Genomic DNA, 113,471 nt, shown 5'->3' with positions numbered 1-113,471 from the left:
GCCAGCAATGCCCACATCGCGGTCTTGCCGGCGAACAGCATGACGACGATCAGCAGCCCCACCGCCACGAACGCATTGAACGCCAGCACCTTGCCAGGACGTATGCGCGTCATGACCCAGGCGCCGATGAAACGGCCGACCATCGCGCCGCCCCAGTAGTACGACAGGTGCTTGCCGGCATCGATCTCCGTCAGTCCACCGATCGTCGACTGGCTCAGGAAGTTCACGGCGAAGCTGCCGATGGACACTTCGGCGCCGACATAGACGAAGATTGCGACCGCACCCAGCACCAGGTGCCGATACGCCCAGACGCTGTCATGGTGCTGATACACCGACTGCGCACCGGCAGGCTGATCCTGAGCCTCGACCTGCGGCAGGCGCACCACAGCGATCAGCACGGCGATCACGAACAGCGCCAGCGCCAGCAAAATGTAGGGGCCCTGCACCGACGCCGCCTCCGCAGCACGCACGGTCGCCTCGTCGCCGTCCGGCCTCGCAGCCGACAGGATGAGCACGGAACCGAGGAAGGGTCCGATGGTCGTGCCGAGTGAGTTGAAGGCCTGGGTGAGCGTCAGACGGCTGGACGCGGTGCGCGCCGGCCCGAGAATCGCGACATACGGATTTGCCGCGACCTGCAGCAGCGTGATACCGGACGCAAGCACGAACAATGCGCCGAGGAAAAAAGGATAGGAACGCATTCCCGCGGCGGGATAGAACAACAGGCAGCCGATGCCCGCCGTGACCAGTCCGATGATGATGCCGCGCTTGTAGCCGGAGCGTTCCACCAGAAATCCCGACGGCAGGGACATCACGGCATAGGCGCCGAAGAAACAGAACTGGATCAGCATCACCTTCACATAGCTGAGCGAGAAGGCGGCCTTGAGATGCGGAATCAGAATGTCGTTCAGCGAGGTGATGAGGCCCCACATGAAGAACAACGAGGTCAGGACGATCAGCGCGGAGAAGTAGTGAGTTTCTTTGGTACTGGTGTTGGTTGCGGATGTTGTTGTCGTTGACTGGTAAGCCATGATCGGTCTCTTTTAGTTGAGTGCCGACGCACTCGTGCGGCCATCCCCCACGTCCGCGCCGGTCGGCAGGGCCGTCCAGCGCGGCGACATCTTAGCCGAACCCACCGGTTGACAGCGCAAGCATTCTCCCGGCAGACGGTCACGCAGCGCTAAGTTCGGAGGTGGCGAAGCGTTCAATGACCATTGCGACCGCGCCGGGCTTCGGACTCGAGTGGCGCATCCCTGTGGGCGTCGCACGTCGCGCATCACCGGCGTGGAGAATGCAATCTGAGCACCGCGCTGCGTCAGCGGCACCGACTACATCCATTGCCATGCGGAGTCCATCGACAACTGCGGCAGTCCCAGCCATTTCGCCGCGGCACCAAAGACGATACCCGCAAAGCCGAGCTTCGGCAGATCGCTCAGCCGGCTCAAAACGCCGAGTTGCAGACTGCTGATGGTGTCGTTGATGCGGTAGGTTTCGTCCCGACGAATTGACCGTAGAGAAACTCCAGCGCCGGAGCCAGGATGATGAACGATACGGCGACGTCGAGGTGGTTCATTTGCGGATCAAGGGCCAACTGGCTGACTGGCCGACGAGTCTGTTGGCCAGCGCGGGTGGACCGATCGTCCACCCGCGGCTCGCAATCCTCAGAATTTCTGTCCGAACCTCAGGCCGACCGTGCGCGGCTGATTGGTCACGATGTATGGAATCGTGCAGACATCCGTCGCGCAAGCCGCAAACTTGTAGAACTCGGCCCGTTCGTCGAACGCATTGTTGACGAACAGTTCGACCGTGTAGCTGTCGCGGCCGACGCCTGCCGAGAAATCCGCGATCGTGTAGCTCGGCTGCTTGCCGAGCGCGGCACGATCGGCGTCCTGCAGATCCGACCAGCTGCTCCCCTGGTAAACCGCCGATCCCTGGAAGGATCCGTTCAGCTGACCCACCGGAAATACAAAACGCGCCGTCAGATTGGCCTTGAATTCCGGCGTGATCGGCAGCTGCGTGCCGTCGGACGCAGTGGGCGGCTCTTCCGGATCGGGAATGTAGTCCTCGGTGAGTTTCGCATCGAGATACGACATGCCGCCCGACAACGTGAGGATTTCCGACGCTGCCCAGGCCAGATCCATCTCGATGCCCTTGATCTCCGCTGAGCCGGCGTTACGGATGACGGTCAGTCCCGCCCCGCTCGGCGGCAGGAACGAGAACTGGATGTCATCCCACTTTTCCAGGAACACCGCGCCGTTGAAGCGCACGCGATTGCCGCCCCAGACTGTCTTCCAGCCGAGTTCATAGTTGTCCAGATAGTCCGGCTTGTACGGTGGCACGGTGCCGTTGCGGTTGATGCCGCCGGGACGGAAGCCGCGCGAATACGTCGCATAGACCATGACGTCGTCGTCGAAGCGATAACTCAGGTTCACGCGTGGAATCGTGTCCTCGTCGCTGACGCTGTCGTCCAGATTTACGCAGGGCGAACCGCGGAACTGTTCTGGCGAGAAGCACAGGTCCTCGCCGTAGTTGGAGCTGTAGCCGGACGAGAAGCCAAAGAATCCATTGAGCGAATTCTTCGCCTTGAACGTGCGCAGGCCGCCGGTCAGCGTCAGGTGCTCCGTGATGTCGAAGCTGACCTCGCCGAACAGGGCATAGTCTTCGTCCTCGCGATGCTGGTTGGTGAGCCAGATCGTGCCCGGCCAGTTGGTGACGCTGACGTCAGAGCCGAGCCCTGCGATCTGATAGTTCTGGAAGATCTCGTGTTCCTGGAACTGGTAGAACGCACCGACCAGGAAGCGCAGGCGCTGATCCGCAGGCGAGGACAGCCGGATCTCGTGGCTTTGACGCTTGTACTTGTCGGTGCCATGAATGAACTGCGACGGGTCACCGAGCGGTACGCCATCGTCATCGGTCCAATAGACACCGGACCCACCCAGGTCATAGAAATACGAGTAGTCCGAATAGTCGGAATTCACCACGTCGTCGCGCTTCAGATAGGCGCCTGCATAGACCAGATCGAAGTTGCCGATCTTGCCTTCGACCGTCAACGCGGCCTGCATCCATTTGTCTTCGCTGTCGTCCGGGTAGTAGCGCGCCACTTTCAGATCGCCGGCGGCTTTGTCATAGGCGAAGAAGCCGTCAGTCGTCTGCTTCTGCGCCATCAATGCGGGTGTGATCGTCCAGCTGTCGTTCAGATCGATGCGCAGCGCCGCGCGTGCTCCGTAGGTCTTGACCTCGTTCTGATCGTTTTTCGCGGTGGTCGGCGTGGACACGCAGCCTGCCGGCGGCGAGCTGGAATTGACGACGCACTGACCGGAGGTTGTGAACGTGCGCTCTATCGGTACATTGTCGATGTATCCCCCTTCCTCTTCGTACCAACCGACCAGCCGGATGGCAGCCGACTCGCCCACCGGTATGTTGACGAAGCCTTCCGCCACATAGCCGTTGCCGCCGTCCTCCATGAAGTTGCCTTCGAGGTCGTAACCCGCCTCGAACTTCGACGGATCGGGCTTGTTGGTGATGATGCGGATCGTGCCGGCCTCGGAACTCGCGCCGTAGAGCGTTCCCTGCGGTCCCGCCAGCGCCTCGACGCGCGCAATGTCGTAGAGGTGAACGTCGAGCGCACCCTGGATCGTCGTGATCGGCTGCTCGTCCAGGTACATACCGACCGTCGGCTGCGGACCGGAGTGGTTGTTGTTCTCGCCGCTCGTGACTCCGCGCATGTAGGCCAGCGCAAATCCGGGGCCGATCGAAGTGAATGACACGCTGGGCAGAAACTTCACGTAGTCGTCGAAACTCTTCACATTGAGTTCTTCCAGCTTGGTGGAACTCAACGCCTGCACGCTGACCGGAACGTTCTGCAGGTCCTCCACGCGCTTCTGCGCCGTGACGATCACATTCTCCAGAATGACGTTGCCCGTACTATCGGCGGCTGGCGCCCCCTGGCTCAAGGCCAGCATGGCCGCTGCCAGCGGCAGCGTCGCGACAGCCCGGCGACCTCGCGCGGTCTGTACTCTTCTCAGCTTCCGCAACCTGCTCCGCGTCATGTTCTACTCCCCGGTGTGTTGGTCTCAAACATCGCGGCATGCCGTACGAACGGCGGCACGCCCGGATAACAGTCGAGCACTTGCCCCAGCGCTCGCTTCAGATCGCCTAACCATGGTTCGAAATGGCGCCAGTGATCGACGCCATCCCGGAAGATCGGTTGCCGGACCTGCTCGGAACTGGCAGTGCGCACCGCACGGTCGTTCTCGTAGAACCGCAGGCAGCGGTCATCGAAAGGCAGTCCGCAATACTCGAGCAGGCGGCGCACCTGCGCCTCGGTGTCATCGACCATCTGCTCGTAGATGACGCGGTGGACGCGTCCTGGCAACACATCGTCGAGATGCGCCATCAGTTCGACGTAGTCGCGGTAGTATCTGCCGACGTCGTCCAGACCGTAGGTGAAGTGCTGGCCGCGGGCGAAGTGCTGTTTGAATGCCGAGAAGCAGCAACCCAGGGGATGACGGCGGGCATCGATGATCTTCGCGTTGGGCAGGATCAGCTGGATCAGTCCTGCATGAGCGAAGTTGTTCGGCATCTTGTCGATGAAGAACGGTGCGCCCCGCTTGCGATAGATGCGGGTCTGATCGAGATAGCGTTGGCCGAGTTCCGCACATTGTGCTGCGTCGAGCGTGGCGAGCACTTCGGGATAGCGGGACGTTTCGCCGCGAATTCGGGGTCCGGCCAGTTCGCGCGCCAGCGCAACGATATCCGGCAGCTCCATCGTGCCTTCGACCAGCGGGTGGCTGGAAAGAATCTGCTCCAGCAGGGTCGATCCCGCCCGCGGCAGTCCGACGATGAAAATGGGATCGGCAGCCTGTGCACCCCAACCGCGTCGAGCCGCGAAAAAATCGCTCGTGAGGAGCGACTTGCTCCGTCGCACATGATCGGAGGTGTCGTCCGCACGGTACTGGATCAGCGCACGCCTCTGGCGGTTACCTTCCTGGTAGTGACTGAAGGAAGTGGCGTAGTTGCCGGCATCTTCGTGCGCCTTGCCGAGAGCGAAATGCAGATGGAATCGGTCCTCGGGCGACAGCGAATCGCGGACGAGTTGCGCCTGCATGCCGGCCATCTCGTCGGCTGAAAAGCGGAAGGTCTTGAGATTCGCCAGGCTCCAGTACGCTTCACCCAGTTGCGGCGCGAGGTCAATCGCACGACGGTAGTTCGCGATGCTGTCCGTCTGGCGTCCGGCAGTCTTGAGCGTATGCGCAAAGCTCATCCAGACCTTGGCGTTGCGCGGATAGGCCTGCGTCACCTGGGAGTAGAGCTCGGTCGCACGTTCGTAGTCGCCCAGCGCGCTCAGAATGGCGGCCTTGAGACTGCGATATCCGTGGTTACGAGGCTCCGCAGCGAGGGCCTGGTCGATGGCGACGAGCGCTTCGGCAGACTTGTTCTGGCGATGCAGAACGACCGCGTAGTTGTGCCGGGCGGCCACGAAGCCGGGCGCAAGTTCGAGACACCGTCGCAGCAGAGTTTCCGCATCCCCGTACCTACCCAGTCGGGATGCCACCTCCGCCAGCATGCGGATGGCAGGCACATCTGTTGGTGCCTGCTTCAGATAGTCCCGAAGCAGCATTTCCGCATCGGCGATGCGGTTCGAACACAAGGCGGAGGCCGCATCCAGGAGCCGCGGGTTGCGGGTCGAGTGACGGATATGCTGAGCATAGGCCTCATCCGCGCCGGCCGTATCGTTGAGCGCCCGCAGATGATCAGCAAGCACGCGCCATGCATCGGGAAGATCGGGTTTGAGTTGCAATGCGCGGCGGAGCGCGACCACCGCGGCATCCCCCTCGCCTGCTTCCGCCAGCGTCAGGCCCAGTTCGTACTGCGTGCGTGCCGATCGTGGCTGCGCGGCCGCGAGCGGCCGCAGAACCTCGAGCGCACTCTGCGTGTCACCGGCCAGCCGGTGACCGACCCCCAATAGCAATGTGGCCTGGGGATGGTCCGGAACGACTTTGAGAATTTCGTGCGCCTGCGCAACAGCCAACTTCGGTTGGTCGGCCAACAGCTTCGCGGTATGCGCAAGCGCAGTATCGAGATTGCCAGCAGCTTCGGCAGCGGCATTCATATCGCATCGGACTCGGCAGGAAAGCCAGCGATGCAGGCGCAACTGATGCGCTGTCGTTCGATGAGCCAATCCGCGGCCCACCGGTCGAGACCCGACACCTGTCGACCAGGCGCTGTATCTAGTGAATGACTCAGGACACTCCCCGTGCTCGTCGCCCCGCTCGCATCCTGCACCGAACGTGGCGCAATGCCGTGTTAATCCCCGTCGCTAGGCTAACCATCGGCCCAGACCGAGGCAAGGCGCAGATGCGCTTAACGCGTCGCCCGGCATGCGGGTTTTTGTATTCATTGCCTGTTTGCGTGGCTTGCCGGCAACATACCATTGTCCGGGCAACGCAGAGACTGACCGCAATGATCCGGTGGCAATGGTGCGATCTGAGCGAGCTTTCGACACGGCAACTCTATGCGCTGTTCGCCGCCCGCGAAGCGGTGTTCGTCGTCGAGCAGACCTGTCCCTACCAGGAACTCGATGGACTCGACCTGGAGGCGCGCCATCTCATCGGCTGGTCCGATGATGCGGTGGCTGCTTATCTGCGGGTGCTGGCACCCGGGGTGAAGTTCGCGGAAACGGCACTCGGCCGCGTGCTGACCACCACCGATTTTCGCGGTACGGGCATCGGACGCGAACTGATGCAACGAGCGCTCGATTACACAGATATGCAGTATGCCGCCCATGGCGTGCGGATCAGCGCCCAGGCGCATCTGCAACGGTTCTATGGTTCGTTCGGCTTCACTGCGGTATCGCAGCAATATCTCGAAGACGGCATTACCCACATCGAGATGCTGCGCGCCGTGCGCACAGGCCGCTGATACCTTTTGACGGTCAGAGCCGTACGCAGATCGTCGGCGACGACCTGCGTTGTTCCCGTTTCGGCAGTCTGCGTCCTCTCGGGCTCACCATGCTGGCGTTGGTTGCACGTCCAACGGGTCCTCCCTGATCACTCGCTGAGTCGAGATCCACTCGCGCACGCGCTGGTCCAGAACATCCATTGGCAGCGGTCCGCCGAGCAGCACCCTGTCATGGAACGTACGCACGTTGAACTTCTCGCCGAGCGCGGCCTCGGCCTCCGCGCGCAGCGCACGGAATTTCAGCTCACCGATTTTGTAACCGAGCGCCTGACCGGGCCAGGAAATATAGCGTTCGAGTTCTGTCTGGATGTTGTGCGGCGCCAGCGCTGAATTATCGGTGAAGCAGCTGCGCGCTTTCTCGATGTCCCAGCCAAGCCAGTGGATTCCCGTGTCCGCAACGAGACGGCATGCGCGCCACATCTCGTAGGAATAGCGACCGAACATCTCATACGCATCGCGGTAGATGCCCATCTCCTCGCCGAGAAACTCCGAGTAGAGCCCCCAGCCCTCGACGAACGCGGTCGGACTCAGGTTGCGACGGAAATACGGCAGCCCATCCAGCTCCTGCGATAGAGCGATCTGCAAGTGATGTCCGGGCACCGCCTCATGCACCGTCAACGCGGGCAATTCATACAGCGGTCGCTGATCCAGCCGCGAGGTATTCACTATGTAGCTGCCGGGCTGACCGAGCTTCATGCTGCCGCCCCAGTAACGACCGGTCGTATAGCCTTCGGCCATCTCCGCTGGCACCGGCCGCACGTCGTACGTCAGCCGCGGCAGGGTGCCGAACAGCGGCGGCAAGCCACCGTCCGCACGCTTGGCGATCTCGCTGGCCTTCTCGAGCAATTCCTGCGCCGTCTGCGGATAGAACTTCGGATCCGTGCGCAGCATCTGCAGGAACTCCGCGAAGCTGCCCTTGAATCCGGTCGCCGCGATGGTCTTCTCCATCAGTCCCCGGATGCGCGCGACTTCCGCCTGGCCGAGCTGGTGGATCTCATCGGGCGTCATCGACGTCGTGGTCTCACGACGAACCAGGAAGCGGTACGTGGACTCGCCATCCGGTGTCGAACGCCACGCGGTGTTCTTGCGCGCCGCCGGCAGATACTCGCGTGTCAGGAACTCCGCGAACGCCTGCTGCTGCGGATGTATCCGGTCGCGCACGATCTGCAGTGCGCGAGCGCGGTAGTCGGCCTGCGTCGCCTGCGGAATGCTCGGTGGCATCTTCGCGAACGGCAGCAGCAAGGAGCTGTCTTCGACCTTCCCCGCCGCTTGTTGACGTGCGACGTCGAGCACCCGATCCACGACGATGCGTGGCTGCGTCAGTTTCGTGCTGATGCCGCGCCGCAGATTCGCCATGTTCTGCTGGTAGTACGCGGGCATCGATTGCAGCCGCGACATCCATGCGTCCGCGTCGGCGCGCGATGCGATCGTGGTCGTGCGGGCCAGGTAATCGCCGAGCGTATGGAAGCCGCTGTCGTTCTCGAAGGCGATGCGCGAAAAGTCATGGCCGTACTCCTCAACGAGCATGTCGACCGAGCGCTTCAGCAAGGTGTGGTTGAGTCGTGACTCCGCCGTGAGCTGCTGCGCGTCGATGGCATCGAGACGCTTGCCCAGCGCGGCGAAATCGCTGCGCAGTTTCTGTTCGCTTGCCGGACGGACGTCAGGCAGGCGCGCCAGCGCTTCGATATCGCCTTCCTGTCCTGCCGTCAGCGGGTCGCGGATCCGGTCGAGCCGCTCGTACTCCGCAATGATCTGCCCGAGGGCAGTTTCGGAGGTGTTGGACTGGGCGTGCAGCAGCGAGGGTGCGCAAAACAGCGCGAGACACAGACACAGCAGACGGGACATTGTTGTTCTCCGGCACCACGACGTGTCCGGAGCATATGTCATCCGTATCGCATTTCCGGCATGTATACACACGACCGGACCAGAGAAAGCTCACACGGAGTTCATGACCAACCGGCAAAGGAGTGCCGCAAGGGATCCCGTGGGACAAAAGAACGAGGCTGGTCCGAATCAGTGTTCTATGTCTTTTAACCGCGCGCGACTAACCGCTCGCGACCGGTAGTTTGCGAACCATGCTTCGATACACCGACTGCGCCTTGCGCAGTGCTTCACCCGGAGTCGAGGCGGCGCCGCTCGAACTTGCGCGCCACAGGGAACGTTGCGTCGCCGGATCGAGGATATAGAGGATCAGATCGCCTTCACGTCCCACGCCCGGCGGCCGGTCTTCTGCGACGGCGGTGGGCGTGTCGATGCCGCCTTCGAACACGTCCGTGTTCACGGGATTGATGTGCTTGCTCAGATCCTCTTCGACGGCAGCCGACATCGTGGTGCGTCCTGCTGCGCCGAGGACGATGAGAACGTCCGCTGGTTCCGCGCCGGCGACTTCCTGATAGCCGCGACCCTGCAGTGCGCCGACGGCTGCCTGGCGCAGCTCACGCGCAATGCGCTCGCGCTGGTCGTCGGGAATCTGCTCGGGGAACAACAGTCGCTCCTCCTGGACCTTGAACGTGCGGAACGCCGGTAGCGCGGACGGATCGCCCGCCATTTCGATCGGGTCGGTCGCGCAGGCAGACAGCAGCAGCAAGGAGAGAGCGAACGGCGCGAAAGGCTTGGTCACTTGAGGTTTACATCCAGTTCGTAGTCGACCCGACCTACCTTCTGTACCTGCGTTCTCAGCAACCCCAGGCGTACCGTGTAGGTGCCGTTGCCCGGGGCCACCCCTTCCCACCGGGTCGTACCATCGATGAAGTTGGTGTAGATCGCAGGAGCAGCCTTGCCGCTGCTCGCGAACACGGGCGCCAGCAGATCGATACCGATCCATGGCGACCGGTCGGAAGACACCGCCAGGATGACTTTCTGCCCCTTCCGGGCGTCGAATGTGTACTCGTGCTTGTCCTTACCGACCAGCCGGCCCTGGACGCGTGCCGATCTGGCTGCATCGAATGCCAGTTGTGAGACGGGGCTCGATGGGCGTACCTCGATCTTGTCATCAGCGCCAGTGGTGAATGACCACCCCATTGCGACGATGACCGTCAATCCCAGGCTCCGACTCGTTACGCGCCACATGACACACACCCCTGGCCATCAATGGCCCACGCGGCACTGCAGTTCCCTGTGCCGACCAAGAGATCCGATCAATCGTTGCCTAGTAGCGCGCTAACGAGAGGGCGGATCAATCCGTAGTTCCGGAGGCCGCCTGCTGCGGCGCTTTGCGATTGCCGCTAGGTGCGCTCGAGCCAGCGGACGATGCCTTCCGTCGACGACGGCGCCCGTGGGCCGGGCACAGCAGTGGTGCCGAGGTACAGGAAGGCAACGATGTGATCGTCGGCGGACAGCCCGAGCATCTGCTTGATGCCGGCGTCGTAGGCTGCACCGCCCGTCTTCCACATGGCGCCGTATCCCAGGGCATGGGCCGCCAGCATCATGTTCTGAACGGCGGCTCCAACGGCGAGCACCTGTTCGATCTCGGGAATCTTGCCCGGTGTGATATGCGCGGCAACCGCAATGATCGCAGGCGCGCGCAGCGGCTTGCGTCTTTCACGGTCGAGTTGTTCCGCGGTGGCAGCTGGGTTCTTCCTGAGCAGCAAGTCACCCATCGCATCGGCGAGCGCCAGCCGCGCGTCGCCCTCCAGCACCACGAAGCGCCACGGACGCAGGCGACCGTGATCGGGAGCGCGTACGGCGGCGCCGATGATGCGCTCGATGTGCTCGCCCGTCGGCGCAGGGTCGGTCAGTTTGATGGCAGAGGTACGCGACTCGATGCCGGAAAGAAGATCCATGATGACCTGCAGATGAAATGTGACCGGACGAGAGGCAGGACGGATGCCTGCCGGGCTCACGCCAGCTTGCGCACCTGCATGGCGAGATGCAATCGATCGCCGCGCATCGTGCACATGCCGATGTCGATGCCGTTCTCGACGGCCCAGAAGCGCGCGAGCGCCTGTGACGGCAGGTAGACCGGCAGCTTGAATTGAGTGTCGATCTGGATGCCGTCGGCCGGCAGCTCCGCTGCCGCCGCGCCGAGACAGCGCCCCAGCGACCACATGCCGTGAGCGACGGCCTGTTTGAACCCGTACATCGCAGCCGTTCGCGCCGTCAGATGAATGGGATTGAAATCACCCGAGACGCGCGCGTAACGCCAGCCGGTGTTCTCTGCGATCTCCAGCGTTTGCGTCTGCGTACCCTCCTTCGGGTGGCCCGATCGTTCGATCGAGGGACGCTTGCCGCCGCCGCCTTCGACTTTCGTCGGCACCGTACCGCGCGCAAACATGGTGCTGACTTCTTCCCAGACGATCTCGCCGTCGCGTTCGTAGCGGGTGGTGAAGTCGTACTCCTGCCCGGCATCCGTCAGACGCTGGGTGTCGAAGTGCACGCTCAGGCGCAACGGTGCACTCGTATCGATGGCCTTGAAGACGCGAATGGTATTGCGCAGGTGAATCAGTCCCAGCACCTTGACCGGAAAATCGCGCGCGATGAACAACTGCATGTGCATCGGCATCGCGACGGCATGCAGATAGGCCGGCGGCAGATGCGGCGCCGCTGGAACGTCGCAGACGTCGCGATAACGTTGCAGATGGCTGGCCGATAATTCGACGCGCCGCGTTTCCAGTTCGATCGGCGTCACTACCGTTCCCGCAGGCGCCACGAAGGGCTTCTTGCTGAGCAGGACGCGGACGAACGCCGGCACAATCGATGGCTGCGTGGCGAAGGAAATCTTTTCAGTGGCTGACATCAGAAAACTGTCGGGCGCTCAGGGAACGGTGCGATCGATCACGATCCGCAATGTGCCTGTGTCCTTGCCGAATTCATAGTCGGCTTCCCCGTAAAAATCGCCGCTGCGCTCCTGAGGCGCGCCGGACAGCGACAGGCGTGCGACCACCTGCACTCGCGACGCCGATGCAAGGGTTCGCGTCGGCATCATGGCATCGGCTTCACTCAGTTCGATGGTCAACGGCGCATCCGCAGAAGTCCGTCGCTGCACGGCGAGCGGCGGGCCCGGCGCAGTCGGGTCACGCGCCAGGACGAACAACGGCGTCGGACCTTTGAGCTGCTGCTGGATCGCAGGCGCGATCGACACTGCAACCTGTATCGAATGCTTCGCAGCGACCGCAGGCCCGGCGGCAATCGTACTGCCACCCTCGCCCGCATCGCCGAGCTGCTGATTCAGATCCTGGATCTGCTGCTCGAGGATGGTTCGCAGTTGCGGCGGCGGCTCGTGCGCGAGCATTGCCTGCATGCGATCGCGACCGAGCTTGAGATCGCCCGCCTGCAGCGCTGCAATGCTGCCGTACCAGAGCGCCTTCGGATGATCTGGCGCACGACGCAGGGCTTCGTTGAACAGATCACCGGCCCGTCCACCGAGCGCCGACTGATCCAGCAGCGCCAGCGCTTCGCCCAGACCGACGATGGCTTCGATATCCTCGCCCTTGCTGAGATCGTAAGCGCGCTGATAGGCCTGCGCTGCCCGCGCAAACTGCTGCAGCGACGTGTAGGAACGTCCCAGCAGCAACCAGCCCTGCAGGTCCTGCGGATTCGCAGTGAGCTTCGACTCGAGTTGCGCCAGCATCGAATCGACCTGCGCATTCTGCGCCACGGCCGTTTCGTCAGGACTCCAATCCCAGTTGCTGAGATAGGCATACAGACCGGCAGCCAGACCGGTAACGGCGAGTACCACGACCACACTGGAAACCCGCCGCTCGCTGCGAGTGGCCACCGCGTCCACGCTGGGACGCACGCGCCACAGCGGCAATGTCGTCCACACCAGCGTGACGAGCAGCATCGCCGCACAAACAATCGCAAACGCCGTCATACGTCACCCATGCCGGTGCGAGCCCGGTCGTCCGCGGGAAGATCATCGTCCGGCAACTTCGCCTTGCGCCCGATGACAACGAAGGCCGCGATGCATCCGGCCAGCAGGAACAGCACCGGCGCGGCCCACAGCAGCCAGGTATTGGACTTCATCGCCGGCCGGTAGCGAACGTAGTCGCCGTAACGATCGGTCATGTACGTCATGATTTCGTCATCGCTCTTGCCTGCGGCGATCAGTTCGCGCAACTGACGACGCAGATCTTCGGCCAGCGACGCGTTGGAATCGGCAATCGTCTCGCTGCGGCATTGCAGGCAGCGCAGTTCGCGCGAGAGGTGCTCGTAACGCGATTGCTGTACCGGGTCGCTGAACGCTGGTGCGGTATCGATCGCGTGCCCGAGCGGGACGATCATCAACAACAGGATGGCAAGGACACAGGTTTTCATTCGCGCACCGGGGTCTTTTTTAGCAACGGCAGGAACTCACGCTCCCAGACGTCGATCGACATCGGTGCGACGTGTTTGTAGATCACCTTGCCCGAGGCATCGATGAGGAATGTCTCGGGCGCGCCGTACACGCCCCAGTCGATGGCGACACGTCCTTCCGGATCGAAGGCCGTTGCCACATAAGGATTGCCCAGCCGACGCAACCATTCCTGCGCCAGATCCATCTCGTCCTTCCAGTTGAGTCCGACGATGGGCACTTCGCCACGGCCCGCGATCTCCAGCAACGTGTCGTGCTCCTGTCGGCAGCCGACGCACCAGGTGGCCCAGACATTCAGCACGTAGGCCTGACCCGCGAAATCGGCCGTGGACACGTTCTGCGTGGGGTCACCGACGCGCGGCAGCGAGAATTGCGGCGCAGGTTTGCCGATCAGCGGCGACGGCAGCGTTTCCTTGTCGCGACCGAGACCAACGAAGAAGAACGCAACGAGCGCGGCCAGCAGGCCGACCGGAATCAGATATCGCCACATGAGTCAGGCCGTCCTGACGCCGGCCGCTGTCGCCGCCTGGGTAGCGTCGGCGGTCACTCGCACGCGGTAACGACGGTCGAACGCCGCGATGAGTCCGCCGAATGCCATCGTGAAGGCGCCGAACCAGATGAACTGCACCATCGGCTTGTATTGCAGCCGCAGGCTCCACGCGCCGTCGCCCAGAGGCGCTCCCATGGATACCAGCAGGTGACGCGTCCAGCGCGAATCGATGCCTGCTTCAGTCATCGGATTTTTCTGCACGCGATAGGTCCGCTTCTGCGGATGCACCACCGCCACTTCCTTGCCATCGCGCGTTATCCGGATCTCGCTTTCGACAGCGTCGTAGTTGGGTCCGGCCACATCGCCAAGCCGGGTCATCGTGAACTGAAATCCTCCCAGTTCCGCCGTCTGACCCGGACTCAGGCTGATGTCCGTTTCGCGTCGATACGATTCCGTGGTCGCCACGCCGAGCATGAACAGCGCGAGGCCCAGGTGCGCCACGCTCATGCCGACGATGCTGGCCGACAACGACTGTCGCTTGAGCAGGCGTGATACCGGATCGACCAGGGCAGCAAGGCCCACCCAGATTGCCAGCGTGAATCCGACGATCGTCATCACTGAGTGCCAACCGTACACGACGGTACCCAGCACGATGGCGCCGACGACGGCGATGGCAAGCAGGACCCCGAGCGTGCGCTTCGTGCGGTCGAAGTTCGCGCGCTTCCAGCCGGCGTGCATGCCCGGTGCGAGCAGCATCACCATGGGCAGCATCGGAATGAGGAACGCGATGCTGAAGTAAGGCGGTCCCACGGAAATCCTGCCGAGGTCCAGCGCATCCAGGAACAGCGGATACAGCGTGCCCAGCAGGATCAGGAGCGTTGCCCCCACCAGCAGCACGTTGTTCATCAGCAGGAAGCTCTCCCGCGAGAGCGGCGCGAATCCGGTGTCGGAACGAAACAGTGGCGCACGCCACGCGTACAGCGCCAGAGCCGACCCCGAACAGATCGTCAGGAACGTGAGAATGAACAGGCCGCGCGTCGGATCACTCGCGAAGGCATGCACCGATTCGACGACCCCGGAGCGGACCAGGAACGTGCCGAGCACCGACAGCGAAAATGCCGTGATGGCCAGCAACAATGTCCAGCTCTTGAACAGGCCGCGTTTCTCCGTCACTGCGAGCGAGTGAATCAGCGCGGTGGCGATCAGCCAGGGCATGAAGGACGCATTCTCCACGGCGTCCCAGAACCACCAGCCACCCCAGCCGAGTTCGTAGTACGCCCACCAGCTTCCAAGCGTGATGCCGCAGGTCAGGAACACCCACGCGACGTTGGTCCAGGGCCGTACCCAGCGCGCCCACACGGAATCCAGCTTGCCTTCGAGCATCGCGGCGATGGCGAAGGCGAATGGCACCGACAGGCCGATGTAACCGGTGTACTGCATCGGCGGATGAAAGATGAGTCCGGGATCCTGCAGCAGCGGATTCAGGTCCCGACCATCCAGGGCGGCTGGCCACAGGCGCTCGAACGGACTCGATGTCGTGAGAATGAAGAGCGCGAAGCCGGCGCTGATGAGGCCGAGCACACCCAGCACGCGACTGGTGACGACTTCAGGAATCGAGCGACTGAAGCCCGCCACGGCGAGCGTCCAGATGGACTGCACGAGCAGCCACAACAGCAGCGAGCCCTCGTGGGCGCCCCAGGTCGCCGCCAGCCGATACATGGTCGGCAGCTCCGAGTTGGAGTTGCTCGCGACGTACAGCACCGAGAAGTCGTTGCGATAGAACGCGTACACGAGGCATGCGAAGGAGATGGCGGTCAGCACGAAATGCCCCACCACTGCGTTCTTCGTCAGTGCCATCCAGTGCGGTTTGCGCCACGCAGCGCCCGCAAGGCCGAAGAAGGCCTGTGGCAGCGTCAGACAGAACGCCAGGATCAGCGCGAAATGGCCGAGTTCGACAGTCATGATGGATTACTCAGGTGGCCGGCTGCGAAGCGCGGATCGCTTCCTGATGCTGCTTCTTCAGGCTGTCTGCGACGTCGGGCGGCATGTAGTTCTCATCGTGCTTCGCCAGCACTTCTTCCGCAATGAAACTGCCGTCGGAGCCGAGCTTGCCGCGCGCAACCACTCCCTGACCTTCGCGAAACAGGTCGGGCAGTACGCCGCTATAGCGCACTTTCACCTCGTGCGCGTAGTCCGAAAGAACGAACGTCGCTTCCATGCTGCCGGTCGGACGATGAAAGCTGCCATCGGTGACCATGCCGCCGATGCGGAAATTCCGGTCCTGCGGCGCCTTGCCGGCGGTGACGTCCGACGGTGAGTAGAAATAGAGAAGATTGTCCTGGAAGGCATTCAGTGCAAAGGCCGCAGCGGTGCCGACTCCCACCACCATGAGCGCGACGAGCAGCATGCGGCGCTGCCGTGCCGTCATGACTGGCTCCCGGCGATCTGTGCCCGACGACGCGCGTGTTGTTGCGCCGCTCGCAAGCGTCTCTGGCTGCTCCACTCCATGCCGAACAGGACTACGGCCGTCAGTCCATAGCAGGACCAGACGTATCCCGCGTAACCGCCCATGTGAAGAAAGTCGCCCAAGCTCATGATTCCACACCGATTTCAGATAGCCACGCGGTATTCCTTTCCCGCTGCAGGATTTCGGTCCGCACCCGCGTGCACAGGACCGCGCCAAAGTAGAGCACAAATGCCAGGAGCAGTAGCAGCAGCGGCCACACCATCGAGCCGGCGATAGCGGGCTTATCCAATTGCGTCACGGTGATGCTGGGCCCCTGATGCAGGCTGTTCCACCACACTACTGAGTACTTCACGATCGGAACGTTCACTACGCCGACGATAGCCAGGATGGCGCTGGCGCGATCGGCTCGCTGTACGTCGTCGAAGGACCCACGCAGGGCCATGTATCCGAGGTACAGGAACAGCAGGATCAGTTCGGAGGTCAGCCGCGGATCCCATTCCCACCACGTCCCCCACATCGGCTTGCCCCAGACAGATCCGGTTACCAGCGCCAGTACCGTGAACCAGGCGCCGATCGGAGCACAGGCCGCAGCGACCGCATGAGCAAGCTTCATCCGCCAGATGACGCCGATCGCGGCAGCCACAGCCATCATCACGTACACCATGAGCGACAATGACGCGGCCGGCACGTGCACGTAAATGATACGGAACGCGTCCTTCTGCTGGTAATCCGGCGGCGCGAGCACCAGCCCGCCGTACACGCCTACTGCCATCAACAGCAGCGCCGGCCATAACAGCCACGGGCGCCACAGCCCCAGCAACCGGTAAGCATGCGGTGGCGAGGCCAGCTGGAAGAACCAGAGCCACCGCGAAGGTGGCCGCGATTCCGTTCCTGTGCGTGATTGCGTATTCATGACTCCACACTGACTCTCATCGCTGCGGACATCGCCAGCGGGCCCAGGCTGACGAACAGCAGCAGCGCGGCCACCAGCAAGTTTAACGGACCGGCCGCCGATTCACCGTGCATGGCCAGATCGACGGCGCGTGCGCCGAAAATCAGAATCGGTACTTCCAGCGGCAACACCAGCAACGCCAGGAGCACGCTGCCGCGCCGCACACCGACCGTCAACGCCGCGCCGATGGCCCCGAGCATGCTCAGTGACCCCGTGCCCAGCGCCAGGGACGCGATCAGCACTGGCCAGGCCTCGTGTGACATCCCGAGCGCATAGCCGACAAACGGCGCGAGCAGCACGATGGGCAATCCCGCCAGCACCCAATGAGTGAGCGTCTTGGCCAGCAACATCAGCGCCAGCGGCTGACCAGACAGCGTCCACTGCTCCATGGTTCCGTCTTCGACATCGGGACGGAACAGCGATTCGAGCGCCAGCAGCGACGCCAGTATCGCAGCGACCCAGACGACGCCTGGCGCAATGCGACGCAATTCATCCAGCGATGGGCTGACAGCCAGGGGAAACAGTGTCGTCACGATCATGAAGAAGACGAGAGGTTGGATCACCTGATCCCAATGCCGCAACGCCAGGCGCAGGTCGCGCTGCACGATCAGGCGGATCAGACGCAATGATCCCGTCTGCATCAATGCAACCCCAGCGTGCGGACTCCGGCACGCTCCCGCAGCAGCAACTGGTGCGCAGCGGTGAGGATCATGCCTCCCCGCTCAAGGTGCTCATCCATCAGTCGTTCAAAGAGTTCGATTCCAGCAGCGTCGAGGTTGGTGATGGGCTCGTCGAGAATCCACAGCGTCGCTGCGCTGAGAAGGATTCGCGCGATGGCGACCCGGCGCTTCTGTCCGGCCGATAGCGCCCGCACCGGCAGGTCGGCGCATTGTGGAATCTGCAGACGATCCAGCGCCTGCCGGGCTTCGTCGAGCTGCAGTTCACGGCGGATGCCGACGCCGAAGTGCAGGTTCTCGAGAGCCGTGAGATCCGTCTTCAAGGCATTGACGTGCGCGAGATAGGCCAGTTGATGGTGATAGCTGTCGCGCGATGCACCCACGGATTCGCCTCGCCAGTGAACCTCGCCGGACTCGTACGGCAGCAAGCCCGCGGCACAGCGCAGCAGGCTGGTCTTGCCAACGCCGTTGGGCCCCGTGATCTGCAGCAGTTCACCGGCGTTCAATGACAGCGACACACCACGCAGCAGATGGCGCTCGCCGCGCCACAGGTGCAGTTCGTGGATATCGAATCGTGCTCGATCGGAATCGGCAGTAGTGATTGGCATGCCGGCGCGGTATCGGAGTTTGCGTTGAGTCGTCGGCGTCGACGCGGCGCAGTCTACCAGATGAACTTATTGCACCGGCCGGTGCGAGGTGGCACTGCGATGGGTAGAATCCGCGCCGACAACGAGCCTCTACTTCGACACGGCGGTGTGGCGGAATTGGTAGACGCAGCAGACTTAAAATTTGCCGACGCAAGTCGTACCGGTTCGACTCCGGTCACCGCCACCAATCGTTGCTGTGGGGACTGATTTCCATCAATCCCCACAGCAACGATTCAAAGAAGTGTCTTGCGCGCGCCAGCGCATACCATCTGACTTACCGGAAGGCAGTCACGGGAAGACAACGGGAAGACAACGGGAAGACTGAAGGTGGAGGCGCCGGCCGGAATTGAACCGGCGTACGCGGTTTTGCAGACCGCTGCGTAACCACTCCGCCACGGCGCCAGACAATTGCAGACCCCGGAAGTGCAAAACCCCGGGTGGTCAACCGGGGTTCTGCGGATATCTGGAGCGGGAAAAGGGGCTCGAACCCTCGACCTCAACCTTGGCAAGGTTGCGCTCTACCAACTGAGCTATTCCCGCGGGGCCACTTGAAGCGGCGCTATTCTATGGCGACAGCTCACACTGTCAAGGTAAAGATCTGTCTCCGTGTACGATTTTTTCAAAATGTTTTTTTCAAAATGAATTTTCAGTGCACGCACTCAATGATTTTGTGAATCACTGAGCGCCGGCCACGCAGCCCGCAGATAAACCACCATCGACCACAGCGTGAGCGCTGCCGCAGCTACCAGGCAATAGACACCGAGCTCGAATGCGGGGATGAACCAGACGTCGCTCCGGAACAGCATCATCGACAACCCCGTCATCTGAAAAATGGTTTTGAGCTTGCCGAGCGACGACACCGCGACGTTGCCGCGCTTGCCCAGCTCCGCCATCCACTCACGCAGCGCCGAGATGGTGATCTCCCGACCGACGATCACCGCAGCCGTCAGCGCAATCAGCACATGCGGATCGAACCGGATCATGTTGAGTTCGGGAGGATCGTGACTGACGAGCAGGATCAGCGCAGTGGCGACCATGAGCTTGTCGGCCACCGGGTCGAGGAAGGCCCCGAGCGCCGATGTCTGCCCGAGACGCCGCGCCAGGTAGCCGTCGAGTGAATCGGTGATGGCAGCGAAGATGAAGACGCAGGCCGCAGCCGGGTCGGACCAGCTGTAGGGAAGGTAAAAAAGCACGACGACCAGCGGGATCATGAGGATCCTCGCGAACGTCAGGACATTGGCAATCGGAAACGTCATCGACAAACCCCACTCGATGACGTCGACACCTCAGCTCCCGGCATGCAACGTCTCGTAGATCGACTGCGCCAGCTTGCGACTGATGCCATGGACTTTCTCCAGATCCTCGACGCCCGCACGCGTGATGCCCTGCAATCCGCCGAACTGTCGCAACAGTTCGCGTCGCTTGCGTGGGCCGAGACCCGCAACGGTTTCAAGAATGGATTCCCTGCGTGCTTTGGCGCGTCGATGGCGATGACCGGCAATGGCAAAACGATGCGCCTCGTCGCGGATTCTCTGAATCAGATGCAGAGCTGAAGAATCTGGCGGCAGTATAGTGGGCAGCTCATGGTGCGCCAAGAAAAGACGCTCCTGGCCAGGACGACGGTCTGCGCCTTTCGCCACGCCCACCACTGCAATTCCGGAGATCTCCAGCTCGCGCAGCACCTCGACCGCCTGGGTGAGCTGCCCCGGCCCGCCATCGATCAGCAGCAGATCCGGCATCGGCACTTCACCTTTCTTGATGCGGGAATAGCGGCGCGTCAGCGCCTGACGCATGGCGCCGTAGTCGTCGCCCGGCTCGATGCCGTCGATATTGAAGCGCCGATAGTCGGCCTTGAGCGGGCCGGTGGGCCCGAACACGACGCACGAAGCGACGGTCCGCTCGCCCATCGTGTGACTGATATCGAAACACTCGATGCGCGCAGGCGCAGCCGGCAGGCCGAGCGCTGCTGCGATGCCCTGCAGCTGCTCCGCTGTCGTCGCCTCCGTGGCCTGGCGCATCTTGAGCCCCACATCTGCATTGGTGCGCGCCATATCCAGCCAGCGCGAACGCAGGCCGCGCACACTGCTGCGGACCTGTACGGCGCGTCCCATCTTTTGCGACAGCGTTGCTTCCAGCAGATCGGCATCTTCAACGGGTTCGCTGATGAGGATTTCATCCGGTGCTTCACGCGCCAGGTAGTACTGGACCAGGAACCCGGACAGCAGCTCGCCCGCCTCGGCCAGCCCCGCCCGCGGAAAGAAATTATTGCTGCCGAGATTCTGGCCGCCGCGTATGAACACGATCGAGACGCAGTGCTCCCCTGCACTCGACACCAGCGCGACCGCATCGATGTCATGCGACGTATCGCGGCTAACCGCCTGCGTCGAGTGAATGGCCTTGATGCCGTGGATCTGATCGCGCAGCCGCGCAGCACGCTCGAACTCGAGCTGCTGCGACGCCTGCTCCATGCGCTGCGCGAGGTCCTCGAGCAGTTCCGCGCCCCGCCCCTCCAGTACTTTCATCGCATCGCTGACGTCCTGAGCGTAGGCCTCCTTCGAGATCAACTCCACGCATGGCCCCGAGCAGCGCTTGATCTGGTATTGCAGACAGGGACGCGATCGATTCGAAAAAAACGAATCGCTGCAGGGGCGCAGCAGGAACAGCTTCTGCAATAGCAACAGCGTTTCCCGAGTCGCGCGTGCGTTCGGATACGGACCAAAGAACTTGCCCGGCATCTTGCTGCGGCTGCCGCGATAGAAGCTGATGCGCGGATAGTCCTGATCGGTGGAGATATAGAGATAGGGAAAACTCTTGTCGTCCCGCAGGGCCACGTTGTAGCGCGGCTTGTGCTGCTTGATCAGGTTGTACTCGAGCAGCAGCGCTTCCGTTTCGGAGCCCGTCACCGTGACTTCGACGTTGGCGACCTGGCTCACCATCGCCATGGTCTTCGTCGTCTGGGCTTTGCCGACGAAGTACGTCGTGAGCCGGTTCTTGAGGTTGCGCGCCTTGCCGACGTACAGCACCTCGCCGTCCGCTGCGATCATCCGGTAGACACCGGGGCGCTGACTGACGTTGGCGAGGAACAGCTTCGAATCGAAGTCGGACATGGCGGCATTCTAGCCGACCGCAGTCGCGATCCCTGTCAGGGTTTGCGGGCGATCAGCTCCGCGGCGCGTTTGAAAATGGCCTCGAACATTGCATCGGTCAGCCGGCGCGTCTGGGTGTTGTAGCGGCTGCAATGATAGGAATCGATGAGTCGCATGCCGCGGGGCAAGTCATGCTCCGCTGCATGCGCGAACTTGAATCCTGCGGGCTTCAGGCCGAGCGTCCGCAAGACCGCGTTGTGGCCGATGGACCCGAGCGCGACCAGCACCGCCCCGTCCGGCACTTGTGCCAGCTCCGCTGCGATGTAGCGATTGCATTGCTGGATCTCGGCCGGCAGCGGCTTGTTCTCCGGCGGTACGCATTTGACTGAATTGGTGATGCGGCAATCGATGAGCTGCAATCCGTCATCGCTCGCAATCGATTCGGGCCGGCTGGCAAAGCCGAACTTGTACAGCGTGCGATACAGCAGCAATCCAGCGTGATCGCCTGTGAAGGGACGTCCCGTGGCATTGGCGCCATGGAATCCGGGCGCCAGCCCGACGAGGATCAGCCGCGCGTTGGGGTCGCCAAATGGCGGCACGGGCAGGCAGTAATAATGGGGATATTCCTCGCGTCCCTGTGCGAGAAAATCCGCGAGTCTCGGGCAGAGCGTGCAATCCCGATCGAAGATCACGCCGTCCGACGGCCAATCGGGCTGCGGCCGCTGCGTGCGAACGTGAGACGGATCAAGGGCGAGCGTGCGCCGCGGCGTGGCCTTCTTTTTCATGGCGGCAAGTCTGCCGGAAAAACAAACGGCCCGGTGATCACTCACCGGGCCGCCGATCTACTTCGCTCTAGTTCCTGGTGCCTTCGCAGTCGTCTTCAGAACTGATTCATCGTGTTGTGCTTGCCGCCAGCCTTGAGCGCAGCTTCACCGGCGAAGTATTCCTTGTGATCGTCGCCGATGTCCGAGCCGGACATGTTCTGGTGCTTGACGCAGGCGATACCCTCGCGGATTTCCTTGCGCTGCACGCCCGCAACGTACGCCAGCATGCCTTCTTCGCCGAAGTATCCCTTGGCCAGGTTGTCGGTGGACAACGCGGCCGTGTGGTACGTAGGCAGCGTGATCAGGTGGTGGAAGATGCCGGCATCGCGCGCCGCATCGCGCTGGAAGTTCTGAATGCGACGATCCGCTTCTTTCGACAGATCGGTGGCGTCGTAATCGACGCTCATCAATTTGGCGCGATCGTAGCTGGACACATCCTTGCCTTCCTTGCTCCAGACATCGAACACCTGCTGACGGAAATTCAGCGTCCAGTTGAACGACGGGCTGTTGTTGTAGACCAGCTTGGCATCCGGGACGACTTCGCGGATGCGATCCACCATGCCCTTGATCTGGCCGATATGCGGCTTCTCGGTTTCGATCCACAGCAAGTCGGCGCCGTTCTGCAGACTGGTGATGCAGTCGAGCACGCAACGATCTTCACCGGTGCCGGCGCGGAACTGGAACAGGTTGCTGGGCAGGCGCTTGGGACGCAGCAGCTTGCCGCCGCGATTGATGATGACGTCGCCATTCCTCATGGTGTCCGGCGTCACTTCTTCGCAATCCAGGAAACTGTTGTACTGATCGCCGAGATCGCCAGGCTGTGTGGTGTAAGCAATCTGCTTGGTCAGGCCGGCGCCGAGTGAATCGGTGCGAGCAACGATGATGCCGTCATCCACGCCCAATTCCATGAACGCATAACGCACGGCGCGAATCTTGGCGAGAAAGTCCTCGTGCGGCACGGTGACCTTGCCGTCCTGATGACCGCATTGTTTTTCATCGGAGACCTGGTTTTCGATCTGGATGCAGCAAGCGCCCGCTTCGATCATCTGCTTGGCCAGCAGGTAAGTGGCTTCGGCATTACCAAAGCCGGCATCGATGTCGGCGATGATCGGCACGACGTGTGTCTGGAAATTGTCGATGCGGCTCAGCAGGTCCTTTTCCCTGGCAGCATCTTTCGCGCTACGAGCTGCGTCGAGGTCGCGGAACAGGCCACCGAGTTCGCGCGCATCCGCCTGACGCAGGAAGGTGTACAGCTCTGCAATCAGCGCCGACACCGATGTCTTCTCATGCATCGACTGATCGGGCAGCGGGCCAAACTCGGAGCGCAACGCAGCGACCATCCAACCGGACAGATACAGGTAGCGACGCTTGGTGGAGCCGTGATGTTTCTTGATGGCGATCAGCTTCTGCTGACCGATGAAGCCGTGCCAGCAGCCCAGCGATTGCGTGTATTGGCCGGAATCCTTGTCATAGGCGGCCATGTCCTCGCGCATGATCTTCGCGGTGTAGCGCGCCACATCCAGACCAGTCTTGAAGCGGTTCTGCAGACGCATGCGCGCCACATATTCCGGGCTGATGGCGTTCCAGCTCGGGCCATTCTTGGCGATCACCGCGCCGGCTTGATCGGCAGTGCTTGCATAATTCGACACAACTTACTCCTATCGATGAACCACAAATTCCGGCGATGACTCCTCGGCGGAACGAAGGATTCAATCCGACTTGCCTTTCCGCCAGACGGAAGACGGTTCCAACAGTCATCCGATGGAGCGCACCATAGCGGGTCACTGCTCTGACGTAAAATATATGTCGCGTAGCTAATCAAGACCTGATAAGTATGGCAGATGGAACTACGCCACCTCCGCTACTTCATTGCCGTGGCCGAAGAAGGCCACATCACCCGGGCCGCCGAGCGCCTGGGCATGCAACAGCCGCCGCTCAGCCAGCAGATCCGCGCCCTTGAACGCGAGTTGGATGTGCAGCTTTTTCGGCGTAAACCCCGGGGCGTAGAGCTTACGGACGCTGGTACCGCCTTTCTTGAGCGCGCCCGCGCGATCCTCGATCAGGTGGATCGTGCCTTTGCCACTGCCCGCCGCACGGCGCGAGGCGAACAGGGCCGCGTCGTGGTGGGTTTTACCGGCTCGGCCCCCTTCCACCCATTCGTCCCACGTGTGATCCGGGCCTTCCGCGAGATGCATCCCCTTGTATCGCTGGTGCTGGAGGAAAGCGGCAGCAGCGAACTGGTACAGGGCCTGCATAACGAAGACATCGACGCGGCCTTCATCCGCTCGCCGGTGGCCGACGTCGTGGGGCTGGTCGTGAAGCCGCTGCTGGAGGAAGACATGCTCGTCGCACTTCCTGCCGCCCACTCACTGGCGCGCGAAGCCAGCGCACTGCCGCTCTCGGCGCTGGCGAACGAAACGTTCATTCTCTACAAACGCCCTGGCGGCCCGGGCCTGTACGACACGATCATCACCGCGTGTCGCCGTGCCGGCTTCAGCCCGCGCGTCGGGCAGGAGGCGCCGCGCATCATCTCCACCCTCAACCTGGTGGCCGCAGGCCTGGGCGTGTCCGTCGTGCCCGCGTCGCTGCGCCGGCTGCAGATGGATGGCGTCGTCTATCGACGGCTCATCGACAGCGTCGATCTCAAGGCACCGCTCATTCTGGCGTCCCGGCCCGGTGAGAACTCTGCCGCCGTGCAGCGCTTCCTGGACCTCGTGCAGCGTCCGACGGAATCGGTCGCGAGCGACCTCTGAGCAGAGCCTGAGAGTCGATGCTGATCCTGCTCAACAAACCCTTTCGCGTGCTGACGCAGTTCACCAGCACTGATGGCAAGGCCTCGCTGAAGGACTACGTGCATGCCCCGCGCATGTACCCGGCAGGTCGCCTGGACTACGACAGCGAGGGGCTCGTGCTGCTCACCGATGAGGACGCGCTGCAGACGCGATTGGCTGATCCGCGCTGGAAAGTCGCCAAGACGTACTTCGTGCAAGTGGAAGGAAATGCGACGGAGCAGATGCTCGACCCGCTACGTCGCGGCGTCGAACTCAACGACGGACTCACCCGCCCTGCCGAAGCCGCCATCGTTGCCGAACCCCACTGGCTGTGGCCGCGGGATCCGCCGATCCGCTTTCGTCAGGCCATTCCGACGAGCTGGATCTCGCTCGCCATTCGCGAAGGACGCAATCGCCAGGTGCGTCGCATGACCGCGGCGGCTGGATTGCCAACGCTGCGACTGATTCGCTGGTCCGTGGGACCGTGGACGCTGGAAGGACTCGCGCCGGGTGACTCGCGAGCCGTAGATCAGGCACAAATACGGGCCTTCCTGGCGGAGAAGAATTTCTCCGTGTGAAATTTTTGATCCCTTACCTTATCTCTTCGCCGGTGGATGCAACCCTGCCATCCGCATCGCGAGCTCCAGCGCCTGTTCGTAATTGAGCCGCGGATCGACCTGCGACTTGTAGGCTCGCGCCAGATCGGCATCCGTCAGGCCGCGTGCGCCACCCGTGCATTCGGTGACATCTTCGCCGGTCAGCTCGAAATGCACACCGCCGAGCCAGGAGCCCATTTCGCGGTGAATGCGGAACGAAGCTTCCAGCTCCGTCACGATGTTGTCGAAGCGGCGCGTCTTGAGACCGGAACTCGCCGACTCCGTGTTGCCGTGCATGGGATCGCACATCCACAGCACCGGGCTGCCGGTCGCACGCACGGCCTGAATGAGCGGCGGCAATCGCTTGTCGATTTCCTTGGCGCCCATGCGATGGATCAGCACGATGCGACCCGGCTCGTTATTCGGATTCAAGGTCTCGAGCAGCCCCTGCACCCACTCGGCGCTCATCGACGGCCCGACCTTGATGCCCATCGGATTCGCGATACCGCGGAACAGCTCCACGTGCGCACCGTCGAGAGCGGCCGTACGCATGCCGATCCACGGCATGTGGGTCGACAGGTTGTACCAGCGCTGCTGCCGTTCGATGTAGCGCGTCTGTGCCTGCTCGTAATGCAGGTGCAGACCCTCGTGGCTCGCGTAGAAATCGACCCGACTGGTTTCGTGGATCGGCCGGCGGCTGGTCGCCTCGAAGAAATCCAGCGCATCCGAAATCGAATGCACGATCTGTTCGTACGCGGCCTTGAGCGGCGAATGACGCACGAAATCCAGATCCCAGTATTCGGGATGGTGCAGGTCGGCGAAGCCGCCATCGATCAGCGCACGCACGAAATTCAGCGTCAGGCCCGCACGCTCGTAGCCGCGCAGGAGCAACTGCGGATCGGGCTCGCGTTCCTCCGGCGTGAAGCCGGGACGATTGACGATGGCACCGCGATAACACGGCAGCGTCACGCCATCGCGTGATTCCGTATCCGCCGAGCGTGGCTTCGCGTACTGACCCGCCATCCGGCCGATCCGCACGATCGGCTTCTTCATGCCGTGCAGCAGCACCAGGCTCATCTGCAGCAGGATCTTCAGCTTCTTGGCGATCTTGCTGGATTCGCAATCATCGAAACCCTCAGCGCAATCGCCTCCCTGCAGCACGAAGCCCTCGCCGCGTTGGGCGGCTGCAATCTGCTCCTTCAGCGCTTCGATTTCCCACGACACGACGATCGGCGGCAGTCTGGACAGTTGGGCGACCGCACTGTCGAGCGCCGCCTTGTCGCTATAGACCGGCTGCTGCGCCGCCGGCCTGCTCTGCCAGCTTGCGGGATGCCATTGAATCAGATGGGGATTGCGTGTCATGTCGGATGAAAACCTGGGCCATCGCCCGGAAAACGGGTGCCGGTCGATCCTAGCATCGGCTCTGGCGCTGCAAAAGCGCGCGGAGGCAAACTTGCATACAGTTCGTGGCTCGCGTTTACAGCCATGAGGGACACGCCTTAAATGGCCGCCTTCTCACGGAGTCTCCTCATGCACAAAGTGCTCATTCTCGGGGCGGGCAAGATCGGCGCCCTGATTTCCGGCCTGCTCGCCGAATCTGCTTCGTACCAGGTTCACCTCGCCGACGTCAGCGGCGCTGCGGCAAATTCAGTGGTGAGGGCCCATGGCCTCGCCAATCTGCATGCACATACCGTGGATGCCACGGATGCCCGGGCGCTCGACGCACAGCTGCAGAATCACCCTGTCGACGCCGTCATTTCGAGTCTGCCGTTCTACTGCAACGTCGCAGTTGCCGAAGCCGCGCGCCGCGCCGGTATACATTACTTCGATCTCACCGAGGACGTCGAAGTCACGCGCGCGGTGCGAAAGATCGCCGACGGCTCGCGCCAGGCCTTCGTTCCCCAGAGCGGACTTGCTCCAGGTTTCATCTCGATCGCCGCGAACGAACTCATGGGGCATTTCGATGAACTACGTACGGTGAAGCTGCGCGTGGGTGCGCTGCCGCAACATCCTCACAACGTGCTCAAGTACTCGCTCACGTGGTCCACCGAGGGCCTGATCAACGAATACGGCAATCCCTGCGAGGCACTGGTCGACGGTCGACGCATCGAAGCTGCGCCGCTCGAGGGTCTTGAAGAAATCGAACTCGACGGCACCTTGTACGAAGCGTTCAACACATCGGGCGGGCTCGGCTCGCTGGGCGAGACCTATGGCGCGCGTGTGAAGAACATGGACTACAAGACCATGCGTTATCCCGGTCACTGCGCGCAGATGCGCCTGCTCATGAACGACCTGAAACTGAATCACGATCGCGGGACGTTGAAGCGCATCCTCGAGAACGCGGTTCCGCAGACACTGCAGGACGTAGTCATCGTTTACGCCGCAGTGACGGGCACACAGGATGGCGATCTGCGCGAAGAGAGCTATGTGAACAAGGTGTATCCGCAGATGATCGCCGGCCGTCTCTGGTCCGCCATCCAGGTGACGACGGCTGCGGGAATCACCGCAGTGGTCGATCTGGTACTCAATGGCCAGGGCAAGTACGCAGGTTTCGTGCGGCAGGAGAATTTCAGCCTGCTCGACGTCATCGAGAACCGATTCGGCAAACACTATGCTCCGGGCGCCGGCGGCAAAGAAATATCCGCACAGATCATCGCCAGCGGCCGCACCGGCCACCAGCGCACAGCACGAGCTTAAGCATGCAAAACGTATTCAACACTCTCGAACTCGGCGAACTCAATGCCGGTTCATGGTCTGGCCCCACTACAAGCGACGCGGGCGGCTGGTCGAAAGATACCGCCGCGCCGATCATCGATTCGATCAACCCCGCCACTGGTGAAGTGCTGGGCCGGGTGCAGACTGCATCCCCGGGCGACTATGAGCGCATCATCCGCAGCTCGCGACAGGTGTTCGAGCAGTGGCGCATGGTGCCGGCGCCGAAGCGCGGCGAACTCATCCGCCTGATCGCCGATGAACTGCGTGCCAACAAGGATGCGCTCGGCAGCCTCGTCACTCTGGAAATGGGCAAGATCAAGCCCGAAGGCGACGGCGAAGTGCAGGAGATGATCGACATCGCCGATTTCGCCGTTGGCCAGTCGCGCATGCTCTATGGCAACACCATGCACTCGGAACGGCCGTTGCATCGCATGTATGAGCAATGGCACCCGCTGGGCGTCGTCGGCATCATCAGTGCATTCAACTTCCCGGTCGCGGTGTGGTCCTGGAACGCATTCCTCGCCGCCATCTGCGGCGATGTGTGCATCTGGAAGCCCTCACCAAAGACTCCGCTCACTGCCATCGCCGTGCAGCGGCTCGTCAATCGTGTGCTCGAGCGCCATGGTTACCCCGCCGTATTCCAGCTCCTCATCACTGCGGGCAACGAACTCGCCGAGAAACTGGTCGATGATCGTCGCGTCGATCTCATCTCCTTCACCGGATCGACTGCGGTGGGCCGACACGTCGGCGAGCGCGTCGCCGCGCGCCTCGGCAAGAGCCTGCTCGAACTCGGCGGCAACAACGCGATCATCGTCGATGAATTCGCGAACCTGGATCTGGCGGTACCCTCGATCGTGTTCGGCGCCGTCGGCACTGCCGGCCAGCGTTGCACCAGTACGCGTCGCGTGTTCGTTCACGCATCGAAGTCAAAGGAACTCGAAGAACGGCTGCTGCGTGCCTATTCGCAGGTACGCATCGGCAACCCGATGGAGCAAGGCACGCTCATGGGACCGCTGATCGACAAGTCAGCCGTCGAGCGCTACAAGGCCGCGATTGAATCCGCCAAGCGCGCCGGTGGCACCGTGCTCTGCGGCGACAAGGTTCTGCCCGGCTCGGGCAACTTCGTGGCCCCGACCATCGTCCGCGCCAAGGCCGACTGGTCCATCGTGAAGACCGAAACCTTCGGTCCGATCCTGTACCTCATCGAGTTCCAGGATCTGGACGATGCCATCGCCATGCATAACGCCGTCGATCACGGACTGTCATCCTCGATCTTCACCGACAACATGCGCCACGCCGAGCGCTTCCTTGCAGCAACAGGCAGCGATTGCGGCATCGCCAATGTGAATATCGGCACCTCGGGTGCGGAAATCGGCGGCGCCTTCGGCGGTGAGAAAGACACCGGCGGCGGCCGCGAATCCGGCTCGGATTCCTGGAAGGCCTACATGCGCCGCCAGACCAACACCATCAACTGGAGCAAGGAACTGCCGCTCGCGCAGGGCATCGACTTCAAGGTCGCTCCCTGAGAAGCCGTAAGAGGAAGATATCCACGGGGCACACGGGGTCAGAAGTATTTAACCCCGTGATCCCTGTATTCGCCGTGGAAAATCTTCCTGGTTCTTGCTTTTGTCATACGCGGCGAGCCTCGGCGCGGGCGAGTTCGAGCTGATCGGCGAGACGTTTGTCTGAGACGGGCGTTGCGGTGCGCAGGTCCTGCGCGAACAGTGAGACACGGAATTCCTCGATCATCCACTGCAGTCTGTCGAGCTCGGTGCGAACTGTCTGCCCCTGGCTTGCGCGATTGAGATCGTTGAAGCCTTTCAGGAACGGCGCAACGCGGTGTGACAGTTCGGCATCGTGCTTCGCGTTGCCTGCCACTTTCTCCAGGCGGCGGCTGAGCGCCTTGAGATACTTCGACAGGTGCGGCCAGAGCAACTCCGGCACGTCGAGCGGAAAGCCTGGCGGGATCAACGCCGCGAGCTGCGCTGTCGCCACCTCCGAGATCGCTTTGAACGCAGGCCCCTGGAGAGCTGCAAGCTTGTCGCGCACACCGCGCATTTCCTTCAACACCTCGATAATCTGCTGCGAGAGCCGATCGACCACTGCACCAAACTCCGCACGACGTCGATCGAGCAACGCCTGGAAGGCCTGTGCCGATCTCGGCAGTTCGACACCGGCGCCCAGAAAGCACTCTGCGAACGCACGTTCCGCCAGGCTGTCAGCCAATGGTCGGCCGCTGCTGAGTCCCTGCCCCAGCAACACCAGCTCGCGCTGCTCGGCGAATCGCTTGCGTGCGTACTTGACCTGCTCCGGTAGCGCGAGCATCGCGAGTCTCAGCACACCCTGACGCAGCAGCGTCATGGCTTCCTGCAGGCTCTTGGCCTCGACGATCTCGACGCTGTCGCCCCGATCGCGCAGCGTCGGATACACGGTGAAGCGCAATCCGCGACGCTCCACGGACTCTTCGACTGGCAACGGCTCGAAGTCCCAGCTGCGATGCTTCGCGGCGGCGAGTTGTCGTGCGGTCGCGCCGGGATCTGCATTGCGCGCACGCAGCGTGCGCTTCAATTCGGACAGGTCACGTCCTTCCGCGATCTTGCGACCCTGCAGATCGACGACGCGGACATTGAAGCGCAGTTCATCCGGAAGCGGCAGCCTCGCGACATCGTCTGCACTCACCGTCTCGCCGGCCGTCCGACTGATCCAGCGCGCCATCGCCGCGTTGAAGTCGCCACCGACGTCGATCTCGGCAACGGCGCGTGCTGCGTGTTCCGGCACCGGCACCAAGGATTTGCGCACCGACTTCGGCAAGGCTCGCAACACAGCAGTGATCTTCTCTTCGCGCCAGCCAGGCACCAGCCAGGCGAGCTGTCCCGCATCGAGTGTGCCAAGGAGCGGCTCCGGCACGGTCACGGTGAGACCGTCGTCCGGGAGGGCTGGCTCGAAGCGATACTGCAACGGCAACGTATTGCCGCCGATTTGCAATTCGTCAGGATAGTTCTGTTCGCCGATGTCATCGATCGGGCGGCGCAGCACATCCGGCAGCGACATCCGCAGGTTGGCGCCATTCCCGTGGGCGCGCTCCTTGAGCCAGCGTTCCAGTGTCGGAACAGAATTGACCTGTTCCGGCAACCGCGCCAGATAGAAATCCACCAGCGCCTGCTCGTCGACCATGACGTCGCGGCGCCGGATCTTTGCCTCCAGACTTTCGACGCGGTGACGCAGTGCCCGATTATGCGCAAGGAAATCCGCCTGTAGCCTGGAGCGCCCCTCCACCAGTGCCTCGCGAACGAAAATAATCTGGGCTTCGCGAGCAGCGACGTTGCCGAAGTTGACCCGACGGCGCGCCGATAGCGTCAGCCCATAAAGCGCCGTCGACTCGAACGCCGCGACGAAGCCACGGTCTTCCACCCAATGCGGTTCGCTGTAACTGCGCTTGATCAGGTGCTCACCCGCAGCCTCGATCCACTGCGGCTCTATCGCGGCGACCATGCGGGCGTAGAGACGCGTCGTCTCCATCAGGTTTGCGGCTACGATCCAGCGCGGCGGCTTCGCGGCCAGCGGCGTACCCGGCGCGACGACGAACCGCGTGCCGCGAGCGCCTTCGTACTCACGCCTCTCATCGAGCACGCCGATGCCGCCGAGAAAGCCTGTCAGGATCGATTGATGCAGATCCCCGTACTCGGCGGGCGCTTCGTTGAGCGGAAGTTTCAGGTCGCGGACTACTTCCCCCAGCTGCCGGTGCAATTCCTGCCACTCGCGCATCCTGAGAAACGAGAGGAAGTTCTCGCGACACCATTTGCGCAGCTGATTGCCGGAGAGCGCGGCGCTTTGCTCGCGGAACAGCTTCCACAGGTTCAGGATTGTCACGAAATCTGATCGCGGGTCTGCATAGGTTGCGTGTCGCTGATCGGCCTGTTGCTGCGCGTCGGACGGTCGTTCACGAGGGTCCTGACTGGCGAGGAAGGCGCTCAACACGAGCATTTCGGTCACGCAACGATGATGGCCTGCGGCCACCAGCATGCGGGCCAGGCGCGGATCCACCGGCAGCGACGCGATCTGGCGGCCAAGGCTCGTCACGCGACGCGAGTCGTCGACCGCTTTCAATTCCTGCAGCAAGCGGTAGCCATCGTTGATGAGCCGCGTATCCGGCGGATCGACGAACGGAAAATCCTCGGGCTCGCCCAGCCCCAGGGTCGACATCTGCAGGATCACGCTCGCCAGGTTCGTACGCAGAACCTCGGGCGGCGTGAATTCCGGTCGCTGCAGAAACTCGTCTTCGGCGAACAGGCGAATGCAGATGCCCTCGCTCTCGCGACCGCAGCGTCCCTTGCGCTGATCGGCGCTCGCCTGCGATATGGGTTCGATCGGCAGACGCTGCACTTTGCCGCGCAAGCTGTAGCGGCTGATGCGCGCCAGGCCCGAATCGACGACGTACTTGATGCCTGGAACGGTAAGCGAGGTTTCCGCGACATTGGTGGCCAGCACGATGCGCCGCGCAGTGTGACGCTCGAAGATACGTTCCTGGTCGCGTGTCGACAGGCGCGAGTACAACGGCAGCACTTCGGTGTTGTGCAATTTCGCCTGGCCGAGTTCGTCGGCCACATCGCGAATCTGCTTTTCCCCCGGCAGGAAGACCAGCACATCGCCGCGCGATTCGCGGTCGAGTTCCTGCACGGCATTGACGACGCCTTCCGGCAACGACAACTCGCTCTCTTCCTCGTCATCGAACAACGGGTGGTACCGAACTTCGACCGGATAGCTGCGACCGGAGACCTCGATCACCGGAGCGCCGTTGAAAAAATCGGCAAAGCGCTGCGGATCGATGGTCGCCGAGGTGATGATCACGCGCAGTTCCGGACGCTGCGGCAGGATGCGTCGCAGTACACCCAGCAGGAAATCGATATTGAGATTGCGCTCGTGCGCCTCGTCGATGATCAGCGTGTCGTACCGGCGCAGCAGCCGGTCGCCTTCTATCTCGCGCAGCAGGATGCCGTCGGTCATCAACTTGACCCGACAGTCCGGCCCGACGCGATCGGTGAAACGCACCTGGTAGCCGACCGCGCCACCCACTGAGGTTCCCAGCTCCACCGATAAACGGTCCGCGATGGCGCGAGCGGCAATCCGCCGCGGCTGGGTGTGGCCGATCATGCCGAACGTGCCGCGTCCGGCCTCGAGACAGATCTTGGGCAGCTGGGTGGTCTTGCCCGACCCCGTCGCACCGCAGAGCACGATGACCTGGTGTGCGGCCATCGCTTTCGCGATCTCCTCGCGATGCGCGGTGATCGGCAGTGCAGCGTCGAACTCCAGCCGCAGGCGCAACTGACTCAGCCGCTCGACATAGCCGGCAGATTTTTCGATCGACGCGCCTAACGACGTACTCACGCGTTCGAAATCCGCGCCGTGATCCGTGCGTGTAAACAGCCGGTCGAGTTCGCGTGCGAGCCGCGGCCGGTCCGCGAAGCGCGTGTGTTGCAGCCGCGTCCGAAGCGCCAGTAGCTGGTCGTTTGCTGATTTCAGGGAAGTCGTCATGAGCCGGACAAGAGTAACCGCATAGAACGCAAAGAGCGCATAGAAGGAAGAAAGAACATCCTTTCTGTTTTGCGTTCTATGCGTTCTTGCGGTTACTCCAATTCCGTATTCTTCAAGCCGGCGGCAGCCGGATCTCTACCGATGCTCCGCCGAGCACCGACTCGCCGATGCTGATGCTGCCGCCGCTCAGTTTCGCTACTTCGCGGACCACCGACAACCCGATTCCCTGCCCGCTGATGCGCTCGTCCAGCCGCGCGCCACGATCCAGTACGCGCGAGCGCTCCGCCGGCGGGATGCCCGGACCATCGTCTTCGATGATGATCTGCAAACCATCGCGACGTGAGGTCGGCGTCGACAGACGGTTCGCCGTCACCCGGACCCTGCTGCGCGCCCACTTGAACGCGTTGTCGATGAGATTACCCGCCATCTCGGTGAGATCTTCGCGATCGCCGAAGTACACGCACCCGTCAGCAACGCTCAGATCGCAGGTGATGCGGCGATCCATATACACCTTGAGCAAGGCGCCGCGCAGCGCTTCGAGCGCATCACGCACATCGACTGGCGCCGAACCCAGCCCCGTTCCGCCCGAAGCAGCCGCGCGCTTGAGCTGGTACTTGACGATGTCGTCCATTCTGCCGACTTGTTCATCGAGCTGTCGGGCCACGGCGAGATCCTTGCCGGGCGGGGTGTTCAACAGATTGCGCATGACGGCCAGCGGCGTCTTGAAGCTATGCGCGAGGTTGCCCAATGTATTGCGATAGCGCTGCAGTCGATCGCGTTCGCTGCGCAACAGCGCATTGAGATTGGTGGTGATGCCGAGCAGTTCGCGCGGATAACTCCCGCCGAGTTCCGTGATTTCACCGACTTCGACTGCTCCGATTTCACGCTCGACACGCCGCAGCGGCGCCAGCAGACGGCGCAACAGAATCGCCAGCGCTCCCAGCAGCACCAGCATCAGCACGCTGAACCAGCCGAACAACTGTACCCGGAAGCGGTTCAATTGCGCGTAATACGGCTCGCGGCTCTCCGCAACGCTGTACACGAACGAACGTGTCTTGTTCTTGCTGAACTCCCACTCGATGGCGCGACTGAGCGCCAGCACCACGGTTCCATCCGTCCTGCGCAATTCGCCGAAACGCCGCTCACCCGGCTGCAGCTTGCGCGAGAATGTCAGTCCCGTACCTGCCAGCGATGCCGAACGCCAGCTCACGTAGCCGTCACTGCGCACGATTTCCCCGTACAGGCCGGAGCCGGGATTGTTGAAACGCATCTCAGCCAGCTGCGCCGCGGGCTGCAACCCCTCGTTCGCTTCTTCTTCGGAGGCCGAGATCAATGCCAGCACCTGAATTTCGAGCCGATCGCGCACCGAGCGTTCCGCCAGATCACGGAACACCAGGTCGAGCGCAACGATCGTGATGCCGAAGAACAGCACGAGCAACACGCTGACCGAGGCCAGCAGTCGGGTGCTTAGCGAGTGCGGCTGCATGCGGGAAGACAGCCGGATTTCACGCAGAGATCACAGAGCACAGGAAGCGTCGGATCGGGATCCGTTGACCATTGATTTCTGTGGACTCTGTGTGAAATCTTCAGGCGCTGTCCCGCTGCAGAGCGAAGCGGTAGCCGCGGCCGCGGAGCGTTTCGATGGGTTTGATCGTGTCATCGGGGTCGAGCTTGCGGCGCAGACGCCCGATGAAGACTTCGATGGTATTGCTGTCGCGGTCGAAGTCCTGCGCGTACAGGCGATCGGTCAACTCTGCCTTGGAAATGACTTCGCCGGCGCGATGGATCAGGTACTCGAGGATGCGGTACTCGAAGCTGGTGAGGTCGACACGCTTGTCGTTGACCGTCACGTCCTGCGTGCGCGGATCGAGCGCAACAGGGCCGCATCGCAGGACAGGCTGCGCCCAGCCGCCGGAGCGCCGCAGCAGCGCTTGCGCCCGCGCCAGGAGTTCCTCGAAATGGAATGGCTTGGCGACGTAGTCATCAGCGCCGGCCTGCAGACCTTCGACCTTGTCCTGCCAGCGATCGCGCGCGGTCAGGATCAGGATGGGAAAGGACTTGGATTCGGCGCGCAGTTTACGGATGAGCTCGAGCCCGGGCAGCTTTGGCAATCCCAGGTCGATGATGGCCAGATCGAGCGCGTATTCACGCCCGCAGAAAAGCCCCTCCTCGCCGTCCGCCGCCAGATCGACGGTGAACCCCGAGTCCTTCAACTGCTGTGCGAGGGATTCGCGCAGCGCTGTTTCATCTTCGACAACCAGTACACGCATCAGTACATCTGCCCTGTCTGTGCGTCGACCTGCACCGTCCAGACTTTGCCGTCCCCGCTGAGGAGACGAATGTTGTAGACCACGCGATCGCCGCTGACGGACTGCTGGGCCTTGACGGCTTTTGCACGGTAACGGCTTTCGGCCATGTTGACGGCCTGATCGAGGGAAACACGGGTGCGATCCGTCGGGCGTTCGCTGCGCGGACGCTTCTCGATCAGGCTCTGGGCATTCACCACCGGCACGCTGAGGCCGAGGGCCAGCGCCGGGATAAGTGCCAGAAGCGAAAGGCGGGCTCGCATGGTCGATAGTCTACGGTCGATGGGGTGTCGAATCACACCCCATCGATGCGGGAACGCTATTCAGCGGGGGCCACGGCGACACGAACCCGGATCTGCGAACCCGGGTCGTACGGCATCCGCGTGGTGTATTGACGTCCGTGGTACTCGTACGTAACTCGATAACCATCGATGCGCTCCTCGTACTGCTCTTCATGGCGCACCTCGCAACGCTGCACGGTTTCCTGCGACGTCGACGTGCCGTAGACGCGGCGAGCACTGTCGTAGCCGACGCCTGCACCAATGGCGGCGCCCGCAACCGTCGCAGCATCACGTCCCCGGCCGCTGCCGAACTGATGACCGATCACGCCACCGATGATGCCGCCGAGGAGAGTGCGACCGCCGACAGCGGGCTCGGAAATATGCGGTCGCGATTCGACGGTGTGCACGTCATTCCAGCATTCACGGCGCGGCGTCTCCACGCGGATCTGCCGTACGATCGGCTCGGCCCGTACGACCGGAGCGTAGTCGTAGCCCTCATCGGCACGGTTATGTCGCGAGTTGGACCAGGACGGTGGTGCGGCCAATGTGATCGACGTCACGCTCAGGCCGGCCAGGATCACCAGAGCACTCGCAGCACGAGCCGAAATCGCCATGTTCTTCTCCAAGGACCCGACGGGAAAAGTCGGGCATGCAACGCACAATAGGAGTCAGGCTCTGAATGAAGCCTGAACTCTGTGTCGCGTTGCGATGGTCTGCGGTCAGAGCAACGTTGCTGGCGCACTCACGCTTCGCGTTCTTTGCGCTTCGCCTCGTCCCACAACACGTCCATTTCCTCCAGGGTCGCTGCTTCTGTCGTGCGCCCTTGCGTCTTGAGTCGTTGCTCGACGTGGCGAAAACGGCGTTCGAACTTTGCGTTGGTCAGGCGCAGGGCGTTTTCCGGGTCGATCTTCAGGTAACGACATACATTGACGAGACTGAACAGCAGATCGCCGATTTCCTGCGCCATGCGCTGCGGATCGGCTCCCGCCGTCACTTCCTGGCGCAGCTCCTCGACCTCCTCCTGCACTTTGTCGACGGCGCCACCGATATCGGCCCACTCGAAACCGACCTGCGCGGCCCGCTTGCCAAGCTTGCTGGCGCGCGTCAGCGCGGGCAGCGCGATGGGAACGTCATCGAGGACGCTGTCGCTGGTCGCCGCACGCTCGCGACGCTTCAGCTCTTCCCAGGCGATGGTCTGCTGCTCCGCATCGGCAATGCGCACGTCGCCGAAGACGTGCGGATGGCGCCGTTCCATCTTGTCGCAGATCGCATTGACCACATCGTCGAAGGCAAAGGCACCCTGCTCACTCGCCAGCTGCGAATGAAATACCACCTGGAAGAGCAGATCGCCCAGTTCGTCGCGCAGATCCGGCAGATCGTTGCGCGAGATGGCGTCGGCAACTTCATAGGCTTCTTCGATCGTGTACGGAGCGATCGTGCCGAAGTCCTGTTGCAGGTCCCAGGGACAGCCGCGCTGCGGATCGCGCAGACGGGCCATGATCGACAGCAGACGGGTGATGGGCATGACGGAATCCATGAAAGGTCACTTCTCTAGCAACAATCGGTACAGCGCCATGAGCATGCCCGCCGTCGCGCCCCAGATGTGATGCGATCCGAAAGGAATGTCGTAGACCTGTACCGCCGTATCGCCGATCTGGCGTTCCAGGCTCGAATGGTTGGCTTCATCCAGCAGGTAGCGCAGCGGCACTTCGAGCACGGAATCGACTTCGTGGGAGTTGAGCTTCAGCGAAAAACCTGGCCGGACCATGCCGACCACCGGCGTGATCCAGTACCCCGTCATGACGACATGGGGATCGAGATAGCCAGTCACCTGCACGAACTCCCGTGACAGCCCGATCTCCTCTTCCGTCTCGCGCAACGCAGCAGCCACCGGTCCATCGTCCGAGGCATCGATGCGACCACCGGGAAAGCTGATCTGACCTGCATGATTCTTGAGCTGCGCCGACCGCTGCGTGAGGAGGATGGAGAGCCCTTCGTCGCGATCGATAATCGGTATCAGAACGGCTGCCGGCACCGGCGACGCCGGATAGAACCGCTGAAACTGCGAACCGATCTCCGGCGCGATCCCGCCCGGCAGCGCCATGCGCAGATCCGTGACCGGCTGCGTCCCTTTCAGTCGTGCTTCGATTTGCCGCCGCAGGTCGCTGCGATCACGGGTGTGCGGCACGTCAGCCGCCGCCTTCGGCTTTGACACCGCCTTTCGTCAGTTCGCGCGGATCGAGAAAACGCGCAAGCTCATCGGCTGGCAGCTTCGTCTGCTCCGCGGCGACGTCGCGCACCGGACGACGCTCGGCATAGGCCTGCTTGGCAATCTTTGCACCCAGCTCGTAACCAATCACGGGGTTGAGCGCGGTGATCAGGATGGGATTGCGTTCGAGCGCCGCACTCACCGCCGTCTCATTCACCTTGAAGCCTGCAATCGCCGCGTCGGCCAGCACGCGGGCTGCATTCGACAACAGATCGATGCTCTGCAGCACGTTGTAGGCGATCACTGGCAGCATGACGTTGAGCTGGAAATTTCCGGACTGTCCCGCAATCGTGATGGTCGCGTCGTTGCCTATGACTTGCGCCGCGACCATCGTCACGGCTTCCGGAATAACGGGGTTGACCTTGCCAGGCATGATGCTGCTGCCGGGCTGCAGTGCCGGCAGCGTAATTTCGCCGATCCCCGCCAGCGGTCCACTGTTCATCCAGCGCAGGTCATTCGAGATCTTGGTCAGCGATACCGCGAGCGTCTTGAGTTGACCCGACAGCTCCACCGCAGCGTCCTGCGACGACAGCGACTCGAAGTAGTTCGGGCTCGGCCGCACTTCCAGTCCGCTCTTCACTGACAGATAGCGTGCCGCCAGTGCCGCAAACTTTGGATCGGCATTGATTCCCGTCCCCACGGCAGTGCCGCCGAGCGCAATGGCCTGCAGCCGCGGCCGGCACCCCATGACCCGCGCCGTGCCAAGTTCGATCTGCGCGCGCCAACCGCTCAGTTCCTGACCGAACGTCACCGGCATGGCGTCCATCAGGTGCGTGCGTCCGGTCTTGACGATCTCGCCGATGTCACCGATACGCCGCGAGATGACGGCATTCAGATACGCCAGCGCCGGCAACAGATGCTGCTCGATACCGAGCAACGCGCTGACATGGATGGCAGTGGGAATGACGTCGTTCGAGCTCTGCCCCATGTTGACGTGGTCGTTCGGGTGCACCGGCATACCCGCATAGCGGCTAGCGAGATGCGCCACGACCTCGTTGACATTCATGTTGGTGCTGGTGCCGGAACCGGTCTGGAACACGTCGACCGGGAAATGCGCGTCGTGTTTGCCATCGATGACTTCCAGTGCGGCTTTCTGGATCGCACCGGCACGCTTCGGATCGAGTGCATCGAGCTCGAGATTGGCCGTGGCTGCGGCCCACTTGATCAGCCCCAGCGCGCGAATGAAGTCGCGCGGCATGCGCAGGCCGCTGATGGGAAAGTTCTCGACCGCACGCTGTGTCTGTGGGCCCCACAAGGCATCGGCGGGGACATTGAGTTCGCCCAGACTGTCTCGTTCGATCCGAAATCCGCTTTTCGTCACGTCGTGCTCCATCGAATGGCCACTACCGATCGGGTATTTCCGGAGCGTTCGAGACAGGGCCGGAGACGGCAGCGTGCGGTATGATTCTACAATGAACATCCATCTCCTGAACGCCATCTCTCCCATCGATGGCCGCTACGCCGACAAGTGTTCCGAACTGCGCCCGCTTTTCAGCGAGCGCGGCCTCATCCGCCAACGCGTGCGCGTCGAAGCATTGTGGCTCAAGGCACTCGCCGCCGAGCCGTTGATTCCTGAGCTTCGTGGCCTCCCTGCGGAGGCGCTGACCGTCCTCGACACGCTTGCCGCCGAGCTCACCGATGCGGATGCGATCGAAGTCAAGCGCATCGAACGCGAAACCAATCACGATGTGAAGGCAGTCGAATACTTCGTGAAGAGCCGCCTGGATGGCGTGCCTGCGTGGCGTTCGCGTCGCGAATTCGTGCATTTCGCCTGCACGTCCGAGGACATCAACAACCTGAGCTATGCGCTGATGCTGAAGGAAGCGCGCGACCAGGTGCTGTTGCCGCGCCTCGATACGCTGATCACCCGCCTCAAAGCGCTTGCGCACGCCAACGCGGACACGCCGATGATGTCCCGTACGCACGGCCAGCCGGCGACGCCGACCACGCTCGGCAAGGAAGTCGCCAATTTCGTCTACCGCCTGCAGCGGCAGCGCCTGCGTTTTTCGAGCGTGACGATCGAAGGCAAGATCAATGGCGCCGTCGGCAACTTCAATGCCCACGTCGTCGCCTACCCGCAGGTCGACTGGCCGGCGCTGGGCTCGAATTTCGTGGAATCGCTGGGACTCATCTGGAATCCCTACACCACCCAGATCGAGCCACATGACTGGAATGCCGAGTACTTCGACACGCTGGCCCGCATCAATACGATCCTGGTCGATTTGTGCCGGGACTTCTGGGGCTACATCTCCATCGGTTATTTCCGCCAGCGGGTCGTGGCCGGTGAAGTCGGCTCCTCGACCATGCCGCACAAGGTCAACCCCATCGATTTCGAGAACGGCGAAGGCAATCTCGGCCTGGCCAATGCGATGCTGAGATTCCTGGCGGACAAACTGCCCGTCTCCCGCTGGCAGCGGGATCTGACCGATTCCACCGTGCTGCGCAATGTCGGTGTGGCTGTCAGCCACTCGCTGATCGCCTGGCGTTCGATCGAACGCGGCCTCGAGCGCGTCGATGTCGACAGCCGGCAGATGGCGGCGGACCTCGATGCCAACTGGGAGCTGCTGGCCGAACCCATCCAGACGGTCATGCGACGTTTCGGGGTGGAGAATGCCTACGAACAACTCAAATCCCTGACCCGCGGCCAGCGTATCGATGCCGCCTCACTGCGCCAATTCATCAGCGGACTCGCCATCCCCGATGAAGCCAAGCAGGGGCTGCTCGCGCTATCCCCCGCGACCTACACCGGGATTGCCAGCCAGCTTGCGCGGGATGTCTGACGCACGGACGGCGGTTTCCCTCTCGTCCGACCGATCAGTTGTGTCCGAGCTTGAGGCAGGTCACAATTTCTTATGTAAGGTCACGGATATACTGACGTAATGTCGCTGAGACCCGATCTCACTGTAGCCGCCATCGTCGAACGTAACGGAGAGTTCCTCCTCGTCGAGGAACGCGTTGGCAACGCCATGGTGTTCAACCAGCCGGCGGGGCACGTGGAACGCGGCGAAGAGCTGGTGGCCGCCGTCATTCGCGAAACGCTCGAGGAGACGGCCTGGGCCTTCCGCCCGGAAGCCCTGACCGGAATCTACCTCTGGGATCACCCGGAGAAACAACGCAGCTTCCTGCGTTTCGCTTTCTGCGGCCAGGTCACCTCCCACGATGCCCAGCGGCGTCTGGATCGCGGCATCGAACGGGCGCTGTGGTTGAATCGACAGCAGATCGTCATGCGTTCGGCGCGACTGCGCAGTCCGATGGTGCTTCGCTGCATCGATGACTACCTGCAAGGGCAACGTTATCCACTCGAAGTCATCCAGCACATGCTGCCGGGGATGACGAGTGTTGGCGGCGAAGAGCGTCGCTCCTACCCGCGTGACGATGGACCAACCATCAGCCGCCTGTAGCAACCTTCTCTGCGCTCTCCGTTTGCGGCCCGCGCGGGCCTTCGTAACTCATGGCATCACCTCTAGTCATTGTCGGCATGTCCGGCGGCGTCGATTCTTCGGTCGCTGCATGGCTGCTGTTGCAACAGGGTTACGAAGTCCAGGGGCTCTTCATGAGCAACTGGGACGAAGACGAGGATGGCTACTGCACCGCTGCGGCGGATTTCCAGGACGCGCGCGCCGTCTGTGAACAGCTCGGAATTCCGCTCCACAAGGTCAGTTTTGCCGGCGAGTATCGCGAACGCGTGTTTGCCTACTTCCTCGAGGAGTATCGGGCCGGACGCACGCCAAACCCCGACGTGCTGTGCAATCGGGAGATCAAGTTCGGCGTCTGCTTCGACTATGCGCGCCGACTCGGCGCCGATTGGGTGGCCACGGGTCACTACGCGCGGGTGGCTCACGGCGAACGGGTGCGACTCCTGAAGGGCATCGATCCGCAGAAGGACCAGAGTTACTTCCTGCACGCGATGCCATCGGCTTCGCTGGCACGCACGCTGTTTCCGATCGGCGATAAGCACAAGGACGAGATTCGCCAGATCGCGCGCGATCTCACGCTACCGGTGTTCGACAAGAAGGACAGCACCGGGATCTGCTTCATCGGCGAACGCCCCTTCGCGGAGTTCCTGTCGAAGTACCTGCCGGCGCAGCCTGGCGACATCGAATCGCCGGACGGCCGCAAGCTCGGTCGGCATCAGGGGCTGATGTACTACACCCTCGGTCAGCGCCAGGGCCTGCGCATCGGCGGGCAGGCCCATGCCTCGGAAGCGCCCTGGTATGTCGCCGGCAAAGATCTGCGACGCAACGTGTTGCTGGCGGTCCAGGGCCACGATCATCCCGCCATGCTCAGCAGTTCGCTGATCGCATCGCAAATGCAGTGGGTAGCCGGCGAACCGCCGGCCTTGCAGTTCGAGTGCGCCACCAAGGTCCGGTATCGACAGGCCGACCAGGCATGCCGGGTCAGGGTGATCGATCGCAGCACCATCGAGATTCGATTTGAATCCGCTCAGCGCGCCGTCACAGCGGGCCAATACGCGGTTCTCTACAGCGGCGATGAATGCCTGGGCGGCGGCGTGATCGAATCCACCGAGCCGTCGATTGAGATTCCGCTGACCGCGCGCGCCAGCTAGGCACACTGCAGCCGTTCAGACGTGCATGTTTTACAAGCCAGACGTTTCGGATATCGCATAATCGCAGTCGATGCACTTCGAGGTCTCCTTCTGGCGCGATAGCCGCTATAATTCGCGCCGCTCAGACCTCGGGGCCCTCTGTTCATGAGGGGACACCCGACCCCTTTTTCGTCCCGGAGGACGCATGAAAGATTCGTTCAAGGCGCGCACCACGCTCGCTTGCGGCAGCAGTAACTATGAAATCTTCAGCCTTGCCGCGCTGAAGGACCGCAACGTCGCGCGCCTGCCGTATTCCCTGAAGATCCTGCTCGAAAACCTGCTGCGTTTCGAAGACGGCGTGAACGTCACGCGCGCCGACATCGACGCCCTGCTCAGCTGGGATCCGAATGCCGCGCCTTCCTACGAAATTTCGTTCACGCCGAGCCGCGTGATCATGCAGGACTTCACCGGCGTTCCTGCGGTGGTCGATCTCGCCGCCATGCGCGAGGCCATGATCAAGCTCGGCGGCAACGCCGATGACATCAACCCGCTGTCGCCGGCCGAACTGGTCATCGATCACTCGGTGCAGGTCGACGCCTACGGCGACAAGGATTCGCTCGCGAAGAACACCGAGATCGAGTTCAACCGCAACACCGAACGCTATGAATTCCTGCGCTGGGGCCAGTCGGCCTTCCGCAACTTCAAAGTGGTGCCGCCGAATACGGGCATCGTTCACCAGGTCAACATCGAGCATCTCGCCCGCGTCGTATTCGACGCTGACAAGGACGGCGTGCGCTGGGCCTATCCGGACACGCTGGTCGGCACCGACTCGCACACGACGATGGTCAACGGCCTCGGCGTGCTGGGCTGGGGCGTCGGCGGTATCGAAGCCGAAGCCGCCATGCTGGGCCAGCCAGTGACCATGCTGATTCCGCACGTCATCGGCTTCAAGCTGGTCGGCAGCCTGCCCCCGGGCTGCACCGCGACCGACCTCGTGCTGACCGTCACGGAAATGCTGCGCAAGAAGGGTGTCGTCGACAAGTTCGTCGAGTTCTATGGCGACGGCCTCGCCAACCTGCCGCTCGCCGATCGCGCCACGATCGCCAACATGGCGCCGGAATTCGGCAGCACCTGCGGCATTTTCCCGATCGACAACGAAACCCTGCGTTACCTCGAGCTGACCGGCCGCAACGCCGAGCAGATCGAACTGGTGAAGCAGTATGCAAAGCATCAGGGCATGTGGCGCGAAGACGGCGCCGCTCCTGCCGACTACACCGACATGCTGGAACTCGATCTCGGCACGGTCGAGCCTTCGCTTGCCGGCCCGAAGCGCCCGCAGGATCGCGTGCCGCTGCGCAGTGCCAAGCAGGTGTATCAGTCGTCCTTCAAGAAAATGGCCGAAGAGCGCACGCAGAAGAATCCTGCTGCAACCGGCACGGCAACCGCCGTCATCAACGGCCAGTCCGCGGAAGTGAAGGACGGCGCCGTCCTGATCGCTGCCATCACCAGCTGCACCAACACGTCGAACCCCGCCGTGCTGATCGCAGCCGGACTGCTCGCACGCAATGCCAACCGGCTCGGCCTCAAGTCCAAGCCGTGGGTGAAGACGAGTCTGGCACCCGGCTCGCGCGTCGTGACGGACTATCTGGCGAAGGCCGGCCTGGCGTCGGACCTGGAAGCACTCGGCTTCTTCACCGTCGGCTATGGCTGCACGACCTGCATCGGTAACTCCGGGCCGCTGCGTCCTGAAATTGCGGATGCAGTGAAGGCGGGCGACGTGGTCGCCTGCTCCGTCCTCTCCGGTAACCGCAACTTCGAAGGCCGCGTGCATCCGGAAGTGAAGATGAACTTCCTCGCTTCGCCGCCGCTGGTCGTCGCCTACGCGCTCGCCGGCACGCTGGAACTCGACCTGACGACCGAAGCGATCGGTACCAGCAGCGACGGCAAGGCGGTATATCTGAAGGACATCTGGCCGACGCCGGCCGAGATCCAGGAATTCATCGCGAAGTCGGTCGACTCCGCCATGTTCCGCAAGAGCTACGCCAGCGTCTTCACGGGCGACGAGAACTGGAATGCGATCCGCCTGCCTGAGGGCAAGATCTACTCGTGGAACGACAAGTCGACCTACGTGAAGAACCCGCCCTACTTCGTCGGCATGACGATGAAGCCGGGCGCGGTGGCCGATATTCGCAATGCACGTGCTCTCGCACTGCTGGGCGACTCCGTCACGACCGATCACATCTCCCCGGCCGGTGACATTTCGAAGTCGAGCCCGGCGGCGAAGTACCTCGTGTCGCAGGGTGTGCAGCCGGTGGACTTCAACTCCTACGGCGCGCGTCGCGGCAATCACGAAATCATGATGCGCGGCACGTTCGCGAACATCCGTCTGCGCAATCAGCTCGCACCAGGCACCGAAGGCGGCATCACCGTCCACGTACCGAGCGGCGAACAGATGAGCATTTACGACGCCGCGATGCGCTACAAACAGGAAGGCACGCCGCTGGTCGTCCTGGCGGGCAAGGAATACGGTACCGGCTCGTCGCGCGACTGGGCCGCCAAGGGCACGATGCTGCTGGGCGTCAAAGCCGTGATCACGGAAAGCTTCGAGCGCATTCACCGCTCCAACCTGATCGGCATGGGCGTGCTGCCCCTGCAGTTCAAGGAAGGCCAGAACGCGCAGTCGCTGGGACTCACCGGCAAGGAGAGCTTCGAGATCATCGGCCTCAACGGCGGTGCGGCGAAGGTCGTGACCGTGGTCGCCACGCCAGACAACGGCGCGCCGATCAAGTTCGAGGCGCGTGTGCGTATCGACACGCCGAAGGAGCGCGAGTACTTCCAGCACGGTGGCATCCTGCACTACGTCCTGCGTCAGCTGGCGAGCGGCAGCAAGGCCGCCTGACCTCGAGGGAACATCGCCAGGGCAACTTGGAGACACGAAGGGGGAAGCCGCGAGGCTTCCCCCTTTTTCGTTTCCGGCCTGCAGGCCTGTAATTCAAATTGATCCGGTTTCATGCACCAGCGGATAATTTTCAAACCATTTCAGGGGAACCTCATGACTGACCACGTCCGCATCAGCGTCGAAGATCGTGTCATGCGCATCGCGTTCAATCGACCCGACAAGAAGAACGCGATCACCAATGCCATGTACCAGGCAATGGGTGAAGCGCTCGTACGCGCCGAGCAGGACCCTGGCATTCGCGCCGTTCTGTTCGAAGGCGAAGGCGACGCGTTCACGGCAGGCAACGATCTTGCCGACTTCGCTGCGGTCGCCTCGGGCCAGCTGGCACGCAGCGACATGAAGGCGCACACCTTTCTCGAAGCACTCGCACGCGCCGAGAAACCCTATGTCGCCGCCGTACAGGGACTGGCGGTCGGCATCGGCGTCACGATGCTGATGCATTGCGATCTGGTCTATGTCGCCGACGACGCCAGACTCACGACGCCCTTCGTGAATCTTGCGCTGGTTCCCGAAGCTGCATCGAGCTGGCTCATTCCCGCACGCATTGGCCATGCACGCGCTTTCGCCATGTTTGCACTGGGAGAGCCTGTCGACGGTCGCACAGCAGCAGCCATCGGTCTCGCCAATGCCGCAGTGCCCGCCGGAGAAGTACGCGCCAAAGCACTCAACTCGGCCAAAGCCCTGGCGACGCGCCCGCTGGGAGCCGTGCAGGCAACCAAGCGACTCATGCGCGATGCGGCGGCGATCTCCGCCCTGATGAAGCGCGAAAACGAAATTTTCGGGCAGCGATTGGGCAGCGCCGAAGCAGCAGAGGCGTTCCGGGCCTTTGCCGAGCGACGCGCGCCGGATTTTTCGAAAATCTCGGACTGACGTCATGCGAACGCCGTTCGCCACTCCGATCGATGACTCGGCCGACACGCTGGCCGGGCCGCTGCGCGGTCCGCGACAGATGCTCGCGACCCAGCAGTACGACAGTCACACATCGATTCACGACGATGCGACGGCGCAGAAGCTCGGATTCAAGGGCGGCGCGATCGAAGGGCCCACGCACTTCAGCCAGTTCGTACCGCTGTGTGTGGCGCTGTGGGGCGTGCGCTGGCTGGAAGCGGGATGCGTCTCGGCTCATTATCGCAATCCCTGCTTCGAAGGCGAGCAAGTGCGCGCCTTCATCGCGAAGCCACGCGACGGCGAGACGCAAACACGAATCTGGATGCAGCGCGACGACGGTACCGAGATTCTGCGCGGCACCGCGTCCATCGGCACGGACAACCCGCCTTCGGCGCTTCAACAGCGTATCAGCGAGGTTCAGCCTCCGGAGGCGCTCGTCATCCTGCGCGATGTGCGCGTGGGAATGCGCAGCGCCCGAACCCGCATTCGCATGGGCGCCGATCAGCACATGGGCGATCTGTATCCTTTCTCGCTTGCCGACAAGCTCGAGGTCATCGCCGAGAACTCACCGTGGTACACGGCGGCGACGGCCGGCGAATCGCCCTGGGGACGCGCCATCATTCCTTTCGAGATGATCAGCGTCCTGTTGAATCATGCGACGGATTCCCACATGTTTCCCGTCCACGGTCCGGTCGTCGGCCTGTTCGCCGATCAGGAGATCCGGCTCATCAAGGGGCCGCTGTTCGTCGACGAGGACTACGAGATCGAGCGCGAAATCATTGCGCTGAGCGGCAGCCGCCGCACGGAAAGCATGTGGATTCGCACCAGCGTGATGCGACCCGGGTGCGACGAAGTACTGGCGACGATGCTGCTCAATTCGGCATCGCTCAAAGATTCCTACGCGAACTACGCGAGAGATCTGGCTCAGTTGCAGGGCTGATTACTTGCCTGAGCGTCTGACGGGCCGCGGCTGCTTGGGATTGTTCCTGGAGCGCATCTGGTCCTGGATGCGTTTCACCATCTGCAGGTGCTGGGCTGGCGGCACTTCCTGTTCGTCCTCCACGCCCCACCGCTCCTTGAACGAACGTACGGCCTCTTCCCGGACCGCCGCGTGACGGCTCACCAACATCAGCGAATCCGGCGAGCACACGCGTGCCCGAATCAGTCCGAGGTCCTCCGCCGCATGGAACAGGCTCGGATACCAGCTCTGCCAGTTGGGCAGCAGGCGCTCCACCTGCTCGCGCAGGTTCTGACGCTGTGGGATGTTGGCGACCGTGCTCATGACGGCCCCGTTTTACCACGGAGTCCGCGCGCGAATGAACCCATGAAAGCCCGAATTTTTAACTGCATCGGCCCTGCTCTGGAGGAGTCCGTCACATATTGCTATCGTCCGGTGACACTGCGCGTCGTCGCCTTCCCCGGAGCCCGTCATGTCCGTGAAGCATCCGCCTGTGCAGGGGACGTGTCTCTGCGGCGCGGTCCGGTACGAGGTCGCCGGTCCGCTGACTATGATGGTGCATTGTCATTGTTCAATGTGCCGCAAGCATCACGGCGGTTCATTTGCGACGTTCGTTGCCGCGCCGCTGGTCGGCTTTCGCTGGATTTCCGGCGAAGACAACGTCGCAAGTTATGCCTCCTCCGAGAAGGGTCGACGCTTCTTCTGCAAGTCGTGCGGATCCGTCACTCCCACGATCATGAAACAGATGGACCTGGTTATCTGCTCCGCAGGCAATCTGTTGGGAGATCTCGACGTGCGGCCCGAGGCCCACTGGTTCGTCGGCTCGGAGTCGCCCTGGTATGAGATCACCGACTCGCTGCCGCAGCACGAAGAGTATCCGGAAGAATTTGGCGCCACCGGGGTGACCCGCCCACCCGTCGAGGCGCGCGCAGGCGTAGTTGCCGGCCGCTGCCTGTGCAATGCCGTCGCTTACGAAATCAGCGGACCGCCGATTCGGATGATGAATTGCCATTGCACGCGATGCCGGCGTGGGCGCAGCAGCGCGCATGCGACGAATCTGTTCTACAAGCTCGACGATTTCCAGTTCGTGCGCGGAGCCGATGACGTCGTCATCTACAAGGTTCCGGACGCAAAGTTTTTCGCCGTCGCCTTCTGCCGGCATTGCGGTGGTGCCGTGCCTCGAATCTCCAGCGAACGCGGCGCCGTTGTCGTACCGGCGGGCTCACTGGATACGGATCCGGGCACGCGCCCGCAAGCGCATATCTACGTGAACCACAAAGCCAACTGGTTCGATATTTCCGATACGCTGCCGCGGTTCCCGGAGGGACCGCCCCTGTGACGGAAGGACGCCGGCTCAGCAAGGCATCGTCCTCCAACAGCACCCTGACACCCGGCGCGCAATGAGTGCAGTCCGAGGCCACCCACCCCTGTTCGGGGGATTCCAGCGCTCGCCGGCAGCAACTCTGATGAACTGTCGACGGTCCGCGTGCGTTCTACGTGATAATTTCCGGGCACCCCGGGTCTTATTGATAGGTCAGTTTGTTGATAGGTCAGTTTGGTCGATAGTCAATTTGCGGAGACGAATTCATGTGGATCAGGCGCAGACAGCCCGGCGACTCGGCAGCCATCGTTGCCTCGGAGATCACGTCCGAGGCGACCTATCTCAATCGTCGGGCACTGCTGCAGGCGGCGCTCGCAGCCGGCGTCACAGGAATAGGCGCCGCGATGTGGAGCGACTCGGAGGCGGCGGCAGCGGCGTTGAAGTTCACACGCAATGCCAGGTTCAGCACCAACGAGCCGCCGAACAGTTACGAAGACATCACCGGGTACAACAATTTCTACGAGTTCGGCACCGACAAGTCGGACCCGGCGGCGAATTCCGGGCGCTTCAAGCCCGAACCGTGGAGCGTGACGATCGCGGGCGAAGCCGAACAGACCGGCAAGTTCTCGCTCGAGGATATTCTCAAGCCGCATGCGCTCGAGGAACGCGTCTATCGCCTGCGTTGTGTCGAAGCCTGGTCCATGGTCATTCCCTGGGTCGGCGTACCTCTGGCCGACGTACTGCAGCGATTCAAGCCGACGTCGAAGGCCAGGTATGTGGCTTTCAAGACCGTGCTGCGGCCGGAGGAAATGCCGGGACAGCGCTATAACGTGCTGGAGTGGCCGTACGTCGAAGGCCTGCGCATCGATGAAGCGATGAATCCTCTGTCGCTGCTGGCGGTCGGTGTCTACGGCAAATCGCTTCCCAACCAGAACGGCGCGCCGCTGCGACTGGTGACACCGTGGAAGTACGGCTTCAAGGGCATCAAATCCATCGTCGAGATCCGCTTCACCGAGAAGCAGCCACCGACGTCATGGAACATTTCGGCGCCGCGGGAATACGGCTTCTTCGCGAACGTGAACCCCAATGTCGATCATCCGCGCTGGAGCCAGGCACGCGAGCGCCACATCGGCGCAGGTCTCTTCAACTCGCGCGTGCCGACCCGGATGTTCAATGGCTACGAGCAAGAGGTCGCCAGTCTGTACCGTGGCATGGACCTGGCCAAGTACTACTAGCCCCATGCCCTCCACGTTCGTCGTGCGCCGGATTTTCAAACCGGCGCTATTCCTGCTGTGCTCCCTGCCGCTGTGCCTGCTGGCGTTGCGCGCATTCGGCATTGCAGGCTCGCTCGGCCCCAATCCGATCGAGTTCGTGCAGGACACGCTGGGCGAATGGGGACTTCGGCTGCTCATCATCACGCTGGCCGTCACGCCGCTCCGCGACTGGTTCGATGCGCCTTGGCTGGTGCAGCTGCGACGTCTGCTCGGCGTGTACGCGTTCGTCTACGTGCTGCTGCACTTTCTGACGTGGCTGATTCTCGATCAGGACTTGTACTGGCCCGGCATCCTGCCGGACATCGCCGAACGACCGTTCATCACGATCGGCTTTGCAGCGCTGCTGCTGTTGATTCCCCTGGCGGTGACATCGACCAACGGCATGATGCGCCGCCTCGGCAAACGCTGGAAAACGCTGCATCGGCTCATTTACGTGATCGTGCCGCTCGGAGTCTGGCACTACTGGTGGCAGGTCAAGGCCGACATCCGCGAACCGCTCATCTACGCGACGATCGTCGCGGTGCTGCTGGGCTGGCGGGTCTGGAAGAGACGAAGCAAGTACGCAAAAGAGCACAAAGAAGCACAAATGAGTTCAAGACTGTCCTGAGCCTTCCGACCTCGTGCTCCTTCGTGTACGGCTTCAGCTCTTCTCTTACATCGACGTCCGAACGGTCCACAGTTCGGGGAAGAACCGCAGTTCCAGCGCCTTGGCGAGATATGACACGCCGCCGGTGCCGCCCGTGCCGCGCTTGTAGCCGATGATGCGTTCGACGGTCTTCATGTGACTGAAGCGCCAGAGCTGGAACTTCATGTCGAGGTCGACCAGCTTCTCGGCGAGTTCGTACAGGTCCCAGTTCTCGTCGATGCTGTGATAGACGGCGAGCCACGCGGCGGCGACCTGCTTGCTCGGTTGATAGGGCTGCGACCAGTCGCGATCGAGGTAGTCCTGTGGAATCTCGAAGCCGCGGCGGCTCAGCAGCCGCAGCGACTCGTCATAAATGCTCGGGTTATGCAGCGCGCGTGACAGGACATCGTAGTGCGCCGGATCGCGACGATGCACTTCGATCATGTCCGCGTTCTTGTTGCCGATGATGAATTCGAGCATGCGGTACTGGTACGACTGGAATCCCGACGCGCGCCCCAGCTGATTGCGGAACGCGGAGTACTCGGCGGGTGTCATGGTCGCGAGCACGTCCCAGGACTGCGTCAGCTGCGCCTGAATGCGCGAGACACGCGAGAGCATCTTGAACGACGGACCCAGGTCGTCGCGGCGGATGTGGTCCAGCGCGGCGGACAGTTCGTGCAGGCAGAGCTTCATCCACAACTCGGACGTCTGGTGGATGATGATGAACAGCATCTCGTCGTGTTCGTACGAGACCGGCTGCTGTCCGCTCAGGATCCTGTCGAGTTGCAGGTACTGGCCGTAGCTCTGCGATTCGCCCAGATCCCAGTGGACCTGTTCGTCGGACAGATCGACCGGCTTCTTCTGCGGGTCGGGGGCAGACTTCTCGTTCATCGGAACATCCATCCCGGAACCCGCTGCCAGCCTTGCAGCAGTTCGCGATCGAGGCGGCGATAATCGGGCTCGATGGCTTCCACCTGAGCCCAGAAGCGCCGTGAATGATTCATGTGTCGGGTGTGGCTGAGCTCGTGGATCAGCAGGTAACGCATCACCGCCGGCTCCTGGAACAGTGCGCAGACATTGAGACTGATGGTGCCGCGCGCCGAGCAGCTGCCCCAGCGGGTGCGCTGGCGGCGAATCTGCACGCGCTCGAAACTGAAATCGTGCTTCGCAGCGATCTCGGCAAGGCAGCGACTGAGCGCCGCATGCGCGTGGTCCATCAGCCAGCGCTGCAGCGTTCGGGCGACCCGCTGTTCGTTGTCGATCGCACCGGCCACGATCAATGTCCCGGGAGTGACGACGACGGCGCGGATATCCGAGCTGGCAGTGCGACGATAGTCGACAGCGTAGCGCTGCTCTGTTCCTGCCAGCGAAATCGCTTCGGGAAGCGTGTCGCGCTCAATTCCGCTGACGGCCGACAGATCTGCGACGCGTTCATCGATCCAGCGCCGGTGGGTGCCGACGAATCGCTCGACGATTGCCGCCGAGGCGCCGGGCGGCACCACCACTTCCACCCGTCCGCCCGGATACACACGGACCGACAGGCGCCGCGCTCGCCGACTGATGCGCACGTGCCAGGGCTGCGCAGGATCGCGCGCCTCGAACAACTGCATCTGGGTCGCCGGCGGTGAAGAGCGATTCATGATGCTGGAGTATAGGCCGCTTTCACGTCATTTCGGCCGTGTCGCCGTGGCCTGCAGCAGTTCCTGCGCCTTGCGATAGTCCGGTGCGATCACGAGTGCGCGCTCGACGATGTCGCGAGCCCCGCGCGCATCGCCGCGTTGCAAAGTGCTCCAGCCGAGCAGCACGAGCGCCTCGGCCTGCCCCCAATCAGGCTCCCCCGGACTTGCCGGGGGAGCGGTCTCGAAATCACCGACCAGATCGCGAAGCTTCTGTGCATAGGCGACAGAACCGCCCTCGCCCTTCTCTGCGCACAGCAATTCGATCAGGCGGATGCGGGGATTGCGGGAATCGAGTTCCCGGGCAGTACGCAGCGGCTTCCCGGCACAGCCCGAAGCAAGGACGGTCGAGCCGAACGCGGAGCACACGGCTTCGATGGCATAGGCCTCCGCCATCCGCGGATCCCTCGTACGGGCTGCCTTGGCCTGTCGCACACATTCCTGCGCAGCCTTGTTCGAAGCGCCGGGATTGAGTGGCTTGGCCGCGGCCGTCGGCTCTGCATGGATTTGCGCCAGCTTCCACTGGCCGTAGGCGGCGTTGTACTCCTGAATGCCGGGAGCGAGCGCCATGGCGTCCAGTTGCGAAATCAGCGCCAGTCCTTCGGCGAGAGCGCGGGCATCCTGCGTGTAGAACGCATACTGAATCCGTGCCGCCGCATCGCCCAGATCGGACGCCGTATCGGCTCCCGCCGGTATACACAGCAGTCCGAAAATCGCTGATGCAATCAACGGCACATGCCGCGCCTTCATGCAGGAAACTCCGCTGTTCTTTCCACTACAATTCGCCACGCAATTGCCGCTGCACGATAGCACACGCCACTTTTTTCCTCGTACCACAGGCCATCGGTTTGACTACTCCGCCGGAACTCATCGACATCGGATTGAACCTCGCTCACGATAGCTTCGACCACGATCGCGAGGCATTGATTGCCCGCGCGGTGGATGCCGGAGTGACGCGCATGGTGATCACCGGCAGTTCGCTCGAAAGCACGCGCTGGGCGATCGAGTGGTCGCGACTTCATCCACAGCGGTTCCGCGCTACTGCCGGGCTTCATCCGCATCACGCAACGGACCTCGATGAGTCGGCTCTGGCTGCCTTCACCGAATATGCGCAGGAGCCTGAAGTGGTGGCTGTCGGCGAATGTGGGCTCGACTACTTCCGCGACCTGTCGCCCCGGGAGGCGCAGCGTCTGGCGTTCGAACGGCAGCTCGATCTCGCCGTTCGTGTCGCCAAGCCGGTGTTTCTGCATCAACGCGATGCGCATACGGACTTCGTCGCCATCCTGCGCGACTTCCGGCCCCGCCTGGCCGGCGGTGTGGCGCATTGCTTTACCGCCGGCATGGATGAAGCCCGCGCCTATCTCGACCTCGACCTGTACATCGGCATCACCGGCTGGATCTGCGATGAGCGCCGCGGCCAGCATCTGCGCGACGTCGTGCGCCAGATCCCGGCTGACAGACTCGTCATCGAGACCGATGCGCCGTATCTGTTGCCGCGCGACCTCACGCCCAAGCCGTCGAACCGGCGCAATGAGCCCATGTATCTGCCGCATGTAGTCGAGGCGATAGCGCAGGCCCGCGGCGAATCCGCCGCACAATTGGCGGCGACGACTACCGCAAACGCGGCGCGACTGTTCAACTGGCCCAACTGATCATGTGATCTGTCGAGGTACCCCATGAACGCACAGCAGCTGAAGCAATTCGTCGACCGCGTGTGGGATGACTCCATCATTCCGACGCTCTGCGACTACATCCGCATCCCGAACAAGTCGGAGAATTTCGATCCACAGTGGGCCGAGCATGGCCACATGGACAAGGCGGCGGAACTGATGCGCAAGTGGTGCGAGGCGCATGCGCTGGCAGGCACCACGATCGAACTCATGCGCCTGCCCGGACGCACTCCCCTGCTGTACATCGAGGTTCCGGGCGACATCGATGACACCGTCCTGATGTATGGCCACCTGGACAAACAGCCCGAATTCACCGGCTGGCTGCCAGGACTCGATCCATGGACGCCGGTCATTCGCGACGGTCGCCTGTATGGCCGTGGCGGCGCTGACGACGGCTACGCCGTGTTTGGCTCGCTGCTGTCATTGCTGGCGCTGGCCGATCAGAACATCCCGTTCGCCCGCTGCATCATCCTGATCGAGGCCGGCGAGGAAAGCGGCAGCCCCGATCTGCCCGCCTATATCGATGCGCTGGCCGGGCGCATTGGCGAGCCTTCGCTGGTCGTGTGCCTGGATGCAGAGTGCAGCAACTACGATCAGTTCTGGTGTACGACGTCGTTGCGCGGCAATTTGATCGGCACGCTGCGAGTCGAAGTCCTGCGAGAAGGCGTGCATTCCGGCATGGCCAGCGGCATCGCCGCGTCGAGCTTCCGGATCGCGCGACAGCTATTGGCCCGCGTCGAAGACGCAGCGACCGGCGAGATCCTCGTCAGTGAGCTGCAGGGAAACATCCCCGCCGATCGCCTGCAACAAGCTGCCGCGGCCGCGAGCGCACTCGGTGATGCCGTGCATCGCAAACTGCCGTTCGTCGAAGGCATGAAGCCCATGTCCGATGATCCGGCCGAGCTGCTCTTGAACAGCACCTGGCGGCCGACGCTGTCGGTGACCGGGGTCGAAGGTATTCCGGCAGCGAGCAACGCGGGCAATGTCCTGCGACCCATGACGGCATTCGTCCTGTCATTCCGCTTGCCGCCTGGTGTCGATCCGGAGAAGGCAGCGATCGCGGTGAAACAGACGCTCGAAGCCGATCCGCCGTACGGGGCGCATGTCGCATTCGAGCTCGAATCGAGCATGGGCGGCTGGAACGCGCCCTCCACCGAACCCTGGCTCGCAGACGCGATTCAATCCGCGTCGAGGAATTTCTTCGGACGCGATGCGATGTACATGGGCACGGGCGGCAGCATTCCGTTCATGGGCATGCTGAGCGAAAAATTCCCGAAGACGCAGTTCCTGGTGACAGGCGTACTGGGCCCGCATTCGAACGCGCACGGACCGAATGAATTCCTGGATATCGAAACGGGCAAGCGGGTCACCGCCTGCGTGTCGCAGGTAGTGGCGGAGCATGGAAGGAGAGGAGCGCCAGGCTCTAGGCTCTAGCCGAAGAAGGGACGCTGCTCCGACCTAGCGCCTAGCTACTAGTACCTGGCAGCTTGTCTCACGCTGCCAGCGGATTGGGCTCGGCGTGCTTCTTCACGTTGTCCCAGACATCACCGAACGCGGCGGTGATGTTGCCGCGGACCTTGTCGACGACCGGGAAGTCGTTGGCGAGGTCGTCGATCCGCAGCACGTTACGCGGCTTGCCCTTGGGGAAGTTGCCACGCACCGTGAAGAGAACGCGGCCTTCGACCGGCACGTCGCCGATCAGCAGTTTCACCGCTGCCATGCGGTCGTACAGCGCGTGTTGCGGATTGGTGAAGGTGTAACGACGCTTCTTGCCGATGGCCGTCCACTCGAGCATCTGTTCGCCGCCGAAGACCGCTCCCGGCAGATCGAGCAGGTCGGCGACCAGTACGCCGCGCTGGGTCAACAGCACGTAGTTGAGGTGGATCTGACCGCCACTGCCGTTCGGCAGCAGGACGTTCTTCAGCATCTCGTAGCCGACACTGGCGATCGTCGCGTCGATGGAGCGACGCAGCCGATAGGCCTGAATCCTGAGGAAAACCCAGACGGCGAATGCGATCAGCAGGATCGCGCCGGCAATTGGCCACGCCCAGGGAGGAATTTGCGTCGGCAGTGGCATGTATCAGCTCTGCAGGTCCGCCCGCAGCGCGTCGAGCGTGGGCTCCAGTTCCTTTTCCTGACGCGGCAACGACAACAATCGCTCCAGGCTGGACGGGATTTCCACCGTCCGGCCAATCTGCGGCTCGACGATATCGTTGAACTTGGCGGGATGCGCCGTCGACACCACGACCCAGTCGCCGCGTGTTCCACGGGCCAGCAGCCGGCGGAATACCTTGGCCGCCGTGGCCGTGTGCGGACACCAGACCTGCCCAAGCTCGTGGGCATCGCGACGGATCGTGGCACGGATCTCGATGTCGTCGACGCTCGACGCACCGATCTGGCCCTGCAGCTCCTCGAAATCGGGGTGCAGGGCCCGCAGACGTTCCATGTTGCTCGGGTTGCCGACGTCCATCGCCGACGCGAGGGTGGCGACGCTCGCACGTGGTTCCCATTCGCCGGTGCGCAGGTACTCGGTGACTGTCGGGTTGGCGTTGGTCGACAGCACGATCTCGCCGATCGGCAGGCCGCAATGACGCGCCCAGATGCCGGCGAGTGAATTACCGAGGTTGCCAGCCGGGATGATGAAATTGGCACGGCGCCCGTTGCGACGCCACAGCTCCAGGCCGGCGTAGGCGTAATAAACCATCTGCGGCAGCAGGCGCCCGACGTTGATGCTGTTCGCGGAGGACAGCTGATGTGTCTCGGCAAGCGCTCGATCGAGGAAAGCTTCCTTCACCATGCGCTGGCAGTCGTCGAAGGTCCCATGGACCGCGAACGTACGCACGTTGCCACCCCAGCAGGCGAGCTGCTGCGCCTGACGCTGCGAAACCAGTCCCTTCGGATAGAGAATGACCACATCGACCCACGGACGATTGTGGAAAGCGGCCGCCACTGCTCCGCCCGTGTCGCCGGAAGTGGCGACCAGGATCGTCAGCTTGCGCTTGGCATTGCGACGAATGCGTTCGAGACACTCCGCGAGGAAGCGCGCGCCGAAATCCTTGAACGCGGCGGTGGGTCCGTGAAAAAGCTCCAGCACCCACAGCGGCGCCGGCGCTTCCGGCACTTCAACCAGCGGCGCCGGAAAATCGAAGGCCGCGCGACAGATATCGGCGAGTTCCTCGGTGAGGAGCGCATCGCCTGCGGCGAACGGCGCAATCAGGTGCTGAGCGATCGCAACGAGATCCGCTTCGCCATCGAACTGACGCGGGACGAAGTGCGGAAAGCTCTCCGGAACGAACAGCCCGCCATCGGGCGCGATGCCCTGTGCGATAGCCTCACCGAGCAACACCCGGTGTTGCGGGTTGCGGGTACTGATGTAGTGCATCTGGTCGGAAATGTCGTTAATCAATTACACGAGCGCCGGTCGGATCGAGAGTCGAGATCCAGGCATCGGAATCGAGTTTGTGGGCAGCGAAGGCGGCGACCATCGCATCGCGGATCGCGACTGCGTCAGGCTCGTCGCACCATGCGAACACTGTCGGACCGGCACCCGAGATCGAACAACCCAGCGCGCCGTTGGCGATCGCCGCGTCCTTCACCGCCTGGAAGCCGGGGATCAGCAGCTTGCGCTGCGGTTCGATGATGACGTCCTCGAGCGACTCGCGGATCAGGCGCAGATCGCCGGTGAAACAGCCGGTGAGGAATCCCGCCAGGTTCGCCGACTGCCAGATCACGTCGGACAGGTCGATGGAGCGATTGAGGATTTCCCGCGCGGCCTTGGTGGCCAGCACCATGTGCGGGTGCACGAGCACGCAACGCACCGACGGCGGCACGGGAATCTGCTTCACGTTCGGGTTGTCGATGCCGACCGTCAGCACCAGACCACCGAAGAGCGATGGCGCGATGTTGTCGACGTGCACTGCCCCGCTCGCAACTGCTTCGCCCTTCATCGCGAACTTCAGCAGCTCGAGCTTGCTCAGCGACGTCGGCAGCAAGGCATTTGCAGCAACGACGCCAGCAACCGCGGAAGCGGCCGAACCGCCCAGACCCGAGCCGATGGGAATGCCCTTTTCGATGGTCAGTTCGATACCGAAATCGAGCTGCAGATCGCGAACCATGCTGAGCACGGCCATGCCGGCGGTGTTCTTCTCCGGCTCGAGCGGCAGATCGGTGACGAGTCCGCCGATGGAGGCGATACGCACGCCCGGTTCGGCGATGCGGCGCGCCAGGACCTTGTCGCCGATCGTCTGAAAACTGTGCCCGAGCACATCGAAGCCAACGGCGACGTTGCCGACGCTGGCAGGCGCAAAAGCAGTAGCAGAAGTTCGCATCAGAGTTTCGCGCCCAGGTATGCACAAACACGCAGCAGGTCACCGAAGATGCCGCCGGCAGTGACTTCAGGCCCTGCGCCGGGCCCCTGCACCACCAGTGGATTCTCGTTGTAGCGCCGCGTGAGGAAGCGTACGACGTTGTCGGTCAGATTGATGTTGGCGAAGGTGTGCGAGCGTTCGAGCTCGACCAGCCCGACCGACGCCTTGCCGGTCGCCGCATCGAGCGACCCGACGTATCGCAGCACACGGTTGCGGCTTCGCGCTGCTGCCAGCTTCTGCGCCATCGGCACATCGAACTCCGGCAGCCGCTCGAGGAACTCCTCCGGGCCGCACGCGGTCAGCGCCGGCGGCACCAGGCTTTCGAGCTGCACGTCGCCGAGTTCCAGGTTGAGTCCCATCTCGCGACCGAGAATGATCAATTTGCGTGCGAAGTCGATACCCGACAGATCGTCGCGGGGATCGGGTTCGGTATAGCCCTTGGACTTTGCCGTACGCACGACCGAGGAGAACGGTTCGGAACCGTCCCAGACATTGAACAGGTAGGCGAGCGTTCCCGAGAGAATGCCCTCGATCCGGTAGATCTCATCGCCCGTGTCGCGCAGATCGCGCAGCGTCTGAATGATCGGCAGGCCTGCGCCGACGGTAGCTTCGTACAGGAAGTGCGACCCGCCCTGCTTCCTGGCGTCCCGCAGTTGCGCATAGAGACCCAGATCGCCGCTGTTGGCCTTCTTGTTCGGCGTCACGATGTGAATGCCGGCAGCGAGCCATTCCGGATAGCGCGCCGCAATCACGGCGCTCGCGGAACAATCGATGATGACCGCGTGCGGCAGATGATCCGCGTGAATGTGATCCGCGAACCGCGTGAGGTCGGCAGGCTCGCCCGTGGCGCTGACTGCATCGCGCCAGTGGTTCAGCGGCACCTCGATATTGGCGAGGTGCATGCGTTGCGACGACATGATGCCGCGCACCCGCAAGTCGAGTTTGAGATCGCGCGACAGACGTTCGATCTGCGAGGCCATCTGGTCGAGCAACACGCCGCCGACGAGCCCCGGCCCGATGAGGCCGATCGATATCGTGTGCTGCGACAGGTAGAAACTGGAATGCACCGCTCGCAATGCGCGCGAGGAATGCTTGCCGTCGATCACGACCGAGATATTGCGCTCCGAAGCGCCCTGCGCAATGGCCCGAACGCTCACGGCAGCGCTGCCGAGCGCGCCGAAGACTTTGGCGGCTACGCCGTGCGAACCGGCCATGCCATCGCCGACCACCGCGAGAATGCTGCAGCCCGTATCCACTTCCACGCTCTGGATCTGGCCCTGACGCAGCTCACTCTCGAAAGCTTCGCGAACGACCGCCTCGGCACGAACCGCTTCGTGCTCGGGAATCGCGAAACAGATCGAGTGCTCCGAACTGCCCTGGGAAATCAGGATGACGGACATGCCATGGTCACGCAGCGCGCCGAAGAGGCGGTGCGCCGTACCCGGCACACCGATCATGCCCGCACCTTCGAGGTTGACGAGCGCGCAGCGGTCGATCGAGGCAATGCCCTTGACGGCAAGTTCAGACGTGGGATTCGCGCAGATCAGCGAGCCCGGCTTTTCCGGCGCGAAGGTATTGCGGATCCAGATGGGAATGCCCTTTGTCACTGCAGGGGCCATGGTCTGCGGATGAATGACCTTGGCGCCGAAGTACGCGAGTTCCATCGCTTCGTTGTACGACAGCGAATCGATGACTTTGGCGTCCGGAACCAGGCGCGGATCCGCGCTCAGAACGCCATCGACGTCCGTCCAGATGATGATCTCGCCGGCATCGAGCAGCGCACCGAAGATCGACCCCGAAAAGTCGCTGCCGTTGCGACCCAGCGTCGTCTGCAGGCCCTTGGCATCGCGCGCAATGAATCCCGTGATGATGAGCGTGACCGCGGGATCGGCCGGCACGATGCGGTCAATGTTTTGCTGCGACACATCCCAGCGAACCGCGGGTCCGAGCGAACCCCATTCGACGGAAACGACATCGCGCGCGTCGACCCATTCCACCCTGCCCGGCCGCTTGCCGCGAGCACGCAGGTAGGCGGAGAAGAGTCGCGTCGACCAGATCTCGCCGTAACCGGAGATGAGGTCGCGGATCATCTGCGAGGCGGCGCGGATGAGCTGTACGGTGTGGAGGATGCCGGCGATGTCGCGGCAATCCTGTTCGAGCGTAGCGAGAAACTGCGTGCGAGGTTCGCCGGTCAGCAGTGTGTCGGCGATCACCTGATGCCGCTTGCGGATCTCTTCGATACGACGGTCGACGCCGTCGTCCTGGCGTTCCGCGGCGGCGACCACATTCAACAGCGCATCGGTGATCCCCCGGCAGGCCGAGAGAACCACACCGAGACGCGGATTGGGGTCCTCCTCGAGGATCCTGGCCACGCGCTCCATGCATATCGCATCGGCGACACTCGAGCCGCCGAATTTATGAACTCGCCACCGATCCACAGCTTGCCAGTCTCTTTGTTTGCCCCGCCGGTCCCCATCCGCCGCTTGCGACCGCCGCGCAGCAATCCGACCCGTGCATCGCGATCTACACAGGAAACGGGCTGAACATGCCGGAAGTGCGGGCGTTGGGAGGGCGACACTCTACTGGCAGCCCCCGCGGGCGGCAAGCGTAAGCGGCTGAATCGGGAAACGAATCAGCGCCCGGCTGACGGCGTCTGCGTGTCTGTATGACCGAAGGCAATGATGGTTCCATTGCCTTCGTCTTCGCCCGCGGCCGACGGGAATCCGGGGCGCGCAAAGCAGATCGTTTCGGCCGGATCCAGCTGCACGGACGGCACCGCCAGCGGATTCACGTACTGCATTCTGGCCGGACCGACCTGGATCAGATCGCCGTCCTTGAGGATGCGGCGCAGAACGCGGCGTGAGTTGAACAGGAGCCCGTTGGTGCTGCCCAGATCGAGCAGCAGATCCTGCCCGTCATGTCGCACGACGAGCGCGTGATAGCGGCTGACGAAGACGGAGTCGATGCGGGCATCGGCCTCTTCGCCTCGGCCGATCAGCACGCGATCGTGATCGAGAAGGACTTCCCGATCGGGCATTCCCTGCATGGAAAGCACCAGTTTTCCGCACGCCTCGGGTACATCCGTGCGACGGTGTGCCTGGATCGCAGCCGGGTTGCGATTGATTCGCGCCTGCCACCCGAGCGCGTCGATCGCTCGATCCAGCGCTGCGGACGTGACGATTTCGGCATCCTCTTCGGCCGCGCAGGCCAATGCCCGTGCGCACAGCCGATTGATCTGCGCAGGTACGCCAGCGGTGCAGGCATACACACGCGGCATGAGGGTGTGCGGTATGAGTGCGTCCGGGTCGGAGCTGCCCGCGGCGCGCAGCCGATGGGCAACGTAGGCTGCTGTCTGATCCTCTGACAGCGTCTCGAGAGCGAAGCGCATGGCCCCGCCCGCCAGCAGACCGACCATGCGGGGAGATTCCACTACCCGATCGATCGGCGGCTCGCCGAGCAGCAACACTTTCAGCACCCGGCGGCCGTCGGCTTCGAGCGAGGTCAGAAGACGCAGCTCCTCCAGTACGGACGGATGCATCTGCTGCGGATTCTCGACGACCAGCATGCAGACCCGGCACATCGCCGCCTGGTGATGCAGGAAACGTTCGAGCAGACGCCGCCGATCGGTCTTGTCGCTGTCTTCCAGCGCAATGCCGAACTGACGCAGCACATCGAGCAGAAAATCGCGCGCCGACAGATTCTCTAGCGTGATCGAGGCAACGACAAAGCGGTCATCGAGCTTTTGCAGAAAGCGGGCAATCAATGTGCTCTTGCCAAAGCCGCGTCCCGCGGTCAGCACGCCCAGGCGCGCACGCGACCAGAGAACCTGGGCCATGAAATCCAGTGCGCTGACGTGCTGGTCGCTGGGGAAGAATGCGTTGCCGACATCGTCGGCAAACGGCTCGGTCACAAGGCCGAAATGCAAGTTGGCGAGATCAGTCGTGGGCGGAGCTTGCGTCATGGGCTAAGACGATGACCTGATCAGGTACGAAGAATGAATTCCAATGCCACTCTGCCCCGTTGCGGTGTAGCAACCTATGCGAAACCAGTGAATTACCCTGAACTAGTTTCAATAACTGTTTGAATTTACGGCAATTCGAACCAATGAGTTCTCTGCCATTTCCGGCCAGTCATTGGACAATAGTCGCTGCCTGTGAGCAGCACAAGACTGCAAAGAGCGACAGGGATGGCCTGAAGCGAAGGATGGTGGGTTGGGAGGGATTCGAACCCTCGACCAGCGGATTAAAAGTCCGATGCTCTACCGACTGAGCTACCAACCCGTGAGGACAAAGGGCTGCTGGGTACTGGGCTCTGAGCTCGCCAGAGACAAGAGTGAGAGTTCGCCTCCTCTTGCCAGCAACCCAACAGTCCAGAACCCAGCAGCCCCATTTGCGGGGCGCGCATGATACCGAAACCGAATGACGAGTTCACCGAAAGTAGCGAGTGGGATCGGCCAATGACGCTGACGCAAATCCCTCACGACGCAATCGGCATGCATCGCAGGCGCCGCATGCACGTCCTGCATCGTCCGCCTGGTAACAGGACACGGTCTGCGCGAAGTCCACTCCAAGCTCTGTACCGCGTCGAATGATCTGCGCCTTCGACAGGTCGATCAGCGGTGCAAACACCCTGAAAGTCGCGGTTCCCTCTACGCCGCTGCGCGTCGCAAGATTGGCGACGCGTTCAAATGCCGCCACGAATTCGGGACGACAATCGGGATAGCCCGAGTAGTCGACGGCATTGACGCCGATGCAGATACAGTCGGCGCCGAGCACCTCGGCCCATCCCAATGCGAGAGACAGCATGACGGTATTGCGCGCCGGAACGTAGGTAACCGGAATTCCGCTTTGCGGCGTCTCGGGCACCGCGATGCTCGCATCGGTAAGTGCTGAGCCGCCGATGCCGCCGAGATCCACGCGGATGACCCGGTGCTCGATCGCACCCAGCGACTTTGCGACGCGCTGAGCCGCCAGGAGTTCGGCGCGATGACGCTGCCCGTAGTCGACGCTCAATGCATAGCACTCGAATCCTTGCGAGCGGGCAATCGCCAGCGTCGTCGCAGAATCGAGTCCGCCGGAAACCAGTACTACGGCGCGTTGGGATTGGGATGTCATGAGGAAAAGAGGAATTTCATACGCAGATCAAGACACAAAGCCTGGAAGAACTCCACGGGGGACACGGGGAAAAGAACTCTTTCTGTTTCCGAACCCTGTGTTCCCTGCGTCCCCGTGGAGATCCTTGTTCATCCGGCGATCTTCGGAGCTCATCGTCCGGGTGTGTCGCCCCAGAGATATTTATGGAGCTGCACCTGCAGCCGCACCGGCAGCCGTTCATCCAGGATCCACTGCGCCAGATCACGGGGCTCGACTTGCTGGTGACTCGGGCTGAACAGCACCGTGCAACGTTCGTTCAGGGACTGCTTCTTCACCAGATCACGCGACCACTCGAAATCCTCGCGGCCGCAGATCACGAACTTGACCTGCTCGCCGGTGCGCATCCGATCGAGATTGTCGTAGCGATTGCGCTCCACCTCTCCGCTGGCGGGAGTCTTCATGTCGACTACCCGCACAACGCGCGCATCGACGTCACTGATATCCATCGCGCCGCTGGTTTCCAGCGAGACCTGATAACCGGCATCGCACAGCCGCCGCAGCAACTCTACGCAGGACTTCTGCGCGAGCGGCTCGCCGCCAGTCACACAGACGTGCCGTACGCCAAAGCCGGCGACTTTTTCGAGGATCTGCTCGAGCGAGTGCCACTCGCCGCCATGAAAGGCATACGCCGTGTCGCAGTACCCGCACCGCAGCGGGCAGCCGGTCAGCCTGACGAACACCGTGGGCCAGCCGACGCTGTCGGCTTCACCCTGGATCGACAGGAATATTTCAGTGAGTTTGAGACGAGGAGACATGTGGCGTGGCACCAGTAACGACGGTCACGAAGGGTGACGGGTCCGGAACGGAATATTCCGGCTCGTCACTCACGCCTTGCGCGTGACCTTCGTGAATATTCTATCGGCCTTCGCTCTGCATCTTCGCGAGGCGCTCGCGCGCCAGCCGACCGGCGGTCGTATCCGAATACTGCTTGACGACCTGGTCCAGGGCGGCCCGTGCCTCTCCCCAGTTCTTCAGCTCGTAGTTGCAGTAGCCGATCTTGAGCAGTGCATCTGGAAGCTTGCGCGAGTCCGGGTATTTCTCGATGACGGTGCGAAACGCCCGCAGCGCGTCCTGATACTGCTTCGTGACGTAATGCGACTCGCCGAGCCAGTACTGCGCATTATCCAGCAGCTGGCTGTTCGGGAAAGTCACGAGGAACTGCTTGAATGCGGCAGCGGCCTCGGGATACTTGCCATCCTTCAGCAGATCGAACGCTGCCTGGTAGTTGGCGCGGTCGTCACCCTGGGGAATCGGCAGGCCGCCGACCTGGGCGCCCGCCGCCAGCACACCGGCAGACGCTCCGCCCTCCACCATCGCCAGCCGCTTGTCGAGATCGCCATACAGCTCGCGCTGCTGGTCCTGCGACTTGGTGGCCGCGTGCTGCAACTCTTCGAGCTGGCCGCGCAATACACGAACTTCGTTCTGCGACGCTTCGATCCGCTGGGACAGATCGAGCAGGCTCTGGTTGGCCAGCACCCGCTCGATACGCAGCAGCCGGCCATCCATCTCACTCAGCTTCTGCACCACCGGATCTGCTTCGGGGGGTGTGCTGGCACACCCCCCGAGCATTGCCGCCGCCACGATCAGCAGCGGAAATTGCGAATGCCGTTTCATCGAGTGGGCGCCAGTTCGACCCGGCGGTTCTTCGAGTATGCCGACTCATCGCTGCCCTGCACCGCCGGCCGCTCTTCGCCGTAGCTCACGGTCGTGAGCTGCGTCTCGTTGACTCCCTGCAGCAGCAGGGCGCGACGTACTGACTGGGCACGGCGCTCGCCGAGACCGATGTTGTATTCGCGCGAGCCGCGCTCATCGGAATGGCCTTCGAGCCGCAGCTTGCGGGCCGGATTGCCAGCCAGGAACTGCGCATGGGCAGTCACGATCGGCACGTATTCGGACTTGATATCGGCGCGGTCGTAATCGAAGTAGATCACCGTGCCGGTGCGCTGCAGGGCTTCGATCGCCTGCTGATCCGCACTCAGAGCTGAACCCGAAACGTCGTTGCCGGACGTGCCGCTGGTCGATGCGCCATCGCTGGTGGACGGACCCGCGTCCGGAATCGTCTCCGGCTTCTTGGGGCAGCCGCTCAGCACCAACGCGCTCATCAGAACCAGAACCAACTGCACTGCTCGCATTCCATTCTCCTGGCGGGATCGGGTCCCGGGTCAGTATTTGATCAAGGGTGAAAATTTGCCCGAAATTCTGCCACAAGCCCGCCAGCGTGCCCACGCTGACCGCTCGAAGTTACGGCTTTTTGTCAGGAAACGGACCCCAGACCGGCTCGCGCACATCGCCGCTGCTCGCAGCCAGGGTCTGCTGCACCCGACCGTCCACCGACACGGTCGCGAGCACACCCCGGCCCTTGTCCTGAGTCGCGTAGATCAGGGTTGCACCGTTGGGGGCGAAGCTGGGGCTCTCGTCCTGCCGTCCCTGTGACAGCACCCGCACCGATTTGGTTGCAACATCGACCACCGCAATCCGGTAGTTGCCGCGATCCAGGTACACGACCGCCATCTGCTTGCCATCGGGCGAGATGCGCGGCCGGGCGTTGTAGCTGCCTTCGAACGTAACACGGGTGGCGCGATTGGGCTGCGCCGGATCGACTTCGTAGATCTGCGGACCGCCGGAGCGGTCGGAATTGAAGTACAGCTTGCGCCCGTCATTGGACCACTGCGGCTCGGTGTCGATGCCGGGATCGAATGTCATGCGAGTCAGCACCTGGCTGGCCAGGTCGAGCGTGTACACGTCGACATCGCCATCCTTGCGCGACAAGGTCAGCGCCAGCGTGCGGCCATCGGGAGACCACGCAGGCGCACCATTGATGCCGGCGCGAGCGGACACCCGGCGGCGTTCGCCCGTCGCGAGCGTCTGCACATAGATCGCCGAAGCCTTGCTCTCGAACGACACGTAGGCAAGGCTCAGGCCGTCAGGGGACCAGGCCGGTGACATCAGCGGCTCGGTCGAATTGGCGATGATCTGCGGATTCTCACCGTCGGCATCTGCAACGATCAGCTTGTAACGCTGCTGCGGCGGCGTGCCTTCGGCGCTGATGAACGCGATGCGCGTCGAGAAGGCACCGCGAATTCCGGTGAGCTGTTCGAAGATGATGTCGGCGATGCGATGCGACATCGCACGCATGCCCTTGGCATTCGAGCTCAGGCGCTGGCCGGTGAGGCGCTGGCCGGTCAGTACGTTGTACAGCTCGAATTGCGCCGTATAGCGGTCGGTACCTTCCGGCGTGACTTTTCCCACAGCGATGAAATCGCTCTTGAGATAGCGCCAGTCCTGGAAACGGATCTGATCGCCCGCGGTCGGGCGATCGATCATGTCCTTGCGATCGAGCGGCGCAAAGCGACCGCTGCGCTGCAGATCCGCAGCCACGACCCCAGCGACATCGAACGGCGCTGCGCCGGACGATTCCCAACCGAACGGCACGATGGCGATCGGGACGGCGTTTTCCTGTCCGCGAGTGATCTCCACGACCAGTTGCGCGTGCGCGCACAGGCCGGTCATCGCCAGCACCGCGCCCAAGATCAGTCGCCGGGCAAATTGCATCATCCGTTTCTCCTCGCCATCAGTCGGATGGCTTGAACATCAATATCAGGTTGCGCTGAAACAGACGCCGGTCTGGCGGCAGCGGCAGCGGCGAAGCACGCATCACCGCGGCTTCGATGGATTGCTTCACAGCCGCATCGCCGTTGCAGCGGCCCACCTGCGCCGAGAGCACGACGCCGTTCGGGGACTGCGCCACCCGGATTTCACATTCCAGTCCGGCGCGAGCCGAAGGCGGGCGATTCCAGTTGCGCTCGATCTGCTCCTGGATGAGTGCCGCATACTGGTTGTTCAGACCAGCACTCTCGGCCTGCCTCAAGCCTTCTTCCTCCGCCAGCTGGCGTCGCAGCTCTTCTTCGCGCGCATTCTGCACGCGTGCGTCCTCCGCAGCCTTGCGACGTTGCGCCTCCTCCTTCTGCTTGCGCTCGATCTCGGCGACGCGCTGGCGTTCGGCTTCGGCTTTTTTCTGACGCTCGGCCTCGGCCTTCTTCTGCTGTTCGACCTCGGCCTGGCGTTTGCGCTCGGCATCCTGCCGCTCGATCATCATCTGCTGCTCGGTCGCGCGCTTCTGCTCCTCTTCCTGCCGCCGCTGCGATTCCGCCTGACGTTCCTGCTCGGCCTGCCGTTCGGATTCCAGCCTGGCCGTTTCGCGCTGCTCTTCCAGTTGCTTCTGCTCGATGGCCGCCTTCTCACGCTCCTGCTGAACCCGCTGCCGTTCGCGTTCACGCTCGCGTTCCTGACGGCGGCTCGCGGCACCAATCTGCGAGGCATCGACGACGACCGCTTGAATCGCCAGTTGCGGCGGCGGTGCATCGCGCGACATCTGGACCATGGTCAACGCGAACAGACCAGCGAACAGCAGATGCAGCAGCGCCGCTCCCAGCAGGTATTTCCAGTTGATCTTGATGAAATCGACCATGGGCTTGGGATCAGCTCGGCTTCTTCTGCGCCCGCCGCGCCTCCGCCGGATCGGTGATGAACCCTACCTTCTCTGCGCCCGCCTGCTGCAGCAGCACCATGCCCTCGACGACGCGTCCATAGGGAACGCCCCTGTCGGCCTTGATGAGCACGGCCGTCTTCGGTTCCCGACGCAGCACTGCTGCAACACGATCCACCACCGTGTCGTCCCCGATCGCCGCTTCCTCGTTCTCGCCGATGTTCAGATAGAAGCTGCCGGCCTTGTCGACACCCAGGATGAGCGGCGGATGTTCGGTCATGTCCTGCGTCAGCGGTTCGGTGGCTGCTTTGGGCAGATCGACCTTGATTCCCTGGGTCAGCAACGGTGCGGTGATCATGAAAATGATGAGCAGGACCAGCATCACGTCGATGTAGGGAACGACGTTCATCTCCGCCATCAATCGTTTGCCGCGGCGTCCCGATGTCATGCGTGCGCCTCCGCTCCGGCGGCAACGCTCGGGCGTGGCACAGCGGCGTGGCGCTGCAGGATCGAGGAAAGCTCTTCCACGAAGGTGTCGTACCGCGTCTCGATACGTGTCACCTGGTCGGCATAACGGTTGTAGGCGATGACGGCTGGAATGGCGGCAAACAGACCCATCGCAGTGGCAATCAAGGCTTCCGTGATACCGGGCGCCACCATTGCCAGCGTCGCCTGTTGCACGTTACCGAGGCCATGGAACGCGCCCATGATGCCCCATACGGTACCGAACAGACCGACGTACGGGCTGGTCGAGCCGATGGTTGCCAGCATCGCCAGGCCCATTTCCAACCGATCGCTTTCCTTGAGCAGCGCCACCTTCATGCCGCGGCGTGCGCCTTCGATCAGCTGCGCACCGGCAACTCCACCCTGCTGGCGCAGACGCGAGAATTCGCGAAAGCCGGACTCGAAGATGCCTTCCATGCCCTTGGTCACGCGGCGGCTCTGATCGATGGCCTTGAACATCGCCGACAGATCGCCACCGGACCAGAACGCTTCCTCGAAGCGATCCGCCTCGGCGCGTGCGCGACGCAGCTCGGCCCGCTTGCGCAGCATGATCGACCAGGACACCACGGAAGCCAGCAGCAGCAATGCCATTACGAGCTGCACGACCAGACTGGCATGCAACACGAGCTGCAGCGGCGACATATCACTGGGCATCAGAATCTCCCGACACTTTCATTTGCTTGATCAGCACGTCCGGCAGTGCGCACGGACGCATTCTTGCGGAATCGAGACAGGCCACGCGTACCGAACCGCTGACCAGCAGCTCGCGATCCGCATCGCCGTCGGCCCGGCTCACTTCCTGCCTGAATGTCAGGCTGGTTCGCGTGCACTTTTCGATCTCGCAGGAGACCTGCAGCAGATCGGCGTACCGCGCCGGGCGCAGGAAGCGCGACTGCACATCGACGACCACGAACATCAATCCATGCTCTCGTTGCAGCGGCCCCTGCTCGATACCGAGCGCCCGCAACCATTCGGTCCGTGCGCGCTCCATGAACTTCAGGTAGTTCGCGTAATAGACGATGCCACCGGCATCGGTATCTTCCCAATACACGCGCAGCGGCCAGGAAAAGGAATTCACGAACACGCGTCAGACGCCCCACTGTTCAAAAAAGATCTCCAGTCGTCCCACCGCGCTCCGGCACTTTCAAGCCGAAGTGCAGATATGCGTTGCGGGTAGCCACCCGACCGCGAGCCGTCCGCATGACGAATCCCTGCTGAATCAGGAAGGGCTCGATCACATCCTCGATGGTGCCGCGCTCTTCACCGAGCGCCGCCGCGAGACTCTCCACGCCCACCGGACCCCCGTCGAACTTTTCGATGATGGTCAGCAGCAGCTTGCGATCCATGACGTCGAAGCCCAGCGGATCGACATCGAGCATGTTCAGTGCGGCCTCCGCCACGTCGTCGGTCACCCGGCCATCCGCCCTGACCTCCGCATAGTCGCGAACCCGCCGTAACAACCGATTCGCGATACGCGGGGTTCCGCGCGAGCGCTGGGCAATGCGCATCGCGCCGCCGGCATCGGCCTCGACACCGACGATCGATGCGGAGCGTTCCACGATCCGCTGCAGCTCCGCCACATCGTAGAACTCCAGGCGCTGCACGATGCCGAAGCGGTCGCGCAATGGCGACGTCAGCAGACCGGCCCGCGTCGTGGCGCCTATCAGCGTGAACGGCTGCAGATCGAGCTTGATGGAGCGCGCGCCGGGACCTTCGCCGATCATGATGTCGAGCTGGAAGTCCTCCATGGCGGGATAGAGGATTTCCTCGACCACCGGGCTCAGACGGTGAATCTCATCGACGAACAGCACGTCGTTGGGCTGCAGATTGGTCAGCAATGCGGCGAGATCACCGGGCCGTTCGATCACCGGCCCCGAGGTCTGTTTCAGGTTGACCTGCAATTCGTTGGCGATGATGTTGGCCAGCGTCGTCTTGCCGAGTCCCGGCGGTCCGAAGATCAATACGTGATCCAGCGCCTCGCGTCGCTTGCGCGCCGCCTGGATGAAGATTTCCATCTGCGTCTTGACGCTGGTCTGACCCACGTAGTCCGCCAGGCGTTTCGGACGCACGGCCCGATCCAGGGCGTCTTCCTCGCCCTGAACAGTCGCCGCTACGATTCGATCCGGATCCATCATGGCCATGCGGCTCTCTACGTTATCTGGCAGCGGCAGCCTGTAGCGCACCGCGGATCAGCTCTTCAGTCGTTTTCGCCGCGGGATCCACCGACTTGAGCAACCGTGTCACTTCGGCGGGCTTGTAGCCCAGCGCCACCAAGGCACTGAACGCTTCAGACTGAGCCCCGGCGTCGGAGTTCACCGCTCCGCCCTCTGCCACCGGCAATACGGCATCGAGACCGGTCAGATTCTTGATCCGGTCCTTCATCTCGATCAGCAGCCGCTCGGCGGTCTTGCGGCCGACGCCTGGAATCTTCACCAGCATGTCGGCGTCCTGCGCTTCGATGCAGGTCAGAAAGCCATCGACGCTCATTCCCGACAGCAATGACAATGCCAGCTTCGGACCGACGTTCGACACCTTGATCAGCTCACGGAACAACCGGCGTTCGCGTTCGCTGCCGAAGCCGAACAGCACGTGGGCGTCTTCACGCACGACCAGATGAGTGAACAGGCTGACATCGGCGCCGGTCGGCGGCAGGACGTAGAAGGTCGACATCGGCGCCTCCACCTCATAGCCGACACCACCGACGTCGACCAGCAGTTGCGGCGGATGTTTCGCAGCGAGCCGGCCCCGCAGAAACCCGATCATCGAGACTGACTCAACAGGCTATGCACCTTGCGCGAATGCGCGTGACACAGCGCGATCGCCAGCGCGTCGGCGGCGTCTGCACCCAGCGGGCCGGCAATGTTGAGCAACCGCTTCACCATCAACTGAACTTGATCCTTCTGTGCGCTACCTGTGCCGACGACTGCGAGTTTGACCGCCCGCGGCGCGTATTCGAAGACCCGCGGCCGGGAGGAGAACGTCGCGCTCAGCGCGGCTCCCCTGGCCTGCCCCAGTTTCAACGCACTGTCGGGATTGCGATGCATGAACACGCCTTCGATCGCGACTTCGTCGGGCCGGAATTCCTGCGTCAGCCGTTCCACGCCAATGAAGATTTCCTGCAGTCGTTCCGTGAAGGAGGATCCCTCAGCCCGGATCGTGCCGCTGACCACGTAGGCCACGCGCCCTGCGTTCGATTCGACCACGGCGTAGCCGGTGCGCAGAGAGCCGGGATCGAGACCGAGAATACGCACCTGTGCCGGCAGAACCCGCTCTTGCGTGCTCCTGCCTGCTGCTCGCGCGGGACGCGGGACTGCCACGCGACCATTGACATCGGGCTCGGCAATACCCAGTTCGGCAAGACTTCGCGGGCGCCTGAGTCTGCGCAAAGATTTCTCCGCTCCCTACCTGCGTTTTTGAAGCCGCTATGATACGGCAAAAGCCCGAGTCCCTGACGATTGCAATGCAACCCTCCGGCCCGACACCGTCATCCGCACCCAGCACGTCGTTGCAACGCGACGTGCTGGAATATCTGCAGAGCATCGCGGTTACGGATGCGGGCAGAGAGGCGAGCCGGCGATCGCAGGAAATCGTCGAGGTCGTCGGCGGTTTGACTGACGATGAGGACATTCGCAAGGGCGCGGCCTTGCTGCCCTTGCTCGAAGCCGGGCTCATCAAGGAAGACGGCGCGCTGTCCGTCTTCGGCGAAACGGCGACGCGTATTGCGGCGGAACTGATGCGTGTCGGCTCGCTGGGCTTCGGCGGGCAATCCGGCGCCGCGCTCTCTGCGGCGCAGGCCGAAGCCCTGCGCAAGATGCTGCTCGCCATCGTCACGGATCCACGACTGGTGCTGATCAAGCTGGCGGCGCAGCTCACCTTGCTTCGCAGTAGCAAGGATGCGCCGGCGCCGGAACGTGAGCGCATTGCACACGAGACGCGCGATATTTATGCACCGCTGGCCAACCGGCTCGGCGTCTGGCAGATCAAGTGGGAGCTCGAAGACCTGAGCTTCCGTTATCTGGAGCCCGACAACTACAAACTCGTCGCCAGCTGGCTGGCGGCAAAGCGGGTCGATCGCGAGCGCTACATCGACGAGGTCATCGAGCAGCTCAACACCGAACTCGCACGCGCGGGTATCGAACACGATGTCGCCGGGCGACCGAAACACATCTACAGCATCTGGCGCAAGATGCAGCGCAAGGGCCTGTCGTTCGATCAGCTCTACGACATTCGCGCCATCCGCGTCCTGGTGGATTCGATCGCGGATTGCTATGCCACGCTTGGCATCGTCCACAGCCTGTGGCCCTACATTCCAGGCGAGTTCGACGACTACATCGCCACGCCGAAGGACAATCTGTATCGCTCGTTGCACACGGCCGTGATCGGTCCGGGCAAGCTACCCGTGGAAATCCAGATCCGCACGCGGGAAATGCACGAGCACGCCGAACTCGGCGTGGCGGCGCACTGGCGCTACAAGGAAGGTGGCAAGCGCAATCCGGCCTACGAGCAGAAGATCGTGTGGCTGCGGCAGATCCTCGAACCCGCCGACCGCGACACACAGGAATCGAGTGACGACTTCCTCGACCGTGTGCGCTCGGAGGTATTCGAGGATCGCGTCTACGCACTTTCGCCACGCGGCGAAGTCATAGAATTGCCGCGCGGTGCGACACCACTCGACTTCGCCTACCACGTGCACACCAACCTGGGTCACCGGTGCCGCGGCGCGAAGGTGAATGGCCGCATGGTGCCGCTGACGCAGCAGCTCGCGAACGGCGATCAGGTGGAGATCATCACCGCCAGGCAGCCCAATCCCAGTCGCGATTGGCTCGTACCGTCGCTTGGCTACCTGGTTTCACAGCGCAACCGCAGCAAGGTACGTTCGTGGTTCCGCAAGCTCGACGAAGAACAGAATCGACAGCAGGGACGACAGATCCTCGAGCGCGAGATGCAGCGCCTCGCGATCCACAGCGTCTCGCTCGACCAGCTGTTGAAGGAATTGCGCTTCGACACGCCCGAACTGCTGTACCTGGCCATTGGCGAAGGCGACGTCACTGCGGCACAAATCGCCGGCGCGACGCTGCGTCTGGTGCGTCCCCAGGAACTGCCCTCACCGGTATCGCGCCGACCCGCCGTTGCGACCAAGTCGCCGCAAGGCATCACCATCGAAGGCGTCGGCGATCTGCTGTCGCACTTCCCGCGCTGCTGCAGTCCGGTACCGCCGGAAGCCATTGCCGGTTACATCACGCTGGGACGCGGGGTCAGCATCCATCGTCAGGATTGCGCCGCGCTGAAACGATTGGAGCAGGAGCACCCCGAACGGCTGATCGCCGTCGAATGGGGCACGGGCAGCGATCGCGCCTTCCCGGTCGAGGTGAACGTGCGCGCCTTCGACCGCCGCGGACTGGTGCGCGACATCACCGGCGTACTGGCCGATTCGAAGATCAATATTCACGGGATGAACACGCTGACCAACGATGCAGACGGCATCGCCGACATCAACCTGCGCATCACTGTGCAGGATCTGGAAGAACTGTCGCGGGTGTTGAATCGCGTACAGGGACTGCCGAACGTACTGAGCGTGCGGCGCAAGACCTGATCCGCTCTCTCGCTGCAGCCAGCTAGCGATGCCGCCAGGCGCGCAGTCCGTACAGCGCGACAATGATCGTAAGAGCGATCAGCAAGGCGTATAGCTGCGTACTGTCACGGGCTGTCTCGAAGAACAACCAGGCAACCGCCAGGCAAGCAAGGATCGGCACCGTCGGACCGCCGGGAATGACGAACGGCTCGCCAGCAGTACGGACGTCGCGCCGCCGCAGGATCAAGGTCGCGATCGCACAGAGGAAGTACAGCGAGAGCGCCGCCAGATTGGCAAAGATGGTCAGCCATTCGAACGTGCCGGACAGAGCGATCAGCGCGACCATCACGCCGTAGATGGCAATGGCCGTGTTGGGCGTCCTGACCTTGGGATCGACGCGGGTCAGCACCTTCGGCAGGAATCCATCCCGGCTCATTGCGAACAGGCCGCGCGGCTCCGACAACACGTTGGCAGTCAGGTAACCGAACATCGACACTACCGCGGCAGCGATCATGATGCTGCGTGCCGTCGGTCCCAGTGCGACTCCTGCAGCCTCTGCAAGCGGCGTGCGACCGGTGTTCGCCAGGTCGAGCCCCATGATTCCCAGCGCCACATATTGAATGGCGATGTACAGAACCGTTGCAGCCCCCAGCGCCAGCAGGATCGCCCGGGGAACCGTCGATGCCGAACTCTTCACTTCGCCACTGGGAATCGTCGCGCCCTCGATGCCCGAGAACGCGAAAATCATGATGCCCGCGGCACCGAGCACCGTGCTGGTATCGGGAACACTGGTCCAACTCAGGTTCGACGGCTCGACGAAGAACGCGCCGATGACGACGAACAGGAGCAATGGCAGCAGCTTCAGCAGCGTGATGCCCTCCAGGACTCGCGCGCTGTTGCGCACACCACGCATGTTGATCGCGACCAACGACGCGACGACGGCGATGATGAGCACCTTCGATACCCACACAGGTGGGCTCGCGTTGAACAGCGCGAGCAGCGACCGTACGAAACCCGTGAAAATGGCGGAAGCCGCAAACAGACCGGTGGTAAAGACCAGGCATCCGGCGACGAACCCGAAGAACGGGCCCATGGCCGTTTCAACGTAGGCGTAAGAGCCGCCGGTGGCGGATACCCGGCTGCCGGCTTCCGCGTAACACAGGACGACGAGCCCGATCACGACGGCGCAGGCGATATATGCCAGCGGTGCAGCAGTACCCAGGGTCAGAACAGCCGTGGCCGGCAGGAGAAAGATGCCGCTGCCCACGGTGTAGTTGAAAATATTCGCCGCGAGCTGGCGTACGCCAAGCTCGCGCGACAAGAGGGCATCCGGATTGGCAGTGCCAGGGATTCCGCTCGTCATGCGACGCACCGTCCTCTTGTTTTCGAGACTGCGGCGACGTTAGCACGCCGCATCGACGGCACGCGAACCCTCAGTCCGTTTCGGGCGGCTTCGTGCTCATGGCGAGCGCAGCGAGTTCCTCGTCGCTGACGGGGCTGGCCTGCAACACATCGCGGGCGCGCTGCACATCGCCCGGCGCCACTTCGACATGGAATGCCAGGCCCAATCCGGGAACCGGCACGTTGGATCGCAGCCGTGCCGGTATGGATTCGGATTGCAGCTGCCCGAGCAGGATGCGGGCTGACGCTTCGTCAGTCCGCTCCGCCACCGATTGGTAGACCTGCCCGGTCATGCGGTCAGCGATTCGGAAAATCGATCGCGATCTTGTCCACGGCCAATGCAGCTTCGTGGACCGCTTCCGACAAGGACGGATGCGCATGGATCGTGCGCTGCAGGTCCTCGGTGCTTGCCGAGTATTCCATCGCCAGCACCGCCTCGGCGATCAGTTCGCCCGCCATCGGGCCGATGATGTGGATGCCGAGAATTTCATCGTCATCCATGGCCGACACGATCTTGACGAATCCGGCGATCGACTCCATGGCGCGGGCACGACCGGCGGCCGCAAACGGGAAGGATCCGACCTTGTAGGCGCGACCGCTCTTCTTCACGTCTTCTTCGGTCTGACCCACCCAGGCGATTTCCGGCGCGGTGTAGATCACGGACGGGATGACCTTGTAGTTCACCTCGCCGTACTTGCCTGCAATCAGATCGGCGACGACAACGCCCTCTTCCTTGCCCTTGTGCGCCAGCATCGGGCCGCGCACGAGATCGCCTACTGCCCAGACATTGGCTGCGCCAGTACGGCACTCGTGATCGACTTTGACGAAGCCGCGCTCATCGATTTCGACGCCGGTGCCTTCCGCCAGCAGGTTTTTCGTGAAGGGACGGCGGCCGATCGCAACGATGACCTTGTCGACTTCCAGGGTCTGCTCGCCCTTCGCATCCGAGTACTTCAGGTCCACGCCGCTCTTGGTCTTGTCGGCGCCGCTGACCTTCGCACCGAGGCGGATATCCAATCCCTGCTTCTTGAACTGCTTGAGTGCTTCCTTCGAAACCGCACCGTCAGTCATTGGCAGGAACGCATCGAGCGCTTCCAGCACGACGACTTCGGCACCCAGGCGCTTCCACACGCTGCCGAGTTCGAGTCCGATCACGCCGGCGCCGATGACACCGATGCGCTTCGGCACCGCGGTCAGTTCGAGCGCACCCCAGGAATCGATCACCTGCTCGCCGTCGAACGGCAGGCTCTTCAGTTCGGTCGGAATCGAACCGGCAGCCAGCACCACGTGCTTGGCCGTCAGTTCCTGCGTCTTGCCGTCTTTATCCGTGAATTCGACCTTGTTGCCGGGCAGCAGCTTGCCATGCCCCTGCAATCCGGTAACGCCGGCCGCCTTGAACAGCGAGTTGATGCCGATCGTGGACTGCTTGACGATCGTGGCGCGACGCTTCTGCATCTGCGCGAGATCGACTTCGACGCTGCCGACCTTGATGCCGTGTACGGCGAATTCGTGCTGCGCCCGATGCACCAGCTCCGACGACTCCAGCAGCGCCTTCGAGGGAATGCAGCCCGCGTTGAGGCACGTGCCGCCGAAGGCGTAGCTGCCATCCTTGTTCTGCCACTCGTCGATACAGGCGACTTTGAGCTTGTTCTGAGCAGCCCGGATCGCGGCCGGATACCCGGCGGGACCGCCGCCGATGACGATGACATCGTACTGGGACATGAGAAAACTCCAGAAAGGCAACTAGGCTCTAGGCGCTAGGCCCTAGGCGCAGGAAAGAACGTACGAGCAGTCTGTTGTAGGCAGGTTCACCGAATTCAAGATGATCCCGCATCCGGCGGTCGGCCCTAGTGCCTGGCACCCAGGGCCTGGCGCCTTCTTGTTACAGCTGCAGCAGCAGACGCGCCGGGTCTTCCAGCGCTTCCTTGATCGCGACCAGGAACTGCACCGAATCCTTGCCGTCGACGATGCGGTGATCATAGGTCAGCGCCAGGTACATCATCGGGCGGATCTTGATCTCGCCGTTGACGGCCATGGGCCGCTCCTGGACCTTGTGCATTCCGAGGATGGCAACCTGCGGCGTGTTGAGGATCGGCGTCGACATGAGCGAACCGAAGACGCCGCCATTGGTGATGGTGAACGTGCCGCCGGTCAGTTCTTCCAGCGTGATCGACCCTTCGCGAGCCTTGGTCGCGTAGCCGCTGACGCCCTTCTCGATCTCCGCGTAGCTCATCGATTCCGCGTTACGCAGCACGGGCACCATCAGGCCGCGCTCGGTGGAGACCGCGACACCGATGTCGTAGTACTCGTGATAGATGATGTCGTTGCCATCGATGGAGGCATTCACGGCCGGGAAGCGGCGCAATGCTTCGATCGCGGCCTTGATGAAGAACGACGAGAAGCCCAGCTTGACGCCGTGCGTCTTCTCGAACTTGTCCTTGTAGCGCGCCCGCAGCGCATTCACTTCGGTGAGATCGACCTCGTTGAAGGTCGTGAGCATCGCCGCTGTCGACTGCGCCTGCAGCAGACGCTCCGCAATGCGCGCACGCAGGCGGGTCATCGGTACGCGCTGTTCGCCACGCGAACCGCTCGCTGCCGGCAACTGCACAGCCGGTGCTGCTTTCGCAGAAGCTGCCGCCGGCGCGGACTTGGCGCCCGCCATATGCTGAATCACATCGCCCTTGCTGACCCGACCGTCGCGGCCGCTGCCGGGGATCTGCGATGCATCGAGCTTGTTCTCTTCGACCATGCGCTTTGCGGACGGCGCGAGCTTGCCACCTGCAGCAGCAGCTGCCTTCTGGGCAGGCGCTTCGGCCTTGGCTTCAGCGGGTGCTGCCGTCACGGCTACTACGCCCTCGGCGGTTTCCAGAATCGCCAGCACCTGCCCGGCGGTCACCGTGGTGCCGCTTTCGATCCTGATTTCCTTGAGCACGCCCGCGGACGGCGCTGGTACTTCCAGCACGACCTTGTCGGTTTCGAGATCCACCAGGTTCTCATCGCGGCCGACGGCGTCGCCCGGCTTCTTGTGCCAAGTCATCAGCGTCGCGTCAGAGACCGACTCGGGTAGTTGCGGGACTTTTACTTCGATACTCATTGAACTAGTTCTTCCTGTTGGCAGCGGCCTTCAGACGGGTGGTTTGCCGCAATGATTCTTCGGTACTGGTCGAACGCAGCGCTGCGTCCACGAGGCCCTGCTGCTGTTCGACATGCATCTTGAAAATGCCGGTCGCCGGCGCCGCTGCCGGTGCGCGACCCGCGTACAGCAACACATGATCTGGCGAGAGCGACTCCTGCAGGCGATGCCGGATCTGATACCAGGCGCCCTGGTTCTGCGGCTCCTCCTGACACCAGACGACCTCGCGCGCCGCGGAGTACTTGCGCAGGATGGCTGCGTACTCCTCGGCCGGGAACGGATAGAGCTGCTCGATACGCACCACCGCGACGTTGTGCACGCCATCGGAACGACGCGAGTCGAGCAGATCGAAGTACACCTTGCCCGAGCAGAACACGACGCGAGTGATCTTCGAGGGCTGAACCTCGTCGACTTCATCGATGACGTTGCGGAAGCTGCCCCGCGTCAGGTCTTCGAGCGAAGACACCGACATCTTGTGGCGCAGCAGGCTCTTCGGCGTCATGACGATGAGCGGCTTGCGGAACGGCTGCAGCATCTGTCGACGCAGCATGTGGAACATCTGTGCCGGCGTCGACGGGACGACGACCTGCATGTTCTGTTCGGCACAGAGTTGCAGGAAGCGCTCGAGACGGGCTGATGAATGCTCCGGACCCTGACCTTCATAGCCATGCGGCAGCATCAAGGTCAGGCCGCACAGACGACCCCACTTGGCTTCGCCTGAACTGATGAACTGATCGATGATGACCTGGGCGCCGTTGGCGAAGTCGCCGAACTGGCCTTCCCAGATGGTCAGACAGTTGGGTTCGGTGGTCGAGAAGCCGTACTCGAAGCCCATGACGGCTTCTTCCGAGAGCAGCGAATCGGTCACGCGGAAGTTCGGCTGACCCGGCGAGAGGTGTGCGAGCGGGATGTACCACTCGCCGCGCGTCTGATCGTGCCAGACAGCATGACGGTGGAAGAACGTGCCTCGACCGCTGTCCTGGCCGGTGATACGTACTTCGTAGCCCTCGGTCAGCAGTGTCGCGTACGCCATGTTTTCCGCATAGCCCCAGTCGAGCGGCATCTGGCCGGCCGTCATCTTCTCGCGGTTCTGCACGATGTTCGAAACCTGGCGATGCAGCGTGAAGTTCGACGGGAACGTCGTCAGCTTTTCGCCGAGTTCACGCAGCTTCTCGATGCGCACGCCGGTGGGAACCGCCTGGCTCCAGTCCGCATGCTGATACTTGGTCCAGTCCACGGTGTGCTTGTTGCCGATCATGCCGAGCGCGTGACTGATCGTGGGCTTGCCCTCGTCCAGCGTGCGGCGGTATTCCTCGACCATCGCGTCGGCTTCCGCCATCGAGATGACCTTCTCCGCCGTCAGCTTCTCTGCGTACTTCTGCCGCGTCGTCGCCTGTTGGCGGATCTGCTGGTACATCACAGGCTGTGTGGCTGCCGGCTCGTCGGCCTCGTTGTGACCACGACGGCGGTAGCAGACCAGATCGATCACGACGTCCTTGTGGAACGTCATGCGGTAGTCGAGCGCCAGCCGCGTCACGAACAGCACGGCATCGGGATCGTCGCCGTTCACGTGGAAAATCGGCGCTTCGATGATCTTGGCGACATCCGAGCAATACAGCGTCGAACGCGCGTCGCGCGGGTCGGAAATGGTGAAGCCGACCTGATTGTTGATGATCAGGTGCAAAGTGCCACCCGTGTAAAAACCGCGAGCCTGCGACAGCTGCAGCGTTTCCATTACGACACCCTGCCCTGCAAAGGCAGCGTCGCCGTGGATGAGGATCGGGACAACCTTGTCGCCCAGGGTGTCTTTGCGACGCTCCTGGCGCGAACGTACCGAGCCTTCGACCACCGGATTCACCACTTCGAGATGAGAAGGATTGAATGCGAGGCCCACATGGACGTTGCCGCCCGGCGTGCGGATGTCGGTCGAGAACCCCTTGTGGTACTTGACGTCGCCCGAGCCCTGCATGTGGTTGGTGTCATAGACACCTTCGAACTCGGAGAACATCACCTGCGGCGACTTGCCTACGACGTTCACGAGCACGTTGAGCCGGCCGCGATGCGCCATGCCGATGACCATCTCTTCGACGCCGCGCTGACCGCCTTGCTGAATCAGGTCCGCAAGCTGCGGGATCAGCGCATCGCCGCCTTCCAGCGAGAAGCGCTTCTGCGCCGGATACTTGGTCGCGAAATACAGTTCGAGACCTTCGGCAGCCGTCAGGTGGCGCAGTGTCGTCTTGCGCTCTTCCGCGCTGAAACGGTACTTGATGCGCCCTTCCTGGAAGCGATCCTGCAACCACAGGCGTTCCGCGGAATTCGACACGTGGGCAAATTCAGCGCCGACCGGGCCGCAATAGATGTAACGCAGCTGGGCAACGATGTCCCGCAGCTTCATGCGCTTCGGAATCGCGTCACTACGGCTGCCCGTATAGAACTCGGTATCGAAATCGGCGCTCGACAGGCCGAAATGCCCGAGTTCGAGAACTTCAGGCACCGGGCGCCGCATCAGACCCAGCGGATCGATGTCGGCCAGCAGGTGGCCCCGATTCGAATACACCTGCACGAGCCGCGCGACGGCTGCCTGTTTCACGGAAGCATCGGGCGCAGTCGCCACTGTTGCCGCAGATGAAACGGACCGATTCTGGCGCGCGCGCAGTGCGAGTGCGTCCCTGATCGGGCCGTGAGCCGTATCGCTGGCAGCCGCCAGCGAGCCGAAGTAGTCACGCCACTTCGCACTCACGGAGGCTGGATCGGCCAGATAGTCTTCGTAGAGGGATTCGATATACGGGGCATTTTCCGCCCCCAGAAGTGTATTCCGGGGCGAAGGGTCGAGCTTGGCTCGGCCAGAGTCGCTCTTAGAGTCGCTCATTGCGCTCGCAAGTTCCTGTTCCAACGGGGTAAATTTGCAGAAAAAACCTTGCAGTCAGGCCTGCAAAAGGGCGCGTAGTGTAGCTGAACCGTGCTGCACATGAGAATCGCGCAGCTACACAATATGGTGAATGGTTCACATAGCAAGCTGATTGAATCAGCAAACCCGGCAATTCGACCACGTGGAAAACAAAACGGCGCGCATCGAGCCGATGCGCGCCGTAACTGATCGAGGGGAAAATTCGTCGTCGCAGGATCAACGCGCCTGTCCGAGCCCCTCTTCGATCCGATGGATGATATCGATCAGGCGCGGACGCACTTCCGACATCAGATACTCCTCTGAGACCTTGAAGGCCGGCGCTCCGCAGTTGATCGCCATCGGCGGCAGACCATTGCCTGGACGAAAGCCGCAGGCGATGCCGTTCACGTCAGGCTGCCAGTCGCCGAACGAGCCGCAGACGCCGCTTTCACCGTACGTTGCCAGGGCCTTGTCGATGCCGTTCCTGATGTTCGGCCATGCCAGGTGGTCGAGTTCGCGAATCTGCTCCATGAGGTCCGCGCGCTCCGTGTCCGAGCACACCGACAGATAGGCGCGGCCGATGGCGGACGTCGCGAGCGGCAGGCGCATGCCCACTTCACCATTGAGCGACAGCACTGCATTGCCCTTGCAGACCTCGACATAGACCATGCTCAGGCGCTGCCTCGCACCGAGTGACACCGTGGTGCCGGTCAGATCCGCCAGTTCCTGCATCAGCGGACGCGCCAGATCGCGTACTTCGAAGCGGCTCAGCACCGCACTTCCCAGCGCCAGGGTTGCTGTACCGAGACGATACTTGCCGGATTCCTTCACATAGTGGAGGTAGCCGAGTTTCGTGAGCGTGTAAGTCAGCCGGGACACCGTCGACTTCGGCAGTCGGCAGCGCTCCGAAATATCCTGATTGCCCAACAGCCGGCTGCCGCTGCGGAAGCACGACAGCACATCGAGTCCGCGCGACAGCGCCGTGACGAAGTGCCGATCCTGCTTGCCGACATGGGGTCGGGGCGCCGTGGCTTGTGCGCCGGTCTGTGCCAGCCTGGTCATTTCCGATGCTCCTGTCGCCATAATGAGTTCGCCCTGGGTTTCAAGTGTCGATGATTCGATTCTTCCGGCCGCGTGCTCAGGCGTGCGCCATTTCCGCTTCCTGCAGCAACCGCCACTGCACCTTGCCGGTCGCCGACTTGGGCAAGGCGTCCACGAACTGGACGATGCGCGGATGTTTGTAGGTCGCCATGTTCTGGCGTGTCCATTCGATGATCTCCTCTTCGCTCACCGAGCCGCGATGGGTCGAGCGCAGCACGACGAGGGCTTTCACGGTCTCGCCACGATGAGCGTCCCTGGTCGCGATCACGCAGGCTTCCTGGATCGCCGGATGCTGGTACATCTGCGCCTCGATTTCGGCCGGCCAGACCTTGAAGCCTGAGGCATTGATCATCCGCTTGAGGCGATCGACCAGGAAGAAATAGCCCTCGTCATCCACATACCCCAGATCACCGGTGCGAAAGAATTTCCTGCCGTCGATCTCGATGAATGCATCGCGCGTCGCCGCCTCGTTGCGCCAGTAACCCTGAAAGACCTGCGGACCGTGCGTCACGATCTCGCCAACCTGGTTGGGCGGCAGTTCCTGCAGGGTTTCCGGATCGACGATGCGCGAATCGGTGTTGCACACCGGAATGCCGAGACACTGCCGCTTCGGTCGATCCGGCGGATTGATATGTGTCGGTGCAATCGTTTCGGTGAGCCCATAGCCTTCGATGTAGCCGGATCCGATCAATTGCTGCAGCCGTTCACCCACTGCCGCCGGCATGGCCGCCCCGCCGCCGGACACCTGCACCAGCGAGGACAGGTCGTAGTCGGGTAGCCGCGGATTCGCGAGGAAGTCGATCACCATCGTCGCTATGGCAGTCCACGACATCGGCTCGTAACGCTGAATGAGTTCCGCGGCGGTCTCACGATCCCAGCGACTCATTAGAATGATCGTGCTGCCCTGGAAGATCGGCCCGTTCATTCCTCCCTGCATGCTGGTCACGTGAAAGAACGGCAACACCACCAGCTGTGTCGAATCGGGCGTCGCGCTGAACCAGGCGCGGTTGACCAGCAGCGTGTGCATCACATTGGCGTGCGACAGCATGCAACCCTTGGGACGTCCGGTCGTGCCGGAGCTGTAAGGAATGACGCAGAGATCGTCCGGCCCCATGGTGAGCGGGCCCGGCAGCAACTTCTGAGCGAGTGCATCCGCCCACAGCGTGACGTTCCTGTCCTCGATCTTTTCGCGGGGAGCCGCCACCGCTTCTGGAATCCGCAGATCAGTGGGATGCGTAACGTAGTCGGAATACGCAGCGACGATGGCGTGGTCCACCGTGGTACCCACCAGCGGCCGCAACTGAGGAAATATCTCCTGCGCCACCAATGCAATCCGTGCGCCGCTGTCGTGCAGGTAATGCTCGAGTTCTGCGGTCACGCTCATGGGACTCACAGGCACCACGATCGCATTGGCCCGCAGAACTGCGTAGTAGGACACGATGAACTGCGGACTGTTTTGCATGACGAGCAACACGCGGTCGCCCTTCTTCACGCCGCATTGGTGCTCGAGGTAACCCGCCAGTCGCTCGGCCTGCGCGTGGAACTCACCATAGGTGAGTTCTGTGCCGTAGAAATTCATCAACGGCTTGTCTGGGAAACGCGCGGCGGACACTTCCGCGTTGTAGAACAAGTTCGTCGACGGCGCGGTGATGTTGCGCGCCAGGTGCCGCGGCCAGAATTCAAAGTGCTTTCGGGACATTCTCCCTGGACCCCTGGATCGATTGAACGCCGATCTTCTGTTGGTCGCAGCGCTTTAGAATTGTCGGCATGGATTCCACGCTGCGGTCTTTTGTTCCGCGCGGACGCTATCACACCTCTCCGTTCACAACCAAGATCTTCGACCATAAACAAGCGGCTAGACGCGAACGATGTCCAGAATGCCACGCGAAGACAGGGGCTGCGGCCTGAGTCCGGAGGATATTTGACAACTCAACCGGTTGCTAACTGCTCCGGCTGATCCCTATGATGCCGCCCACTAGGGAAATCTGTATTCCACACAGCGGTATTTACGCCACCAAGAGCGCATTCCATGGATCTGACTTTTACTGCCGATGAACTCGCTTTCCGCGATGAAGTACGGACCTTTCTCCGGGAACGGCTTCCCCAGGACATCGCGACCCGAGTCAAAAATGGCTTGCCCGTCCGGGCGGAGGACTACACCCGCTGGCAGCAAATCCTGCACAAGCAGGGCTGGGCAGCGCCAAGCTGGCCGAAGCAGTTCGGCGGCACAGGCTGGGGACCGGTGCAACTGCACATCTACGATGAGGAAGCATCGGCCGCCGGCGCACCTCGCACGATTCCGTTCGGCCTCAAGATGGTCGCGCCGGTCATCATGGCCTTCGGCAATCCGGCGCAGCAGCAACGCTTCCTGCCCCGGATCCTGAGCGGCGAAGACTGGTGGTGCCAGGGATACTCGGAACCTGGCGCAGGTTCGGATCTGGCCTCACTCAAGACACGCGCGGAGCGCCAGGGCGACCACTACATCGTCAATGGCCAGAAGACGTGGAATACCCTCGGTCAGCATGCGAACTGGATCTTCTGCCTGGTACGCAGCGATCCGAATGCGCCCAAGCAGCAGCAGGGAATTTCATTTCTGCTGATTGACATGAAGACACCGGGCATCACGGTGCGCCCCATCATCACGATGGATGGCGCACACGAAGTGAACGAAGTCTGGTTCGAGAACGTGAAGGTGCCGGTCGAGAATCGCATCGGCGAGGAAAACAAGGGCTGGACCTACGCGAAGTTCCTGCTCGGGCACGAACGCACGAACATCGCAGGCGTTGGCGCATCGAAGCGCGAACTGGGACGTCTCAAAGACATCGCCGCCAAGGAACACAAGAACGGCAAGCCACTCAGCGAAGATCCGCTCTTCGCAGCACGCATCGCCCAGGTCGAAGTCGACTTGATGGCGCTAGAGATCACCAACCTGCGTGCATTGTCGGCCGAAGCCGAGAAACGCGCGCCCGGCCCGGAAGCGTCCGTGCTGAAGATCAAGGGCACCGAGATCCAGCAGACGCTGACGGAACTGATGATGTACGCGGTCGGGCCGTACGCCCTGCCCTTCCATCGCGAATCGAGCGAGGAAGGTGATCTCAAGTCGGTCGCCGGCCCCGGATACGCCGCGCCGCTCGCAGCGACCTACTGCAACGCGCGCAAAGTCACCATCTACGGCGGCTCGAACGAGATCCAGCGCAACATCATTTCCCAGATGATCCTGGGACTCTGACGACTGGCCGGACTGCAAGGGAACATCATGGATTTCAATTTCAGCGAAGAACAGCAACTCCTGGCCGACACCGTGCGGCGCTTCGTGCGTGAAAGCTATGCCTTCGAGACTCGTCGGGAAATTCTCAAATCGACACAAGGCTGGAGCCGCGATACCTGGAACGAACTTGCCGGCCTTGGCCTGACGGCACTCAACGTTCCGGAAGCGCACGGCGGCCTGAACGCCGGACCGGTCGATACCATGCTGGTGATGAATGTGTTCGGCGAGGGACTGCTGGTCGAACCATTTCTGGGTGCGGCCGTGTTCACGCCGGCATTGCTCACACGCTTGAGCGACGAGAAAGCCGCCGCGGACCTCTTCCCCGTCATTGCCTCCGGCGAGCGCATCGTCATCGTTGCACACCAGGAACCGCAGACGCGCGGCGCCATCGATCATCTCGCCACTCGCGCGGAAAAGAGCGGCGATGGCTATGTCCTGGATGGACTCAAAAGCGTCATCGCTCATGGTGGCGCCGCGGACGAACTGCTCATCACGGCGCGCACCAGCAGCCAGACCCGCGACGCGGACGGCATGTCCGTCTTCCGTGTGGACCCGACGTCCGCCGGTGTCACCGTGAACAGCTATCGGACATTCGATGGTCAGAGCGCCGCAGACATCGAGCTCAAAGCCGTCAAAGTCCCGGCCGGCAATCTCATCGGCGTGGCCGGCCAGGCATTCGCAGCCATCGAAGGCGCTTACGAAGTCACCATCAGCGCGTTGTGCGCCGAGGCCGTAGGCATCATGAAAGCCGTGAACGCCGCGACGCTCGACTACACCAAGTCCCGCAAGCAGTTCGGACAGCCGATCGCCAAATTCCAGGTCCTGCAGCACCGCATGGCCGACATGTTCCTGCAAAGCGAACAGGCGCTGTCCATGAGCTATCTGGCTGCGATCAAGTGCACTGATCCCGATGCCAGCGAGCGCAAGCGTGCCTTGTCCGCCGCCAAGGTCATCATCGGACAGGCAGGACGCTTCGTGGGTCAGCAGGCGATCCAGTTGCACGGCGGCATGGGCATGACCGACGAGTTGATGGTCAGCCACCACTTCAAGCGCCTGACAGCGATCGACCTGACGTTCGGCGACGCCGATTTCCATCTGGAACGTTTCGCGGCAACGCCCGCAGCCTGACGTTTTTTCTTCACGCGCCGCCCACACACGGTGACCGCGGCGAGGTACGCGCTACGCTGTCAATCGGGAGCGTAGTGCTGATTCGGACGCACGGCCGCCGTTTGCTTCAACTCGACTTCGCCCGCCACTCCTGCCGCTGCCCGCTCTTGATCGAGCCGGCCACTTCGCCAAGCAGATTGGCGAGCAGGTCGATCACGTCGTCGAGCGCCATGATGCCCGTCAGAGCCCCGCGAGAATCGACGACCGGCACGCGGCGCAGGCCAGACTGGCGCATCGCCTGCACCAAGTCGCCGAGCTCGTCGTTCTCGTTGGCGATCAGCGGTTGATGTGTCATCGCATCGCCGATCGTCACCGAATGCGGATCAACATCCCGGGCGGTCACCTGCAGCACGATGTCACGATCTGTCAGCACCCCGACGGGTTTGCGCAGCGTATCGCCCTCATTGAATACGACGAGGAAGCCGACATGCTTTTCGCGCATCAGCCTGGCTGCCGCGGCAACGTCCTCCTTGCCGCTGATGGCGACTACACCGCGTCGGCAATACTGTTCGATCTGCATCGTTGGTCTCCTTCAATTGCGGGAAGGCAGAGCAACCTGCCCTCGTGTCAGCGCCGGTAATGCCGTTCGCCGCTACCTCGGGTATCGATGCCCATCAGGCTGTACAGGGGACAACTACCCACGAACGCCGTGAGCAGCGGAACGAAACCGAGCAGACCCCACCAGCGTGTCGCCGACGGCGTGAACAGCAGGAACCCGAACAAACCAAGGCCGAGCAGAATGCGAACTGCGCCGTCCGTACTACCGATGTTCTGTTTCATAACGGACTGCCTCGTCGCCACACTGCGGATGAAGTGTTTCGCAAACGGGCAGGCCAGCGAATGCGGAGATCCGCTTAAGGGCTCAGGGGCATCTGCAATGACGCAGGCTTTTCAGGCGTCGCGTCGGTTCTCCCGGGCGAGTCATGTGGTTTTCTGCTACCCGCGCAACGAGGGTGCGCTACCTTCTGTAGGAACCGGCTCAGGGTCGCGTTTGCTGATCGCCAGCGTCCGGACGCTGCAAAAGCCACACATAGTCCGCCAGACGCAGCGTGATGGTCCGCGTGGCCGCTTCCGCATCGGGATCGCCGATGCGCAGGCGACCGAAGTCCTCGCCCCAGACGGGCATCGTGCGTGTGCCGTGCGCACCGAGGATATGGCGACCGTCGATGATCCGCTCCACCAGGTCGCGCGGATACGTGCCGCCGTGACGACGCGCAATCAGCGTGAGATCCGGCACTTCGATGGCGAAGGAGTCGGACACCGGTCCATCGCCGCGTCCCTTGACGCCATGACAGGCGACGCAGTATCTCTCATAGAGCTGTTTGCCGGACAACGTGACGAGATCGTCCGCTGCCGGTGTCGCAGCCGCATAAGCGAGCACCAGACTGGTCAACGCGAGCGATTGCAACCAGCGCCGCATCATGAACGTTGCACCGACTTCAGGTAGGCCACGAGGCGGTCGATCATGGAGTCCACATGCTCCCGCTCGCCCGCGGCATTCGGCGAAGACATATCGAAAAGCTGCCAACCCCAGACCGGCATATCGCGCTGCCCATGCGCCCGGCGATCCCAGCGTCCGTCGATCGCCCGCCGCACGTCCTCCGTCGGAAACTCGCCGCCGTCGCGACGCGCGAGCAGGGTCAGATCCGGTACGCCGGTCTTGAGCAATGGCGCTACCGGACCGTCGCCGCGTGCCATGGGGCCGTGGCAGCTGGAGCACAGCCGCTCGTAAAGCTCCACCCCGCTCAACGGTCTCCCGGAATCATCATCGACCGGTGTGCTGCGGCATCCGGTCAGGCACATCGCCGCGATCGCAACCGCGACCGCTGGGCGGAGGATGCGCGAATCGAGCTCGACCTTGGTCATGCCTGGGCTCCCATTCGAAGCTTCCCTGGAAGAATCACGGCGATGATGGATCACCCGGCGGACTGGCATTACGCGTGCGATGCTGCCAGTTCGCATGGTGCCGGGCAGCAAGGATCACATTCCCTTGCCTCGGCGGCGACCGGGAATGCCCGAGACGAGTTACGTGGATGACCGGAACCGGTGCGCAGCCCCGCGTCGAGGCGCGACGCGGTATTTCATCGGCTGCGATGCAAGGTGGTGCGCGCAAGAGTGGTCGCGACGATGTTCCATCCTTCGATGGGTAGTGGCGCCCCGGGCAGGAATCGAACCTGCGACCTGTCGCTTAGGAGGCGACCGCTCTATCCACTGGGCTACCGGGGCGGCGATTCGAGAAGGAAGTTGGTGGAGCTGGGGGGGATCGAACCCCCGACCTCGTCATTGCGAACGACGCGCTCTCCCAGCTGAGCTACAGCCCCACCGATGACGAGAGGCGGCGAATTGTAGCATCGAGGTCCCAACTGGCAAGCCACGATCAGGGGTCGCCCATCACGGTTACGATCAGTTCGCGGCTGTGTCGCGCGTGTCGATGCTCCCACAGATAAAGCCCCTGCCAGGTACCCAGCATCAGGCGGCCATCGGTTACGGGCACTGACACACTCGTGTTCGTCAGCACGCTGCGTATATGCGCAGGCATGTCGTCCGGACCCTCCGCATCGTGTTCGTAGTCCGGACTGCCATCGGGCGCGATGCGCTGCATGAAGCGTTCGAGATCACGCTGCACGGCAGGATCGGCGTTCTCCGAGATCATGAGCGAGGCGCTCGTGTGCTGGATGAACAGATTGCAGATCCCTTCGCGAATCCCGGAGCTGCGGACGAGTTTCGCCACAGCCTCGGTCAGCGGCTCGAAACTGCGACCGCGGGTCTGCAGTCGGAGTATTTCGCGAACGATCATAGCGGTCAGTAACGCAGCCGCATGACCTTGGTCTTCGAGATCTGCGGCACGAACAGGATGAACATGGCGTCGTATTCGTCCTCGCGCAGTTCGACCTGCTGGCCGCTCAGTGCCTCGACCAGAGCCGGAATGGTATTGGTGTTACCGGATACGAGGACGTATTCCCCGCGGTGGCCCCGCAAAATGCGTTTCGGCAATTCGTTCCAGCGTGCCGAGGGCACGACGCTCAACGGCAGGGCGAGCGTCTCCGCCAGAGGCGTCACGGTCTGCTGCGTTCGCTTCAACTCGGACGCAAAAATCGCATCGAGACCGCGCACCGGACGCGCCTGCGACAGCATCTTCGCCAGTCTCGCGGCACGCTCACGTCCATCGATACTCAGTCCCGGATCGGGATCGGCCCCCACCTCGGTTTCCGCATGGCGCACGACCACCACCACGGTCGTCGCCCGGGCATCGAACAGCCAGGCGGCCGCCGCGACGACGGCAATGAATACCAGAAGAGGGAAAATCAGCGGGAAGAAGAACGGGCGGCGACGTAGCTTTTCCAGATCTTGATTCATCGTCCGATCATAGCATTGACGATGATTTCACCGCGGTACGCGCGGTTCACGAACGGAACAGCCGCGTGTACTGGGTTTCATGTCGCGCACTCGCGACCGACTGCATCACCGAACAATAGCCGATGTCTTCGTCCCGCAACGACAGTGCCCGTTCGCCGGCCGCGGCCAGCTGGGGAATCAACGCATGCAGAATGCGCTGGCCCGCGCTCTGTCCGAGCGGCACCAGCTTGACGGCCGCTAGCACCTGATTCTCGGTCCAGGCCCAGGCATACGCCTGCAACGCATCCTCCGCGCTCACACCCCAGCAATAACAAGCCGCCGCGAAAACCGCTGCGTATCCCGGCTTGTCGGGCACATGGTCCAACGCCTGCGGATCGATCTCGCGCAGAATCTTGACCAGCGCCGGTCCCATGTGACGATCCTCTGCCCGCAGTTCCGCGGTTTCGCGCGCCGCGATCAGCATGGCATTCCAACGCGACACATCGGCGGGACTCTTGTGCTGATAAGCCTGAAGCAGGCGCGCCAGCACGGGAAGATCGAGCAATCCCAGCGACCCCACTGCAAGCCCGCCGATCCAATCGAGCGTGCTCGTCTCGTCGTGCACCCACCCCGCTTCGATTGCGTATTCGAGTCCTTGTGAAAAATGAAATGCGCCGATCGGCAAGGCTGGACTGGCCAGGTGCAGTAAACGCAGCAAGCGCAAATCAGCGGACATGGCGCTCAATCGTGAGCGCGAGCGACACCACGGATGATGGCGTGTTGCGAACCGGGTTCGTGGGAGTGTGCTCCGTAGGCGCCCGCCTCCGGTTCGAACGGCGCGAGTTCGACATCGACCGACAATCCCAGGCCGCGCACCATGTCATCGAGCACGTAGTCATTCTGATAGCGCAGCCAGCCGGCACCGATCTGCAGCGCGATATGACGGTTCCCCAGGTGGTACGCGGCACGCAGCAGCTGCAGCGGATCGGCCGAGCGGACCGTCGAAACGGTTTCGGGAGCCGCAATGACTTCAACGATGCGCCCATCGTCGCACACGAGTTGATCGCCGCCGCGCAGGACCGAACCGCGCTCCAGGAACAAACCGATTTCCTCGCCATTGTCGAGCGTCGTGCGCAGCCGGCTCTTGCTGCGCTGATCGAACGGCAAGGACAGATACCGCTCGGCGTTGCGTTTGTCGGGAATTTTTGTCGATGCACTCAGCATGTGATCAGAAGAGGAAGTAGCGTTGAGTCAGAGGCAGCGTCGCCGCGGGCTCGCAGGTCAGCAACTGACCGTCGGCGCGAACCTGGTAGGTCTGGGAATCTACTTCGATCCGGGGCTGGTAGTCATTCAGAATCAAGTCGCGCTTGCGCAGCTGGCGCGTGCCCCGGACCGCCACGAGTCGCTTGCTCAGACCCAGACGTTGCGCCAGGCCGCCATCGAGCCCGGCTTGCGACACGAAACTCACGGAGGTCGCAGCACGGGCACCACCGAGCGCGCCGAACATCGGCCGATAGTGCACCGGCTGCGGCGTGGGAATCGACGCGTTCGGATCGCCCATCGGTGCGGCCACGATCATGCCTCCCTTGATGATCATCGCCGTCTTCGCGCCGAAGAACGCCGGCTTCCACAGTACGATATCCGCCAGCTTGCCAACTTCTAGAGAGCCCACTTCGTGGGCGATACCATGCGTGATCGCCGGATTGATCGCGTACTTGGCAACATAGCGACGCACGCGGAAATTGTCGTTACGCGCGGTGTCTTCGGGCAGCGCACCACGCTGCACTTTCATCTTGTGCGCCGTCTGCCAGGTCCGCGTAATGACTTCGCCGATGCGACCCATCGCCTGCGAGTCGGACGAGATCATGGAGAAAGCACCGAGATCGTGCAGGATGTCCTCGGCTGCGATGGTTTCGCGACGGATGCGAGACTCGGCGAAGGCCACATCCTCGGCGATGCCCGGATCGAGGTGATGACACACCATCAGCATGTCGAGATGTTCATCGACCGTGTTCAGCGTGTACGGCCGCGTCGGGTTCGTCGACGACGGCAGCACGTTCGCTTCGCCGCAGGCGCGGATGATGTCCGGCGCATGTCCACCGCCCGCACCTTCCGTGTGATAGGTGTGGATCGTCCGTCCCTTGAAGGCTGCGAGCGTGTCTTCGAGGAAGCCGGATTCGTTCAGCGTATCGGTGTGAATGGCCACCTGCACGTCGTACTTGTCCGCCACAGACAGGCAGGCATCGATCGCCGCGGGTGTCGTTCCCCAGTCTTCGTGCAGCTTGAGTCCCATCACGCCCGCCTCGACCTGTTCGGCAATCGGCGCATGCAGGCTCGCATTGCCTTTGCCCAGCAGACCGAAGTTGATGGGCAACTCGTCGATGGCCTGGTACATGCGCTCGATATGCCAGGGACCGGGCGTGCAGGTCGTTGCGCTCGTGCCCGCTGCCGGGCCGGTGCCGCCGCCGATCATCGTCGTGATGCCGGCCATCATCGCTTCTTCGACCTGTTGGGGGCAGATGAAGTGAATGTGGGCGTCGATGGCGCCGGGCGTCGCGATCAGTCCCTCACCTGCGATGACTTCCGTGCCAGCGCCGATCACGATATCGACGCCTGGTTGCACGTCCGGATTACCGCCCTTGCCGATGCCGACGATGCGACCGTTCTTGAGGCCGATGTCGGCCTTGACGATGCCCCAGTGATCGACGATCAGCGCATTCGTGATGATCGTGTCGACGACGTCGGCCGCAACACGCTGGCTTTGCCCCATGCCATCGCGGATCACCTTGCCGCCGCCGAACTTCACTTCTTCGCCGTAGATGGTGAGGTCGCGTTCGACTTCGATGATCAATTCGGTATCAGCAAGGCGCACGCGATCGCCGACGGTCGGCCCGTACATCTCGGCATAGGCGCGTCGCCCGATCTTCGCCATCACAGCTTCCCCATGATTTTCTGCGCGAACCCAAACACGGCGCGATCGCCTGCGTACGCCACCAGCTCCACTTCGCGCTCCTGTCCCGGCTCGAAGCGCACCGCGGTGCCCGCAGCGATGTTGAGACGAAAGCCACGCGCCGCGGCACGGTCGAATCGCAGTGCGCCGTTGGTTTCGAAGAAGTGATAGTGCGATCCCACCTGGATCGGACGATCGCCCGTATTCGCGACCTTGACCCGCACCGTCGGCCGACCGACGTTGATCTCGATCTCGCCGGCTTCTGTAAATACTTCGCCTGGAATCATGTGGACCTCTGCGAGCCGAAAGAACAATGGCCGCAAAAAGGCGCAAAAAATACAAAATGAAAAGGCACGTTTGCCTTCACTTTGTGTCTCTTGAGCGTTTTGCAGCCATTCTCTTTTCGCCTTCATGGAATCGGTTGATGGACCGTCACGAGTTTGGTGCCGTCCGGGAAAGTTGCTTCGACCTGAACATCGGGAATCATTTCGGGCACGCCGTCCATCACCTCATCTCGCGAGAGAATGGTCGTACCGAAGCTCATGAGCTCAGCAACTGTCCGGCCATCGCGTGCACCCTCCATGATCGCCGCCGAGATCAGCGCTACGGCTTCCGGGTAATTTAGTTTCAGGCCGCGAGCCTTGCGTCGCTCCGCGACCAGCGCAGCGGTGAAGATGAGTAGTTTGTCTTTTTCTCTGGGGGTCAGGTCCATGGGAAATCTCGGCTAAAGGCTGTTGGGCACTGGGCTGCTGGCCAGGGAAGATAGCCCTAATCCATTCTGACCAGCAGCCCAGTACCCAGAGCCCGGCAGCCCCTTCTTCACTCATGTCGCCCAGATCCGCGGCAACACCGCGGGCCGTCCGAGCAAATACGGTCGCAACTTCTGCCAGATCTCGATGAACAGCAATCGGATTGGTTCCGCCTGCGCCGCCACTGCGCGACACACCAGTACGCCATCGACCAGCGTCACTGCGGATTCCGCCGCAGACGAGGTCACGCTGCGGACTAGATCCACCGCTGCACGATCTGCAGGCCAGGCGAGTAACGTCCCGATGGCCTCGTAGCCGCTCAGACCCCAGCGCGCACTGCGCTCGTTACCTTCACCGTCGAGACGCATGCGATCGACCAACAACGGCGAGTCATCGCACCACAGTTCCAGATTCAATCGCAGCTGACCGTTCTCGAAGGCCTCCTGGCGCGCCGGCAGGCCGAGACAGGGGATTTCCCAGCCGATGAACTTCGACTGTTTATCGAGCTGAATGCGCGTTTCGCTGGCGACATGCGCGCCGCGGTAGAAAATCGTTTCCTGCGGCAGCCATTCGAGCGTCGAACGTCGCAGCGTCAGGACCTGCATCTGGCAGGCGAAGCGGGAATCGCTGCGATAGAACTTCGTGGCGGCAGGCGTGGTGAGCAATGCATGTGCACCCTCCTCCACATCGACGTCGAGCTGCAGCTCATCGCCACCGACCACACCACCCGGCGGATGCACGAGATAGGCATGACAGGGAGCGCCTTCGGGATGGAACACACGCTGCACCAGCAGCGGGCCCTGGTGCTGGCGCAACGGCAGATAGGTGACACCGTCGCGAGCCGCGAACTGCAGCTTCAGATGCGCGCGCCAGCCTGGTGGGTGAGCGATGCCTGCCGGAACGCTGTTCACTGCACGATCCCTCAAACCGTCAGATGGTGTTTCACGAGATCGTCGGTGAGCCCACCGATACCGTCGGCGGCGACGATGCGACCCTTGTCGATGATCCTGAACTCGCTGGCCACCCGGCGTGCGAACGGTAATTTCTGTTCCACCAGCAGCACCGTCAGATTGGCCTCTTTGTTCAGACGCAGGATGATATCGCCGATCTCGTGAACGATGTTGGGCTGAATTCCCTCGGTAGGCTCATCGAGGATCAGCAGCTTCGGCTCCAGCACCATCGCGCGCCCGATGGCCAGCTGCTGTTGCTGTCCGCCCGACAGATCACCACCGCGACGTCGCAGCATTTTCTTCAGCACCGGAAACATCGCGAATATCTGCTCCGGGATTTCTTTAAGTTTGCTGCGACTGGCGGACAGTCCGATGCGCAGATTTTCTTCGACCGTCAGCTGCGAAAAGATCTCACGACCCTGCGGCACATATCCGACACCGAGCCGGGCACGCCTGTCGGCAGCCACCTTGCGCAAGTCCTGGCCGTCATAAAGCAGCTCCCCCGACGTGGTGGGCAGCAATCCCATGATGCACTTGAGCAGCGTCGTCTTGCCCATGCCATTGCGCCCCATGAGACAAGTGCAGGAGCCGGTCGGCACGACCATGTCGACATCCCAGAGGATGTGGCTGCCGCAGTAGAACTGATTGAGGGATTTGATGGTGAGCATGCTGTTTAGTTGATAGTGGATAGTTGACAGTTGATAGCGAAAGAGCGACCCGCCCTACTCACTATCCACTTTCAACTATCAACTGCTCACTCTCCCAGGTAGACCTCGATGACCTTCTGATCGTTCTGCACCTGATCCATACTGCCCTCGGCGAGTACATGGCCCTCATGCAACACCGTTACCTTGCGGGCGATCGACCGGACGAAATTCATGTCGTGTTCGACGACCACGACCGAATGCTGGCCCTCGAGCGACAGCAGCAACTCGGCAGTGCGCTCGACTTCCTGCGGCGTCATGCCGGCGACGGGCTCGTCGACCAGCAGCATCTGCGAGTCCTGCATGAGCAGCATGCCGATCTCCAGCCACTGCTTCTGGCCGTGCGACAACATGCCGGCACGGTGATCGCGGCGGTCCTGCAGACGCACGATCTCCAGCACATGATCGATACGATCGCGCTGTGCACCCGTGAGTGGCTTGAGCAATGTATGCCACACGGATTTCTTGCCCGCCGCCGCCAGCTCCAGGTTTTCGAGCACCGTGTGCTGCTCGAACACCGTCGGCTTCTGGAACTTGCGACCGATACCGACCTCGGCGATCTCCGGTTCGGTGAGCGTCAGTAGATCGATTCGCTGGCCGAACCACGCCGATCCCGCATCCGGCCGCGTCTTGCCCGTGATGACATCCATCATCGTGGTCTTGCCCGCGCCGTTCGGGCCGATGATGCAACGCAGTTCGCCGACGTCGACGTATAGCGTCAGCGCATTGAGCGCCTTGAAGCCATCGAAACTGACCGTGACATCTTCGAGATAGAGAATCGTGCCGTGCGTCGTATCCGGTGCAATCGGGCGCTGGCTCTGAAGGCCGGTGCCAAAGGCCTTCTGCAAGCCATGACGTACGAGAGTGGCAGCATTCATGCCCTCACAGCCTCCGGTTCCGGTTCACGACGCCGCGGAACGAATCGATCAGCGAGACCGACCACACCTTGCGGCAGGAACAACGTGACCAGTACGAACAATGCACCGAGCGCATAGAGCCAGAACTCCGGCACCGCTGCGGTGAAGTAACTCTTGGCGTAATTCACCAGCACCGCGCCGGCCACTGCACCGTACAACGTGCCGCGACCGCCGACCGCCACCCAGATGACCACCTCGATGGAGTTGATCGGCTGGAATTCGCTGGGATTGATGATGCCCACCTGCGGCACGTACAACGCGCCGGCGATGCCGGCCAGGACCGCCGAGAATGCGAACACCCAGAGCTTGTACGACTCGACCCGATAGCCGATGAACCGCGTGCGGCTTTCGGAGTCACGGATCGCCTGCACCACCCGCCCTGCCCGCGACAGCGTGATGTAGCGACATGCGAAATAGCCGAGACCCAGCGCGATCGCCGACGCCACGAACAGCGCCACGCGCGTTCCTGGCGCATTGATATTGAAACCGAGAATGTCCTTGAAGTCGGTCAGGCCGTTGTTGCCGCCGAAGCCCATGTCGTTGCGGAAGAACGCCAGCATCAGCGCGTACGTCAGCGCCTGCGTGATGATCGAGAGATAGACCCCCGTCACGCGCGAGCGAAACGCAAGCCAGCCGAAGATCAGCGCGAGCACTCCCGGCACCAGGACGACCATGAGCGCCGCGAACCAGAACATGTCGAATCCGGACCAGAACCACGGCAGTTCCTTCCAGTTCAGGAACACCATGAAATCCGGCAGGACGGGATCCGCGTATACGCCGCGCGTGCCGATCTGGCGCATGAGATACATGCCCATCGCGTAACCGCCCAGCGCGAAGAACGCCGCGTGTCCGAGACTCAGGATGCCGCAGTAGCCCCACACCAGATCGACGGCGACCGCCAGCAATGCGTACGTCATGTACTTGCCGATCAGGGTCATCGTGTACGACGACAGATGCAACGGCGAGCTTTGCGGGAACGCGAGGTGCAGGATCGGCACGAGGATCGCCGTGATCACCAGCACGCTGACGAAGATCTGCGTGCCACGCTCACCGAGCAATGAGTTCAACAAGGGTGTTGGCGCTTTCATGGTCAGGCCTCCGCCGCCCGGCCCTTCTGCGGGAACAATCCCCGGGGCTTTCTCTGGATGAAAAGGATCAGTGCGATGAGAACCAGGATCTTCGCGAGCACCGCGCCCGCGAACGGCTCCAGCACCTTGCTGATGACGCCGAGCGACATGCCGCCGATCAGCGTGCCCCAGAGATTGGCGACGCCGCCGAACACCACGACCATGAACGAATCGATGATGTACTGCTGACCGAGATTCGGACCGACGTTCGTCAGCTGACTGAGCGCCACACCCGCAACGCCAGCGATGCCGGAACCCAGTCCGAACGTCAGCGCGTCGACCCACTCGGTCCGCACGCCCATCGATTTCGCCATCGCACGGTTCTGCGAAACGGCGCGGACCTTCAGCCCGAGCGTCGTCTTCTTCAGCACGAACAGCAGGATCATGAACACCACCGCCATGAAGAGAATGACGTACAGGCGGTTATAGGTGATCGACAGCGCCTCGTTGATCTGCCACGAGCCTGCCATCCAGGCCGGCGTCTCCACCGGTCGATTGTTCGCGGAGAAGATGTCGCGAACGACCTGCTGCAGGATCAGGCTGATACCGAACGTCGCCAGCAACGTCTCGAGCGGCCGGCCGTACAGGAATCGCACGACGCCTCGCTCGATCAGAACCCCGACCAGGCCCGAGACCAGGAAGGCCAGCGGCACCGCCACGACGATCGATGCACCGATGTGATTCGGCATCAGCAACTGCACGACGTAGGTCGTGTAGGCGCCGAGCATCATCAGCTCGCCGTGCGCCATGTTGATCACGCCCATCACGCCGAACGTGATCGCAAGGCCGATGGCCGCGAGCACGAGGACCGAGCCCAGGCTCAAGCCGAAGAACAATGTCTCGACACCGGCATAGAAGCCCCGCCAGTTGTCGATACTGCCGATGGTCAGGACCGCCGCACGACGAATGCGTTCGTCCGGTTCGGCATAACTGCCGTCGGCGCCACGCTGCGTGAGTGCCTTGATGCGGTTGTAGACGTCCGGACTCAGGTTTCCCTTCAGACGCTCCAGGGCCGCAAGGCGCGTCTCTGCTGCTTCGCTGTCGAGATCGGCCAGTGCGAGTCCGCTGTCGATCGCATGTTTGACGCCGTCGTCGGTCTCGCGGGCGGCGCGCTCACGCAGAATCGCTACGCTGCTTTCATCCATCGAGCGGAGCATTTCATTGACGGCTGCCAGGCGCACTTTGGTATCGGGATCCGCCAGATCGAACCCGGCAATCAATCCCCTGAGCGCTTTGCGCAGCCCGTTGTTGGTGGTGACCTTGCTGAAATCCGCAGCCGGACCAGTACCCGCGGACTGCAGCGTCGCGGCATCGGTCAGTGTGAACGTCTCATCGGTCGGCTGCACGATGAAGACCTGCTGGTCTGCCGTGCGGTAGTAAAGATAGCCTTCGAGCAGTGCAGCGAGCACGGCCCGCGCATTGGGATGACGCGTTGCGGCGATGGCAGCAACGGCTTCCTGCTTTTCGGAGAAGCTGGCAGTGGCCAGCGAATTGACCGTCGCGACGAGGCTCTCTGCTCCCTTTTCGGCATGCACTGTGTAGCTGAACGCGCCGGCGATCAGAAACAAGGACAGCGCAAGAGCTTTCATGACGCGAACCAGCGAATCGTTCTTGAACAAGACATGGCTCCGTCGTTGGTGTGCCATCGTGTCTGCATCATTCGTTCCAGTCGGTGAGAGCTGTCGGCTCGCGCCTTTCCCTGTGGGTCCGGCTTTATCCGGACGGCCTTGAAGAGTCCGGCTAAAACCGGACCCACTAAAGGAGCACTTGGTGCTGGCTGGCGGCTGGAACCCAGCCGCCAGCAGCTTCATCTCACTCGTAGTTCTGCCCCGAGCACTTCCTGGTGACTTTGTTGTAGTTGCCGCACTTGAGCGTCACCCAGTCGGCCTCGATGTCCTTGCTGCCCGGCAGGAAATCGGACCAGGCGTCGCCTGGCACCAGGCCCGCGGTCTTCCACACCACGTCGAACTGACCATCGTCACGAATCTCACCGATGAACACTGGCTTGGTGAGGTGGTGATTTGACAGCATCTTTGCGACACCGCCGGTCAGGTTCGGCGCCTCGATGCCGATCATGGCGTCCGTCACCTTGCTCACATCGGTCGTCTTCGCCTTCTCGACGGCCTTGACCCACATGTTGAAGCCGATCACGTGGGCTTCCATCGGATCGTTGGTCACGCGCTTCTGATTCTTGGTGAAGGCCTTCCACTTCCTGGTGAACTCGGTATTGGCTGGACTCTGGATGCTCTCGAAGTAGTTCCACGCCGCCAGGTGGCCGACCAGTGGCTTCGTGTCTATCCCTGAGAGTTCTTCTTCGCCCACCGAGAAGGCCACGACCGGAATGTCTTCCGCCGAGATCTTCTGGTTGCCGAGTTCCTTATAGAAGGGCACGTTCGCGTCGCCGTTGATGGTCGAGACCACCGCCGTCTTCTTCCCCGCTGAGCCGAATTTCTTGATGTCAGCCACGATGCTCTGCCAGTCGGAGTGACCGAATGGCGTGTAGTTGATGAGGATGTCTTCCTGCTTGACGCCCTTCGCCTTGAGGTAGGCCTCGAGGATCTTGTTGGTCGTGCGCGGATAGACATAGTCGGTGCCTGCCAGCACCCAGCGCTTCACGCCGATGTCCTTCATCAGGTAGTCGACGGCGGGAATCGCCTGCTGGTTCGGCGCTGCACCGGTGTAGAAGACGTTCTTCGACGACTCTTCACCTTCGTACTGCACCGGATAGAACAGCAGACCGTTGTTCTTTTCGAACACCGGCAGCACGGACTTGCGCGACACGGACGTCCAGCAGCCAAACACGACAGAGACCTTGTCCTTCACCAGCAGCTGCTCTGCCTTTTCGGCGAACAGCGGCCAGTTCGACGCCGGGTCGACGACGACCGCTTCGAGCTTCTTGCCGAGCACGCCTCCCTTCTTGTTCTGCTCGTCGATGAGCATCAGGACGGTGTCCTTGAGCGTCGTTTCGGAGATGGCCATCGTGCCTGACAGCGAGTGCAGCACACCGATTTTGATGGTGTCGGCTGCGTTCGCGGCGCTGGCCGCGATGAGTGAGATTGCGGCGGCGAGGTTCGCCAGACCGCTGAGTTTGCGTTGATGCTTCATGGGTAGTTCCTCGTAGCAAAGTCTGTGGGTCCGGCGTTCCCGTGGGATTTCCTGCGGTCACAACCGGGAATCGCTAGATCTGAACCTGCACGCCGAGGCCGTACTGCTTGACATCGGAGCCGGCGAGTTCCTGATCGATGTAGAACAGCGAGATGCGCGCGCTCTGCTGCTTGATGATGTAGTTCACGTTGAGTTCCAGCGTTTTCAGGTCCTCGTCACCGCTGAGGAACTTGTAGGTGGCCTCACCGTACTTGCCGAGCACCTGGAAGCGGCCGATGCCTACGACCGGCGCGAACATGTACGCACCGAGCACGTAGTAGCCGTCGCTGTCCGCATCGACTCCGCCGACATAACCCTGCGGGGCCTGGTAGTCCGCGATCTCTGCCTCGACGGTCACGACGCCACCGCTGCCGAGTTTCTTCTCCAGCAGGAAGTCCCCCGTAATTCCCGTGCTGCTGCGGACCTTCTGTGCGGCGACGCCGACGGCCAGCAGATCCTTGTCGCCGTAGTACGAACCGTTGAGGTAGTAGCCGCCCTCTGCATCCCAGAAGTCGAGTTGCACACGGCCTGCGTACAGAACATCGGAATCACCCCGGGTCTGCGGCACGTCGAACACGCCGAAGGACACCTTGGCGATGCCGAACTGGCCCCAGTACATGACGCCGTCATCGCGACCCGTGGTCTCGAAAAGATAACCATCCTGCACACCGTCGCGAAACACGCCCCAGTTGCTGGCGTAGTACGGACCATAAAGATTCGCCCGATCGCTGGGCGGCAGGAACCGGCCCGCCCAGATGTTGAACTGGTCCGAGAAGGCGAACTGAACAGCGGCATCGATCACGTCTACCCGACGATCACCGTCGCTGGCTCCGTTGTACTCGGTGTTGAACATGACGCTGATGGTCTCAGTCACCTTGCCGCTGATGTAGATACGGGCGCTGTCGAGAGTGAAGTCGTTGATGTCTTCGTCCGAGCCGTCGAAGTCCGTGCTGGTGAAGCTCGTGCGAATGCCCGCGCCCACGGATACGGGCGGAAGGTTGATGTCTTCAGCCCGTACGCTCGCCAGCGGTGACGCGATCAACGCGGCACCGAGTGCGAGCATCGCGGCCTGTAGCCTGATCAAGGGTGTTGCCGATTTTTGACGCATGAACGGTGTTCCTTTGAAAAGTTGTTACAAGCGTTCGACTCGTGCCAGGGAATCCCTGCGTCAGAAACTACGGACCTGTTCCCTCCCCCGGTACGGGGTGTTTGACGTACTCCCATGGGTCGTTTGACGTAGACGCAAACGCAAGCAGGCGATGCTGCGCGAATAGAGGGCACATCGGGAATTCGCCGCACCGGAAGACGGCAAGCGCTCGTGAATTTCTCGATAAAACCCTTGCCGGATGCGCTGGCACAGGGCTTGCTCTCTCTCGCTGGGGATCTTCCGCCGACAATGCCCTGTGGGGTCCGGCTTCAGCCGGATGACTGTTCGACTAACGTCGAACCCACAAGGAGATGGCACAACAAGAAACGTAATGACGGCCAGACAACGAATCGTTCGCGAGCGGCGGCAGTACAACCAGTGGGTTGCGAGCCAGACGCTCGAAGACTATGCGCTGCGCTACACGGCGGAACGCGCACGCAAATCGACGTTCCAGGTCGGTAACACTGCGCTCGGCCCCATTGCCTTCCTCGCCTGCGAAGCCATCGGCGGCGCCATCACGCTGGCGTATGGATTTTCGAACGCGGCATGGGCCATCGGCGCGTTCTCGATCCTGATGTTCCTGATCGGTCTGCCGATCGCCTACTACGCCGCGAAGTACGGCGTCGATCTCGACTTGCTGACGCGCGGCGCCGGCTTCGGCTACATGGGATCGACGATCACATCGCTGATCTACGCATCGTTCACGTTCCTGTTGTTCGCGTTCGAAGCCAGCATTCTGTCGATGGCGCTGAAGATGCTGTTCGACATGCCTCTGTGGGTGGCGCACATCATCAGTTCCCTGGTGGTGATTCCGATCGCGATCTACGGCATCAGCCTGATCAGCAAGATGCAGATCGTCACCCAACCGGTCTGGCTGATCCTGCAGTTCCTGCCCCTGATCTATCTCGCCTGGAATTTTCCAGCAGATGTCGGCGATTGGACCGGCTATACCGGCCGCGAAGGCAATCCGGACGGCTCCGTGGACTTCCTGCTCTTCGGTATGGCTGCGTCCGTGCTGTTGTCGCTGCTGCCGCAGATCGGCGAGCAGGTCGACTACCTGCGTTTCATGCCGAAGCGCACCCGGCAGAATCGGGTCGGCTGGTGGACGGCACTACTGGCCACCGGTCCCGGCTGGATCATCATGGGCGCCTTCAAGTTGCTTGCAGGCTCCTTCCTCGCCTTCATCGCACTGAAGCACGGCGTGTCGGTCGACCAGGCCGACGAGCCTACGGAAATGTACTTCGTGGCTTTTCGCGAAACGGTGCAGTCACCAACCTTCGCGCTGATCCTCATGGGCATCTTCGTCATCGTCTGCCAGCTGAAGATCAACGTCACGAACGCGTATGCGGGCTCGATCGCCTGGTCGAACTTCTTTTCGCGGCTGACGCACAGCCATCCGGGCCGCGTCGTGTGGCTGGTGTTCAACGTGCTGGTCGCATTGCTGCTGATGCAGACCGGCATTCTCAACGTCATCGAGAGCATCCTGCTGATCTACGCCAACTTCGCGGCGGGCTGGATCGGCGCGCTGACGGCCGATCTCGTCATCAACAAGCCCTTGGGCTTCAGTCCGAAGCATATCGAGTTCAAGCGCGCCCACCTGTACGACATCAATCCGGTCGGCGTCGGCGCCATGCTGGTGTCGGTGGTCGCGTCCACGCTTGCCTTCGTCGGCGTGTTCGGCAATGTCGCGCAGATCCTGGCGCCGTTCGTGGCGCTGCTGAGCGCCTTCGTCACCGCTCCGCTGATTGCCTGGGCGACGAAGGGCCGTTACTACATCGCGCGTTCGCCGTCCGGACTGCCGGATGGCGCCGAGCTGCGCTGCACGATCTGCGAGAACACGTTCGAGCGTGCCGATGTCGCGATGTGTCCTGCCTACTCCGGCCCCATCTGTTCGTTGTGCTGCACGCTCGAAGCGCGCTGCCGCGACATGTGCAAGACCAACAGTCGCTTCAACGAGCAGCTGGGCGGGTTCCTTGCCGTACTGCTGCCGAGCCGCGCGGCATCCGCACTCAATACACGCTCCGGACAGTTCGTCGGACTGCTGCTGCTGTCGAACCTCGCGATCGGTCTGATGCTGTCGCTGATCTATCACAATGCCGGTTTCACCGATGCGGAACGCGCCGTCATCGGCTCGACTCTCTGGGCAGTGTTCTTCAGCCTGGTCGTGCTCTCCGGTATCGCGGCCTGGATCATCGTGCTGGCTCACGAGAGTCGCCGCGCGGCGGAGACGGAATCGGTCCGGCAGACCACGATGCTCATGGAAGAAATCGAGGCTCACAAGCGCACGGACGCAGCACTGCAGAAGGCGAAGGAAGTGGCCGAAGCCGCGAATCTGGCCAAGACTCGCTACATCGTCGGCGTCAGTCACGAGATCCGCACGCCGCTGAACTCGATCTTCGGCTATGCCCAGTTGCTGGAACGCGGCATCGCCGGACCTTCCGACAACGCCGTGCGCGTCATCCGCCGCAGCGCGGAGCACCTGACCAACCTGATCGACGGCCTGCTCGACGTCTCCAAGATCGAGAACGGCATGCTGCGCCTGAATCGCGACAAGGTGCACCTGGTGGAGTTTCTCGACCAGCTCGTCGACATGTTCAAGCTGCAGGCCGCAGCCAAGGGCATCGACTTCCGCTATCAGCGCCCGCCGCACCTGCCGTTGCACGTGCACACCGATCAGAAGCGGCTGCGTCAGATCCTGATCAACCTGCTGTCGAATGCCATCAAGTACACCGAACGCGGCTACGCCAGCCTGACGGTGCGCTATCGCAACCAGGTGGCCGAGTTCGAAGTGGCGGATTCCGGCGTTGGCATCCCCTCCCAGGACATCGATCGGGTGTTCGAGCCGTTCGAACGCGGCAACACGCCCGACGTCCGCGCGATTCCCGGCACGGGCCTGGGCCTCACGATCACCAAGCTGCTGACGCATATCATGGGCGGCGAGATCAGTCTTCGCAGCACGCTCGGCAGCGGCACCACGTTCACGGTGCGCCTGTTGCTCTCCGAAGTGATGCACGAACACCCGATGGAGTCGCACCCCGGTACGGCGCGCGACCACGACGGCCCGGCACTCACGGTCCTGCTCATCGACGACGATCCGCAGCACGTGGAAATCATTCGCAGCCTGTTGCAACCGCTACGCTTTCAGCTGTTCGTGGCCTCCGATGGCGCGAGCGGTCTGCAACTCGCTGCCGAACACCGCCCGAATCTTGCTCTCGTCGACATCTCGCTGCCAGACATGACGGGCTGGCAGATCGCCGCGCAGCTGCGTGCAACGAAGAACAAGGCCCGTATCGTCATGGTGTCGGCCAATGCGCATGAATACCACCCGGGCGGCGGCGAAGACTCGTTGCACGATGGATTCATCATGAAACCCGTCGACATGCAGGCGCTGCTCGATTGCATCGGCAGCGTCCTCGGGCTGCGCTGGATCTACGAACTGCCCGCGGGAGCCACGGTGGCGGATTCGACCGCCGCACTGCCGACGCACTCGCGACATCATCTGGACGACCTGTATCAGCTCGGCCGTATCGGCCATGTGCGCGGCATTCAGGCGAAGCTGCAGCAGATGGAAGACGAGGATGCCGCCAACAAGCCGTTCGCGGCGCACCTGCGCGCCCTGGTCGTCAATTTCAACTTGAAGCGCTACATGAACGTGGTAGAGGACATGCGCAACCATGGTTAACGAAGCACTGCGTCGCGACACGATCATGGTGGTCGACGACACGCCCGAGACGCTCGGCTTTCTGACCGACACGCTGGATCACGCGGGCTTCACCGTTCTGATCGCCACCGATGGCGACAGTGCGCTGGACCTGGTCGATCAGATCACACCCGATCTGGTGCTGATGGACGCCGTCATGCCCGGCATGTCCGGCTTCGAAACCTGTCGACGACTGAAGCGCGAGAAACTCCTGACGCAGCTGCCCGTCATCTTCATGACGGGATTGAGCCAGACCGAACACGTCGTCGAGGGACTCGCCGCCGGCGGCGTGGACTATGTGACGAAACCGCTCGTCATCGACGAGTTACTGGCACGCATTCGCGTTCATCTGGCGAATGCTCGCGTCGCGCATGGCACGCATGTCGCGCTCGATGCCACCGGACGTTTTCTGCTCGCCACGGATCGCAGCGGTCGCTTGCTGTGGTGCACGCCCAAAGCGCGTCAGTTGCTCGCCGAACTGTTCCCTGCGCAGAACGACAACACCGCCAGCCTGCCAGCCGCGCTGGTGGAACAACTCACGCAGCTGCGCCAGGAAGGCACCCGCTCACCGACCCGACCTCCCATCAATGTGGGCGGACGACGCATCGAGATATCCATGCTGAGCGCACTGGGCCCCGACGAGCTGTTGTTCCGCCTGACCGAAGTCGTCACCGGAAACGAAGAGCAGGTGCTGGCTCAGTCGCTGTCCCTGACAGGGCGGGAATCGGAAGTGTTGCTGTGGATCAGCCGCGGGAAATCCAATCGCGAGATCGGCGAGATCCTCACCATCAGCCCGCGTACCGTGAACAAGCACCTGGAGCAGGTGTTCGTGAAGCTGGGTGTGGAGAATCGGGCGTCGGCGGCTGCGAGAGCAGTACGGACGTTGGCGAGATGAGAGAAGGCAAACTGGCTAACCGGCCAGAGTGAAGAATTTCCCATCTCTGGCCAGCGGAGCAGTTTGCCCGTTAGCCAGTTGGCCTCTTTTCCAGCATCCCCTGCTTCTCGATGAACGCAATCACGTCATCGAGCCCCTGGCCGGTCTTGAGGTTGGTGAAGACGAACGGCTTGTCGCCGCGCATCTTGCGCGCATCGCGATCCATCACATCGAGTGATGCTCCCACGTACGGCGCGAGATCGATCTTGTTGATGATGAGCAGGTCGGATCGCATGATCCCTGGCCCGCCCTTGCGCGGAATCTTGTCGCCCGCAGCAACGTCGATGACATAGAGCGTGAGATCGGACAGTTCCGGACTGAACGTCGCCGCCAGATTGTCACCGCCGCTCTCGACGATGATCATGTCGAGGCCGGTGAATTCCTGCATCAGACCGTCGATGGCCGCGAGATTCATCGAGGCATCTTCGCGAATCGCCGTGTGCGGACAGCCGCCCGTTTCGACGCCGCGGATGCGCTCCGCGGGCAACGCCTCGCTGCGGATCAGGAACTCGCAGTCCTCGCGGGTGTAGATATCGTTGGTCACGACCGCGATGTCGAAGTCTTCGCGCATGCGCTTGCAGAGACGATCGACCAGTGCCGTCTTGCCCGACCCGACCGGGCCACCCACACCGACCCGCAATACATCCGGTTTCGCTGCCATCCGACCCGCCTCCCACGTTACAGAGCGCTCATCTTACGATGCGGGCAACGCTCACGACTGGGTCAAATGACTTATCTCCGTAGTGGCCTACGGGTTTCGCGACTTGCTGCGGCGTCTTGGGCGCCCACACCATGCCATTCCGACGGTAGCTCCCTGGAGTCCGCATGAGCGAAGCATGGCCCGAACTGCCTTATGCGCGCTGGAGTGACACCTGCGCGACGCTGCAACTGTGGACGCAGATCATCGGCAAGATCCGGCTGTCACGCACGCCGTGGCTGAACCACGGCTGGCAGGTGGCGCTGTACGTCACGTCCAACGGCCTGACGACCTCACCGATTCCCGACGGCGCGCGTACGTTCGAACTGCGCTTCGACTTCGTGCGTCACGAACTCATGCTCGAGGTCAGCGATGGCCAGAGCCGCTGGATCTCGCTCAGCCCGATGTCCGTCGCGGACTTCTATGAGGGAGTCCACCGGATCCTGCGCCAGGTCGGCATCCACGTTCAGATCAGCGACTTGCCCTGCGAAATTCCCGGCGCGGTCGCGTTCACCGACGATCACACCCACAACTCCTATGATCCGGAATACGTCGAGCGATTTGGCCAGGTGCTGCGACAGGCCGATCGCATCTTCAAGCAGTTCCGCACCGGCTTCGTCGGCAAAAGCAGCCCGGTGCATTTTTTCTGGGGTAGCTTCGATCTGGCGGTGACCCGGTTCTCGGGCCGACTCGCCCCGAAGTTCACAGGCACCGTGCCCGGACTGCGCCAGGAAGTCATGCAGGAGGCGTATTCGCACGAAGTGAGCAGCGCGGGTTTCTGGCCGGGAAACGCGACGAGCGACGCTGCGTTCTATTCGTATGCGTATCCCACACCGGCAGGATTTCGCGAGTTCCCGGTCCGGCCTGCATCGGCATTCTTCAGCGATGCGCTGGGAGAATTTCTGCTGCCCTACGCCGCGCTGCGAACAGCCAGCGATCCGGACAACGAGCTGCTGAGCTTTCTGCAGAGTACCTATGAGGCGGCAGCGATCAGCGCGAAGTGGGATCGTGCGTCGTTGGAATGTGAGTTGGGGAAGCCACTTGTGCCGCGTGGGGGATTCAGTTCTTGAATGGAGCGATGCGAGCGTTTCCCATGGAGGCGGTGGGTAGGGATGTTCGCGCGACGACGCCGAATAGAAGTCGGCACATGATCAATTACCCGATATCCGATGTTCGGAACCAGCGGCGCAGCCTGAGCGACGAAGCATTCATCGAGCGTACTCGAGCAGTGATGCTCGAAGCCAGACACGAGAACCCGGAGATTCCGCGTTCACAGCGGATAAAAAAGACCCGCGTCGTTAGCCGACATTCTCGTTGACACCGGCGATGTCGCCCCCGGCGTCGTCGCTGCTTGCTGTTCGGTGCGGTTCACCATGCGACAGATCGCCGCTCATCTGGGTGTTCACTATTCAACCATCAGCAGGTTGCTTGCTCGCCTTGAAACGCTGGATTGCAAGACCTGACCCCAAGATCCTTGACCCCAAGATCCTCGTCTTTAACTTTGCGGATCGCGCGGTGCCGTGCCGAAGATTCGAAATTTCCATTCCGACTGATGTCGCCGACGAACCTGCGAAGCTTCGACCCGGCGCCGTCGCGGCAGACACCGAATTCTCAGAAGAACCGGTCAGGGAAGGTGGCTACTACAACGCCCACGGCCAACCATAGCAGCCCCGCGATTGACATGCTCAAGCCGCCTGTGTGGACCGACTTGAGCAGTTCCATCGTCTTCTTCGTCTGAGCGATCAACTCATGTTGCATCGCCTGCACCGCCTGTACTCGCTCTGTCTGTTCCCTCTTTAGATCCGCCTGCACTTCCTTCATCGTGGTCTCGATCCTGTTTACGCCCACTTCCAGCTCTGCGACGCGCTGCTCAAGCGTCCTCACAGCGGGCGTGAATGCGACCGCCCACCGCTGTCGCGGTCACAGACGGCAACTGCGCGGAGACAAAGCCATTGATGGGCTTTGGTCCCCGCCATGGGATGCTCTTGAGCCAACGCCAGAGCGCCATAAAGGCCCGAGAATGTCCGAACTGCTCCCGCGTTCTCTCGTAGCCTTCAAAGACGGTGCCGATGCCCGCGAGCTGCAGCAGAGTGCCAACGATGCGGGCCCGCTCTTCGTTGTCGGAGGGCAAGTCGCAGCAGTAGAGGTAAGCGAAGACAATCGCGAGTACGCCGAGTGTGATCCACACGGCCCAGCCTTCTCTGAGCCATCGCCCCATGACGATGAACCAGCCGCAGACCTTACGGGCGCGAGGGGATTCGCTCAGGTATTTGTCCAACCACTTCTTCATTGTTATTGACCTCTCCCGTGGCCATTGGCGCTAGGGTAACGCAGTTGCGTTAACATCGGGACGTCCGGGGTCAGGTCTTGCAATCACACAAAACTGACCCGACAGACCAATAGTCTCTGCACCTGTCGTACATGACACGGCCGCTCCACCGTGGCTGACAGTGTCAGATGTATTGCATTACTTCGCCTCCGATGCAGAACGGTAATGCGTGCATCGTCGATGCCGGCATGGCCATGCGTTCGCCGTGGACCCGCGCTGACCCAGCACATCTACCTGAGCGACGAAGCATCATCGAGCGGACTCGAGCACTGATGCTTGAAGCGAGACGCGAGAACCCGGAGTTCCGCGTTCACAGGTGACAAAAAGGCCCGCGTCGTTAGCCGACATCTTCGTTTACGCCAGCGATGTCGCCTCCGGCGTCGCCGCCGCTTACCGTTCCCGGCGGTTCACCATGCGACAGATCGCCGCTCATCTGGGTGTTCACAATTCAACCATCAGCAGGTTGCTTGCTCGGCTTGAAATGCTGGATTGCAAGACCTGACCCCAACATCCCCCTGACCCCAACATCCCGCAAAATCGCTGGCGGCGATCTTTCATCGTTCTCGTGCGTTATGCGATCTACTGGTCATGAGCGAGCTCCTTACGATGGCTGACGCATACCGATTGATTGCACCCCTGCTGCTGACGACCCTGCTCGCCGCCTGCAGTAGTGACAACAACGACAGAAACGACGGCCCCATCGAGCCGCCCACGCCTTCGCCTTCGGGACGAGGTTCATTGATCGTCAGCCCGCCTGAGCGGCTGGGGACATACACCCCGTCGCAGTTGGTGGCGCTGGCTGGCGTCGACGGGGCGGCGGCCACACTGCTGGAATTCATTGCCGATCCGGTGTGCTCCGTAGATGTGCATCAACTTCGCTACAACACAGTGGACCCGGCAGGTCAGCCGACTACGGCATCAGGCGCGATGATGGTCCCTGGCGGCACCGATGCCACGTGCCAGGGAGCACGACCCATCATCCTGTATGCCCACGGCACGAATCCCGAACGCTCGTTCAACATCGCAAACATCGGCGACCCGAACAGTTCCGAGGGGTTGCTGATGGCCATCGCATTCGCGGCACGCGGCTACATCGTCGTCGCACCGAACTACGCGGGCTATGACACCTCGTCGCTGCCGTGGCATCCCTACTTGCACGCACAACAGCAGGCCGATGACACGGTGGACGCCCTGACTGCCGCACGCAGTTCGTTACCGACGAGCACCGCACCGACCATTACCGACAGCGGCAAGCTGTTCATCACCGGCTATTCGCAGGGCGGGTTCGTCGCCATGGCGACGCACCGGCTGTTGCAGCAGAATGGCACAGCGGTAACTGCGTCCGCCCCCATGTCGGGGCCGTATGCACTCGGCGCATTTGGCGATGCAGTCTTCCAGGGTCAGGTCGTTGGCAGCGCGCCGTTGTTCGTGAGCTGGCTTGCGACTTCGTATCAGCGCATCTACGGCAACATCTACAGCAACACGGCAGACATGTTCGATGCGCGCTATGCCCCCACCATCGAATCGCTGCTACCCACTGCCGCGAGTCGCTCCGCCATCTACGACCAGGGGCAGTTGCCGCGCGAGCAACTGTTCAGCAGCACCCCGCCAGACCCGGCATTTGCTGCATTCACTCCCGCGACGTCCCCATCGGAGCTCGCCCCTGTCTTTGCACGCGGCTTCGGCCCCGAGGCGCTTATCCTCAACAGCTATCGATTGAACTACCTGCAGGATACACAGACGAATCCAGACGGCGGCTTTCCCACCCGGACCGACGGCCGGCCTGCCGCCGCCCCGGCAAACGGTCTGCGCCAGGCATTCAAGGCCAACGATCTGCGCAATTGGGTGCCGACGTCACCCACGCTGCTGTGCGCCGGTGATCAAGATCCCACCGTGCTCTACATGAACACGGCGCTGATGCAGCAGTACTGGTCTGACAACAACGCCGCCAATATCACGGTGCTGGATGTCGACGGCGATATCTCGCTCAGTGATCCCTACGTCGAACTCAAGACGGGCTTTGCAGCGGCCAAGGGGGCGCTCGAGCTGAGCGGCGGCGACACTGCCGTGTACGAGGCCTATCACACCACGCTGGTCGCTCCGTTCTGTCTGGCGGCGGTGGCGTCTTACTTTGGTGATCGGTAGGGATTTCTGGGGTCAGGTCTTGCAAATTACGCAAAACTTACTCGATCGGCCAATATTTCCGGCCCGTCCATGAGACGGGCCGCTGCACCGTTCCGGGCGGTTCATCATGCGACAGATCGCCGCTCATGGGGGTGTTCACTATTCAACCATCAGCAGGTTGCTTGCTCGGCTTGAACTGCTGGATTGCAAGACCTGACCCCAGGCTCTCAGCAGTCATCTGATCCTCGAGGAAGTCATCCCCCTCGGGCTCCCCCTCCAGGGCAGTTTCTACAAGGGTCAGGGGCAATGCCTTCGTCGGCTTCACCCCAAGCTTCTTCAGCATCTCCGCTTGCCGGATGACGTTGCCCTTGTTCTTGCTCAGCTTGTCGCGGGCATCATTAAAGCTGTCTTGTGCCTGCCTCAACCGGTCACCCACCTTCTCAAGATCCAGGACGAAGGCCTGCAACCGGTCGTAGAGCTCGGCGCCCCGTTTTGCAATGTCCTGAGCGTTGCGACTTTGTGCTTCCTGTCGCCACAGATGCGCCACCGTCCGCACAACGAACATAAGTGTCGACGGACTGACCAGCAGGACGTTGCGGTTCCAGGCTTCCATGAACAGGTCTCGATCATGCGTGACCGCCAGCATGAACGCCGGCTCAATCGGAATGAACATCAACACGAAGTCGAGCGACTTCAGCTGATACCGGCGACTGTCAACGTAGTTGTCGCCTCCGGTTCTAAGCAGCCTCCTGCATGAGGGCAGGCTGCGTCGGCCGATTCAGCCAGACTTGATCGGACAACGACCAGTCGCGAGTGTTGCGACTCCATCGCGCTGGGTATCGGGC

105 protein-coding genes and 6 tRNA genes (1 of these 111 running past the window's edge) are annotated in these 113,471 nt (G+C 62.3%); 26 read left to right on the top strand and 85 right to left on the bottom strand.

Annotation, left to right across the window (positions count from 1 at the left end; all coding sequences use genetic code 11):
- From VIZ63_RS03660 to VIZ63_RS03650, 3 genes are all read right to left on the bottom strand, one after another.
- Positions 1-1,028, bottom strand: the 5' portion of a protein-coding gene (locus VIZ63_RS03660) for a sugar MFS transporter (RefSeq protein WP_331608143.1). 253 nt of this gene lie to the left of the window's left edge; the window shows 1,028 of its 1,281 coding nt (coding positions 1-1,028); it begins with the start codon at positions 1,026-1,028; its stop codon lies beyond the left edge, outside the window.
- Between the two features lie 630 nt (positions 1,029-1,658).
- The gene (locus tag VIZ63_RS03655; protein ID WP_331608142.1) at positions 1,659-4,046 is read right to left on the bottom strand and encodes a TonB-dependent receptor; all 2,388 of its coding nucleotides are present in this window, start codon (positions 4,044-4,046) and stop codon (positions 1,659-1,661) included.
- Positions 4,043-6,109, bottom strand: a complete 2,067-nt coding sequence (locus VIZ63_RS03650) for a tetratricopeptide repeat-containing sulfotransferase family protein (RefSeq protein WP_331608141.1) — start codon at positions 6,107-6,109, stop codon at positions 4,043-4,045. The genes VIZ63_RS03655 and VIZ63_RS03650 overlap by 4 nt, the downstream gene beginning before the upstream one ends.
- Positions 6,110-6,459: 350 nt before the next feature.
- Between VIZ63_RS03650 and VIZ63_RS03645 the strand changes: the two genes are divergently transcribed.
- Entirely contained in the window at positions 6,460-6,918 is a 459-nt protein-coding gene (locus VIZ63_RS03645; protein WP_331608140.1) for a GNAT family N-acetyltransferase, read from the top strand.
- 84 nt (positions 6,919-7,002) lie between these two features.
- Here VIZ63_RS03645 and VIZ63_RS03640 read toward each other — a convergent pair whose 3' ends face one another.
- From VIZ63_RS03640 to ccmA, 14 genes are all read right to left on the bottom strand, one after another.
- Positions 7,003-8,802 (bottom strand): DUF885 domain-containing protein, encoded by a 1,800-nt coding sequence (locus tag VIZ63_RS03640; protein WP_331608139.1) that lies wholly within the window; start codon positions 8,800-8,802, stop codon positions 7,003-7,005.
- 199 nt (positions 8,803-9,001) lie between these two features.
- Complete coding sequence (locus tag VIZ63_RS03635) at positions 9,002-9,577, bottom strand: DUF4136 domain-containing protein (RefSeq protein WP_331608138.1); 576 nt, start codon at positions 9,575-9,577, stop codon at positions 9,002-9,004.
- Positions 9,574-10,026 (bottom strand): hypothetical protein, encoded by a 453-nt coding sequence (locus VIZ63_RS03630; RefSeq protein WP_331608137.1) that lies wholly within the window; start codon positions 10,024-10,026, stop codon positions 9,574-9,576. Before VIZ63_RS03630 ends, VIZ63_RS03635 begins: the two co-directional genes overlap by 4 nt.
- A 155-nt stretch (positions 10,027-10,181) precedes the next feature.
- Positions 10,182-10,739, bottom strand: a complete 558-nt coding sequence (locus VIZ63_RS03625) for a nitroreductase (protein WP_331608136.1) — start codon at positions 10,737-10,739, stop codon at positions 10,182-10,184.
- Positions 10,740-10,795: 56 nt separating this feature from the next.
- Positions 10,796-11,692: a MaoC family dehydratase gene (locus tag VIZ63_RS03620; RefSeq protein WP_331608135.1), complete on the bottom strand. Its 897-nt coding sequence runs from the start codon at positions 11,690-11,692 to the stop codon at positions 10,796-10,798.
- Between the two features lie 18 nt (positions 11,693-11,710).
- On the bottom strand, positions 11,711-12,769 hold the full coding sequence (locus tag VIZ63_RS03615) for a c-type cytochrome biogenesis protein CcmI/CycH (protein ID WP_331608134.1): 1,059 nt from the start codon (positions 12,767-12,769) through the stop codon (positions 11,711-11,713).
- A complete protein-coding gene (locus VIZ63_RS03610; RefSeq protein WP_331608133.1) occupies positions 12,766-13,212 on the bottom strand; it encodes a cytochrome c-type biogenesis protein in 447 nt (148 codons plus the stop codon). Before VIZ63_RS03610 ends, VIZ63_RS03615 begins: the two co-directional genes overlap by 4 nt.
- The gene (locus tag VIZ63_RS03605; protein ID WP_331608132.1) at positions 13,209-13,739 is read right to left on the bottom strand and encodes a DsbE family thiol:disulfide interchange protein; all 531 of its coding nucleotides are present in this window, start codon (positions 13,737-13,739) and stop codon (positions 13,209-13,211) included. Before VIZ63_RS03605 ends, VIZ63_RS03610 begins: the two co-directional genes overlap by 4 nt.
- 3 nt (positions 13,740-13,742) lie before the next feature.
- The gene (locus tag VIZ63_RS03600) at positions 13,743-15,701 is read right to left on the bottom strand and encodes a heme lyase CcmF/NrfE family subunit (RefSeq protein ID WP_331608131.1); all 1,959 of its coding nucleotides are present in this window, start codon (positions 15,699-15,701) and stop codon (positions 13,743-13,745) included.
- Between the two features lie 10 nt (positions 15,702-15,711).
- Positions 15,712-16,167 carry a cytochrome c maturation protein CcmE gene (ccmE, locus tag VIZ63_RS03595; protein WP_331608130.1) on the bottom strand — a complete coding sequence of 152 codons (456 nt, stop codon included), beginning with the start codon at positions 16,165-16,167 and terminating at the stop codon, positions 15,712-15,714.
- Positions 16,164-16,310, bottom strand: coding sequence for a heme exporter protein CcmD (gene ccmD / locus VIZ63_RS25350; RefSeq protein WP_349261115.1), 147 nt, complete (start codon positions 16,308-16,310; stop codon positions 16,164-16,166). Before ccmD ends, ccmE begins: the two co-directional genes overlap by 4 nt.
- A gap of 20 nt (positions 16,311-16,330) precedes the next feature.
- Positions 16,331-17,119 carry a heme ABC transporter permease gene (locus tag VIZ63_RS03590; protein WP_331608129.1) on the bottom strand — a complete coding sequence of 263 codons (789 nt, stop codon included), beginning with the start codon at positions 17,117-17,119 and terminating at the stop codon, positions 16,331-16,333.
- On the bottom strand, positions 17,116-17,799 hold the full coding sequence (ccmB, locus tag VIZ63_RS03585) for a heme exporter protein CcmB (protein WP_331608128.1): 684 nt from the start codon (positions 17,797-17,799) through the stop codon (positions 17,116-17,118). The genes VIZ63_RS03590 and ccmB overlap by 4 nt, the downstream gene beginning before the upstream one ends.
- Complete coding sequence (ccmA, locus tag VIZ63_RS03580) at positions 17,799-18,443, bottom strand: cytochrome c biogenesis heme-transporting ATPase CcmA (protein ID WP_331608127.1); 645 nt, start codon at positions 18,441-18,443, stop codon at positions 17,799-17,801. Before ccmA ends, ccmB begins: the two co-directional genes overlap by 1 nt.
- 141 nt (positions 18,444-18,584) lie before the next feature.
- Here ccmA and VIZ63_RS03575 point away from each other — a divergent pair.
- Positions 18,585-18,669: transfer RNA gene (locus tag VIZ63_RS03575), tRNA-Leu, on the top strand.
- Positions 18,670-18,810: 141 nt separating this feature from the next.
- On the opposite strand, the gene VIZ63_RS03570 is transcribed toward VIZ63_RS03575, so the two are convergent.
- From VIZ63_RS03570 to VIZ63_RS03545, 6 genes are all read right to left on the bottom strand, one after another.
- Positions 18,811-18,884, bottom strand: a tRNA-Cys gene (locus VIZ63_RS03570).
- A 62-nt stretch (positions 18,885-18,946) separates the two neighbouring features.
- Positions 18,947-19,022, bottom strand: a tRNA-Gly gene (locus tag VIZ63_RS03565).
- A gap of 119 nt (positions 19,023-19,141) precedes the next feature.
- Positions 19,142-19,738 carry a CDP-diacylglycerol--glycerol-3-phosphate 3-phosphatidyltransferase gene (gene pgsA / locus VIZ63_RS03560; protein ID WP_331608126.1) on the bottom strand — a complete coding sequence of 199 codons (597 nt, stop codon included), beginning with the start codon at positions 19,736-19,738 and terminating at the stop codon, positions 19,142-19,144.
- 30 nt (positions 19,739-19,768) lie between these two features.
- On the bottom strand, positions 19,769-21,589 hold the full coding sequence (gene uvrC, locus VIZ63_RS03555; protein WP_331608125.1) for an excinuclease ABC subunit UvrC: 1,821 nt from the start codon (positions 21,587-21,589) through the stop codon (positions 19,769-19,771).
- Between the two features lie 35 nt (positions 21,590-21,624).
- Positions 21,625-22,353, bottom strand: coding sequence for a uracil-DNA glycosylase (locus VIZ63_RS03550; RefSeq protein WP_331608124.1), 729 nt, complete (start codon positions 22,351-22,353; stop codon positions 21,625-21,627).
- Between the two features lie 95 nt (positions 22,354-22,448).
- Positions 22,449-24,041, bottom strand: a complete 1,593-nt coding sequence (locus VIZ63_RS03545; RefSeq protein ID WP_331608123.1) for an isocitrate lyase — start codon at positions 24,039-24,041, stop codon at positions 22,449-22,451.
- Positions 24,042-24,233: 192 nt separating this feature from the next.
- Here VIZ63_RS03545 and VIZ63_RS03540 point away from each other — a divergent pair, with 192 nt between their 5' ends.
- Together VIZ63_RS03540 and VIZ63_RS03535 are read left to right on the top strand one after the other, a co-directional pair.
- Positions 24,234-25,145 (top strand): LysR family transcriptional regulator, encoded by a 912-nt coding sequence (locus tag VIZ63_RS03540; RefSeq protein WP_331608122.1) that lies wholly within the window; start codon positions 24,234-24,236, stop codon positions 25,143-25,145.
- 17 nt (positions 25,146-25,162) lie between these two features.
- Positions 25,163-25,741 (top strand): pseudouridine synthase, encoded by a 579-nt coding sequence (locus VIZ63_RS03535; RefSeq protein WP_331608121.1) that lies wholly within the window; start codon positions 25,163-25,165, stop codon positions 25,739-25,741.
- Positions 25,742-25,759: 18 nt separating this feature from the next.
- Here VIZ63_RS03535 and VIZ63_RS03530 read toward each other — a convergent pair whose 3' ends face one another.
- Positions 25,760-27,121 carry a class II 3-deoxy-7-phosphoheptulonate synthase gene (locus VIZ63_RS03530; RefSeq protein WP_331608120.1) on the bottom strand — a complete coding sequence of 454 codons (1,362 nt, stop codon included), beginning with the start codon at positions 27,119-27,121 and terminating at the stop codon, positions 25,760-25,762.
- A 168-nt stretch (positions 27,122-27,289) separates the two neighbouring features.
- On the opposite strand from VIZ63_RS03530, the gene VIZ63_RS03525 reads away from it, so the two are divergent.
- Both VIZ63_RS03525 and VIZ63_RS03520 read left to right on the top strand, forming a co-directional pair.
- Positions 27,290-28,456, top strand: coding sequence for a saccharopine dehydrogenase family protein (locus VIZ63_RS03525; RefSeq protein ID WP_331608119.1), 1,167 nt, complete (start codon positions 27,290-27,292; stop codon positions 28,454-28,456).
- 2 nt (positions 28,457-28,458) lie between these two features.
- Positions 28,459-30,000, top strand: a complete 1,542-nt coding sequence (locus VIZ63_RS03520) for an aldehyde dehydrogenase family protein (protein ID WP_331608118.1) — start codon at positions 28,459-28,461, stop codon at positions 29,998-30,000.
- Positions 30,001-30,103: 103 nt separating this feature from the next.
- On the opposite strand, the gene hrpA is transcribed toward VIZ63_RS03520, so the two are convergent.
- From hrpA to VIZ63_RS03480, 8 genes are all read right to left on the bottom strand, one after another.
- Positions 30,104-34,006, bottom strand: coding sequence for an ATP-dependent RNA helicase HrpA (gene hrpA, locus VIZ63_RS03515; RefSeq protein WP_331608117.1), 3,903 nt, complete (start codon positions 34,004-34,006; stop codon positions 30,104-30,106).
- A 112-nt stretch (positions 34,007-34,118) separates the two neighbouring features.
- Positions 34,119-35,492, bottom strand: a complete 1,374-nt coding sequence (locus VIZ63_RS03510) for an ATP-binding protein (RefSeq protein WP_331608116.1) — start codon at positions 35,490-35,492, stop codon at positions 34,119-34,121.
- Between the two features lie 100 nt (positions 35,493-35,592).
- Positions 35,593-36,276 carry a response regulator transcription factor gene (locus VIZ63_RS03505; protein ID WP_331608115.1) on the bottom strand — a complete coding sequence of 228 codons (684 nt, stop codon included), beginning with the start codon at positions 36,274-36,276 and terminating at the stop codon, positions 35,593-35,595.
- A complete protein-coding gene (locus VIZ63_RS03500) occupies positions 36,276-36,575 on the bottom strand; it encodes a PepSY domain-containing protein (RefSeq protein WP_331608114.1) in 300 nt (99 codons plus the stop codon). Before VIZ63_RS03500 ends, VIZ63_RS03505 begins: the two co-directional genes overlap by 1 nt.
- A 56-nt stretch (positions 36,576-36,631) precedes the next feature.
- Positions 36,632-37,207, bottom strand: coding sequence for a glycine zipper 2TM domain-containing protein (locus tag VIZ63_RS03495; protein ID WP_331608113.1), 576 nt, complete (start codon positions 37,205-37,207; stop codon positions 36,632-36,634).
- A 128-nt stretch (positions 37,208-37,335) separates the two neighbouring features.
- A complete protein-coding gene (mazG, locus tag VIZ63_RS03490) occupies positions 37,336-38,118 on the bottom strand; it encodes a nucleoside triphosphate pyrophosphohydrolase (protein WP_331608112.1) in 783 nt (260 codons plus the stop codon).
- Positions 38,119-38,136: 18 nt separating this feature from the next.
- Positions 38,137-38,808, bottom strand: coding sequence for a CoA pyrophosphatase (locus VIZ63_RS03485; protein ID WP_331608111.1), 672 nt, complete (start codon positions 38,806-38,808; stop codon positions 38,137-38,139).
- The gene (locus tag VIZ63_RS03480; RefSeq protein ID WP_331608110.1) at positions 38,783-40,183 is read right to left on the bottom strand and encodes a class II fumarate hydratase; all 1,401 of its coding nucleotides are present in this window, start codon (positions 40,181-40,183) and stop codon (positions 38,783-38,785) included. The genes VIZ63_RS03485 and VIZ63_RS03480 overlap by 26 nt, the downstream gene beginning before the upstream one ends.
- Positions 40,184-40,274: 91 nt before the next feature.
- On the opposite strand from VIZ63_RS03480, the gene purB reads away from it, so the two are divergent.
- From purB to VIZ63_RS03450, 6 genes are all read left to right on the top strand, one after another.
- Entirely contained in the window at positions 40,275-41,642 is a 1,368-nt protein-coding gene (gene purB / locus VIZ63_RS03475) for an adenylosuccinate lyase (protein ID WP_331608109.1), read from the top strand.
- A gap of 99 nt (positions 41,643-41,741) precedes the next feature.
- Complete coding sequence (locus tag VIZ63_RS03470) at positions 41,742-42,263, top strand: NUDIX hydrolase (RefSeq protein WP_331608108.1); 522 nt, start codon at positions 41,742-41,744, stop codon at positions 42,261-42,263.
- Positions 42,264-42,313: 50 nt separating this feature from the next.
- Positions 42,314-43,429 (top strand): tRNA 2-thiouridine(34) synthase MnmA, encoded by a 1,116-nt coding sequence (gene mnmA, locus VIZ63_RS03465; protein ID WP_331608107.1) that lies wholly within the window; start codon positions 42,314-42,316, stop codon positions 43,427-43,429.
- A gap of 184 nt (positions 43,430-43,613) precedes the next feature.
- Complete coding sequence (acnA, locus tag VIZ63_RS03460) at positions 43,614-46,307, top strand: aconitate hydratase AcnA (protein WP_331608106.1); 2,694 nt, start codon at positions 43,614-43,616, stop codon at positions 46,305-46,307.
- A 153-nt stretch (positions 46,308-46,460) separates the two neighbouring features.
- Positions 46,461-47,237, top strand: coding sequence for an enoyl-CoA hydratase-related protein (locus tag VIZ63_RS03455; protein WP_331608105.1), 777 nt, complete (start codon positions 46,461-46,463; stop codon positions 47,235-47,237).
- Between the two features lie 4 nt (positions 47,238-47,241).
- On the top strand, positions 47,242-48,195 hold the full coding sequence (locus VIZ63_RS03450; RefSeq protein WP_331608104.1) for a hypothetical protein: 954 nt from the start codon (positions 47,242-47,244) through the stop codon (positions 48,193-48,195).
- Here the strand turns inward: VIZ63_RS03450 and VIZ63_RS03445 are convergent, their stop codons facing one another.
- The gene (locus tag VIZ63_RS03445) at positions 48,196-48,537 is read right to left on the bottom strand and encodes a hypothetical protein (RefSeq protein WP_331608103.1); all 342 of its coding nucleotides are present in this window, start codon (positions 48,535-48,537) and stop codon (positions 48,196-48,198) included. It lies immediately after the preceding gene.
- A gap of 148 nt (positions 48,538-48,685) precedes the next feature.
- Between VIZ63_RS03445 and VIZ63_RS03440 the strand changes: the two genes are divergently transcribed.
- The 3 genes from VIZ63_RS03440 (at position 48,686) to VIZ63_RS03430 (ending at position 51,415) form a co-directional block, all read left to right on the top strand.
- Positions 48,686-49,552, top strand: a complete 867-nt coding sequence (locus VIZ63_RS03440) for a GFA family protein (RefSeq protein ID WP_331608102.1) — start codon at positions 48,686-48,688, stop codon at positions 49,550-49,552.
- 248 nt (positions 49,553-49,800) lie between these two features.
- Positions 49,801-50,769 (top strand): protein-methionine-sulfoxide reductase catalytic subunit MsrP, encoded by a 969-nt coding sequence (gene msrP / locus VIZ63_RS03435; protein WP_331608101.1) that lies wholly within the window; start codon positions 49,801-49,803, stop codon positions 50,767-50,769.
- A 4-nt stretch (positions 50,770-50,773) separates the two neighbouring features.
- Positions 50,774-51,415, top strand: coding sequence for a protein-methionine-sulfoxide reductase heme-binding subunit MsrQ (locus VIZ63_RS03430; RefSeq protein WP_331608100.1), 642 nt, complete (start codon positions 50,774-50,776; stop codon positions 51,413-51,415).
- A gap of 45 nt (positions 51,416-51,460) precedes the next feature.
- On the opposite strand, the gene kynA is transcribed toward VIZ63_RS03430, so the two are convergent.
- From kynA to VIZ63_RS03415, 3 genes are read right to left on the bottom strand one after another with little or no spacing between them, the layout of a single operon-like run.
- Positions 51,461-52,324: a tryptophan 2,3-dioxygenase gene (gene kynA, locus VIZ63_RS03425; RefSeq protein ID WP_331608098.1), complete on the bottom strand. Its 864-nt coding sequence runs from the start codon at positions 52,322-52,324 to the stop codon at positions 51,461-51,463.
- Positions 52,321-53,073 (bottom strand): SprT family zinc-dependent metalloprotease, encoded by a 753-nt coding sequence (locus VIZ63_RS03420; protein ID WP_331608097.1) that lies wholly within the window; start codon positions 53,071-53,073, stop codon positions 52,321-52,323. The genes kynA and VIZ63_RS03420 overlap by 4 nt, the downstream gene beginning before the upstream one ends.
- Before the next feature lie 27 nt (positions 53,074-53,100).
- Complete coding sequence (locus tag VIZ63_RS03415; protein WP_331608096.1) at positions 53,101-53,859, bottom strand: hypothetical protein; 759 nt, start codon at positions 53,857-53,859, stop codon at positions 53,101-53,103.
- Between the two features lie 98 nt (positions 53,860-53,957).
- On the opposite strand from VIZ63_RS03415, the gene VIZ63_RS03410 reads away from it, so the two are divergent.
- On the top strand, positions 53,958-54,761 hold the full coding sequence (locus VIZ63_RS03410) for a TatD family hydrolase (protein ID WP_331608095.1): 804 nt from the start codon (positions 53,958-53,960) through the stop codon (positions 54,759-54,761).
- Positions 54,762-54,785: 24 nt separating this feature from the next.
- Positions 54,786-56,213 carry a M20/M25/M40 family metallo-hydrolase gene (locus VIZ63_RS03405; protein ID WP_331608094.1) on the top strand — a complete coding sequence of 476 codons (1,428 nt, stop codon included), beginning with the start codon at positions 54,786-54,788 and terminating at the stop codon, positions 56,211-56,213.
- A 58-nt stretch (positions 56,214-56,271) separates the two neighbouring features.
- On the opposite strand, the gene VIZ63_RS03400 is transcribed toward VIZ63_RS03405, so the two are convergent.
- The 18 genes from VIZ63_RS03400 to ruvC form a co-directional block, all read right to left on the bottom strand.
- Positions 56,272-56,856: an NERD domain-containing protein gene (locus tag VIZ63_RS03400; protein WP_331608093.1), complete on the bottom strand. Its 585-nt coding sequence runs from the start codon at positions 56,854-56,856 to the stop codon at positions 56,272-56,274.
- A 3-nt stretch (positions 56,857-56,859) separates the two neighbouring features.
- Positions 56,860-58,161, bottom strand: a complete 1,302-nt coding sequence (thrC, locus tag VIZ63_RS03395; protein WP_331608092.1) for a threonine synthase — start codon at positions 58,159-58,161, stop codon at positions 56,860-56,862.
- A 16-nt stretch (positions 58,162-58,177) separates the two neighbouring features.
- Complete coding sequence (locus VIZ63_RS03390; protein ID WP_331608091.1) at positions 58,178-59,107, bottom strand: homoserine kinase; 930 nt, start codon at positions 59,105-59,107, stop codon at positions 58,178-58,180.
- Positions 59,107-61,584 carry a bifunctional aspartate kinase/homoserine dehydrogenase I gene (gene thrA, locus VIZ63_RS03385; protein WP_331608090.1) on the bottom strand — a complete coding sequence of 826 codons (2,478 nt, stop codon included), beginning with the start codon at positions 61,582-61,584 and terminating at the stop codon, positions 59,107-59,109. Before thrA ends, VIZ63_RS03390 begins: the two co-directional genes overlap by 1 nt.
- Positions 61,585-61,778: 194 nt before the next feature.
- Positions 61,779-63,107, bottom strand: coding sequence for an AAA family ATPase (locus VIZ63_RS03380; protein ID WP_331608089.1), 1,329 nt, complete (start codon positions 63,105-63,107; stop codon positions 61,779-61,781).
- Between the two features lie 243 nt (positions 63,108-63,350).
- Positions 63,351-63,426: transfer RNA gene (locus VIZ63_RS03375), tRNA-Lys, on the bottom strand.
- 147 nt (positions 63,427-63,573) lie between these two features.
- Positions 63,574-64,260, bottom strand: a complete 687-nt coding sequence (queC, locus tag VIZ63_RS03370) for a 7-cyano-7-deazaguanine synthase QueC (protein WP_331608088.1) — start codon at positions 64,258-64,260, stop codon at positions 63,574-63,576.
- A gap of 149 nt (positions 64,261-64,409) precedes the next feature.
- Positions 64,410-65,054 (bottom strand): 7-carboxy-7-deazaguanine synthase QueE, encoded by a 645-nt coding sequence (queE, locus tag VIZ63_RS03365; protein ID WP_331608087.1) that lies wholly within the window; start codon positions 65,052-65,054, stop codon positions 64,410-64,412.
- Between the two features lie 100 nt (positions 65,055-65,154).
- Positions 65,155-65,913, bottom strand: a complete 759-nt coding sequence (ybgF, locus tag VIZ63_RS03360; RefSeq protein ID WP_331608086.1) for a tol-pal system protein YbgF — start codon at positions 65,911-65,913, stop codon at positions 65,155-65,157.
- Positions 65,910-66,431, bottom strand: a complete 522-nt coding sequence (gene pal / locus VIZ63_RS03355) for a peptidoglycan-associated lipoprotein Pal (RefSeq protein WP_331608085.1) — start codon at positions 66,429-66,431, stop codon at positions 65,910-65,912. The genes ybgF and pal overlap by 4 nt, the downstream gene beginning before the upstream one ends.
- A gap of 109 nt (positions 66,432-66,540) precedes the next feature.
- Complete coding sequence (tolB, locus tag VIZ63_RS03350; RefSeq protein ID WP_331608084.1) at positions 66,541-67,854, bottom strand: Tol-Pal system beta propeller repeat protein TolB; 1,314 nt, start codon at positions 67,852-67,854, stop codon at positions 66,541-66,543.
- Positions 67,855-67,870: 16 nt separating this feature from the next.
- A complete protein-coding gene (gene tolA, locus VIZ63_RS03345) occupies positions 67,871-68,767 on the bottom strand; it encodes a cell envelope integrity protein TolA (protein ID WP_331608083.1) in 897 nt (298 codons plus the stop codon).
- 10 nt (positions 68,768-68,777) lie between these two features.
- Complete coding sequence (tolR, locus tag VIZ63_RS03340) at positions 68,778-69,233, bottom strand: protein TolR (protein WP_331608082.1); 456 nt, start codon at positions 69,231-69,233, stop codon at positions 68,778-68,780.
- Positions 69,230-69,943, bottom strand: a complete 714-nt coding sequence (gene tolQ / locus VIZ63_RS03335) for a protein TolQ (protein ID WP_349261111.1) — start codon at positions 69,941-69,943, stop codon at positions 69,230-69,232. Before tolQ ends, tolR begins: the two co-directional genes overlap by 4 nt.
- Positions 69,933-70,367, bottom strand: a complete 435-nt coding sequence (gene ybgC / locus VIZ63_RS03330) for a tol-pal system-associated acyl-CoA thioesterase (RefSeq protein WP_331608081.1) — start codon at positions 70,365-70,367, stop codon at positions 69,933-69,935. The genes tolQ and ybgC overlap by 11 nt, the downstream gene beginning before the upstream one ends.
- A 25-nt stretch (positions 70,368-70,392) precedes the next feature.
- The gene (gene ruvB, locus VIZ63_RS03325; protein WP_349261114.1) at positions 70,393-71,421 is read right to left on the bottom strand and encodes a Holliday junction branch migration DNA helicase RuvB; all 1,029 of its coding nucleotides are present in this window, start codon (positions 71,419-71,421) and stop codon (positions 70,393-70,395) included.
- Between the two features lie 22 nt (positions 71,422-71,443).
- Positions 71,444-72,052 carry a Holliday junction branch migration protein RuvA gene (gene ruvA / locus VIZ63_RS03320; protein WP_331608078.1) on the bottom strand — a complete coding sequence of 203 codons (609 nt, stop codon included), beginning with the start codon at positions 72,050-72,052 and terminating at the stop codon, positions 71,444-71,446.
- A complete protein-coding gene (gene ruvC, locus VIZ63_RS03315; RefSeq protein ID WP_349261113.1) occupies positions 72,049-72,540 on the bottom strand; it encodes a crossover junction endodeoxyribonuclease RuvC in 492 nt (163 codons plus the stop codon). Before ruvC ends, ruvA begins: the two co-directional genes overlap by 4 nt.
- 209 nt (positions 72,541-72,749) lie before the next feature.
- Here ruvC and VIZ63_RS03310 point away from each other — a divergent pair, with 209 nt between their 5' ends.
- Entirely contained in the window at positions 72,750-74,882 is a 2,133-nt protein-coding gene (locus VIZ63_RS03310) for a bifunctional (p)ppGpp synthetase/guanosine-3',5'-bis(diphosphate) 3'-pyrophosphohydrolase (protein ID WP_331608076.1), read from the top strand.
- 22 nt (positions 74,883-74,904) lie between these two features.
- On the opposite strand, the gene VIZ63_RS03305 is transcribed toward VIZ63_RS03310, so the two are convergent.
- The 7 genes from VIZ63_RS03305 to VIZ63_RS03275 all read right to left on the bottom strand — a co-directional run bounded on the left by VIZ63_RS03305 (position 74,905) and on the right by VIZ63_RS03275 (position 85,082).
- Positions 74,905-76,224, bottom strand: a complete 1,320-nt coding sequence (locus VIZ63_RS03305) for an APC family permease (protein WP_331608075.1) — start codon at positions 76,222-76,224, stop codon at positions 74,905-74,907.
- A 70-nt stretch (positions 76,225-76,294) separates the two neighbouring features.
- Complete coding sequence (locus VIZ63_RS03300) at positions 76,295-76,555, bottom strand: hypothetical protein (protein ID WP_331608074.1); 261 nt, start codon at positions 76,553-76,555, stop codon at positions 76,295-76,297.
- 4 nt (positions 76,556-76,559) lie between these two features.
- On the bottom strand, positions 76,560-77,984 hold the full coding sequence (gene lpdA, locus VIZ63_RS03295; protein ID WP_331608073.1) for a dihydrolipoyl dehydrogenase: 1,425 nt from the start codon (positions 77,982-77,984) through the stop codon (positions 76,560-76,562).
- 160 nt (positions 77,985-78,144) lie between these two features.
- Positions 78,145-79,356: a 2-oxoglutarate dehydrogenase complex dihydrolipoyllysine-residue succinyltransferase gene (gene odhB / locus VIZ63_RS03290; RefSeq protein WP_331608072.1), complete on the bottom strand. Its 1,212-nt coding sequence runs from the start codon at positions 79,354-79,356 to the stop codon at positions 78,145-78,147.
- 4 nt (positions 79,357-79,360) lie between these two features.
- Positions 79,361-82,264 carry a 2-oxoglutarate dehydrogenase E1 component gene (locus tag VIZ63_RS03285; protein ID WP_331608071.1) on the bottom strand — a complete coding sequence of 968 codons (2,904 nt, stop codon included), beginning with the start codon at positions 82,262-82,264 and terminating at the stop codon, positions 79,361-79,363.
- A gap of 255 nt (positions 82,265-82,519) precedes the next feature.
- The gene (locus VIZ63_RS03280; protein ID WP_331608070.1) at positions 82,520-83,344 is read right to left on the bottom strand and encodes an IclR family transcriptional regulator; all 825 of its coding nucleotides are present in this window, start codon (positions 83,342-83,344) and stop codon (positions 82,520-82,522) included.
- A 76-nt stretch (positions 83,345-83,420) separates the two neighbouring features.
- Entirely contained in the window at positions 83,421-85,082 is a 1,662-nt protein-coding gene (locus tag VIZ63_RS03275) for a long-chain fatty acid--CoA ligase (RefSeq protein WP_331608069.1), read from the bottom strand.
- Between the two features lie 330 nt (positions 85,083-85,412).
- On the opposite strand from VIZ63_RS03275, the gene VIZ63_RS03270 reads away from it, so the two are divergent.
- Together VIZ63_RS03270 and VIZ63_RS03265 are read left to right on the top strand one after the other, a co-directional pair.
- Positions 85,413-86,612: an acyl-CoA dehydrogenase family protein gene (locus VIZ63_RS03270; RefSeq protein WP_331608068.1), complete on the top strand. Its 1,200-nt coding sequence runs from the start codon at positions 85,413-85,415 to the stop codon at positions 86,610-86,612.
- Positions 86,613-86,639: 27 nt separating this feature from the next.
- On the top strand, positions 86,640-87,779 hold the full coding sequence (locus tag VIZ63_RS03265; RefSeq protein WP_331608067.1) for an acyl-CoA dehydrogenase: 1,140 nt from the start codon (positions 86,640-86,642) through the stop codon (positions 87,777-87,779).
- Between the two features lie 106 nt (positions 87,780-87,885).
- Here VIZ63_RS03265 and VIZ63_RS03260 read toward each other — a convergent pair whose 3' ends face one another.
- The 20 genes from VIZ63_RS03260 to VIZ63_RS03165 all read right to left on the bottom strand — a co-directional run bounded on the left by VIZ63_RS03260 (position 87,886) and on the right by VIZ63_RS03165 (position 102,803).
- Positions 87,886-88,338, bottom strand: coding sequence for a CBS domain-containing protein (locus tag VIZ63_RS03260; RefSeq protein WP_331608066.1), 453 nt, complete (start codon positions 88,336-88,338; stop codon positions 87,886-87,888).
- A 47-nt stretch (positions 88,339-88,385) separates the two neighbouring features.
- On the bottom strand, positions 88,386-88,598 hold the full coding sequence (locus VIZ63_RS03255) for a DUF2892 domain-containing protein (RefSeq protein ID WP_331608065.1): 213 nt from the start codon (positions 88,596-88,598) through the stop codon (positions 88,386-88,388).
- A gap of 199 nt (positions 88,599-88,797) precedes the next feature.
- Positions 88,798-89,241: a c-type cytochrome gene (locus VIZ63_RS03250; protein WP_331608064.1), complete on the bottom strand. Its 444-nt coding sequence runs from the start codon at positions 89,239-89,241 to the stop codon at positions 88,798-88,800.
- Positions 89,238-89,684, bottom strand: coding sequence for a cytochrome c (locus VIZ63_RS03245; protein ID WP_331608063.1), 447 nt, complete (start codon positions 89,682-89,684; stop codon positions 89,238-89,240). Before VIZ63_RS03245 ends, VIZ63_RS03250 begins: the two co-directional genes overlap by 4 nt.
- 284 nt (positions 89,685-89,968) lie before the next feature.
- Positions 89,969-90,044, bottom strand: a tRNA-Arg gene (locus VIZ63_RS03240).
- Positions 90,045-90,063: 19 nt separating this feature from the next.
- Positions 90,064-90,139 (bottom strand) — tRNA-Ala (locus tag VIZ63_RS03235).
- A 56-nt stretch (positions 90,140-90,195) separates the two neighbouring features.
- Positions 90,196-90,615, bottom strand: a complete 420-nt coding sequence (locus VIZ63_RS03230; RefSeq protein WP_331608062.1) for a secondary thiamine-phosphate synthase enzyme YjbQ — start codon at positions 90,613-90,615, stop codon at positions 90,196-90,198.
- A 5-nt stretch (positions 90,616-90,620) separates the two neighbouring features.
- Positions 90,621-91,175 carry a phosphoglycerate mutase family protein gene (locus VIZ63_RS03225; RefSeq protein WP_331608061.1) on the bottom strand — a complete coding sequence of 185 codons (555 nt, stop codon included), beginning with the start codon at positions 91,173-91,175 and terminating at the stop codon, positions 90,621-90,623.
- Positions 91,176-91,221: 46 nt separating this feature from the next.
- Entirely contained in the window at positions 91,222-91,890 is a 669-nt protein-coding gene (locus VIZ63_RS03220) for an urease accessory protein UreF (protein ID WP_331608060.1), read from the bottom strand.
- A 5-nt stretch (positions 91,891-91,895) separates the two neighbouring features.
- Entirely contained in the window at positions 91,896-92,378 is a 483-nt protein-coding gene (gene ureE, locus VIZ63_RS03215) for an urease accessory protein UreE (protein ID WP_331608059.1), read from the bottom strand.
- A 4-nt stretch (positions 92,379-92,382) separates the two neighbouring features.
- Positions 92,383-94,086, bottom strand: a complete 1,704-nt coding sequence (ureC, locus tag VIZ63_RS03210) for an urease subunit alpha (RefSeq protein WP_331608058.1) — start codon at positions 94,084-94,086, stop codon at positions 92,383-92,385.
- The gene (locus VIZ63_RS03205; RefSeq protein WP_331608056.1) at positions 94,086-94,391 is read right to left on the bottom strand and encodes an urease subunit beta; all 306 of its coding nucleotides are present in this window, start codon (positions 94,389-94,391) and stop codon (positions 94,086-94,088) included. The genes ureC and VIZ63_RS03205 overlap by 1 nt, the downstream gene beginning before the upstream one ends.
- Before the next feature lie 122 nt (positions 94,392-94,513).
- A complete protein-coding gene (locus tag VIZ63_RS03200; RefSeq protein ID WP_331608055.1) occupies positions 94,514-94,816 on the bottom strand; it encodes an urease subunit gamma in 303 nt (100 codons plus the stop codon).
- Positions 94,817-94,927: 111 nt separating this feature from the next.
- The gene (locus VIZ63_RS03195; RefSeq protein WP_331608054.1) at positions 94,928-95,764 is read right to left on the bottom strand and encodes an urease accessory protein UreD; all 837 of its coding nucleotides are present in this window, start codon (positions 95,762-95,764) and stop codon (positions 94,928-94,930) included.
- Positions 95,765-95,775: 11 nt separating this feature from the next.
- Complete coding sequence (gene urtE / locus VIZ63_RS03190) at positions 95,776-96,471, bottom strand: urea ABC transporter ATP-binding subunit UrtE (protein WP_331608053.1); 696 nt, start codon at positions 96,469-96,471, stop codon at positions 95,776-95,778.
- Positions 96,472-96,557: 86 nt separating this feature from the next.
- Positions 96,558-97,385: an urea ABC transporter ATP-binding protein UrtD gene (urtD, locus tag VIZ63_RS03185; RefSeq protein ID WP_331608052.1), complete on the bottom strand. Its 828-nt coding sequence runs from the start codon at positions 97,383-97,385 to the stop codon at positions 96,558-96,560.
- On the bottom strand, positions 97,382-98,512 hold the full coding sequence (gene urtC, locus VIZ63_RS03180; protein ID WP_331608051.1) for an urea ABC transporter permease subunit UrtC: 1,131 nt from the start codon (positions 98,510-98,512) through the stop codon (positions 97,382-97,384). Before urtC ends, urtD begins: the two co-directional genes overlap by 4 nt.
- 2 nt (positions 98,513-98,514) lie before the next feature.
- Positions 98,515-100,140 carry an urea ABC transporter permease subunit UrtB gene (urtB, locus tag VIZ63_RS03175; RefSeq protein WP_414703757.1) on the bottom strand — a complete coding sequence of 542 codons (1,626 nt, stop codon included), beginning with the start codon at positions 100,138-100,140 and terminating at the stop codon, positions 98,515-98,517.
- 223 nt (positions 100,141-100,363) lie between these two features.
- Positions 100,364-101,656 carry an urea ABC transporter substrate-binding protein gene (gene urtA, locus VIZ63_RS03170; protein WP_331608049.1) on the bottom strand — a complete coding sequence of 431 codons (1,293 nt, stop codon included), beginning with the start codon at positions 101,654-101,656 and terminating at the stop codon, positions 100,364-100,366.
- A 73-nt stretch (positions 101,657-101,729) separates the two neighbouring features.
- Positions 101,730-102,803 (bottom strand): porin, encoded by a 1,074-nt coding sequence (locus tag VIZ63_RS03165; protein ID WP_331608048.1) that lies wholly within the window; start codon positions 102,801-102,803, stop codon positions 101,730-101,732.
- Positions 102,804-103,173: 370 nt separating this feature from the next.
- On the opposite strand from VIZ63_RS03165, the gene VIZ63_RS03160 reads away from it, so the two are divergent.
- Positions 103,174-106,524, top strand: coding sequence for a hybrid sensor histidine kinase/response regulator (locus tag VIZ63_RS03160; RefSeq protein WP_331608047.1), 3,351 nt, complete (start codon positions 103,174-103,176; stop codon positions 106,522-106,524).
- Positions 106,517-107,437: a DNA-binding response regulator gene (locus tag VIZ63_RS03155; RefSeq protein ID WP_331608046.1), complete on the top strand. Its 921-nt coding sequence runs from the start codon at positions 106,517-106,519 to the stop codon at positions 107,435-107,437. Before VIZ63_RS03160 ends, VIZ63_RS03155 begins: the two co-directional genes overlap by 8 nt.
- Before the next feature lie 70 nt (positions 107,438-107,507).
- Here VIZ63_RS03155 and ureG read toward each other — a convergent pair whose 3' ends face one another.
- Positions 107,508-108,137: an urease accessory protein UreG gene (gene ureG / locus VIZ63_RS03150; protein WP_331608045.1), complete on the bottom strand. Its 630-nt coding sequence runs from the start codon at positions 108,135-108,137 to the stop codon at positions 107,508-107,510.
- A gap of 164 nt (positions 108,138-108,301) precedes the next feature.
- Between ureG and VIZ63_RS03145 the strand changes: the two genes are divergently transcribed.
- Complete coding sequence (locus tag VIZ63_RS03145; protein WP_331608044.1) at positions 108,302-109,243, top strand: DUF5996 family protein; 942 nt, start codon at positions 108,302-108,304, stop codon at positions 109,241-109,243.
- 237 nt (positions 109,244-109,480) lie between these two features.
- Positions 109,481-109,636 (top strand): helix-turn-helix domain-containing protein, encoded by a 156-nt coding sequence (locus VIZ63_RS25580; protein ID WP_414703755.1) that lies wholly within the window; start codon positions 109,481-109,483, stop codon positions 109,634-109,636.
- Positions 109,637-109,784: 148 nt separating this feature from the next.
- On the opposite strand, the gene VIZ63_RS03140 is transcribed toward VIZ63_RS25580, so the two are convergent.
- Both VIZ63_RS03140 and VIZ63_RS03135 read right to left on the bottom strand, forming a co-directional pair.
- Complete coding sequence (locus VIZ63_RS03140; RefSeq protein ID WP_331608043.1) at positions 109,785-109,994, bottom strand: hypothetical protein; 210 nt, start codon at positions 109,992-109,994, stop codon at positions 109,785-109,787.
- Between the two features lie 49 nt (positions 109,995-110,043).
- On the bottom strand, positions 110,044-110,463 hold the full coding sequence (locus VIZ63_RS03135; RefSeq protein ID WP_331608042.1) for a hypothetical protein: 420 nt from the start codon (positions 110,461-110,463) through the stop codon (positions 110,044-110,046).
- Positions 110,464-110,914: 451 nt separating this feature from the next.
- On the opposite strand from VIZ63_RS03135, the gene VIZ63_RS25575 reads away from it, so the two are divergent.
- Both VIZ63_RS25575 and VIZ63_RS03130 read left to right on the top strand, forming a co-directional pair.
- A complete protein-coding gene (locus tag VIZ63_RS25575; protein ID WP_414703753.1) occupies positions 110,915-111,004 on the top strand; it encodes a helix-turn-helix domain-containing protein in 90 nt (29 codons plus the stop codon).
- Between the two features lie 86 nt (positions 111,005-111,090).
- A complete protein-coding gene (locus VIZ63_RS03130; protein ID WP_331608041.1) occupies positions 111,091-112,647 on the top strand; it encodes an alpha/beta hydrolase family protein in 1,557 nt (518 codons plus the stop codon).
- 142 nt (positions 112,648-112,789) lie between these two features.
- Here the strand turns inward: VIZ63_RS03130 and VIZ63_RS03125 are convergent, their stop codons facing one another.
- The gene (locus VIZ63_RS03125) at positions 112,790-113,323 is read right to left on the bottom strand and encodes a DNA recombination protein RmuC (RefSeq protein ID WP_331608193.1); all 534 of its coding nucleotides are present in this window, start codon (positions 113,321-113,323) and stop codon (positions 112,790-112,792) included.
- Positions 113,324-113,471 lie beyond the last annotated feature (148 nt).

It is taken from the genome of Povalibacter sp. (genome assembly GCF_036520495.1).
In the GTDB taxonomy this organism is placed as follows: Bacteria; Pseudomonadota; Gammaproteobacteria; order Steroidobacterales; family Steroidobacteraceae; genus Steroidobacter.
Note: the sequence above shows the minus strand (reverse complement) of the source record. Positions and strands in the feature narration are given on the sequence as shown.

What these genes read in the sequence shown, in the direction of transcription:
- VIZ63_RS03655 (WP_331608142.1), bottom strand. Translation starts at nt 4,046, where the DNA reads ATGACGCGGAGCAGGTTGCGGAAGCTGAGAAGAGTACAGACCGCGCGA.
- VIZ63_RS03650 (WP_331608141.1), bottom strand. Translation starts at nt 6,109, where the DNA reads ATGAATGCCGCTGCCGAAGCTGCTGGCAATCTCGATACTGCGCTTGCG.
- VIZ63_RS03645 (WP_331608140.1), top strand. Translation starts at nt 6,460, where the DNA reads ATGATCCGGTGGCAATGGTGCGATCTGAGCGAGCTTTCGACACGGCAA.
- VIZ63_RS03640 (WP_331608139.1), bottom strand. Translation starts at nt 8,802, where the DNA reads ATGTCCCGTCTGCTGTGTCTGTGTCTCGCGCTGTTTTGCGCACCCTCG.
- VIZ63_RS03630 (WP_331608137.1), bottom strand. Translation starts at nt 10,026, where the DNA reads ATGTGGCGCGTAACGAGTCGGAGCCTGGGATTGACGGTCATCGTCGCA.
- VIZ63_RS03625 (WP_331608136.1), bottom strand. Translation starts at nt 10,739, where the DNA reads ATGGATCTTCTTTCCGGCATCGAGTCGCGTACCTCTGCCATCAAACTG.
- VIZ63_RS03620 (WP_331608135.1), bottom strand. Translation starts at nt 11,692, where the DNA reads ATGTCAGCCACTGAAAAGATTTCCTTCGCCACGCAGCCATCGATTGTG.
- VIZ63_RS03615 (WP_331608134.1), bottom strand. Translation starts at nt 12,769, where the DNA reads ATGACGGCGTTTGCGATTGTTTGTGCGGCGATGCTGCTCGTCACGCTG.
- VIZ63_RS03610 (WP_331608133.1), bottom strand. Translation starts at nt 13,212, where the DNA reads ATGAAAACCTGTGTCCTTGCCATCCTGTTGTTGATGATCGTCCCGCTC.
- VIZ63_RS03605 (WP_331608132.1), bottom strand. Translation starts at nt 13,739, where the DNA reads ATGTGGCGATATCTGATTCCGGTCGGCCTGCTGGCCGCGCTCGTTGCG.
- VIZ63_RS03600 (WP_331608131.1), bottom strand. Translation starts at nt 15,701, where the DNA reads ATGACTGTCGAACTCGGCCATTTCGCGCTGATCCTGGCGTTCTGTCTG.
- ccmE (WP_331608130.1), bottom strand. Translation starts at nt 16,167, where the DNA reads ATGACGGCACGGCAGCGCCGCATGCTGCTCGTCGCGCTCATGGTGGTG.
- ccmD (WP_349261115.1), bottom strand. Translation starts at nt 16,310, where the DNA reads ATGGGCGGTTACGCGGGATACGTCTGGTCCTGCTATGGACTGACGGCC.
- VIZ63_RS03590 (WP_331608129.1), bottom strand. Translation starts at nt 17,119, where the DNA reads ATGAATACGCAATCACGCACAGGAACGGAATCGCGGCCACCTTCGCGG.
- ccmB (WP_331608128.1), bottom strand. Translation starts at nt 17,799, where the DNA reads ATGCAGACGGGATCATTGCGTCTGATCCGCCTGATCGTGCAGCGCGAC.
- ccmA (WP_331608127.1), bottom strand. Translation starts at nt 18,443, where the DNA reads ATGCCAATCACTACTGCCGATTCCGATCGAGCACGATTCGATATCCAC.
- pgsA (WP_331608126.1), bottom strand. Translation starts at nt 19,738, where the DNA reads ATGACGTTTCCGATTGCCAATGTCCTGACGTTCGCGAGGATCCTCATG.
- uvrC (WP_331608125.1), bottom strand. Translation starts at nt 21,589, where the DNA reads ATGTCCGACTTCGATTCGAAGCTGTTCCTCGCCAACGTCAGTCAGCGC.
- VIZ63_RS03550 (WP_331608124.1), bottom strand. Translation starts at nt 22,353, where the DNA reads ATGAAAAAGAAGGCCACGCCGCGGCGCACGCTCGCCCTTGATCCGTCT.
- VIZ63_RS03540 (WP_331608122.1), top strand. Translation starts at nt 24,234, where the DNA reads ATGGAACTACGCCACCTCCGCTACTTCATTGCCGTGGCCGAAGAAGGC.
- VIZ63_RS03535 (WP_331608121.1), top strand. Translation starts at nt 25,163, where the DNA reads ATGCTGATCCTGCTCAACAAACCCTTTCGCGTGCTGACGCAGTTCACC.
- VIZ63_RS03530 (WP_331608120.1), bottom strand. Translation starts at nt 27,121, where the DNA reads ATGACACGCAATCCCCATCTGATTCAATGGCATCCCGCAAGCTGGCAG.
- VIZ63_RS03525 (WP_331608119.1), top strand. Translation starts at nt 27,290, where the DNA reads ATGCACAAAGTGCTCATTCTCGGGGCGGGCAAGATCGGCGCCCTGATT.
- VIZ63_RS03520 (WP_331608118.1), top strand. Translation starts at nt 28,459, where the DNA reads ATGCAAAACGTATTCAACACTCTCGAACTCGGCGAACTCAATGCCGGT.
- hrpA (WP_331608117.1), bottom strand. Translation starts at nt 34,006, where the DNA reads ATGACGACTTCCCTGAAATCAGCAAACGACCAGCTACTGGCGCTTCGG.
- VIZ63_RS03510 (WP_331608116.1), bottom strand. Translation starts at nt 35,492, where the DNA reads ATGCAGCCGCACTCGCTAAGCACCCGACTGCTGGCCTCGGTCAGCGTG.
- VIZ63_RS03505 (WP_331608115.1), bottom strand. Translation starts at nt 36,276, where the DNA reads ATGCGTGTACTGGTTGTCGAAGATGAAACAGCGCTGCGCGAATCCCTC.
- VIZ63_RS03500 (WP_331608114.1), bottom strand. Translation starts at nt 36,575, where the DNA reads ATGCGAGCCCGCCTTTCGCTTCTGGCACTTATCCCGGCGCTGGCCCTC.
- VIZ63_RS03495 (WP_331608113.1), bottom strand. Translation starts at nt 37,207, where the DNA reads ATGGCGATTTCGGCTCGTGCTGCGAGTGCTCTGGTGATCCTGGCCGGC.
- mazG (WP_331608112.1), bottom strand. Translation starts at nt 38,118, where the DNA reads ATGCCCATCACCCGTCTGCTGTCGATCATGGCCCGTCTGCGCGATCCG.
- purB (WP_331608109.1), top strand. Translation starts at nt 40,275, where the DNA reads ATGAACATCCATCTCCTGAACGCCATCTCTCCCATCGATGGCCGCTAC.
- VIZ63_RS03470 (WP_331608108.1), top strand. Translation starts at nt 41,742, where the DNA reads ATGTCGCTGAGACCCGATCTCACTGTAGCCGCCATCGTCGAACGTAAC.
- mnmA (WP_331608107.1), top strand. Translation starts at nt 42,314, where the DNA reads ATGGCATCACCTCTAGTCATTGTCGGCATGTCCGGCGGCGTCGATTCT.
- acnA (WP_331608106.1), top strand. Translation starts at nt 43,614, where the DNA reads ATGAAAGATTCGTTCAAGGCGCGCACCACGCTCGCTTGCGGCAGCAGT.
- VIZ63_RS03455 (WP_331608105.1), top strand. Translation starts at nt 46,461, where the DNA reads ATGACTGACCACGTCCGCATCAGCGTCGAAGATCGTGTCATGCGCATC.
- VIZ63_RS03450 (WP_331608104.1), top strand. Translation starts at nt 47,242, where the DNA reads ATGCGAACGCCGTTCGCCACTCCGATCGATGACTCGGCCGACACGCTG.
- VIZ63_RS03445 (WP_331608103.1), bottom strand. Translation starts at nt 48,537, where the DNA reads ATGAGCACGGTCGCCAACATCCCACAGCGTCAGAACCTGCGCGAGCAG.
- VIZ63_RS03440 (WP_331608102.1), top strand. Translation starts at nt 48,686, where the DNA reads ATGTCCGTGAAGCATCCGCCTGTGCAGGGGACGTGTCTCTGCGGCGCG.
- msrP (WP_331608101.1), top strand. Translation starts at nt 49,801, where the DNA reads ATGTGGATCAGGCGCAGACAGCCCGGCGACTCGGCAGCCATCGTTGCC.
- VIZ63_RS03430 (WP_331608100.1), top strand. Translation starts at nt 50,774, where the DNA reads ATGCCCTCCACGTTCGTCGTGCGCCGGATTTTCAAACCGGCGCTATTC.
- kynA (WP_331608098.1), bottom strand. Translation starts at nt 52,324, where the DNA reads ATGAACGAGAAGTCTGCCCCCGACCCGCAGAAGAAGCCGGTCGATCTG.
- VIZ63_RS03420 (WP_331608097.1), bottom strand. Translation starts at nt 53,073, where the DNA reads ATGAATCGCTCTTCACCGCCGGCGACCCAGATGCAGTTGTTCGAGGCG.
- VIZ63_RS03415 (WP_331608096.1), bottom strand. Translation starts at nt 53,859, where the DNA reads ATGAAGGCGCGGCATGTGCCGTTGATTGCATCAGCGATTTTCGGACTG.
- VIZ63_RS03405 (WP_331608094.1), top strand. Translation starts at nt 54,786, where the DNA reads ATGAACGCACAGCAGCTGAAGCAATTCGTCGACCGCGTGTGGGATGAC.
- VIZ63_RS03400 (WP_331608093.1), bottom strand. Translation starts at nt 56,856, where the DNA reads ATGCCACTGCCGACGCAAATTCCTCCCTGGGCGTGGCCAATTGCCGGC.
- thrC (WP_331608092.1), bottom strand. Translation starts at nt 58,161, where the DNA reads ATGCACTACATCAGTACCCGCAACCCGCAACACCGGGTGTTGCTCGGT.
- VIZ63_RS03390 (WP_331608091.1), bottom strand. Translation starts at nt 59,107, where the DNA reads ATGCGAACTTCTGCTACTGCTTTTGCGCCTGCCAGCGTCGGCAACGTC.
- VIZ63_RS03380 (WP_331608089.1), bottom strand. Translation starts at nt 63,107, where the DNA reads ATGACGCAAGCTCCGCCCACGACTGATCTCGCCAACTTGCATTTCGGC.
- queC (WP_331608088.1), bottom strand. Translation starts at nt 64,260, where the DNA reads ATGACATCCCAATCCCAACGCGCCGTAGTACTGGTTTCCGGCGGACTC.
- queE (WP_331608087.1), bottom strand. Translation starts at nt 65,054, where the DNA reads ATGTCTCCTCGTCTCAAACTCACTGAAATATTCCTGTCGATCCAGGGT.
- ybgF (WP_331608086.1), bottom strand. Translation starts at nt 65,913, where the DNA reads ATGAAACGGCATTCGCAATTTCCGCTGCTGATCGTGGCGGCGGCAATG.
- pal (WP_331608085.1), bottom strand. Translation starts at nt 66,431, where the DNA reads ATGCGAGCAGTGCAGTTGGTTCTGGTTCTGATGAGCGCGTTGGTGCTG.
- tolB (WP_331608084.1), bottom strand. Translation starts at nt 67,854, where the DNA reads ATGATGCAATTTGCCCGGCGACTGATCTTGGGCGCGGTGCTGGCGATG.
- tolA (WP_331608083.1), bottom strand. Translation starts at nt 68,767, where the DNA reads ATGGTCGATTTCATCAAGATCAACTGGAAATACCTGCTGGGAGCGGCG.
- tolR (WP_331608082.1), bottom strand. Translation starts at nt 69,233, where the DNA reads ATGACATCGGGACGCCGCGGCAAACGATTGATGGCGGAGATGAACGTC.
- tolQ (WP_349261111.1), bottom strand. Translation starts at nt 69,943, where the DNA reads ATGCCCAGTGATATGTCGCCGCTGCAGCTCGTGTTGCATGCCAGTCTG.
- ruvB (WP_349261114.1), bottom strand. Translation starts at nt 71,421, where the DNA reads ATGGATCCGGATCGAATCGTAGCGGCGACTGTTCAGGGCGAGGAAGAC.
- ruvA (WP_331608078.1), bottom strand. Translation starts at nt 72,052, where the DNA reads ATGATCGGGTTTCTGCGGGGCCGGCTCGCTGCGAAACATCCGCCGCAA.
- VIZ63_RS03310 (WP_331608076.1), top strand. Translation starts at nt 72,750, where the DNA reads ATGCAACCCTCCGGCCCGACACCGTCATCCGCACCCAGCACGTCGTTG.
- VIZ63_RS03305 (WP_331608075.1), bottom strand. Translation starts at nt 76,224, where the DNA reads ATGACGAGCGGAATCCCTGGCACTGCCAATCCGGATGCCCTCTTGTCG.
- VIZ63_RS03300 (WP_331608074.1), bottom strand. Translation starts at nt 76,555, where the DNA reads ATGACCGGGCAGGTCTACCAATCGGTGGCGGAGCGGACTGACGAAGCG.
- lpdA (WP_331608073.1), bottom strand. Translation starts at nt 77,984, where the DNA reads ATGTCCCAGTACGATGTCATCGTCATCGGCGGCGGTCCCGCCGGGTAT.
- odhB (WP_331608072.1), bottom strand. Translation starts at nt 79,356, where the DNA reads ATGAGTATCGAAGTAAAAGTCCCGCAACTACCCGAGTCGGTCTCTGAC.
- VIZ63_RS03285 (WP_331608071.1), bottom strand. Translation starts at nt 82,264, where the DNA reads ATGAGCGACTCTAAGAGCGACTCTGGCCGAGCCAAGCTCGACCCTTCG.
- VIZ63_RS03280 (WP_331608070.1), bottom strand. Translation starts at nt 83,344, where the DNA reads ATGACCAGGCTGGCACAGACCGGCGCACAAGCCACGGCGCCCCGACCC.
- VIZ63_RS03275 (WP_331608069.1), bottom strand. Translation starts at nt 85,082, where the DNA reads ATGTCCCGAAAGCACTTTGAATTCTGGCCGCGGCACCTGGCGCGCAAC.
- VIZ63_RS03270 (WP_331608068.1), top strand. Translation starts at nt 85,413, where the DNA reads ATGGATCTGACTTTTACTGCCGATGAACTCGCTTTCCGCGATGAAGTA.
- VIZ63_RS03265 (WP_331608067.1), top strand. Translation starts at nt 86,640, where the DNA reads ATGGATTTCAATTTCAGCGAAGAACAGCAACTCCTGGCCGACACCGTG.
- VIZ63_RS03260 (WP_331608066.1), bottom strand. Translation starts at nt 88,338, where the DNA reads ATGCAGATCGAACAGTATTGCCGACGCGGTGTAGTCGCCATCAGCGGC.
- VIZ63_RS03255 (WP_331608065.1), bottom strand. Translation starts at nt 88,598, where the DNA reads ATGAAACAGAACATCGGTAGTACGGACGGCGCAGTTCGCATTCTGCTC.
- VIZ63_RS03250 (WP_331608064.1), bottom strand. Translation starts at nt 89,241, where the DNA reads ATGATGCGGCGCTGGTTGCAATCGCTCGCGTTGACCAGTCTGGTGCTC.
- VIZ63_RS03245 (WP_331608063.1), bottom strand. Translation starts at nt 89,684, where the DNA reads ATGACCAAGGTCGAGCTCGATTCGCGCATCCTCCGCCCAGCGGTCGCG.
- VIZ63_RS03230 (WP_331608062.1), bottom strand. Translation starts at nt 90,615, where the DNA reads ATGATCGTTCGCGAAATACTCCGACTGCAGACCCGCGGTCGCAGTTTC.
- VIZ63_RS03225 (WP_331608061.1), bottom strand. Translation starts at nt 91,175, where the DNA reads ATGAATCAAGATCTGGAAAAGCTACGTCGCCGCCCGTTCTTCTTCCCG.
- VIZ63_RS03220 (WP_331608060.1), bottom strand. Translation starts at nt 91,890, where the DNA reads ATGTCCGCTGATTTGCGCTTGCTGCGTTTACTGCACCTGGCCAGTCCA.
- ureE (WP_331608059.1), bottom strand. Translation starts at nt 92,378, where the DNA reads ATGCTGAGTGCATCGACAAAAATTCCCGACAAACGCAACGCCGAGCGG.
- ureC (WP_331608058.1), bottom strand. Translation starts at nt 94,086, where the DNA reads ATGGCGAAGATCGGGCGACGCGCCTATGCCGAGATGTACGGGCCGACC.
- VIZ63_RS03205 (WP_331608056.1), bottom strand. Translation starts at nt 94,391, where the DNA reads ATGATTCCAGGCGAAGTATTTACAGAAGCCGGCGAGATCGAGATCAAC.
- VIZ63_RS03200 (WP_331608055.1), bottom strand. Translation starts at nt 94,816, where the DNA reads ATGGACCTGACCCCCAGAGAAAAAGACAAACTACTCATCTTCACCGCT.
- urtE (WP_331608053.1), bottom strand. Translation starts at nt 96,471, where the DNA reads ATGCTCACCATCAAATCCCTCAATCAGTTCTACTGCGGCAGCCACATC.
- urtD (WP_331608052.1), bottom strand. Translation starts at nt 97,385, where the DNA reads ATGAATGCTGCCACTCTCGTACGTCATGGCTTGCAGAAGGCCTTTGGC.
- urtC (WP_331608051.1), bottom strand. Translation starts at nt 98,512, where the DNA reads ATGAAAGCGCCAACACCCTTGTTGAACTCATTGCTCGGTGAGCGTGGC.
- urtB (WP_414703757.1), bottom strand. Translation starts at nt 100,140, where the DNA reads ATGAAAGCTCTTGCGCTGTCCTTGTTTCTGATCGCCGGCGCGTTCAGC.
- urtA (WP_331608049.1), bottom strand. Translation starts at nt 101,656, where the DNA reads ATGAAGCATCAACGCAAACTCAGCGGTCTGGCGAACCTCGCCGCCGCA.
- VIZ63_RS03165 (WP_331608048.1), bottom strand. Translation starts at nt 102,803, where the DNA reads ATGCGTCAAAAATCGGCAACACCCTTGATCAGGCTACAGGCCGCGATG.
- VIZ63_RS03160 (WP_331608047.1), top strand. Translation starts at nt 103,174, where the DNA reads ATGACGGCCAGACAACGAATCGTTCGCGAGCGGCGGCAGTACAACCAG.
- VIZ63_RS03155 (WP_331608046.1), top strand. Translation starts at nt 106,517, where the DNA reads ATGGTTAACGAAGCACTGCGTCGCGACACGATCATGGTGGTCGACGAC.
- ureG (WP_331608045.1), bottom strand. Translation starts at nt 108,137, where the DNA reads ATGGCAGCGAAACCGGATGTATTGCGGGTCGGTGTGGGTGGCCCGGTC.
- VIZ63_RS03145 (WP_331608044.1), top strand. Translation starts at nt 108,302, where the DNA reads ATGAGCGAAGCATGGCCCGAACTGCCTTATGCGCGCTGGAGTGACACC.
- VIZ63_RS03140 (WP_331608043.1), bottom strand. Translation starts at nt 109,994, where the DNA reads ATGAAGGAAGTGCAGGCGGATCTAAAGAGGGAACAGACAGAGCGAGTA.
- VIZ63_RS03135 (WP_331608042.1), bottom strand. Translation starts at nt 110,463, where the DNA reads ATGAAGAAGTGGTTGGACAAATACCTGAGCGAATCCCCTCGCGCCCGT.
- VIZ63_RS25575 (WP_414703753.1), top strand. Translation starts at nt 110,915, where the DNA reads ATGCGACAGATCGCCGCTCATCTGGGTGTTCACAATTCAACCATCAGC.
- VIZ63_RS03130 (WP_331608041.1), top strand. Translation starts at nt 111,091, where the DNA reads ATGAGCGAGCTCCTTACGATGGCTGACGCATACCGATTGATTGCACCC.